The sequence below is a fragment of the Flavobacterium sp. UGB4466 genome (assembly GCF_903469665.1).
In the GTDB taxonomy this organism is placed as follows: Bacteria; Bacteroidota; Bacteroidia; order Flavobacteriales; family Flavobacteriaceae; genus Flavobacterium; species Flavobacterium lipolyticum.
This window is the reverse complement of record NZ_CAGKLC010000001.1, coordinates 71,523-173,709: the sequence shown is the minus strand read 5'-3', so window position 1 is coordinate 173,709 and position 102,187 is coordinate 71,523. Positions and strand designations below refer to the sequence as shown.

Annotated in this window: 84 protein-coding genes and 1 tRNA gene (1 of these 85 running past the window's edge); 48 read left to right on the top strand and 37 right to left on the bottom strand. The window is 36.3% G+C overall.

The window, feature by feature from the left end:
- Window positions 1–214 precede the first annotated feature (214 nt).
- From JO950_RS00710 to JO950_RS00695, 4 genes are all read right to left on the bottom strand, one after another.
- Window positions 215–288, bottom strand: a tRNA-Ile gene (locus JO950_RS00710).
- Between the two features lie 147 nt (window positions 289–435).
- Window positions 436–840 (bottom strand): methylmalonyl-CoA epimerase, encoded by a 405-nt coding sequence (gene mce, locus JO950_RS00705; protein WP_202700604.1) that lies wholly within the window; start codon window positions 838–840, stop codon window positions 436–438.
- 22 nt (window positions 841–862) lie between these two features.
- Window positions 863–3,220, bottom strand: coding sequence for a hypothetical protein (locus JO950_RS00700; protein WP_202700603.1), 2,358 nt, complete (start codon window positions 3,218–3,220; stop codon window positions 863–865).
- Window positions 3,180–4,184 (bottom strand): hypothetical protein, encoded by a 1,005-nt coding sequence (locus JO950_RS00695; protein ID WP_202700602.1) that lies wholly within the window; start codon window positions 4,182–4,184, stop codon window positions 3,180–3,182. Before JO950_RS00695 ends, JO950_RS00700 begins: the two co-directional genes overlap by 41 nt.
- Before the next feature lie 173 nt (window positions 4,185–4,357).
- Here JO950_RS00695 and JO950_RS00690 point away from each other — a divergent pair, with 173 nt between their 5' ends.
- Both JO950_RS00690 and JO950_RS00685 read left to right on the top strand, forming a co-directional pair.
- The gene (locus JO950_RS00690; protein WP_202700609.1) at window positions 4,358–6,052 is read left to right on the top strand and encodes an Ig-like domain-containing protein; all 1,695 of its coding nucleotides are present in this window, start codon (window positions 4,358–4,360) and stop codon (window positions 6,050–6,052) included.
- Window positions 6,053–6,076: 24 nt separating this feature from the next.
- A complete protein-coding gene (locus JO950_RS00685; protein WP_202700601.1) occupies window positions 6,077–6,520 on the top strand; it encodes a cytochrome c oxidase assembly factor Coa1 family protein in 444 nt (147 codons plus the stop codon).
- Between the two features lie 15 nt (window positions 6,521–6,535).
- Here JO950_RS00685 and JO950_RS00680 read toward each other — a convergent pair whose 3' ends face one another.
- Window positions 6,536–7,303, bottom strand: coding sequence for a nitrilase family protein (locus tag JO950_RS00680; RefSeq protein WP_202700600.1), 768 nt, complete (start codon window positions 7,301–7,303; stop codon window positions 6,536–6,538).
- A gap of 240 nt (window positions 7,304–7,543) precedes the next feature.
- On the opposite strand from JO950_RS00680, the gene JO950_RS22410 reads away from it, so the two are divergent.
- The 11 genes from JO950_RS22410 to JO950_RS00630 all read left to right on the top strand — a co-directional run bounded on the left by JO950_RS22410 (window position 7,544) and on the right by JO950_RS00630 (window position 23,987).
- On the top strand, window positions 7,544–7,672 hold the full coding sequence (locus JO950_RS22410; RefSeq protein ID WP_255567555.1) for a hypothetical protein: 129 nt from the start codon (window positions 7,544–7,546) through the stop codon (window positions 7,670–7,672).
- A 158-nt stretch (window positions 7,673–7,830) separates the two neighbouring features.
- Window positions 7,831–11,067, top strand: a complete 3,237-nt coding sequence (locus JO950_RS00675; protein ID WP_202700599.1) for a SusC/RagA family TonB-linked outer membrane protein — start codon at window positions 7,831–7,833, stop codon at window positions 11,065–11,067.
- Between the two features lie 18 nt (window positions 11,068–11,085).
- Window positions 11,086–12,588, top strand: a complete 1,503-nt coding sequence (locus JO950_RS00670) for a SusD/RagB family nutrient-binding outer membrane lipoprotein (protein ID WP_202700598.1) — start codon at window positions 11,086–11,088, stop codon at window positions 12,586–12,588.
- 365 nt (window positions 12,589–12,953) lie between these two features.
- A complete protein-coding gene (locus tag JO950_RS00665; protein ID WP_202700597.1) occupies window positions 12,954–16,109 on the top strand; it encodes a SusC/RagA family TonB-linked outer membrane protein in 3,156 nt (1,051 codons plus the stop codon).
- Window positions 16,110–16,143: 34 nt separating this feature from the next.
- A complete protein-coding gene (locus JO950_RS00660) occupies window positions 16,144–17,676 on the top strand; it encodes a SusD/RagB family nutrient-binding outer membrane lipoprotein (protein ID WP_202700596.1) in 1,533 nt (510 codons plus the stop codon).
- Between the two features lie 221 nt (window positions 17,677–17,897).
- On the top strand, window positions 17,898–19,217 hold the full coding sequence (locus tag JO950_RS00655; RefSeq protein WP_202700595.1) for a GntP family permease: 1,320 nt from the start codon (window positions 17,898–17,900) through the stop codon (window positions 19,215–19,217).
- Window positions 19,218–19,221: 4 nt separating this feature from the next.
- The gene (locus tag JO950_RS00650) at window positions 19,222–19,689 is read left to right on the top strand and encodes a RidA family protein (protein WP_017497717.1); all 468 of its coding nucleotides are present in this window, start codon (window positions 19,222–19,224) and stop codon (window positions 19,687–19,689) included.
- A 331-nt stretch (window positions 19,690–20,020) separates the two neighbouring features.
- Window positions 20,021–21,052 carry a sugar kinase gene (locus JO950_RS00645; protein ID WP_202700594.1) on the top strand — a complete coding sequence of 344 codons (1,032 nt, stop codon included), beginning with the start codon at window positions 20,021–20,023 and terminating at the stop codon, window positions 21,050–21,052.
- A 9-nt stretch (window positions 21,053–21,061) separates the two neighbouring features.
- Entirely contained in the window at window positions 21,062–21,709 is a 648-nt protein-coding gene (locus JO950_RS00640; protein ID WP_202700593.1) for a bifunctional 4-hydroxy-2-oxoglutarate aldolase/2-dehydro-3-deoxy-phosphogluconate aldolase, read from the top strand.
- Window positions 21,710–21,712: 3 nt separating this feature from the next.
- Complete coding sequence (locus JO950_RS00635; protein WP_202700592.1) at window positions 21,713–22,828, top strand: D-TA family PLP-dependent enzyme; 1,116 nt, start codon at window positions 21,713–21,715, stop codon at window positions 22,826–22,828.
- A gap of 88 nt (window positions 22,829–22,916) precedes the next feature.
- Window positions 22,917–23,987: a dipeptidase gene (locus JO950_RS00630; RefSeq protein ID WP_202700591.1), complete on the top strand. Its 1,071-nt coding sequence runs from the start codon at window positions 22,917–22,919 to the stop codon at window positions 23,985–23,987.
- On the opposite strand, the gene JO950_RS00625 is transcribed toward JO950_RS00630, so the two are convergent.
- Complete coding sequence (locus JO950_RS00625) at window positions 23,984–24,760, bottom strand: DeoR/GlpR family DNA-binding transcription regulator (RefSeq protein ID WP_202700590.1); 777 nt, start codon at window positions 24,758–24,760, stop codon at window positions 23,984–23,986. The genes JO950_RS00630 and JO950_RS00625 overlap by 4 nt on opposite strands.
- Before the next feature lie 189 nt (window positions 24,761–24,949).
- Here JO950_RS00625 and JO950_RS00620 point away from each other — a divergent pair, with 189 nt between their 5' ends.
- Window positions 24,950–27,253 (top strand): family 20 glycosylhydrolase, encoded by a 2,304-nt coding sequence (locus tag JO950_RS00620; protein ID WP_202700589.1) that lies wholly within the window; start codon window positions 24,950–24,952, stop codon window positions 27,251–27,253.
- Between the two features lie 243 nt (window positions 27,254–27,496).
- Here JO950_RS00620 and JO950_RS00615 read toward each other — a convergent pair whose 3' ends face one another.
- The 3 genes from JO950_RS00615 to JO950_RS00605 all read right to left on the bottom strand — a co-directional run bounded on the left by JO950_RS00615 (window position 27,497) and on the right by JO950_RS00605 (window position 31,019).
- Window positions 27,497–28,243, bottom strand: a complete 747-nt coding sequence (locus tag JO950_RS00615; protein WP_017497710.1) for a succinate dehydrogenase/fumarate reductase iron-sulfur subunit — start codon at window positions 28,241–28,243, stop codon at window positions 27,497–27,499.
- Window positions 28,244–28,341: 98 nt separating this feature from the next.
- Complete coding sequence (locus JO950_RS00610; protein WP_017497709.1) at window positions 28,342–30,342, bottom strand: fumarate reductase/succinate dehydrogenase flavoprotein subunit; 2,001 nt, start codon at window positions 30,340–30,342, stop codon at window positions 28,342–28,344.
- Window positions 30,343–30,353: 11 nt separating this feature from the next.
- Window positions 30,354–31,019 (bottom strand): succinate dehydrogenase cytochrome b subunit, encoded by a 666-nt coding sequence (locus tag JO950_RS00605; RefSeq protein WP_017497708.1) that lies wholly within the window; start codon window positions 31,017–31,019, stop codon window positions 30,354–30,356.
- 321 nt (window positions 31,020–31,340) lie between these two features.
- Between JO950_RS00605 and JO950_RS00600 the strand changes: the two genes are divergently transcribed.
- Entirely contained in the window at window positions 31,341–32,702 is a 1,362-nt protein-coding gene (locus JO950_RS00600; protein WP_202700588.1) for a hydroxymethylglutaryl-CoA synthase family protein, read from the top strand.
- A gap of 463 nt (window positions 32,703–33,165) precedes the next feature.
- Here JO950_RS00600 and JO950_RS00595 read toward each other — a convergent pair whose 3' ends face one another.
- The 4 genes from JO950_RS00595 to JO950_RS00580 all read right to left on the bottom strand — a co-directional run bounded on the left by JO950_RS00595 (window position 33,166) and on the right by JO950_RS00580 (window position 35,481).
- Window positions 33,166–33,537, bottom strand: a complete 372-nt coding sequence (locus JO950_RS00595; protein ID WP_202700587.1) for a hypothetical protein — start codon at window positions 33,535–33,537, stop codon at window positions 33,166–33,168.
- Window positions 33,538–33,552: 15 nt separating this feature from the next.
- Window positions 33,553–34,002, bottom strand: coding sequence for a GNAT family N-acetyltransferase (locus JO950_RS00590; RefSeq protein WP_202700586.1), 450 nt, complete (start codon window positions 34,000–34,002; stop codon window positions 33,553–33,555).
- A gap of 76 nt (window positions 34,003–34,078) precedes the next feature.
- A complete protein-coding gene (locus JO950_RS00585; RefSeq protein WP_202700585.1) occupies window positions 34,079–34,639 on the bottom strand; it encodes a hypothetical protein in 561 nt (186 codons plus the stop codon).
- A 101-nt stretch (window positions 34,640–34,740) separates the two neighbouring features.
- On the bottom strand, window positions 34,741–35,481 hold the full coding sequence (locus tag JO950_RS00580; RefSeq protein WP_202700584.1) for a LytTR family DNA-binding domain-containing protein: 741 nt from the start codon (window positions 35,479–35,481) through the stop codon (window positions 34,741–34,743).
- Window positions 35,482–35,664: 183 nt separating this feature from the next.
- Between JO950_RS00580 and JO950_RS00575 the strand changes: the two genes are divergently transcribed.
- Window positions 35,665–35,856 (top strand): hypothetical protein, encoded by a 192-nt coding sequence (locus JO950_RS00575; protein WP_202700583.1) that lies wholly within the window; start codon window positions 35,665–35,667, stop codon window positions 35,854–35,856.
- 85 nt (window positions 35,857–35,941) lie between these two features.
- Here JO950_RS00575 and JO950_RS00570 read toward each other — a convergent pair whose 3' ends face one another.
- From JO950_RS00570 to JO950_RS00555, 4 genes are read right to left on the bottom strand one after another with little or no spacing between them, the layout of a single operon-like run.
- The gene (locus tag JO950_RS00570) at window positions 35,942–36,379 is read right to left on the bottom strand and encodes a GNAT family N-acetyltransferase (RefSeq protein WP_202700582.1); all 438 of its coding nucleotides are present in this window, start codon (window positions 36,377–36,379) and stop codon (window positions 35,942–35,944) included.
- A 6-nt stretch (window positions 36,380–36,385) separates the two neighbouring features.
- Window positions 36,386–36,997 carry a hypothetical protein gene (locus JO950_RS00565; protein WP_202700581.1) on the bottom strand — a complete coding sequence of 204 codons (612 nt, stop codon included), beginning with the start codon at window positions 36,995–36,997 and terminating at the stop codon, window positions 36,386–36,388.
- A gap of 43 nt (window positions 36,998–37,040) precedes the next feature.
- Complete coding sequence (locus JO950_RS00560; RefSeq protein WP_202700580.1) at window positions 37,041–37,418, bottom strand: nuclear transport factor 2 family protein; 378 nt, start codon at window positions 37,416–37,418, stop codon at window positions 37,041–37,043.
- Between the two features lie 39 nt (window positions 37,419–37,457).
- Window positions 37,458–38,804 carry a polymer-forming cytoskeletal protein gene (locus JO950_RS00555; protein WP_202700579.1) on the bottom strand — a complete coding sequence of 449 codons (1,347 nt, stop codon included), beginning with the start codon at window positions 38,802–38,804 and terminating at the stop codon, window positions 37,458–37,460.
- Window positions 38,805–39,590: 786 nt separating this feature from the next.
- Between JO950_RS00555 and JO950_RS00550 the strand changes: the two genes are divergently transcribed.
- The gene (locus JO950_RS00550) at window positions 39,591–40,883 is read left to right on the top strand and encodes an aminopeptidase P family protein (RefSeq protein WP_089077432.1); all 1,293 of its coding nucleotides are present in this window, start codon (window positions 39,591–39,593) and stop codon (window positions 40,881–40,883) included.
- A 56-nt stretch (window positions 40,884–40,939) separates the two neighbouring features.
- Here the strand turns inward: JO950_RS00550 and JO950_RS00545 are convergent, their stop codons facing one another.
- A complete protein-coding gene (locus JO950_RS00545) occupies window positions 40,940–41,461 on the bottom strand; it encodes a ferritin (RefSeq protein ID WP_202700578.1) in 522 nt (173 codons plus the stop codon).
- Between the two features lie 89 nt (window positions 41,462–41,550).
- On the bottom strand, window positions 41,551–41,907 hold the full coding sequence (locus tag JO950_RS00540) for a hypothetical protein (RefSeq protein ID WP_017497689.1): 357 nt from the start codon (window positions 41,905–41,907) through the stop codon (window positions 41,551–41,553).
- A gap of 180 nt (window positions 41,908–42,087) precedes the next feature.
- Here JO950_RS00540 and JO950_RS00535 point away from each other — a divergent pair, with 180 nt between their 5' ends.
- Window positions 42,088–42,891 carry a TIGR00266 family protein gene (locus JO950_RS00535; protein WP_202700577.1) on the top strand — a complete coding sequence of 268 codons (804 nt, stop codon included), beginning with the start codon at window positions 42,088–42,090 and terminating at the stop codon, window positions 42,889–42,891.
- A gap of 167 nt (window positions 42,892–43,058) precedes the next feature.
- Window positions 43,059–43,835, top strand: a complete 777-nt coding sequence (locus tag JO950_RS00530; RefSeq protein WP_202700576.1) for an alpha/beta fold hydrolase — start codon at window positions 43,059–43,061, stop codon at window positions 43,833–43,835.
- A 364-nt stretch (window positions 43,836–44,199) separates the two neighbouring features.
- Here the strand turns inward: JO950_RS00530 and JO950_RS00525 are convergent, their stop codons facing one another.
- From JO950_RS00525 to JO950_RS00500, 6 genes are all read right to left on the bottom strand, one after another.
- The gene (locus tag JO950_RS00525) at window positions 44,200–46,965 is read right to left on the bottom strand and encodes a PD-(D/E)XK nuclease family protein (RefSeq protein ID WP_202700575.1); all 2,766 of its coding nucleotides are present in this window, start codon (window positions 46,963–46,965) and stop codon (window positions 44,200–44,202) included.
- Window positions 46,966–47,028: 63 nt separating this feature from the next.
- Window positions 47,029–48,492: an OmpA family protein gene (locus JO950_RS00520; RefSeq protein WP_202700574.1), complete on the bottom strand. Its 1,464-nt coding sequence runs from the start codon at window positions 48,490–48,492 to the stop codon at window positions 47,029–47,031.
- 114 nt (window positions 48,493–48,606) lie between these two features.
- Window positions 48,607–49,800, bottom strand: a complete 1,194-nt coding sequence (gene kbl / locus JO950_RS00515) for a glycine C-acetyltransferase (protein WP_202700573.1) — start codon at window positions 49,798–49,800, stop codon at window positions 48,607–48,609.
- Between the two features lie 80 nt (window positions 49,801–49,880).
- The gene (locus JO950_RS00510; protein WP_202700572.1) at window positions 49,881–53,039 is read right to left on the bottom strand and encodes an exodeoxyribonuclease V subunit beta; all 3,159 of its coding nucleotides are present in this window, start codon (window positions 53,037–53,039) and stop codon (window positions 49,881–49,883) included.
- A 140-nt stretch (window positions 53,040–53,179) separates the two neighbouring features.
- Entirely contained in the window at window positions 53,180–53,779 is a 600-nt protein-coding gene (locus tag JO950_RS00505; protein ID WP_202700571.1) for a lipoprotein signal peptidase, read from the bottom strand.
- 125 nt (window positions 53,780–53,904) lie between these two features.
- Entirely contained in the window at window positions 53,905–54,120 is a 216-nt protein-coding gene (locus JO950_RS00500; RefSeq protein WP_202700570.1) for a hypothetical protein, read from the bottom strand.
- 179 nt (window positions 54,121–54,299) lie between these two features.
- Here JO950_RS00500 and JO950_RS00495 point away from each other — a divergent pair, with 179 nt between their 5' ends.
- Together JO950_RS00495 and JO950_RS00490 are read left to right on the top strand one after the other, a co-directional pair.
- Window positions 54,300–54,656, top strand: a complete 357-nt coding sequence (locus JO950_RS00495; protein ID WP_202700569.1) for a roadblock/LC7 domain-containing protein — start codon at window positions 54,300–54,302, stop codon at window positions 54,654–54,656.
- A gap of 32 nt (window positions 54,657–54,688) precedes the next feature.
- Window positions 54,689–55,069: a hypothetical protein gene (locus JO950_RS00490; protein ID WP_202700567.1), complete on the top strand. Its 381-nt coding sequence runs from the start codon at window positions 54,689–54,691 to the stop codon at window positions 55,067–55,069.
- A 260-nt stretch (window positions 55,070–55,329) separates the two neighbouring features.
- On the opposite strand, the gene JO950_RS00485 is transcribed toward JO950_RS00490, so the two are convergent.
- The 5 genes from JO950_RS00485 to gdhA form a co-directional block, all read right to left on the bottom strand.
- Window positions 55,330–55,710: a TraR/DksA C4-type zinc finger protein gene (locus JO950_RS00485; protein WP_017497677.1), complete on the bottom strand. Its 381-nt coding sequence runs from the start codon at window positions 55,708–55,710 to the stop codon at window positions 55,330–55,332.
- 6 nt (window positions 55,711–55,716) lie between these two features.
- Window positions 55,717–59,118, bottom strand: coding sequence for an isoleucine--tRNA ligase (gene ileS / locus JO950_RS00480; RefSeq protein ID WP_202700566.1), 3,402 nt, complete (start codon window positions 59,116–59,118; stop codon window positions 55,717–55,719).
- 130 nt (window positions 59,119–59,248) lie between these two features.
- Window positions 59,249–59,962 (bottom strand): DNA repair protein RecO, encoded by a 714-nt coding sequence (gene recO, locus JO950_RS00475; protein ID WP_202700565.1) that lies wholly within the window; start codon window positions 59,960–59,962, stop codon window positions 59,249–59,251.
- A gap of 315 nt (window positions 59,963–60,277) precedes the next feature.
- Window positions 60,278–62,560 (bottom strand): T9SS type A sorting domain-containing protein, encoded by a 2,283-nt coding sequence (locus JO950_RS00470; RefSeq protein WP_202700564.1) that lies wholly within the window; start codon window positions 62,558–62,560, stop codon window positions 60,278–60,280.
- A 133-nt stretch (window positions 62,561–62,693) separates the two neighbouring features.
- Window positions 62,694–64,037: an NADP-specific glutamate dehydrogenase gene (gdhA, locus tag JO950_RS00465; protein WP_202700608.1), complete on the bottom strand. Its 1,344-nt coding sequence runs from the start codon at window positions 64,035–64,037 to the stop codon at window positions 62,694–62,696.
- A gap of 289 nt (window positions 64,038–64,326) precedes the next feature.
- Between gdhA and JO950_RS00460 the strand changes: the two genes are divergently transcribed.
- Window positions 64,327–65,109: a glutamate dehydrogenase gene (locus JO950_RS00460; RefSeq protein WP_202700563.1), complete on the top strand. Its 783-nt coding sequence runs from the start codon at window positions 64,327–64,329 to the stop codon at window positions 65,107–65,109.
- Window positions 65,110–65,186: 77 nt separating this feature from the next.
- Here the strand turns inward: JO950_RS00460 and JO950_RS00455 are convergent, their stop codons facing one another.
- Entirely contained in the window at window positions 65,187–66,329 is a 1,143-nt protein-coding gene (locus JO950_RS00455; protein ID WP_202700562.1) for a cystathionine gamma-synthase, read from the bottom strand.
- 105 nt (window positions 66,330–66,434) lie between these two features.
- Between JO950_RS00455 and JO950_RS00450 the strand changes: the two genes are divergently transcribed.
- Window positions 66,435–67,178, top strand: a complete 744-nt coding sequence (locus JO950_RS00450; protein ID WP_202700561.1) for a DUF3298 and DUF4163 domain-containing protein — start codon at window positions 66,435–66,437, stop codon at window positions 67,176–67,178.
- Between the two features lie 54 nt (window positions 67,179–67,232).
- On the opposite strand, the gene JO950_RS00445 is transcribed toward JO950_RS00450, so the two are convergent.
- The 3 genes from JO950_RS00445 to JO950_RS00435 form a co-directional block, all read right to left on the bottom strand.
- Window positions 67,233–68,384, bottom strand: coding sequence for an ATP-binding protein (locus JO950_RS00445; protein WP_202700560.1), 1,152 nt, complete (start codon window positions 68,382–68,384; stop codon window positions 67,233–67,235).
- A gap of 334 nt (window positions 68,385–68,718) precedes the next feature.
- Complete coding sequence (locus JO950_RS00440) at window positions 68,719–69,474, bottom strand: SDR family NAD(P)-dependent oxidoreductase (protein ID WP_202700559.1); 756 nt, start codon at window positions 69,472–69,474, stop codon at window positions 68,719–68,721.
- A gap of 137 nt (window positions 69,475–69,611) precedes the next feature.
- The gene (locus tag JO950_RS00435; RefSeq protein WP_202700558.1) at window positions 69,612–70,484 is read right to left on the bottom strand and encodes an aldo/keto reductase family oxidoreductase; all 873 of its coding nucleotides are present in this window, start codon (window positions 70,482–70,484) and stop codon (window positions 69,612–69,614) included.
- A 212-nt stretch (window positions 70,485–70,696) separates the two neighbouring features.
- Between JO950_RS00435 and JO950_RS00430 the strand changes: the two genes are divergently transcribed.
- The 8 genes from JO950_RS00430 to JO950_RS00395 all read left to right on the top strand — a co-directional run bounded on the left by JO950_RS00430 (window position 70,697) and on the right by JO950_RS00395 (window position 80,052).
- Window positions 70,697–71,701, top strand: a complete 1,005-nt coding sequence (locus JO950_RS00430; RefSeq protein ID WP_017497457.1) for a MoxR family ATPase — start codon at window positions 70,697–70,699, stop codon at window positions 71,699–71,701.
- An 80-nt stretch (window positions 71,702–71,781) separates the two neighbouring features.
- Window positions 71,782–72,645 (top strand): DUF58 domain-containing protein, encoded by an 864-nt coding sequence (locus tag JO950_RS00425; protein WP_017497456.1) that lies wholly within the window; start codon window positions 71,782–71,784, stop codon window positions 72,643–72,645.
- 165 nt (window positions 72,646–72,810) lie between these two features.
- Window positions 72,811–74,445, top strand: a complete 1,635-nt coding sequence (locus tag JO950_RS00420; protein WP_202700557.1) for a transmembrane domain-containing protein — start codon at window positions 72,811–72,813, stop codon at window positions 74,443–74,445.
- Entirely contained in the window at window positions 74,445–75,446 is a 1,002-nt protein-coding gene (locus JO950_RS00415) for a VWA domain-containing protein (RefSeq protein ID WP_202700556.1), read from the top strand. The genes JO950_RS00420 and JO950_RS00415 overlap by 1 nt, the downstream gene beginning before the upstream one ends.
- 73 nt (window positions 75,447–75,519) lie before the next feature.
- On the top strand, window positions 75,520–76,554 hold the full coding sequence (locus JO950_RS00410) for a VWA domain-containing protein (RefSeq protein WP_202700555.1): 1,035 nt from the start codon (window positions 75,520–75,522) through the stop codon (window positions 76,552–76,554).
- 42 nt (window positions 76,555–76,596) lie between these two features.
- Window positions 76,597–77,370, top strand: coding sequence for a tetratricopeptide repeat protein (locus tag JO950_RS00405; RefSeq protein ID WP_202700554.1), 774 nt, complete (start codon window positions 76,597–76,599; stop codon window positions 77,368–77,370).
- A gap of 122 nt (window positions 77,371–77,492) precedes the next feature.
- The gene (locus tag JO950_RS00400) at window positions 77,493–79,247 is read left to right on the top strand and encodes a BatD family protein (protein ID WP_202700553.1); all 1,755 of its coding nucleotides are present in this window, start codon (window positions 77,493–77,495) and stop codon (window positions 79,245–79,247) included.
- Between the two features lie 58 nt (window positions 79,248–79,305).
- Window positions 79,306–80,052 carry a tetratricopeptide repeat protein gene (locus JO950_RS00395; RefSeq protein WP_202700552.1) on the top strand — a complete coding sequence of 249 codons (747 nt, stop codon included), beginning with the start codon at window positions 79,306–79,308 and terminating at the stop codon, window positions 80,050–80,052.
- Window positions 80,053–80,222: 170 nt separating this feature from the next.
- On the opposite strand, the gene JO950_RS00390 is transcribed toward JO950_RS00395, so the two are convergent.
- Window positions 80,223–80,792: a 5-formyltetrahydrofolate cyclo-ligase gene (locus tag JO950_RS00390; RefSeq protein WP_202700551.1), complete on the bottom strand. Its 570-nt coding sequence runs from the start codon at window positions 80,790–80,792 to the stop codon at window positions 80,223–80,225.
- On the bottom strand, window positions 80,779–81,759 hold the full coding sequence (locus tag JO950_RS00385) for a succinylglutamate desuccinylase/aspartoacylase family protein (protein WP_202700550.1): 981 nt from the start codon (window positions 81,757–81,759) through the stop codon (window positions 80,779–80,781). Before JO950_RS00385 ends, JO950_RS00390 begins: the two co-directional genes overlap by 14 nt.
- Before the next feature lie 132 nt (window positions 81,760–81,891).
- Here JO950_RS00385 and uvrC point away from each other — a divergent pair, with 132 nt between their 5' ends.
- The 13 genes from uvrC (at window position 81,892) to JO950_RS00320 (ending at window position 99,188) form a co-directional block, all read left to right on the top strand.
- Window positions 81,892–83,688 carry an excinuclease ABC subunit UvrC gene (uvrC, locus tag JO950_RS00380; protein ID WP_202700549.1) on the top strand — a complete coding sequence of 599 codons (1,797 nt, stop codon included), beginning with the start codon at window positions 81,892–81,894 and terminating at the stop codon, window positions 83,686–83,688.
- Window positions 83,689–83,696: 8 nt separating this feature from the next.
- Window positions 83,697–86,054: a patatin-like phospholipase family protein gene (locus JO950_RS00375; protein WP_202700548.1), complete on the top strand. Its 2,358-nt coding sequence runs from the start codon at window positions 83,697–83,699 to the stop codon at window positions 86,052–86,054.
- A gap of 317 nt (window positions 86,055–86,371) precedes the next feature.
- Window positions 86,372–87,529 (top strand): homogentisate 1,2-dioxygenase, encoded by a 1,158-nt coding sequence (locus JO950_RS00370; RefSeq protein WP_089077449.1) that lies wholly within the window; start codon window positions 86,372–86,374, stop codon window positions 87,527–87,529.
- Window positions 87,530–87,699: 170 nt separating this feature from the next.
- Window positions 87,700–88,860 carry a 4-hydroxyphenylpyruvate dioxygenase gene (gene hppD / locus JO950_RS00365; protein ID WP_202700547.1) on the top strand — a complete coding sequence of 387 codons (1,161 nt, stop codon included), beginning with the start codon at window positions 87,700–87,702 and terminating at the stop codon, window positions 88,858–88,860.
- A 300-nt stretch (window positions 88,861–89,160) separates the two neighbouring features.
- A complete protein-coding gene (locus tag JO950_RS00360) occupies window positions 89,161–89,931 on the top strand; it encodes a DUF3108 domain-containing protein (protein WP_202700546.1) in 771 nt (256 codons plus the stop codon).
- Complete coding sequence (locus JO950_RS00355) at window positions 89,931–90,872, top strand: tryptophan 2,3-dioxygenase family protein (RefSeq protein WP_202700545.1); 942 nt, start codon at window positions 89,931–89,933, stop codon at window positions 90,870–90,872. Before JO950_RS00360 ends, JO950_RS00355 begins: the two co-directional genes overlap by 1 nt.
- 22 nt (window positions 90,873–90,894) lie before the next feature.
- A complete protein-coding gene (locus JO950_RS00350) occupies window positions 90,895–92,115 on the top strand; it encodes a peptidoglycan DD-metalloendopeptidase family protein (RefSeq protein WP_202700544.1) in 1,221 nt (406 codons plus the stop codon).
- A 33-nt stretch (window positions 92,116–92,148) separates the two neighbouring features.
- Entirely contained in the window at window positions 92,149–92,769 is a 621-nt protein-coding gene (locus JO950_RS00345) for a hypothetical protein (protein ID WP_202700543.1), read from the top strand.
- Between the two features lie 45 nt (window positions 92,770–92,814).
- Window positions 92,815–93,150 carry a hypothetical protein gene (locus JO950_RS00340; protein WP_202700542.1) on the top strand — a complete coding sequence of 112 codons (336 nt, stop codon included), beginning with the start codon at window positions 92,815–92,817 and terminating at the stop codon, window positions 93,148–93,150.
- A 112-nt stretch (window positions 93,151–93,262) separates the two neighbouring features.
- Complete coding sequence (gene pgi / locus JO950_RS00335) at window positions 93,263–94,906, top strand: glucose-6-phosphate isomerase (protein WP_202700541.1); 1,644 nt, start codon at window positions 93,263–93,265, stop codon at window positions 94,904–94,906.
- 322 nt (window positions 94,907–95,228) lie between these two features.
- Window positions 95,229–98,078: a TonB-dependent receptor domain-containing protein gene (locus tag JO950_RS00330; RefSeq protein WP_202700540.1), complete on the top strand. Its 2,850-nt coding sequence runs from the start codon at window positions 95,229–95,231 to the stop codon at window positions 98,076–98,078.
- Window positions 98,079–98,183: 105 nt separating this feature from the next.
- Complete coding sequence (locus tag JO950_RS00325) at window positions 98,184–98,606, top strand: hypothetical protein (protein WP_202700539.1); 423 nt, start codon at window positions 98,184–98,186, stop codon at window positions 98,604–98,606.
- A gap of 90 nt (window positions 98,607–98,696) precedes the next feature.
- Window positions 98,697–99,188, top strand: coding sequence for a septal ring lytic transglycosylase RlpA family protein (locus JO950_RS00320; RefSeq protein WP_202700538.1), 492 nt, complete (start codon window positions 98,697–98,699; stop codon window positions 99,186–99,188).
- An 80-nt stretch (window positions 99,189–99,268) separates the two neighbouring features.
- Here the strand turns inward: JO950_RS00320 and JO950_RS00315 are convergent, their stop codons facing one another.
- On the bottom strand, window positions 99,269–99,724 hold the full coding sequence (locus JO950_RS00315) for a DinB family protein (protein WP_202700537.1): 456 nt from the start codon (window positions 99,722–99,724) through the stop codon (window positions 99,269–99,271).
- A 78-nt stretch (window positions 99,725–99,802) separates the two neighbouring features.
- Here JO950_RS00315 and JO950_RS00310 point away from each other — a divergent pair, with 78 nt between their 5' ends.
- The 4 genes from JO950_RS00310 to JO950_RS00295 form a co-directional block, all read left to right on the top strand.
- Complete coding sequence (locus JO950_RS00310) at window positions 99,803–100,156, top strand: arsenate reductase family protein (protein ID WP_202700535.1); 354 nt, start codon at window positions 99,803–99,805, stop codon at window positions 100,154–100,156.
- A 205-nt stretch (window positions 100,157–100,361) separates the two neighbouring features.
- Window positions 100,362–101,222 (top strand): YicC/YloC family endoribonuclease, encoded by an 861-nt coding sequence (locus JO950_RS00305; RefSeq protein WP_202700533.1) that lies wholly within the window; start codon window positions 100,362–100,364, stop codon window positions 101,220–101,222.
- A gap of 92 nt (window positions 101,223–101,314) precedes the next feature.
- A complete protein-coding gene (gene gmk, locus JO950_RS00300) occupies window positions 101,315–101,887 on the top strand; it encodes a guanylate kinase (protein ID WP_202700529.1) in 573 nt (190 codons plus the stop codon).
- 96 nt (window positions 101,888–101,983) lie between these two features.
- Window positions 101,984–102,187: the 5' portion of a four helix bundle protein gene (locus JO950_RS00295; RefSeq protein ID WP_202700527.1), read on the top strand. 162 nt of this gene lie beyond the right edge of the window; 204 of the gene's 366 nt are visible here — the first part of the coding sequence; it begins with the start codon at window positions 101,984–101,986; its stop codon lies off the right edge, out of view.

Genomic DNA, 102,187 nt, shown 5'->3' with positions numbered 1-102,187 from the left:
GGAGTGAGCAATATAGATTTTTTCTTGTTCAGATTATCTAATCTTTTTGCTTAATCCCCAACTTTTGAACCTGATCCTATTTTACTCTGCCCTTGTCTTCTTTTTCTACTCTTCATTTATTAATTTTAACTACACCCTACCCGTATCCTCCATACACAATCGATGTTTAAAAACAAAAAAAGCCTCTACATTGCTGTAAAGGCTTTAATTTCTGTGGTCCCACCTGGGCTCGAACCAGGGACCACCTGATTATGAGTCAGGTGCTCTAACCAGCTGAGCTATAGGACCGGTTTGAGGATGCAATATTACTACTATTTTTCATTCACTCCAAATATTTTGGGAGATGATTTGCATTTAATTTCAAACAACACCCTGTGTTTCCTAAAACACAATTGATTTTCAACTGCTTATTTCGAATCCTAAAAAGAAAAATTTTTATTTAATTTCCTGACAAAGCTCTACCAAAACACCATTTGTGTTCTTTGGATGTAAAAAAACCACTAATTTATTATCGGCTCCCTTTTTAGGAACGTCATTAATCAGCACGAAACCTTCGTTTTTCAAACGGGCGATTTCGGCATGAATGTCTTCAACATCAAAAGCAATATGATGGATTCCTTCTCCCTTTTTCTCCAAAAACTTTGCAATTGGGCTTTCGGGATTCGTCGCCACCAAAAGTTCAATCTTATTGGTTCCGGTTTGAAAGAACGAGGTTAAAACCCCTTCGCTTTCTACCAACTCCATTTTATAGGACGGAACGCCCAATAATTTTTCGAACAGCACATTGGCGTCCTCCATATTCTTCACGGCAATTCCGATATGCTCAATTTTATTTACCATAACCTCTAAATTTTAATTTCAATTATTGATTTACATACGTATTAAAGTAACCGCATTCGGCAATAACATCCTGATAATATTTCGTATCCGAATAGTCTTTCTGCAGCGCTTTAAAACCGCTCCAGGCAATAAAATTAATCTTATCATCGTCAGCTTCCCACCAGTTTTTAAGGTTGTTGTACTTATTATTGTAATATTCGTTTCGTTCGCATTTGGCCAGCATATAAATACATTTTGCTTTTTGCTCTTTTGTTGTGGCCGCTTCCAACGCTTTTTGATAGTACATTTTAGGAAGATCACAATTGGTTATCATTCGCTTCATTGAATCTCTGAACGAATACGGACTTGAGCCGTAACCTATAATCGTGATTTCATAAAAAGTTCTTCCGTTTCCGAAATGGGTAATATTATAAAAGGCATTACCCAACAATAAGCTATTCGTGTACACGTCTTCTTTTTGAGCCAGTTTACCCTGCATTTCCTTTATGGTAGTCAGGAAATCCATAAAAGTATATTTTCTTTTTTGATACGCCGTGTGATCGCAGTCGTGACAGTCTTTTATATTTCCGTTAAACGGATTCCCTAAAAACTTGCTGTATTGAACCGAATCGGTTTGTTTCATGTACTCAATAGCCTCAGGAATCTTGTTTTTAAAGGTTGCCTCAACCGCCTGAAAATTATTGATATCTTTTAGCTTCAAACTATAAATTCCTGCTCCGATACTTTCAATTTCAGATTTATTGGATTTAGACAAGAAAGCTTTCATGTCTAATAAAACTTTTTCATTGTCGTAAAATGAATTTCCATCGTTCCAATAACTGTAGCGCGATTCGCCATAAATTTCGGCCATTACCGGATTCCCCTTTTCTCTGTAAAGCGTTGACAAATAACTTCTGCTCCAGGAAGAAGCATTCTGATAACGGAATTCCTGCCCTTTGTAATTCTTTGGAAGTTCAAAATACAACCAGTTTAAATCGGCGAGGATTGTTTTTTCATTTTTATCCGTAAGTTTATCTATTTTGCTCAAATTATTTACAAAACGAAGCAAACGCAATTGCATTCCTGCCAGTTCTGTTTTAGGAAGCGTTTTTACCGCCTTATCAAAATTCTTATCTGCATTGGCATAATCACCTTTTAAAGTCTGTAAATACCCCAGAGACAAATCCCATAAATAAGGTCGGTCTGTATTTCCTGCTGCCGAAATTTTAGCGATTAAATCCAATGTTTTTTGATCCACCTTCACCTGATTTTCGGTTTTGTTTTCAGCCACACTAAGTTTCTTCATAGGCTGATTTTCTCCTCCATCCTTCTGAAACGAATTGTTTATCGCTTCCTCTTGTCTGTTCACTAATCGTGTTGCCAGATAATTCAAATGTTCGCTTTTAGGATCTAATTCATAGATCTTTTCAATGGACTTTTTTTCGTCTTTGTAATACCCACGAACAGCCCAAAGCGCTGCTTTTTCTTTATTATTTTTAGCCATCGTCAATGCTTTATTCCAGTCGGTTTCATTTTTTGGACTAAAACAATAAGCCGTAACGGTTCTCAATTCCGGGCATTTATCAAAAACCTGTGCGTACAAATAGTTTGAAGCTGCATATTTATTTTGCTTGTGATTCACTCCTGCCACGTAGGAAAGTCCACGGTAATACAGCACATTTTTAGGAACCGATTTTTCTGTTTTATTAAAAAAATCAACGGCTTTTTGTTTGTTGTTGCTGTAAAAACGAGCTTTCATGGTCAAAAACCAATATCTGTTTTTCAGGAAAGGATCCGAAGTCGTATTGTACACATTCTCGATAGACTGAATCATTTTGGCATCGTTGAACGTTTTGGCCACCACCGGATCGTAACTCCAATAATCTCTGTTGATAGAAACGGTTTCTATTTTTTGTGCCAGATACAAAAACTCGACAAAGCTTTTCACTTTACCATCCTTCAGCGAAATCTTTTTCCCCCACTTCAAAGAGGATTTATTTTCCTTTTTGCTTTTATAATACACATGAAGATCTTTGATCTCTTCCTTGTTTTTTATCGCACTTTTATTCTCCGAGTAATAATCCGGTTTTTCATCTCCAATTAAAAAATAATTTACGGTAGTGGTATCGATTTTCCCTTTAAGATAGGTTCCCCAATCGGACTTAATATCTTTATTGAAACGGGAATTGTGCTCGGTATCAAAACCAATTCCGTAGAAAATTCCACCCGACAGGAAAAGCGGTCTATACGAATTGTCTGCAAAAGTTTCGGGAGTAAAATTAGAACTGTACGATCCAAAATAATCCCAATCGCCATCTGCACAGGCATAAATTACTCCGTATGCAAAAAGTAAAACCGCACTAGAAACAAGAAATAACTTGTTCAAAAATATTCTTTTCATAGTTTTTTAAATTGAATTCGTCTAAATCGTAAAATATAATTTCTTTGGGCTGCTGTGCGGTATTCTCGCTCAGTTCTTCCGCCATTTGTTTTAAATCTGCTGCCGAAATGGCCTCCATTTTTAAGAGGTCATTTTCTTCATAAAAAACGCCATTCTTATAATTAGATTTTTTTGCTTTAAAAAAGATTCCGCTTAGTTGTTGAAAATTGGGATCTTTTTTGAGTTCCGCTACATTCATTTTAGAACGTAAACCAATCACTTTTTGGTTTCGGATATGAATTCCCCACGAATATATCGGCAAGGCAAAATCAAGATGCATCGGATACTTTTTCAGGCTTTTTAAATAGCGTTCTGCAATTTTCTGATCGTATATCGAATTTAAGGAATCAGGAGCAATTGACCCCATGTTGTAGTACATCAAAACTCCGGAATCTACGTTCGGAATTTTAGTTTTCTTAAAATATTTCACCTGATGCAAGCGAATTGTTGCAGAGAGTTTTTTTCCGGAAAGCTTTTTAACACTCTCCATAAATTTAAGATAGTTGTCTTTACTTTTAAGGGTCCAGTCGCAATCGATCTGAATTTCCTGAGATGTAATTTTGTTCTTCGTGCTGATTTCTTCAATCAAACGAACTGTTTTCTGTGCCAGATCCTCCACATCAAGGGGAGAAGACAACATGACTTTGTTTTGAATAAATACTACGGGTACAATTTCGAACTTAGTTACGGCATCCTGAAAACGAATCGGACTAAGCGGAATGGGCTGTTGGGTCTCGGGTTGCTGCCCAATATCAAAATACCTAACATAAAGTTTAGTGACTTGATTGTCCTTCAAAGCAAGCTTCTCCGTTTCAGATAATTTCAGAATGGTTTTCCAGTAATAAAAAGCAACAACCGGCTTTTCATTCTTACTACAGGAAATCAGAAAAAGAATCAGGAAACCAATAAAAAATCTTTTGATCAAAACTTAGGAAAAATTATATTTTAACCCAAAAGTAAGAAATTATATGCTGTTATAGTTTTGAAATTTAAAAAAAAGAACCGTCAGCGAAAGCTGTAAATCCTAATAAATGGCTAAAAAGTTTCAATTAAAGCAAATATAATTGTTATTTTGTGCAATCAAATTCAGAAACCGTTATGTTGAAAAACAACTTTAGATATATTGCATTTTTACTGGTCTTTTTTATGTTAAGCTGTGCCAAACGCGGCAGCATTACCGGCGGACTAAAAGACACACTGGCACCGGTATTGAAATACAGCTCGCCTAAAAATTTCAGCACTAATTTTAAAGGCAACGAAATTATTCTGGGATTTGACGAGTATGTAAAACTTAAAAACCTCAACAAACAGCTTATTATTTCACCTCCAATGAAACATGAGCCATTGATTTTACCTACCACAGCGAGTAAAGTGATTACTATTAAAATAAAGGACACTTTACAGCCGAACACTACCTACAGTTTTAACTTCGGACAAAGTATAGCAGACAACAACGAAGGAAACTCGATAAACCAATTCAAATATGTCTTTTCAACAGGTTCTTCTATTGATTCGCTTTCGATAAGCGGACAAATTAAAGATGCTTATGAGAAAAATGTAGATAATTTTGTTTCGGTAATGCTTTATGAAGTAAACGACACCTATAAAGATTCCTTAATTTACAAGCAAAGCCCACGCTACATCACCAATACACTAGACAGTTTACGTACTTTCAAACTAGAAAATTTAAAGGCCGGAAAATACCTGCTGATGGCCCTGAAAGACAAAGGAAACAACAACAGATACAACCCTAAAGATGATAAAATCGGTTTTATCAAACACTATATTACCGTTCCGAACGACACTGTTTTTGAATTGGAATTGTTTAAGGAGGTACTTCCATTTAAAGCTGTAAAACCTGTACAAGCCTCAGGAAACAGACTGTACCTTCCTTATGAAGGCAAACAAAACTTTAAACTTTCGAAACCTAAAGTGGTCCTGAAACACGGGAACGAAACCATGGAAACCATTGTTACCGCATTTCCGAAAAAAGATTCCCTGCAAATTTGGTATAAACCCCTAAAAGCTAAAGCAGATTCTCTAGCAGTGGAGGTTAGTAAAGAAAAATACAACAAAAGATTTAGTGTAAAGATTAAAGACCAAAAGAAAGACACTTTAAACATAACCGCTGTTCAAAACGGGACCATCAATTTCCGTGATCGATTTACCTTAGAATCGGCTACTCCGCTGGTAAAATTTGACAAATCCAAAATCAGACTGGTTAACAAAGATTCGACTGCTGTAGATTTTACGACAGAATACGATGAATTTGAGCAAAAACTCTATGTTGATTTCAAAAAAGAGCCTGTCGAAAAATACAGCATAACATTTTTCCCGGGCGCACTAACTGATTTTTACGAAAAATCCAATGACACTCTGGCCATTAAACTAAGCACAAAAGAACCTGCCGATTATGGAAACCTGGTTCTGAACCTAAAAAATGTAAAACGTTTCCCCATTATTGTTGAAGCAACTAACGCAAAAGGGGATGTTGTATACGCCAGTGATTACTCTGAAGGCAAGACTAAAATGGAATTCAATTTATTAGTCCCTGATAAATTTACGATTCGAATAATCTACGACGACAATAAAAACAAAATTTATGACTCCGGAGATTTCCTGAATAAAAAGTACGCTGAAGAAGTCTTTTATTACCAAACTGCTGTAGATGTCCGCACCAATTGGGATGTCGATCAGGCTATTGATTTAAGCGTCCCGTTCAATCCTGAAGTAGAGAAAAAACAGGCAGAAAAAAAGAAAAAAGACGAGGAGAAAAAAAGGAAAGCCTTTTAAATTTTAATAGCTGAGCGTAGCGCTATGGAAAACGATTGGATTGAAAAAGAAAACTGGTTCAAAAGAAACTGGAAATGGTTTTTACCTTCCATCTTCCTATGTCTGTTTTTAATTGGATTTTTGGCCGCTTCAACCTCTCCCGAAGGCATCACCGATATCGCCAAAGCTTATTCAGACGAGCTGCTTTTTGAAAAAGCAATTGAAAAAGCGAATAAAAATCCAAGCATACTTGAAAATATCGGCACAATTGAACCCATCGACAAACTGGCTATTCTGGAAGGAAACGTTAGGTATTCCAACCATCATAATACCGTCAACTTATCGGTAAGAGTCAACGGAGCCAAAAGAAAAGGCAAATTAAACATTTCTGCCTTCAAAAAAGGAACAGTATGGGCGTACCAAAAAATTACTGTCCGCGCCAAAAATCCTGAAACCGAAATTATCGTCTTAGAAGAACCTCAAAAATAAGCTTTCGAATTAGAATCAAAGATCGATTCTAAACACATCTTTATCACTTAAAAAATCAAGTTTTTTTCGGGTTTCTAACATAGTGTTCTTATCCAGTTCCACCACAAAAACATCTTCCGTTTCCTGTGGTTCGAGAATATAATTTCCTAAAAAATCAACCGCTTGCGAATGCCCAATATGTTCAAAATTATTGGCATCCAGCCCTACTCTGTTCACCCCAATTACATAACTTAGATTCTCGATCGCGCGAGCCTTAAGCAAAGCATCCCAGGCGTTAGTTCTTACTTTAGGCCAGTTGGCGACATACAGTAGTAAATCGTAGTTCTCTACATTTCGGGCAAAAACGGGAAATCTCAAATCATAACAAACCTGCAGGCAAATCTTCCAATCCAAATAATTCACAATTACTTTTTCATCTCCTTTGGTATAAAACTGATCTTCTCCTGCAAGCGAAAACAAATGACGCTTGTTGTAATATTGAATTTCACCTGACGGAAAAACAAATACCATTCGATTGTAATACTTCTCGTTCTCCACAATAACAAGACTTCCCACAATAGCTGCTTTTTTTTGTTTCGCCAAAGACTGTATCCAGGAGATAGTCTCTCCCTGCATTGTTTCGGCAACTGCGGCGGCATTCATGGTAAATCCCGTTGAAAACATCTCCGGCAGCACGATCAGATTAACGTCAGTATCGATTGTATTGATTTTGGATTCGAATTGCTTTCTGTTCTCTAAAGCATTCTCCCAGTAAAGATTGGATTGTATAAGTGCGATTTTCATATGGTAAAAATACCTTTTTTTTAAAACAAAAAGTCTAAATACGATTTGAGTTTCACAAACCCTCCTACAAAGAGCTACAAACCCAGTAAATATCGGATTTTTCATAATAAAAAAACATTATCTGAAAAAATTATGCAAAAATCTTGCACAATTTATGCGAAAATATTGCTAACAATGAATATAATTTATATATATTTGATCGCTGATTAAAAAACACAACACCTTAAAAAACACTTAATTATGAAAAAACACCCACTTTTAAAGGGCACACCGCCAACAATGATTCTTACAAATAGTCACGAATCATTTGCAATAAAAAAGCAAAACGCTAAAATACCACAAGCAGATTCCTTATTCTTTAAAGCGTAATACTAAAGCTACAGTAAAGACCACAACTGTAGTAAAAGCAACAGGATTCTATTTCTAATAATTCGTCTTCAGGAAACGAATTAAGAAACTCTTTCACCTCACCAGTGAAACAAAAAAACAATCAATCAATAAACCTCAACTAACTAAAAACCCAAAGAATGAAACAAACTATTTTATTATTTATGTTCTTTTTTGCGCTGCAGGTCACCCAGGCGCAAGTAAAAACCATCAAAGGAACAGTGACCGACACTAATGGCATCTCGATACCGGGAGCATCCATAAGCATAAAAGAAGAAAAAAGAGGTACTACAACCGATTTTGACGGTAAATTCTCTATCGACGTACAAGAAGGAAAAACACTGACGATCTCTTTTTTAGGATTAGAACCTCAAAATATCCTTGTAGGCAATTCTAACAACCTCAACATAAAACTAAAAGAAGCCGCAGCAACAGCCCTTTCCGGTGTGGTAGTTACTGCATTAGGTCTAAAAAGAGAAAGAAAAGAACTGGGCTATTCTTTTCAGGACGTAAAAGGAAAAGATCTGGCGGACAATCCCACAATAAGTGTTGCCCAATCTTTGTACGGAAAGGTAGCAGGTGTTAACATTTCTCAAACCACAGGAGGTATTGGAGGCAGTTCCAGAATTGTAATAAGAGGGAACCGATCTATAAGCGGAGACAACCAACCCCTTTATGTTGTAGACGGAGTTACCTTGGGAAACACCGGACTTGGAAGCATAACAGACAATAAATCGGCCAGATACTCCGAAGGAAGAGACAATGGAGATGGATTGTCCAGTATAAATACAGATGACATTGAAAATATTTCTGTGCTAAAAGGAGGAGCTGCCAGTGCTCTTTACGGAGAACGTGGCGCCAATGGTGTCATTGTTATTACTACCAAAAAAGGAAAAAGAAACTCTTTGAAAGTCGATTGGAACAGCACTACTACTTTTGACCAAATCAATTCAAGATACAAAGACTACCAAAAAGAATATGGCACAGGAACAAATGGAACACTGCCAAATACTGATGAAATCGCAAATGGACGAAATGCTACTACCAGCGCCTGGGGTCCACGATTCGGATCTCCCGGCAACACTTCAGTTCGAATCTTTGACGGATCCTACAAACCTTACGAATACATGAAAAACAACTTTAAAGATTTTTTCAGAACAGCCGTAACCGTAAACAACAGCATTAGTCTTTCAGGCGGTGGAGATAATACCACCTTCAGATTAAACTATTCCAATATTGATGCTACAGATATCGTTCCTAAAACCGGTCTTAAACGAAATACATTCACATTAGGTGTCAATTCTCAAATCAAAAAACTGACATTAGATGCCAAATTCAATTACATTACAGAAAACACCAACAACAGACCCGCCCTTTCAGACGATGCCGGCAATCTTGGATTGACAGTAACCTCACTCGCACCAAACTTCAATCAAGCCTGGTTAAAAAATTATGAAGATCCAAACGGCAACTACTATCAATGGAACTCCGACCCAAATAAATTAAATCCTTACTTTGTATTAGACGAAAACAAAAATGTAACCGAAAAACACCGAATATTAGGGAATTTCAGCGCAACCTATGCCTTTACCGATTGGCTAAGCGCTACCGGAAGAGCAGGAATTGATCGATTTACATTTGAAAGTTCTGATTTTGTCAACGAAGGAACCACCTGGACTGCAAGGCAGAATGGATCTTTAATCAACAGCAGTACAACCTTTCAGGAATACAACGCCGAAGCCTTATTAAATGCTCAGAAATCGTTCGGCGATTTTAATCTGTCAGTGGGCGTTGGTGCTAACCAAAGAAACACCCAAAGAATTGTTTCGGGGGTAGCTCTTTCGGACATGTTTTTTAATGGAGTAAACAAACAATCTAACTTTCTATCCTCAGTCTTAAGTCCGAAAACAAATGATGAAATATTAGTACGCTCTTTATACACCTACGTGAGAGCCAATTACAAAAACTATTTATTCCTTGATTTTACGGGACGTAACGACTGGAACTCAACTCTGGCCTCAGCCATAACCTCTCTTGATAATAATAACTATTCCTATTTTTATCCGTCTGTATCTTCCAGTTTTATTTTTACTGATGGATTGGACATTAAGAATGACGTGTTAACTTTTGGAAAGATCAGAGCCTCCTGGGCAACTACCGCAAAAGCACTGGAAGCTCCATACGCCACTTTATTAAATTACAACATACAAGCCAAACCTTTGTTAGGAAACCCTATCGGTTCGATTAACAATAATATTATTCCAAACAACAACCTAAAACCAGAACTTACCACCAGCTACGAAGCCGGAATTGATTTAGGATTCTTTAAAAATCGCTTACAAGTTGATTTATCGTATTACTACACCAGAACAAAAAATCAACTGATTGTATTAAACACCTCACAAGCTTCCGGTTTTGTTGGCGTTAATGCAAACGCGGGTACGGTTGAAAACAAAGGTTTTGAAGCCTTAATAACCGCCGGAATTTTCAGAAAACCAGATGGCTTTAATTGGGACATCACCTTCAATTTTGCTAAAAATGACAACAAATTAATCGAGCTAACAGACAAAACCGACCTACAAGTGATCTCGAATGCAAGATGGGCCGGAGCTCAAATTGTTGCAAAAGTCGGACAAAGTACTACAGAGATTTACGGTAAAAAATTCCAAAGATCTCCTGATGGACAAATTCTTATAGGAGCAAACGGAAATCCTCTGTTGACATCAACTTTGGAAAGCTTTGGAAAAGCGGCACCTGATTGGGTTGGAGGGGTTACCAATGAGTTCTCCTACAAAGGAATTAGTCTTAGAGCCAATCTTGACATGAAATTTGGAGGCAAACTATACTCCATGACTAACGCTAACGCTGCTGCTGCAGGACTGTCCAGCAGAACTCTTGACGGAAGAGATGAATTTAATGCGTGGTTTGCGCAGCAGATCGCCTCCGGAAAAACACCAGCAGATATCGCTAAATTACAACCTGGTGCGGGACTTATTGTAGACGGTGTAAATGAAGTTAGAGACACTAACGGTAATGTAACCGGATACAAAGACAACACCACACCGGTGAATCCGCAAACTTACTGGAGAAGCTTATATGGAGACGATACCACACCGGAACCCTTTATTTATGATGCCTCTTATGTTAAACTAAGAGAACTCTCTATAGGTTATGATTTTCCAAAAAAATGGTTAAAAGGTACCGGGTTTGAAAGATTTAAATTCTCTGTTATTGCCCGAAATTTATGGACTATTTACTCTAAAGTCCCAAACATTGATCCGGAATCAACTTACACAAGCGGTAATGGACAAGGTTTCGAATACGGCTCTTTACCTTACAGAAGGTCTTACGGCTTTAACCTACAATTATCATTCTAATCTTTTAACTGCATCGAAATGAAAAAACATATATTACAACTAACAAAATATGCGCTAGGCTTGCTTCTAATGCTTACCGTAACTAACTGTGCTGACGATGAACTTTTCAGAGAAACAAACACCAACCCTGAAGGCTTTCAAACCATTGAACCTTACACTCAGATAACCGGAATACAAGCCGGTTTATCCGGTGGCTGGTTTGAGCAATGGAGAGCCAACCTTATATATGGAGAAGGTTTTATTCAACATCTTGGCGGATCATGGAGCGTCGCCAACTATGGCTCTTTTTATATTTCTAACAGAGAATATCAAGACGCTCTTTGGTTTTCAAACTATGGAGGCGGAATCGTGCGAAACTTAACAGATGTTCTGGAAAGAACAAAAGGAAAACCAGAATACACCAACTTAAATGCTGTTGCAAAAACACTGAAAGTTATGGTATATCAACGCTTAACCGATTTGTATGGAGATGTTCCCTATTCTGAAGCAGGCTTTGGCGATTTGCAGAAAATTTTCTATCCGAAATACGACAGTCAGAAAGACATTTATACCGATTTTTTTAAAGTACTAGACGAAGCACAAAGTCAATTACAATCTGGAACTGATGCAATAAAAGGAGATCTCTTTTACGAAGGCAATGTCTCGAAGTGGAAAAAAATGATCAATTCCTTACGATTACGCATTGCTATGAGAATTTCAAAAGTAGACCCGGCATTAGCGAAAGAACAAATCAAAAAAGCGGTTACCAATGGCATCTTTACAAGCAACGACGACAACTGCTACATGAAACACGACTCCACCCTTCCGGAAACAGTTGGTGCTTTTAACAATGGAAACGGACTTTCTCAAGCCTTAAAGGGTTCCGGAGGCGTATACGATCATCCTACCATCACAATATTAAATATCCTAAAAGATGATCCAAGAAAAAACATATGGTTCAGAGTAAATCCGAAAGGCGTTTACGAAGGCATTAATCCGAATGATTACAGATGGGACCACAAACCTGATAGTGACGCTTTATCAACCATTCAACCTTATTTATACGAAAACAGTGCCCCATATCTGCATCTTACTTATTCAGAAACACAATTACTTCTGGCAGAAGCTTCTTTCAGAGGACTCCACCCGGGCGACACAAAAGATTATTACAAAAAAGGAATCGAAGCCGGTATCAGACAATGGGTTATTTTTAAAGACGCCAGCATTATCAACAACAATGCTATTACTTCTTTTCTTGCTACTAAAAGTCTTACCCCTGGAAAAGAATTGGAAGAAATTGCCACACAACAATGGCTCACTTTATTCTTAAACGGAATGGAAGCTTATAGCAATTACAGAAGAACAAACTTCCCCGTGATGATAAAAATTACTCGTGCAGACTCTGAAACCCGAGGTATTATGCCTACAAGAATACCCTATCCGGTGGAAGAATCGACCAACAACCGAGAAAACTTTTTGGCCGCCAGTGCCAAATACAACAACAACAGCTGGCTGGCTAAAGTTTGGTGGGATGTAGATTAAACCGCTAAACCCTAACCCAACACCACTCCTTTCATGTTGATCCTAATACCATTCGTAATTTATATTGAATTATGAATGGTATTTTTTTAGGCTTTTCCGATCAAAAACAAGCAAAATCACCCGTTCATACCCTTCTAAAAATACGAATTTTAAGATTAAAACGAATTCTTTCCCTAAAAACTCATTCTGCAAAATTTTCTCAGAACACCTTTAGAAACCTCATTTCTTTTGGATTATAAAAACACTTCAGAAAAAAATATTGCAAAAAAAATGCACTTTATGCAAAAAAAATGCAAATGAATAAAAATTATCTATATATTTGATCGCCAATAAAAACCAAAATAAAACATGAAAACCAAAGTATTATGAAAGCAAAGCTAATTTCATTAGTATTTATTGGGGGAGTAATCTTCTCAGTAAATGCAAAAGAGACTGCAATTAAAACGCACCTCTTTGAACAAAAAAGCAGTCAGATTGAAATTTCGGGCCAGGTCATTGGTCAGGACGATGGAATGCCAATTGCCGGAGCTACTATTTATGCTAAAAGCAATTCGAAAACAGCTACTATAACCGATGAAACAGGAAAATTTAAACTAAATGTTCCGGAAAATGAAACTCACATCATCATTTCTTACATGGGCTATGGAACTTTAGAGTATAAACTAGATAAGGTCACAGATGTAGTAATAAGTTTAAAACCTGCCGAAAATGTACTGGAGCAGGTATTAGTAACCGCATTAGGGGTTAAAAAAAGTAACAAAGCAGTTGCCTATGCTGTTACCGAATTAAAAGGAACTGAATTCACCAAGGCAAAAGAAACCAATATCACAAACGCTTTAGTAGGTAAAATTGCCGGGGTAAACGTAAGCAGCTCTGCAACAGGCGCAAACGGATCAACCAGGGTGATCATTCGTGGAAATGGTTCCCTAAACGGAAACAACCAGCCCATGTATGTGGTAAACGACTTACCAATTGACAATACACAACTCAATCTGCCTGGAACCGGAAACGGAGCAGGCTCACCAAGAATGAACGTCGATAGAGGTGACGGTACCTCAGTTATCAATCCCGATGACATTAAAAGCATCACGGTATTAAAAGGAGGAACTGCAGCTGCTCTTTATGGAGCAAATGCTGCCAATGGTGTAATTCTTATTCAAACCAAAAGAGGAGGCGCACAAAAGGGTATCGGTGTAGAACTCAATTCCTCTTATACTTTTGAAACCCCGGCTGTGATCCCGGACTGGCAGTACGAGTACGGAGCCGGAGATGCAGGACAAAAACCATTAACGAAAGAAAAAGCTATAGAATTTGGTCGCTGGTCGTGGGGAGCAAAAATAGACGGAACTGATGTTATTCAATTTGACGGAGTAAAAAGACCTTATGTTGCTCAAAAAAACAACATCAAAAACTTCTACGAAACCGGAACAACATTTATCAATTCGATCGCACTTTCAGGAGGAAACGAAAAAGCCTCAGGACGTCTTTCCTTCTCTAATACAGACAACCAGTCTATTGTACCAAATTCTGATTTCAACCGTAAAAGTGTCAACATTGCCAGCAATGTAAACTTAACCAATTGGTTAAAATTTGATGTAGTCGCACAATACAATATAGAGAAATCAAACAACAGAATTACGGTTTCCGATGCAGAAGCCAACCCGAACTGGGCCACCTATCTGCTTGCTAACACTTTAGACATTAGAAATCTTTCACCTGGTTATGACGAAAACGGTAAAGAAATAGCATGGAATCCTGTTCCGGTTGCAACAAACCCTTACTTCACCATCAATAAAATCAAAAACAGGGACACTAAAAATCGTTTCCTTGGAATGTTAAACGTAAAATTAAACTTTACACCCGAACTATTTCTTCAGGGAAGAATTGGACAGGATTACACAGATTACGATTACTTTGGATACATTCCAAAGACAAGCTTAAACAATCCAATTGGATACGCACAAGGTTCCCGCGTAAAGCTGTCAAACCTGAACTCAGAAGCTATACTAAACTATACCAAAAAGAACTTGTATAAAGATTTTTCTCTGAATGCATTACTTGGAGTAAACTCCCGTACAACCTTACGCGATGAAGTAAGCCTTGAGGGTTCAAATTTTGTCCTTGATGATTTTTTCGCTCCAACCAATTTTACTACTTTATCGTATACTTATCCTTATGGAAAAACAAAAACAAACTCTGTTTATGCTTCCGCAGATCTGGATTACAAAAATGTAATTTTCCTAAACGTTACAGGACGTCAGGATTGGTTTTCAACCCTATCTAAAGAAAACAATAAAGTGTTCTACCCCTCCATAGGAACAAGTATCATTCTTTCTGATATTGTAAAAATGCCGGAGTGGATTTCATTTACAAAACTGAGATCTTCATGGGCCCAGGTTGGAGGTGCTACACCAGATCCATACGCCCTAAATCGATCGTATTCAATGGTTCAGGGAGGACACAAAAACCAACATGTACAAGTCCCTACAGGAACAAGAGTACCAAATCCTACATTAAGCCCCTTAACTTCAACAACCTTTGAAATTGGAACCGATATGGGCTTCTTTAACAATCGTTTGAATGTTGACTTTGCCTGGTACAACCGTGCTACCACAAATGACATTGTGCAAACGACCATTTCAAATGCATCAGGTGCAAATACGGCTTTGCTAAACATTGGAAAAATGAGAAATAAAGGAGTCGAATTATTAATTAGCAGTAAAATCATAAACAATAGTAATTTCTCCTGGGACGCAAGTATTAACGGAGCCTATAACAAAAATACCGTTGAAGCACTTACAGATCAATTAAACTCGATTACGATGGCAATTTCTGTAAACGATTATGCCCTTATTACGAGTGACGTAGGACGCCCTTACAGCACTATTAAAGGGTATAAACCGCTTAAAGATGCAAACGGAAATACTGTTTACAATGTAAGTGGCAATACCGCAACCGTAGCAAGAGGTCCGCTTCAGGAGCTGGGACAGGGTGTTCATCCTTGGACAGCAGGACTTAATAATGAATTTAAATACAAAAACATATCTTTAAGCTTCCTGATCGACGGTAAATTTGGTGGTAGTTTATACTCCGGAACTGATTTATATGGAACCCGTATGGGATTAACCAAATTAACACTTGAAGGTCGTGAAAACGGCTTACCAATTAAGGGTGTTGATACTAAAGGAAATCCGGTAGATATGGTAATTGCTCCTAAAGACCTTAGAAATTATTATGATGGTCTAAAAAACATTTCATCAGAATTTGTCTACGACGCAAGCTTTATAAAACTAAGACAAGTTATTATTGGATATCAATTCCCTATTGAAAAAATAAGCAGTTTATCAAAACTTCAAAGTATATCCATTTCTTTCATAGCAAGAAACTTATTCATTCTTTACAAAAAGACTCCAAACGTAGACCCGGAATCTGTATTTAGTGCCGGAAATGCTCAGGGTATAGAACAATTTGGAGTTCCGAGAACCAGAAGTTTCGGTTTAAATTTAAATGTTAAATTTTAAACACCCCCTATCCCTAATTTTTAAACTAAAAGACATGAAAAAGATAACCCTATTATACATTTCAGGCATACTGTTGGGTTGCATGACAGCGTGCACCAAAGATTTTGAAGAAATTAACACTAATCCCAATGCCGTTGAAAAACCAAATCCTAATTTTATTTTCAGCAGAGCTCAAATTGACGGCCTAGCTAATAATTATTTTTTCACTAACATGCTTGAATGTGGCGGAATGCTGCAACATTATGCTACTTACAAAGAAGTCTCCGGAGTGGGTGATAAATACTTAGATGGAGAAAAATACTATTCCGGTTACTTTAATCAGGCATACCCAACAGCATTAAATGAAACTGAAATCGTAATTAATGCCGTAAAAGATACGCCGAACGACAGCAACAAACTTAATATCGCCCGAATCTGGAAAGTTTTTTTATATCATAAAATTACAGATTTGTACGGAAGTATTCCCTACTCTCAAGCAGTACAGGCATACACTACAAATCTACTTCTTCCAAAATATGACTCGCAGGAATTCATCTATAAAGATTTATTAAAAGAGCTTGATGAAGCTGCGACTGCACTGGATCCAGCGAAACCGAGTTTCGGTACTGCTGATTTTATCTATAACGGAAATGTTGCCAAATGGAAGAAATTCTCTTACTCCCTAATGCTTCGCTTAGGCTTGCGTTTAACTAAAGCGGATCCCGCTTTATCAAAAACCTGGGTTACCAAAGCCATTGCAGGCGGAGTAATCGTTAATGGAGCAGACAATGCCATCATGAACTATACCGACGGCCCAAATAACTTCAACAGAAACCCCGTTGCTTTTGACTCAAGAACCGGAGATTATGCAAGCGGATCATACGGTCAAGCTAATACTGAGGGAGGCAAACTAGCCAAAACTTTCATTGACTTATTAAAAACTACTGCTGACCCGCGAATCAGTGTTTACGCCGGAGTTTGGCAAGGAACTATACAAAATACTAACCCGGCCGTGCAGAAAGGTTTCCCAAATGGAACCACAACAGCATTAGCACCATTAGAGCAAGCCACTTATTCTGAGCCAAATCAAAATACCATTTTAAGATTCGATGCTCCGCTGGTATTAATAAGCAATGCCGAAACTAATTTATATCTGGCCGAAGCTGCTGCAAGAGGATGGTACACCGCCGAAACTGATAAGGACTTATATGAAAAAGGAGTGAAAGCATCTTTCCTAAATATGGGAATTTATGGAACATCCTACGCCATTACAGATGCAACTCCTTATTTAACGGCTAATCCTTATAACGCAACAGGGACTTTTGAAGCCAAAATGAATCAAATTCATACCCAGGTTTATGTAGCTTTATTTGTGGACGAACAGGAAATTTATGCCAATTGGAGAAGAACCGGATACCCTGTTTTAACTCCCGTAAATTTCCCTGGAAATGTAACAAATGGCACAATACCAAGGCGTCTTAGATATCCAACCAGTGAATATTCAGTAAATACAACTAACTTAGCAGAAGCGGTTAAACAACAAGGACCTGATACTTTTACTACAAGAATCTGGTGGGATAAACAATAAAAATCCATTGCTATAATTAATTTAAACACATAGAGACATAGATCCTGCAATCCTAAAAAGATGTTTCACTTGCATTTACACATATCCCGATGCATCGGGACTATGTTTTAAAAGCTAACTTTTTTTGTTATTCTTTTATGAAGTAAAAAAATCTATGTTTCTATGTGTTAAATCAATTTTTTACGAATTACACTCTGCGGAGTTACTAATACAACAGATAAATGAGCATTTTAATTCTTACGGCATGCATTGCGTTTCTAATCGTCCAGATCGCCTGGTTTAAAATCAATCCGTTTATTGCCTTTATCATAACAGCTTTACTAGCAGGCCTTTTTTTAGGCCTGCCAATAAATACTTTATCACAAACTGTACAAAAAGGTTTGGGCGAAATGTTAGGATCTATTACGCTGATTATTGTTTTCGGAACCTGTATTGGTAAACTTACCGTTTCATCAGGCGCCGCCAATGTTATTGCCAAAACGGTTATGGGATGGACGGGTAAAAAATACGTTCGCCTTGGCTTAATGATTACCGGATTTATTGTTGGGATACCTCTATTTTATAGTGTTGGTTTTGTTTTGTTAGTACCCTTAATCTTCTCAGTAGCCCATCAATTTAAGCTGTCAAAAGTATATCTGGGTATTCCAATGCTGGCGTCGCTTTCAGTAGCACACGGTTTCTTACCCCCACATCCGTCTCCAATGGCTTTAAGCAGTATTTTTAATGCCGATCTTGGACTCGTTTTAGTTTATGGAATTATCATCGCCATACCAACCATTTTTATTGCAGGTCTATTGTTTTCGAATTTACTCAAAAACATCAAAACCGAATCGGATCACGAAATCTTAAACGTTGAAGAAGTTGCAAACGAAGGCAAACTTCCAAGCTTTTCATTGAGTCTGTTCTCTGCTTTATTTCCGGTTTTTGGATTAACAGTGACTTCGATAGCACCTATGATTTCTAAAAATGAAACTCTGGCTGATATCTGCAAAACAATTGGAGAACCAAGCATGATTATGCTGATCTCTTTACTGATCTGTACTTACACTTTAGGCATCAGAATGAACCGCAGCATTACCTCAGTAATGGAGGACTATGCCGTTGCGATCAAAGATGTTGCCTTAATCGTTTTAATTGTTGGAGGGGCCGGCGGTCTGAAAGAAGTCATGATTGTAAGCGGTGTAAACGAAACCATCGTTACAGCTTTAACACAAATCAACATTCATCCTTATTTATTGGCATGGATGATGGCAGCGATCATTCGTGTTTGCGTAGGTTCAGCAACAGCGGCCGGACTAATGACCGCCACGGTTCTATTGCCTTTATTGCAAACTGCCGGACTTGACCCTAACCTATTAGTACTGTCTGTTGGAGCAGGAAGTTTAATGTGCTCTCACGTAAACGACCCAAGCTTTTGGATGTTCAAAGAATATTTTAACATCAGCCTGAAAGATACTTTCAAATCATGGACCGTTATGGAATCCTTAGTATCCGTTTTAGGAATCATTTTCATTTTTATTTTAAACACTATAATACATTAATATCATGAATTTATTACCACAAGAAAAATTTGAAACCCTTGGATTGTCCCTTCCTCCGGCGCCTCAGCCTCTAGGAATATACAAGCCCTATTTAGTTGATGGTAAATATTTATACCTTTCAGGTCACGGGCCTGTAAGAGACGACAAATCCTTAATCATTGGCCGAATTGGTGATGACATGGACATCGAAGAAGGAAAATTAGCCGCAAGGCAAGTCGGATTAACCATGCTTTCTACAATTGTAACCAATTTTGGAAGCCTGAACAAAGTAAAAAAAGTTATAAAAGTACTCGGAATGGTAAACTGCAATGGCGAGTTCTTAAGACATCCATACGTTATAAACGGCTGCAGTGAATTATTTGCCGAAGTATGGGGACCCGAAAACGGAATTGGAGTACGAAGCGCCGTAGGAATGGGCTCTTTACCGGACAATATTCCCGTTGAAGTAGAAGCCGTTTTCGAATTATATTAAAAAGTTATGTCACAGATTTTAATGATTAAATTGATTTTTTTGTTTGCAACGAATTTCACGAATTAGCACGAATTAATTTTTCACGCACTGATTTGCGAAAATTAGTGAAATTCGTGGCGAAAGAATTAAACACATAGAAACATAGATTTTTTTACTTCATTGAGAATAACAAAAAAACTCGTTTTCGCACATAGCTGTGTGTATTAATGCAAGTGAAACGCCTATTACAAGGTTTCAAAAACTATGCTTCTATGTGTTAAAAAAATAATCGCTAAGTTTATAAATCAATATAATCCCGACAACTATCGGGAGTGGCAAAAAAACAAAAAACATGAATACAAATACCTCACAAACAAAAATCGCAACTTTCGGTGAATTATTACTCCGGATGAATGTTGCCAACGGAAATCGATTTACACAAGCCAACGAAATAAAAATTTACGTGGGCGGTGCCGAAGCAAATGTTTGTGTTTTACTTTCCCAACTCGGAATACCCACCGACTACATTACCCGATTACCTCAAAACGACTTAGCACAATTGGCTGTAAACGAACTTCAGAAATACAAAGTAAACACCTCGAAATGTGTTTACGGTGGAGACCGTTTAGGTTTATACTTTGTCGAGGCCGGAAATCAGATCCGACAGTCGCAAGTCATTTACGACCGAAGCAATTCGTCCTTTGCGACCATACAAAAAGATCAGATTAACTGGGATTTAGCTTTGGCCGATGTAACCCATTTTCATTGGTCCGGAATAAGTCCGGGAGTTTCGCATGAAGCCTCTCTGGTCTGTAAAGAAGCCATTCTCGCGGCACATCAAAAAGGACTACCTATTTCTTCTGACTTTAACTATCGCTCCAAATTATGGCAATACGGAAAACATCCGTCAGAAGTCATGCCTGATTTACTTCAATACAGCACCATTACGGTTGCCGATTTAGATGCGATTGAAATTTATTTCGGAATCAAAACTGACGCACGAGAATCTGATGCCGACCGTTTTCAAAAAACATACGAATTGTTAAAAGTAAAAATGCCTTTTCTGCAAACACTCGCCATGAGTTTCAGAAAGTCTGACGGACCGGCGCATTTATACAAAGGGTTATTGCTTCATGAAGGCAATTTCTATCAAACACCCGAACACAAAATACAGGTCGTAACAGACCAAATAGGTTCCGGAGATGCCTTCAACGCAGGATTATTATACGGACTGACTCATAAATTATCCGGTCAGGATTGTATCGAGTGGGCAACTGCCTGCGGCGTCATCAAACAAAGTATTCACGGAGATTTTGCCATAAGCACTCCTGACGAAGTAAATCATTTTATTAAAAATGGCTCAAGTAACAGAATTAACAGATAAAACAAAAACATGTACAGCATATTAAAAACGCAAGGTGTACTTCCGTTAGTGACACAAATCAACATTGAAACAGCCCAAATAGTCTTGCAATCGGCGGCTGATGCTGGCATAAAAATTATCGAGTTTGCCGCTCGTGCAACTGATGCTAAAGAAGTTTTTAGCCAAATGATCCATTTTAAAAAAGCAAATAATTTAGAGGTTAAGATAGCCGTTGGATCTATATTAAGCGTTCAGGATGCCGAAACCTTTCATCAGTTAGGAGCAGATTGCATTGTTTGTCCACATACTGATCCGGAAATTGGGAACTATTGTTTCAAAAACAACATTTACTGGATTCCCGGAGCCGCGACCTTAAATGAAATACTTCATGCCAATAAATTAGGTGCTGAAATTGTAAAACTTTTTCCGGCCGATAAAATTGGTGGTCCCGGATATGTAAAAGCCATCAGAGCCCCTTTCCCAAACTTAAAAATAATGCCAACCGGCGGAGTAACCTTAGAAGAAAGCAACCTGAAATCATGGTTCAAATCAGGAGTAGTTTGCGTTGGAATTGGTTCTAATTTATTCACAAAAGAAATGATGCTTGATTTAAGTTATGAGCAGTCACTTAAGGCTTTTCAGAATTTAATTGAAGTTGTCAAAAAAACAAGAAACTAAGTTATGCAAAACAATTGGTGGAAAATTAGCTCCGAAATCCGTGTAGATACCCCATTTTTGGCCGTTTACGAAGATCGCATTCAGACCAACATTGAACGTTTGATAGAATCTGTGAACGGTGATACTCAAAAATTAAGACCACACATCAAAACCCATAAAATTGGGGAGATTCTGGACTTGTTTAAAACCTATAATATCAACAAAGTTAAATGCGCCACAATTGCCGAAGCAGAACTTGCTGCCATACACGAAATTGAAGACGTGCTTCTCGCCTATCAGCCTGTAGGCAATAAAAAAGAGCGATGGATTTCCTTACTTAAAAAATATCCTGCTACCGCTTTTTCGACCATTGTTGACAATTACGAATCGGCAAAAGCACTGGATATCGCGGCACATAAAAACAACCTAAAACTTACCCTTTACCTGGATCTGAACTCCGGAATGAACAGAACCGGAATTTCAATTTCTAAAAACTGGGAAGCCCTGATTGATGAAATCATCAAACTCAAAAATATTCATTTTGCAGGTATTCACCTGTATGATGGTCATCTGAAAGGAGATGTTGAACATCGAAATTCGGTTGCCTCAAATATCTTCTTTAGCATCAACGAAGAAATTGAAACTATACAGAAAAAACTGGGTTATGAATTAAAAATTGTAGCAGGAGGATCTAACACCTTTCCTTTTTATGCCACGCAGAAAAATGTAGAATGCAGTCCGGGAACTTTTGTCTTCTGGGATTCCAACTATCAAATTAACTTACCGGAGCAACATTTCGAACCTGCTTTAGCAATCGTTGGAACCATCATCTCAAAACCAACCGATACTACTTTTTGTATCGACATTGGGTACAAAGCGGTCGCTTCTGAAAATCCTATCGATAAAAGACTGGTCATTTTAAATGACAACGACCTGATCCCAATTTCACATTCTGAAGAGCATCTGGTCATCGAAAATCGCGGTAAAAACAACTATGCGATTGGTGATACTATTTATGCGCAGCCCTACCACGTTTGTCCCACTTGCGCATTATACGATTCCGTTCAGGTAGTCAATAGCGAACAGCAGATTTGTGATCAGTGGCTTGTGGTTGCGAGAAATCGGAAAATTAATATCTAGTGAAGAAAATAGAACCAAGAGAATAGAGAAAAGGAAAAAGACCATAGACCTTGTAGAAAACCTCAGAACCTTAGAACCTTAAAATACTATGTTTATAATAGATGCCCATTTAGACCTTAGCATGAATGCGATGGAATGGAACAGAGACCTACGAAACGATGTTGCCACTTTACGCCATTTAGAAAAAGGCATGACAGACAAACCCGATCGTGAACGTGCCACTGTTTCTTTTCCTGATTTGCGAAAAGGGAATATCGGAATTGTAGTTGCCACTCAAATTGCACGATTTGTAAAACCCGACAGTCTTATTCCCGGCTGGAACTCTCCTGAGCAGGCATGGGCACAAACACAAGGGCAGCTCGCCTGGTACAAAGCCATGGAAGAAGCCGGAGAAATAACTCCTATTACAGACAAAAAATCACTACTGAAACAGATTGATTTATGGAATGACGGAACGCCAAATGATAAAAAACCGATTGGTTATATTTTAAGTTTAGAAGGTGCCGATTCTATTATCGATATTTCTTACTTGGAAAAAGCACATCAATACGGATTACGTGCTATCGGACCCGCACATTACGGTCCTGGCCGATACGCAAACGGAACAGATGCCACCGGAAAAATGCAGCAAAACGGAATTGATTTACTCAAAGAAATGGAACGTCTGAACATTATTCTGGATGCCACTCATTTATGTGATGATGCTTTCTGGCAGGCATTAGACCACTACAACGGACCAGTCTGGGCAAGCCACAACAATTGCCGAAGTCTGGTAGATCACAACCGGCAATACAGCGACGAAATGATCAAGGCTTTGATTTCACGAGGAGCCGTTATTGGAGGAGCTTTAGACGCTTGGATGCTCGTTCCGAATTGGGAAAGAGGAGTTTCAACCCCACAGGGAACTAACTGCAATCTTGAAACTGTTTTCAGACACATGGATCACATCTGTCAATTGGCCGGAAATGCCAATCATATAGGAGTAGGTTCTGATCTTGATGGTGCTTTTGGTACAGAGCAATCTCCGTACGATTTAAACACTATTGCCGATTTGCAGAAACTAGTTCTGATCTTTAAAAATCATGGCTATTCAGATGAAGATTTAAATAAAATTTTTCATCAAAACTGGATCAACTTTTTACTAAAAAACTGGGATTAAACAAAAACTAAACTGGGAACTGCCTTCTTATACGACTGTAGTTTTTCGTGATCGGGGTCTACTTCCGTCACCACGTAATCAACCTCGGATAAGTTGGCAATTTTCATTTTTAGAACTGTATCCAGTTTTTCAGAAATCGTAAGAATGGCTGTTTTTTCAGAAGCCTGAATCATCGCTTTTTTGACCTGAACTGTTTCCCAGTCCGAATCTGAAAAGCCGCCTTCGATGTCTAAGGCATTGGTTCCTAATATTAACAAATCGACTTTAATATTTGCCAGCTGATTGTAAACATCACCGCTCACACACATTTGGCTGTACGACGAAATGCTGCCGCCAATCATGATAATTTTAACATTGGGTTTGTCCAGAAGTTCAACCGCCGATAAAACGGTAACGGTAAAAATCGTCAGGTTTAAAGTGTCGGGAATCAATCGGATAAACTCTCTGATGGTTGTTCCACCACCAAGTAATAAAACCATACCATCACGAAGTAAACCTAAAGTTTTCTGTGCAATGGTTTGTTTTGCTTCTCCTGCATAAGTTTGATTGGAAGAAGAATGGTGATAGGCTTTTGTCATCGCACCACCTTTCACTTTAATCAATAAGGACTCTGATTCAAGTTCATTAATATCTCGTCTCACAGTATCTTCTGAAACAAATAATTTAGCCGAAAGGGTTTCAAAACTTACACGAGTGTGCAGGTTAATCTCTTTTAAAATAAGATTTTTACGTTCTTCCTTGGTGTAATTAACCACTTCATTATCATTATTCATGCATGTTCAATTTTAGTAAAGCAAATGTAAACAATTAATGCAATATTATTGCGAAACAAATTAGAATACAGTGTAATAATAACGTTAATTCATCTATTATAAAGACTTTTAAACACAAATAGCATTTGCAAAAAAAATGCAAATCACCCAACAAACCTTACATTTGTTTAACAAACCCAAAAAGTAATCATGCGAAAAAATATTTTTATTCTTTTACTATTTTGTTATTCTTTTGGAAGTGCCCAGACTTCCTTAAATAATAATTCGATCATTCCGGCTCCTAATTTCTACAAAGCCACCGGAGACAGTATTCGTTTAAATGGGCAAATTAAAGTGCTTTTTGAGAAAAATAAATTCAGTGTTAAAGAACAAAAAACAGCAAAGCTGTTGGAGTCTGCTATAAATGCTAACACCTCAAAGAAAAAAAGCACTATCGATGTTTTATTCCTAACACAAAATCCTGCTTCCTCTCTAAAAAAAGAAGGATATAAAATTGCAATCACTCCTAAAAAAATAACCGTTACCGGAAGTGAAGAAGGATTGTTTTATGCAGTTCAGAGTTTATTGCAAATGCTTCCGAACAAACCTAAAAGTCAGGAAATAAAACTTCCTTGTGTGACGATAGAGGATGAACCGAGATACGATTACCGAGGCCTGCATTTAGACGTTTGCCGTCACTTTTTTTCTGTTGATGTTATAAAAGATTTTATCGCTCAGATGTCCAGTTATAAATTAAATAATTTCCATTGGCATTTAACGGACGATCAGGGCTGGAGAATTGAAATCAAAAAATACCCGAAGCTAACCGAAGTAGGCTCGAAAAGAGCCCAGACTCTCGTAGGAAATAAGTTCGAGAGATTCCCTTATTTTTTTGACGGAAATCCTTACGGAGGCTTTTATACTCAGGAAGAAATCAAGGACGTGGTAAAATTTGCTGAAGAACATTATGTCAATGTAATCCCCGAAATCGAAATGCCGGGACATGCCACTGCAGCCGTTACCGCTTATCCAAATTTATCCTGTTTTCCGGATCGCCTTTATAAAGTTATTGAATACTGGGGAGTGTTTGAAGATATCTTCTGTGCCGGAAAAGAAGAAACCTTTACTTTTCTGGAAGATGTCTTAACCGAAGTCATGGCGTTATTCCCTAGCAAATACATTCACATTGGTGGTGACGAATGCCCAAAAGCCAGATGGAAAGAATGTCCAAACTGTCAAAAAAAGATCAAAGAATTAGGATTGAAAAACGAACACGAATTACAAACTTATCTTACCACCAGAATCGAAAAATTCCTGAACAACAATGGAAGACAAATTCTCGGTTGGGACGAAATGCTCGAAGGCGGCCTGACTCCAAATGCAGCAGTAATGTCCTGGCGCGGAGAATCGGGCGGAATTGCCGCAGCCAAACAAAAGCATTTTGTCATCATGAATCCGGAGCACATTTTGTATCTGGATTACAATCAGGCGTATTCTCCAAATGAACCTTTAACGGTGGGAAGATTAGTCACAGTCGAAAAAATGTACAACTACAACCCGACTCCAGTTGACAGTTTAACGATTGACGAACAAAAATACATCATGGGCGTACAGTCCAATTTATGGTCGGAATATTTAACGAGTCCGGCCAAACTAAATTATCAGCTTTATCCCCGAATGTTTGCTTTAGCAGAGATAGCCTGGACAGCCCCACAAAATAAAAATTACGATAATTTTGTTCTGAATCGCATGCCGCATCATTTAGAAAAACTGGAACTACAGAAAAGATTATACAAAGTACCAACACCGTTTGGAGCAAATGAAACTGCTGTCATTACATCAGAATATCTTTTGAATCTCCAACCCACTATTAAAAATGGACAAATTTTCTATACCATCGACGGCTATAATCCGGATGAAACGGCAGAACTTTATACCAAACCTGTCGCGATACACGTTCCAAAAGGAGAATTCAGAACCGTAAAAACCGTTCAGATTAGCCCAAGCGGAAGAAAAAGTTCAATCAACAAAATTATACTCCGAAATCCTGATTTAAAACCTGCATTAGCTGTAAAACCAACCAAACAAGGTTTGAAATACGAGTATTTTGTCGGAACCTTATTTCAGCAGGTTCAGGATTTAGAATTAGTAAAACCAGTGAACTCGGGAATTTTTGAAGGCACCATAAGCAGCGAAAAATGGAAAACGAAAAAAGAGCGTTATATTGGCTTAAAATTCGACGGATATATCTACATTCCGGAAACTGCAAATTATACCTTTTCAACGCTCTCAGACGACGGATCGAAGCTTTTTATTGACAATGAACTGATCGTGAATAACGATGGAATACATTGGCTCAACGAAGCCTACGGAGTCGTGAAACTCGAAAAAGGTTTCCACAAATTCAATATCAGTTATTTTGACCAGATTGGCGGAACTACTTTAAATTGTTTTATCCAACCCGAAGGAAAAGAAAAACAGGAAATCAGCGCTTCGCAATTCTATTACGAGTAAAAGCACAAAAGAGATAACCCAAAATAACAACTCCTTTGATGGAACAAAAATTCGTAAAAAAGCAACAGTAAAACCCCAACGGGGTACTCTATTTATAAAACTTCAACAAGACCTATAAAAAAAGCTCCAGAGGAGCGATATCTATTTACAATCTAACACCTATCGCTCCTCTCGAGCTAACAAAAAAAAAGCATCCGCCATAGCGGATGCTTTTTTTTTACAACTAAAAAGATACGTTTAAAATTATCCTTTCAAGCTTGCTGCTAAATACTCACGGTTCATACGTGCGATATTTTCAAGAGAGATTCCTTTAGGACATTCTACCTCACAAGCTCCGGTATTTGTACAGTTACCAAAACCTTCTGCATCCATTTGGTGAACCATATTTAAAACACGGTCAACTGCTTCAACTTTACCTTGCGGTAATAAAGCGTATTGAGATACTTTTGCAGAAACGAACAACATTGCTGATGAGTTTTTACAAGTTGCCACACAAGCTCCACAACCAATACAAGCTGCAGCATCAAAAGATTTATCTGCATCGTCTTTGTTGATTGGAATTGTATTTGCATCAATTGTATTTCCTGAAGTATTTACAGAGATAAATCCTCCCGCATGTTGAATTCTGTCAAAAGAACTTCTATCAACTACTAAATCTTTAATTACAGGGAAAGCTTTTGCTCTAAATGGCTCGATAAAAATCGTATCACCATCTTTGAACATACGCATGTGCAACTGACAAGTAGTAACTCCTCTGTCTGGTCCATGTGCTTCTCCGTTGATAAACAAAGAACACATTCCGCAAATTCCTTCGCGACAATCGTGGTCAAATGCTACCGGTTCGTCTCCTTTATTGATCAATTGTTCGTTAAGAACGTCAAGCATTTCAAGGAAAGACATATCCGGTTCAATTCCGTCAATAGGATATTCAACAATCCCTCCTTTATCTTGGGCGTTTTTCTGACGCCATATTTTTAATGTAAGTTTCATTTTCTATAAGTTTAAAAGTCTTAAAGTCTAAAGTCATAAAGTCAAAAATCGAAAGCTTAATACTTTAAGACTTTGGACTTAGGACTTTGGACTAAACCCTATTTATAACTACGTTGTACTAATTTGATGTTTTCGTAAACCAGAGGTTCTTTGTGTAATACTGCGTCACTTGGTTTTCCTTTGTATTCCCAAGCTGCAACGTATGCAAAGTTCTCATCATCACGAAGTGCTTCACCTTCTTCTGTTTGATACTCTTCACGGAAGTGACCTCCACAAGATTCGTTACGGTGTAAAGCATCTTTTGCGAACAACTCTCCCAATTCTAAGAAATCGGCAACACGAGTCGCTTTTTCTAATTCCTGGTTAAATTCGTTAGCACTTCCAGGTACTTTTACGTCTTTATAAAACTCTTCACGTAAAGCGGCAATTTCTTCGATAGCTTCGGCTAAACCTTTAGCATTACGAGCCATACCCACTTTATCCCACATGATTTTCCCTAATTTCTTATGGAAATAATCTACAGAATGAGTTCCTTTATTATTGATAAATTTCTCGATTTGATCTTTTACTCCTTTTTCTGCTTCTACGAATTCTGGTAAATCTGTAGAGATAGGTCCCATTTTAATATCCGGAGCCAAATAATCCCCGATAGTATAAGGTAATACGAAATAACCATCTGCTAAACCTTGCATTAAGGCAGAAGCTCCAAGTCTGTTTGCTCCGTGATCAGAGAAGTTAGACTCTCCGATTGAGAAACATCCCGGAATGGTAGTCATTAAGTTATAATCAACCCAGGTACCACCCATAGTGTAGTGAACCGCAGGGTAAATCATCATTGGCGTTACATAAGGATCTTCGTCAACAATTTTCAAGTACATCTGGAATAAGTTTCCGTACTTACTTTTTACGATATCCGTTCCTAACTTAGTTACTAAAGCACTGTCATTTTCATTCAATCCTTTTACGTGAGCAGCCTCAGCACCGTAACGTTTAATAGCAGCGGCGAAATCTAAGTAAACCGCTTCTCCTGTTTTGTTCACACCAAAACCGGCATCACATCTTTCTTTTGCAGCACGAGACGCAACGTCACGAGGTACTAAGTTACCAAAAGCAGGATATCTTCTTTCCAAGAAATAATCTCTTTCGTCTTCAGATAAATCAGTTGCTTTTTTCTTTCCTTCACGAATTGCTTTCGCATCTTCTAATTTTGCAGGAACCCAAATACGACCGTCATTACGTAACGATTCAGACATCAAAGTCAATTTTGACTGGTGATCTCCTGAAACCGGAATACAAGTTGGGTGAATTTGTGTGTAACAAGGATTCGCGAAAAACGCTCCTTTTTTATGTATTTTCCAAGCTGCTGTTGCGTTACTTCCCATAGCATTAGTTGAAAGGAAAAATACGTTTCCGTATCCTCCTGAACCTACTACTACCGCATGAGCAGAGTGTCTTTCAATTTCTCCTGTGATAAGGTTACGAGCGATAATACCTCTCGCTTTTCCGTCAACGATTACAATGTCAAGCATTTCGTGACGGTTGTACATTTTTACTTTTCCACGACCAATCTGACGGTTCATTGCAGAATAAGCTCCTAACAATAATTGTTGTCCGGTTTGTCCTTGTGCGTAAAAAGTACGGGAAACCAAAGTTCCTCCAAAAGAACGGTTATCCAATAATCCACCATATTCACGAGCCAATGGCACCCCTTGAGCCACACACTGGTCGATAATATTAGCCGAAACTTCAGCCAAACGGTGAACGTTTGCCTCACGTGCACGGTAGTCACCTCCTTTTACAGTATCATAAAATAATCTGTAAACAGAGTCACCGTCACCTTTATAATTTTTTGCAGCATTGATACCCCCTTGTGCAGCAATAGAGTGCGCACGACGTGGTGAATCCTGAAAACAGAAAGCTTTTACGTTATATCCTAACTCAGCCAAAGTAGCCGCAGCAGAACCTCCAGCCAAACCTGTTCCAACGATAATAATATCTAAATTACGTTTGTTAGCAGGGTTTACTAAATTAATATGATCTTTATAATTTGTCCATTTGTCCGATATTGGACCATTTGGAATTTTTGAATCTAATGCCATTATAATTGATATTAATTATTGAAATGATGAAATAATGCGATGATAACGAAAAGTGCCGGTACTACAACCGCAAATCCATAACCAACTTTACTTAAGAATCGAGAATACTTATTGTGCATCCCAACGGATTGAAGAGATGAACTGAATCCGTGCCAAAGGTGAAATCCTAATAACACAAATGAGATACAATAAATACCTGTGCGGATTGGGTCATGAAACTTATGCACTAGCTCTCCATAATATCTTGTCGCGTCCGGTGCTGTACCTGCAATATATTTGTAAGTAACTTCAGGAAACCAAAAATCATAGAAATGCAATCCTAAGAAAGCCAAAATAACTAAGCCTGAGATAATCATGTTTCTCGAAGTCCATGAAGCATTAGCAGCTCCGTTGTATTTTGCATAAGCAATTGGTCTTGCTGCGCTATTTTGAGCAGTCAATACAAATCCCATTACGAAATGGAAAATTACTCCGATTGCCAAAACAGGTTGCATTACATATTGAATCAGCGGATTGTATCCCATAAAGTGAGAAGCTTCGTTAAAAACATCTTCACTAATAATAGAAATAAAATTTAAGGAAACATGCAGCGCTAAAAACGTGATTAAGAATATTCCCGAAAGGGCCATAGCCACTTTCTTTAAGATGGAAGCATTCAATAGTGCAGATTGTGCCATAAGTGTTAAAGTAGTTTGTTTTAAAAAATTAGACAAAAATAAAGCAATTAGACATGAACTACAACCATTTCGTTGTTATTTATAATGATTTTAAAGAGCTTTCGGTGATATTATTGCAAATTATTTAAAAACAATAAAATAGAAATTTTTCGCAAGTGATTTTAACGAATTCCTAGTTTTTATATAATTACCAAATTGTTATTTTTCACCCCTTTTTGCTCTGTTTTCCTCAAAAGTAAAGCGAGCCCGAATTTTATTGAATGAAAACAAGGGAATTTTAAGAGCATAATTTTACCTTTATCGGCTTCAAAAAAAATGACAATGAAAACAGGAATTGACGCTATTTCTTTTGATGTAGCCAACATACATTTACCTATAAAAACTTTGGCGACTGCCAGAAATATCGAACCCGAAAAATTAGAAAAAGGCCTTGGACTAATTCAAATGACTTTACCTGATGTTCATCAGGATCCAGTAGTTTTTGGAGCAAATGCTTTAACGAAACTTATTCTCGATCACAACATCAACCTAAACGAAATTAGCAGGATCTATGTTGGAACTGAAAGTGGTATCGACAGCTCTAAACCGATCAGTTCGTTCTTAATTAGTTTGATAGAGCAAAAATTTGGCGAAGATACTTTGGCGGAATGTGATGTAGTCGATTTTACTTTTGCCTGTATCGGTGGTGTCGACGCTTTGCAAAATTGTATTGACTTTGTAAAATTGAATCCAGCCAAAAAAGCAATTGTCGTAACAACCGATTTTGCCAAATACGATTTAAACTCCACCGGAGAATATACTCAGGGTGCCGGAGCAGTTGCAATGTTAGTGACTTCTAACCCCAGAATTATCGCTTTTGACGAAAATTGGGCAACCAGCACAAAAGGAGTTTTTGACTTCTTTAAACCGTACCGAAGCATTTCAAAAGAAGCAATTACACAAAATACCAACAACGATCTTTGGTTTGATAATTTAGAAGCCGAAATAGAAATCCATAAAGACCAACCAGTTTTCGACGGTCAGTATTCCAACCAATGTTATATGGATCGTACCCGCAATGCTTATTTCTCCTTCAAGAAACTAAAAAATACTACGGAAACTTTATACACTACCTGGAACAGCATCATCATGCACCTTCCCTATTCGTTTCAAGGACGACGCATGTTATCTGAAATTTACACTTTAGACAGTGCCGAAAAGATCATTTCAGAAAACATTGAACCGGCAGATTATCAGGCTAAAATTAAGGAAGTCGCAAAATCTGAAGAATATAGAAATTTTGTAACCGAGAAATTACAACCTGCTGAATTGGCTTCGTCTTTAATTGGTAATCTTTATACAGGATCTATTTTCATGGGATTGTTATCGACTTTGGCTCATTATTATGATACCAATAAAGAAATCGCCGGAACCCAATTTGGATTCTTAGCTTACGGAAGTGGCTCGAAATCGAAAGTTTTTGAAGGTACAATTCAGCCGGAATGGAAAGCTGCACTGGCAAACGTGAAGCTTTTTGAAAATTTAAAGGAAAGTAAAGAAATTGATTTCAACACTTACGAAAGCCTTCACAAAAAAGAACAAAAACAAAGCGTCAGAACTCCAAAAAACGAATGGATTCTAGACCGAATTGAAAAAGAGATCCCTGTTTTGATTGGGGCGAGATATTATAAGTGGGTTGATTAAGAAATTCTAATAAATAGAAAACCGAGGCAAATTGCTTCGGTTTTTTTTTAAAACTTAACTTTTAGATGTAACCGCAAAGAGCGCTAAGATTTACGCAATGTTCGCTAAGTTTTGTGCGACCTATAAACACAAAGCTTTGCGAACATTGCGTTTTTAAGACATTAAATAGACAAAATCTTTGCGCTCTTTGCGGTTAAACAACAAATCAATCCTTCTTATGTTGTTCCGTATAGTTTTGATTTCCTTTAAGAGCTTCGTCATGCACATTCATTCCGTGTGACATTCCGAGCATGAAAGCAGTTAGTATTACTATTAATTTTCTTTTTATCCAATGAAGTGGTCGCTTAGATTGCTCTAAACGTGTTTTATTATTTTGTTTATACATTTTGAAAATGATAAATGATTAGACATTATTTTACCATCGTATGCGTTGAAGCGCATCAAAACTTAAGAGAGAATCCCTTTAAGCTATGTATAAACTTGTTTTAAAATTTGCAGAGTTAACGGTTTCATTTACAAAAACAGACTGCTTTATAAACGAACTTACTTTTTGAAAAAGAAATAGTTGAAGATTTAGAGCTCCCCTGATTTGAAGACTAAAAACATCTCTTAAATCGAGATACTTTAAAACAACCGAAAACAGCGTCCTTACCCGTGAAGCAGATGGAATAAATTTATATAAACGAGAATTAGAAAAATCTAACTCAGCTCTCAGAATTACAAACGAAGATTGATAATAATCTGCCGATTTTGAGGGAGAAACTAAAACACCATCATTCACAATCACGACAAAAGCCAGAAAGAGCGAAAGCAGGTATTTTGTATAGTTTTTCAATTTTAATTTGATTTATTATAATTTCATTTTCATAATGGGCATAAACCTGTCTTTTATCGAAGTTTCGAATGCTCCGATTTTTACAAACCCCATTTTTAAGTAGAAACCTTCAGCATTTGGTTCTGAATCGAGTTGAATGGTTTGAATTCCAGCCTCTTTCATTCGGTTTAAAAAATCAAGAAACAGGTATTTTCCAAAACCTTTTCCTATATATTCAGGCAAGATAAATAAATTATCCATTTTTACATTCTTTTCATCTTCAAAAAGATAAGAATAATAACCAATTATTACCTTATCCTTTACCAATTTGAATACATCATGTTCTCTTATATAATCTGGAGAAATAGTAAGATTCACCTCCCACTTTTGAATTTGTTCTGCTGAATATCCCCAATAAGCTTTTGACTTTTTGGTTATTTGTGTTAGAATTTCGCTATCGGTTGTATTTGCTTTTTCTATCCTCATTTTCACACAAGATGAAAGCGAAGATATGAATTAAAACAGAAGTTCTAATCTACCTGAAAACTCTTTCCCAATTGCCTTATACTCCATTTGTTTCTGGATTTTCTTTTCTATAAAGAAGCAAACCTAATCCTAAAACAAAAACCAAACAACTCAAAAGCATCAAAACGCCATTTTTCAAAGCAAAAAATGAAAATCCCACAGCAGCCGAACCAACAATTACCATCAAAGATTTTACGGTTTCCGTTTTTATAAAAGTAAATGCATGAATCGCCAAACCAACAAAAAGCAAAGAGGGCCCAACAATCACAAAAGGATAAAGAATAGATGGTGTATCACTAATCTGCTTGCTCAATGCCTCTCTGGCGAGATCGTTATTCCCGAAACTCCACATCATAAAATCAATCGTGCAAAGGCCAATGTGGGCAATAACACCAAAAGTGGTTAATACTGATGCAATCAAATTTAGCTTGCATTTCGGAAACACATCATTAAATGACAACAACAAACAGGCTCCAACTAAATTAAACCAATGCGCAAAATCGATTGGTTTTTGAAAGTTTGGCAGAATCTTAGAAAAGAAGAGATAACTGATCAAAAAAAATAGCAATCCAAGCAGGCAAATGTGTTTTGTTTTCATAATTTATTTTTAAAATTGATGAAGCAAAACTATTTTTTAAAATCCGCTCAAACCCCATTTTTATTGGCTTTGGTACAAAACGTACTGTTTTAGGTACGAAATTACAAAGTCAAAAGACTTGCTTTATAATTTTTGGATACCGGAAGTTCTATTTGAGTAAGAAGGATCGTATTTGAATTCCTCCAGGATTTAAAATGCAATGGATTTATTAAATGCGAACGATGAATTTGAAGCAAAAAATCAAAATCTTCCTGTACTTTTTTGAGTGAAGACCGAATCAATTTTGTCCGAAGCTGATTGTTTTCCAAATAAAAGATCTCGACATAATTTTGTGCATTCGAAACACAAACCAAATCTGCTTTTTTAATTTTTAAAACATCTAATTTGTTTTCTCCTTTAACAATCAAAAAATCCTCTTTTATCGGAATCAGTTTAAGCAAATAACGTCTTGCCAAAACAATTACAGGAGTTAAAATCAGGGTGACTTTGATAAAAATAATCGAGAAAAATGCTGTAAAATCATATCCTCCGTTTAAAATAGGGCTTTTATAATAGGTGTAAGTTCCAAAAAGATAAATCAAATAAAAGAAAACTATACTTGCGATTTCTAAACTAACATTCCATTTGGATATCTTCTTGTAAATACTCTTTTGAATAAATCCGACAATTGAATAACATAAAAATGCCAAAACACTAAAGCCTAAACTAATTAAAAGCCATGACTTAAAATTGATCGTTCCGTCGTCAAATGGTCTAATGATGAAAGCAAAAACAAATAGCCAAACACTAATTAGTGCACCAACTATCAAATGATGTTTTATGGACGTATTTAATTGCTGCATTTTTTCTTTAGGCAAATTATTAATTTACAATATTAAACTTTTACCCAACTTCCATCAAGTAAAAATCACTCCGAATCAAAAACTTTATTTTGTAAGTATTTATTTAAAAATAATTTATATTTTTATCAAAGTGGTATCCGAAAAACTTATAGAGTAGGAAAATCAAAAAACAAAAAACCATTTATGAAAAATTTCGAAAAATTAACAAAAGAAGAATTAAAATCAATTAATGCCGGTGGTACCAGTACTATAGAATGTGTACCATATCCGATGTGTAACGGCGAAGAAATCTATCCTTCTATCGGACAAAACAGATGTGGTTGGATTTTATACAAAACGGCAGTAGGCAGTATCTGTATGGAATACTCACATTAATGACAACATAATTACCCATTTATTAAAACTGCTGCCTACAAAACAGCAGTTTTTTTTATGTTGAATCTTCCCATCGCTGCAAAGTTTACTTATAAATCGTAAACTTATTATGACTTAAAGCAAACCCAAGATTCTCGTAAATGGCAACATTCTCTACACGTCTTTTATTGGTGGTCACTTCAATACTTTTTAAATTATGCTGTTCTGCAAAATTTAAAACCTCATTTATTAATAACCTGCCAACCCCTTGCCCGCGATGTTTCTGGTGAATAAAGAACTCCTGGATTTCACCTACCAATCCGCAATGATGCAAAAGATTTTGGGTATGAAAACTAATAAAACCTAACCCTTCTGTTTCGTTTTCGGCAATTAGATAGAGATTCTTTTTATTTGAAATGTTTTCATCAAATATCTGGCTAAACACTTCAAAATCTAAAATTTCATTTTCAAGCTCTTTTATCGCTTGGTAAACAAAATCTAAATCCTGTTTTTCAACTTTTCTGATTTTAATATTTGATTCCATAGTCTTCTATAAATTACCATAAACCACAATATACTCAGCATAAACTAATTTATCGTTTAACCAATTTATTGTTTCCAATAAAAAAGCATTCTCCTTTTCATTTTCATTTTCTATAAGTTTTATTTTTTCAACAATCAAGCTGATCGTTTTATGGTCAAAAAAATTATGACCCGTTTTATCAAATTCATCTTCAATTACATCATTCCACGGATTTCGCAAGGGAAAAACAGATTGAAACTCTTTCAAAAAAAGATCAAAATCTTCTGTTGGAATAAAAGCATCATTTCGCTTAACAGTTTTATAGAATTCACCTTTTCCATTTTCGGGCCATAAAACAAAGCCTATTTTAGAATCTGTTGCTTTTCCTGTTGTTATGATAATTGTTTTTTGATTAATTCTTTCGACTGTTTTTACAACATCGTAATTACATAACTCATAATTCTCTTTTGCAACATCATAATCACACTCTGTTTTTATGCTGATTGTCTTGATATTATCATTATGAAATTCCTGCTCACACAATTCAATGTCATCATTATTTTTTTTAAGAAGTCTAATAGCCTGGCTTAATGGAATTGAAATTTTATTTCTTAGTGTTCTTAGCTTTTCATTGTCCATAATATAAATCTAATCTCTTGAATTCTTTTCTCCAGTTTTATAATTAGCTAATATCACTCAATTTTAAAATCTTATTATCTAAAAATTCAAAAACAGATTTCCCCTTCAAGTTTAATTCTTCTCCCGCTTTCATTCCGTTAGGAAAATCCATCGCCAAAACAGCATGGTAATCAATTTCAATCTCTGTTTTAGACTCAAAATGATTCAATACAGTAATTACTTGTGATCTGGTGGAAAAGTAGGCTTTTGCATTTTCGGCTTGTTCTTTAAATTCATTTAGTCCGTTTAAAGTCATATTTACTTCACCGTTCTGAATGTTTTCAAAAACAATATCCCGACTAAAGTCAGCTGTCATTTTATCAATATCGAATTGATTGTAACCTTCAACGTAATTCTTAATTATTCTCTCTCTATCAATCATAATCTGTTTTATTTTATATTTAAAGCCTGATTAAAGAAATTAGTTTAATCCAAGACGCCCGAATTTAACTTTATATTTTTGAACATAGTTATCCCATTTCGATTTATTTTCTTCATTATTATAAAGAGATGCCGCATAATCAACAACTTCGACACTAAAGTGATTCCCAAAAATAGCGTCAAGATGCTGTATTCCGGAATCAATTACACTTTTTAAAATAGATAATTTATCCTTTCCGTTTTCTTTGCAAATCTTGTCGAGCCACAATCCTTTACCAATTTTCACATATGCTTCAAGTAAACTATCAGTGATAAATTCAGCAGGAACATCATTAATATTCGGTTCGTGTTTGCCTTTTTTAAAAGTCGTTATAATTAACTCTTCCGAATAAAAACGCCCCGGAATCAGTGAAACCAATGTTCCGCTCTCAGCCGCTTTCCAACAAAGTTCTTCGGTTATAAATTGATCGAGAATTACCTGAAGTGCAAAACCATCCTTACCGACTAATTTCTCGCAAATTTCAGACGTAATAAAATCTTCCTCCACAAACGGTAACGCATGATGGGTGATATTTAATGCCATCTCGCACAATGCTGCTGTTTTAAACTCGAGCGGAACTATTTTTAAATCTCTGTAATTGGACAAAACTCTCTTTTGCCAGTATTCCTGATTTTTTGGCAACGGATTACTTTCTTTTAAAACTAACTCACCCTCCTCCAACTCTCTTTTGAGTTCTTCAAAAGTGGTTATTAGAGAATTATTAAGGTGTTTTCGCAATTCGGCTGAAATAACTTCTTCGTCACTGTCCTCATCATATTCCGATTCATTTTCAGGATCCATGTCGTCTGTTTTATCATTATAGTAGAACAAATTGTTATTACGGCTTGAGAATGTGGTATAATGATCTTCGACTATAAAAACCGGAGCTTCAATACAGCCCGAACATTTAAAATTACCGTGATTATAGGAAGTCATTACTACTTCTTTCGCAGTAACGTTGCCTTCAATTTCGACATACGAACCTCCCAACAACATGCTTTGACAACTCACATTTCCTTTAATAAAAACATAAGGTCCGTAATCGCCTTCGGCATTTATAATCGTTCCGTTTACAGAAAGATTTCCATTTATTAGGACTCCTTCAATTCTAAGATCTTCCATTTCTTTTAAGGGAAGATTTAATACTCCGGCAAGCCATTTTTTCTCTTTATTCTCATAAAGATCGAAATAAAAATTGGCCTCAAAATTTACACTTTCGAATGCAATCAAAAAGAAATCCTCCTCTTCCCATTCCTCAAAATAATCGAAACCTTCCCGATCGATTAAAAATGGATATTGCGATTTGACTTCTTTGATTGTTATTAATTTGAAACCTGAGTGATGCATTTTATGTTTTATTGGGCTGTTACTTGTACATAGATTATACAATATTACGCAATATTGTCCTTTCGACGAAGTAGATCACAGTCGGGATTCGACAAAGATTGGCGAATTACTGTGTAGATTTTCTAATGTGATTTACTTCGTCTGTTCGCTCTCGCTCGAGTCTCCTGCGTCGAGATGACAAGATTAGTGGTTAATACTTACGGTAAAAAGAAAAAATCTGCAGAATCTGCGAAATCTGCGTGAAACAAAACCGCCAATCTTTGTCGAGTTACTAGTGTGATTCTTCGTTCCTCAGAATGACAAGATTGTGGTTAAGACCAACTGTAAAAAAGAAAAAATCTGCAGAATCTGCGAAATCTGCGTGAAACAAAACCGCCAATCTTTGTCGAGTTACTAGTGTGATTCTTCGTTCCTCAGAATGACAAGATTGTGGTTACTTTGCGGTGATCCTTCGACTTCGCTCAGGAAGACAAGATTGTGGTTAAGACCAACTGTAAAAAAGAAAAAATCTGCAGAATCTGCGAAATCTGCGTGAAACAAAACCGCCAATCTTTGTCGAGTTACTAGTGTGATTCTTCGTTCCTCAGAATGACAAGATTGTGGTTACTTTGCGACTTTGCGAGAAAAAACTAGCGTGCTTTGCGTAAACCTTAACGCCCTTCGCGGTGATCCTTTGACTTCGCTCAGGAAAACACAAAACAAATAATAAAACTTTAAGAAATCAATTTCATGCTGTTTGCTGAAAAAACGTAATTTTGAAATTCGAAGTTCAAAAACCGAATTATCATGAAATATCACCAAATAAACAGCGCTCTTTTTGTAAAAAACCGCAAAAAATTCACGGCAGAAATGAAACCTAATTCAGTTGCCGTTTTTAATTCTAATGACATTTACCCGGTTAGTGCCGACAGTACTTTGCCGTTTGCACAACACCGAGATATTTTTTATCTGAGTGGTGTAGATCAGGAAGAAAGTATTTTGCTTTTGTTTCCGGATGCACCTTATGAGCATCAAAAAGAAATTCTTTTCCTAAAAGAAACCAGCGAACATATCGCCATTTGGGAAGGTGAAAAACTGACTAAAGAACGTGCTTTTCAGGTTTCAGGAATCAGAACAGTGTATTGGTTACAGGATTTTCATAAGATTTTGAACGAAATGATGACGTATGCCGATACGATGTACATCAACACCAACGAACATTACCGCGCTACAGTGGAGACAGAAACCCGTGAAGCCCGATTCGTAAAATGGTGGAAAGAACATTATCCGGCACACAATGTAGCCAAAAGCAACCCGATTTTACAACGTCTTCGTTCTGTAAAAGAAAGCGAAGAACTTGATTTGATTCAGCAGGCTTGTGATATTACCGAAAAAGGTTTCCGTAGATTATTATCATTTGTAAAACCAAATGTTACCGAATACGAAATTGAAGCGGAATTGATTCACGAATTTATTCGTAACCGCTCTAAAGGTTTTGCTTATACTCCAATTATTGCTTCGGGAAATAATGCGAATGTTTTACATTATATCGAAAACAACCAACAATGTAAAGAAGGGGATTTAATTTTACTGGATGTTGCTGCCGAATACGCCAACTACTCAAGCGATTTATCCCGTACAATTCCAGTTTCGGGAAGGTATAACGAAAGACAAAAAGCAGTTTACAATGCTGTTTTAAGAGTAAAAAACGAAGCTACAAAAATGTTGACTCCGGGAACACTTTGGAAACAATACCATGTAGAAGTAGGGAAAGTGATGACCTCTGAATTATTAGGTTTAGGTTTGATCGACAAAGCCGATGTTCAGAACGAAAATCCGGAATGGCCCGCCTACAAAAAATATTTTATGCACGGAACGTCTCACCACATGGGTCTGGACACGCACGATTACGGATTACTTCACGAACCAATGAAAGCCAATATGGTTTTTACCGTTGAACCGGGAATCTACATTCCGGCAGAAGGATTCGGAATTCGTTTAGAAGACAACGTAGTGATTCAGGAAAAAGGAGAGCCTTTTAACCTGATGCGTAACATTCCTATTGAAGCTGACGAGATCGAGAGTTTGATGAATGAATAGATAAGAAAAAAGCCCTTAATAAAAATATTAAGGGCTTTTTCAATTTTATATATCAATTACTCTCCGATTTTTGCGATTTGCACATCCAACTGGAATTTTCCGGCAGCTTCGCTTTCATCAATCAACTCAAAAAGCTCTAAAGCTCTTCTTGCGTTTTTCTCTTCTTCTCTCTGCTCAGCAACATACCACATCATAAAATCTTCTGTAGCATAGTCATTTTCAGCTCTACATTTTGCAATTACTTTATTCACTGCTTGTGTAACTGCAATTTCATTCTGCAAAGCAATTTCAAATACTTCTCTCAAAGAAGCAAATTCCTGCTGCACTTCCGGAACAGACGGCGTAACGGCAATCCCTCCCATATCTGTAATATATTTGAAAACTTTTAGGAAATGCTCTCTCTCTTCCTCGGCTTGTTTGTACAAATAAGATGCTGTATTAGCATAACCATTTCTATCTAACCATGCTGCCATAGCTAAATATTTGTTAGAAGCGTCACTTTCTAATTTTGCTTGTAAGTTTAATATATTTTCTACACTTTCAACTAATGAAGTACGTGTTCTTAATAAATCTTTCATATCCTCTAATTTTTATATGTGTAAAATTACAAAAATTAAAGAAGGCACCTCTAACTGCTCGAAAATTTGGATTTGATCTAAGTAAGAATCTAAATAAGCTCTACGTTTACAATATTACAAAGCATAGAATGTAAAGTGAGGGTAAATTTAGTTCCGTTTAATAAATCTCTTAACTGCACTATTTCACAGATAGTAAGATTTCTGGAAAAATTTCTTTTGGTGGTTTCAATCAATTGTGCGTCTGACCGATCAGATAAGTCATAAAGCATATTAAGAATGTCAACGCTATTGACCTTTCTTTGAAAAATCAAAAAATCATGAATTTTGTAACTTGACACTGTATCAACAAAATTGATGATTATACTATTAGTCAAATCACATTGATAACTATATCCTTTTTCGGTTTCAAATAATACTTTGGTGGTCAAATCACTAACTAACGCCATTCTGATAAAATATAATAACGTTGCAAAAATATAGAATTTAAAGCAATAAAAAACATAATTAAGACTAATTTAAAATAACAAAATCATTTAATGCTCTTAAAAACAGCGGTAACTGACTAAAGAATGTAACATTCTACAGCATTATTAGTCTAATTTTAAAAACAAATAAATTAAGAAATTATGCAAGCACACGAAATAGATTATCAGATTTTTGGGGAAGAAATGCAATATGTTGAAATAGAACTGGACCCGCAGGAAATTGTAATTGCCGAAGCTGGCAGTTTCATGATGATGGAAAACAACATCCAGATGGAAACGATATTTGGAGACGGTTCTCAACAACAAGGATCAGGTTTGTTTGACAAACTTTTAAGCGCAGGAAAAAGAGTTCTTACCGGCGAAAGTTTATTTATGACAGCATTTTTAAACCAAGGCAATAGCAAAAGCAAAGTTTCATTTGCGTCGCCCTATCCTGGAAAAATCCTTCCAATTGATTTAACAGAATTTCAAGGCAAATTTATCTGCCAAAAAAGCTCGTTTTTATGTGCTGCTAAAGGTGTTTCTGTCGGAATAGAATTTTCTCAGAAACTTGGACGTGGTTTATTTGGCGGTGAAGGCTTTATTATGCAGAAAATCGAAGGAGATGGAATGGCATTTGTACATTCGGGCGGAACAATGGCTAAAAAAGTATTGGGACCAGGCGAAGTCCTAAAAGTAGATACGGGATGCATCATTGGTTTTACTAAAGATGTAGCTTATGATATTGAATTTATTGGCGGAATTAAGAATTCTATTTTTGGTGGCGAAGGATTATTTTATGCCACTTTAAAAGGTCCCGGAACAGTTTATATACAATCGTTGCCTTTCTCGAGACTGGCTGACCGCATTATTGCATCGGCACCAAAATCTGGCGGAAACAGCCGTGACGAAGGAAGCCTGCTAGGCGGATTAGGAAATCTTTTAGATGGTGATAACCGATTTTAATTTGTAATGGCTTTCAGAAATGGAAGCCATTTTTAATTCGTTCACAAACCATATTTTGCTATAAATAAATTTATTCCAGTTTTAAAGATTTCCCAATTAAATCAAGACATCTCGATATTTTACTTCAGCTTTCTTAACTTTGTGCCTGACAACAAAAAAAGTTCATTTTGAAAACGCTTTTATACAAAAATACCAAAATATCATACTCAGATTCGGGAACTGGAAATGCAATTGTATTCCTTCACGGCTTTCTGGAAAACAAAAAAATGTGGAAAGACTATGTTGATTTTTTCTCTGAAAAATATCGTGTCATTATAATCGACTTATTAGGACACGGCGAATCGGATTCTTTGGGATATGTGCATACGATGGAAGACAATGCCAATGCCGTTCAGGAAGTGCTGAATCATTTAAAGATTGAAAAAGCTACTGTTGTAGGGCATTCAATGGGAGGTTATGTTGGTTTGGCTTTCGCCGAATTGTTTCCAAAAAACATTCAGAAACTGGTTTTACTCAACTCTACTTCAAAGGAGGATAGCCCAGAGAGAAAACTTAACCGAACACGAGCTATCAAAGCAGTCAAACAGAATTACGCAACCTTTGTGAGTCTGGCTATTGGTAATTTGTTCAGTGAGAACAACCGAATCCGATTAACCGACGAAATCGAAAAAGTAAAAACGCAGGCACTCCAAACACCTTTACAGGGAATTATTGCTTCACTTGAAGGAATGAAAGTCAGAAAAGACAGGGAAACACTTTTGCAACAAAACCTTTTTCCCGTTTTATTAATTTTAGGAAAAAAAGATCCTGTTCTGGATTACGAAGATTCCCGTACTCAGATAGATGATACTACAGCAGAACTCATTTCTTTCGAAGACGGACATATGAGTCATATCGAAAACAAAGAGGAATTAAAAACCGTTTTGTCTCAATTTTTCTCTTAGATCACGGCCTTCAACATAAAAAAAGACCGTTTCGAAAAATTATCGAAACAGCCTTTTCTTCTTTTTGTTGGGGGCAAAAATTTATACTTTTTTTAAAAATTTCTTTTTAAAAATTTCGGCAAAGTTATTCCTTTTATGCACTAATCCTAAGCCCTTGAATCACTTTTATTTATAGTTTATACTTTGATGGTTTATTGGGTGAAATTTGTAGACAAATTCATCAAAAAGAAATACACTCCTTAAAAATTATAACATTTTACTTCATAAAATTCATTTAAAAAAAGTCCATTTTAAATATAATTTCAGAAATGAAATCACTTTTTCATCAGGAAAACATCAAAGTTGATATTCTGAATAAAAACGATTAATCCATTTTCTCTTCAAAAGGAATTGCCCGGTCAAAAATCTCTTTTAACAGTAATACGATTTCCTCTAAATACTTACTCAAAATTTCTTTTGAAACTGTAGTAGTACTCTCTTTATCCTCTTTGAATGTGAAAGGCAAAAAACCTGATTTAAGATTTTTAAAAGAAATTATACCCGCTTCGATGGGGATTTCTTTCGCTTTGGTTTCAAACATAAAGGCATAAGCCAAAACCTGAATAATTTTATCATTTTTAAGCTCCTGAGTCAATCCGTTCCATGATTTCAGGATAACATTTGTCTTTTCAACTTTTCCTGTCTTATAATCAATAATTCGGATTTTCCCGTTGCGTAATTCAATACGATCCACATTACCTCTAATTAAAACAGGAAACGGCAAATCCGTATGATTTAATTCACGTTCAAAAGTTTCCTCCAAAGCTATGATCTGAACCGCATCTCCATTTTTAAGAGATTCTAATTCCATTTTCAAAAAATTAGAGACATTTCGCTTCGCTACTTCAAAGGCCAAAAGATTACGTCCTTTTTTTATCTCACCTTCTTTATAAACCAATTTAAACTGATTTAAAACTTCAGCATCCAATAATTTGAAACAATTTTCGAGATCTGTTTCCGAGATGAACTTACCTATAAAGGGCTCATAAAGTGTCTTTAACGTTTCGTGAATGATAGTTCCAAGAGTATTCAGCGCGATATTCTCCTCAACCTCTTCCACTTCCCTAATTCGAAGTATTTTTTGAAAATAAAAATCTATCGGATTTCGGATGTAACTCGTCAAAGCCGAAGGAGAAAAACCGGCAAGTGCAATTTCTTTTAAACGATCCATCACAGCATCGGATTTAGGAACCACCATAGGCTGATAAGCCGTTGTGGGCAAAACAGGATTATAGATATCAAACGTTAAGTTGTGTTTCTTTTGTTTCTCTACCTCCAATTGTGTGATAAAACGACTACGTTCTCCGGCATCCAATCCATCATTTTCAGTATTATAAATCAAATAGATATTTTGGGCTCTTTGCAGTAAATGGTAAAAGTGATAGGTATAAATGGCATCCTTCTCTTTAAAGGTAGGCAATCCCAGTTCGTTTTTGACATCATAGGGAATAAATGAATTCTGAGATTTTCCAGCCGGGAACTTTCCTTCATTCATCGATGTCACAATTACAGTATCAAAATCAAGTACACGACTTTCCAGAACCCCCATAATTTGCAGTCCACGTAAAGGCTCTCCTTCAAACGAAACTTCAGCCACATCAATAATCTGTTTATAGATCGCATGCAAAGTATCTATATTATCAATGTGATTGTGTTTTGTGTAATAATTAATTAGCTTATTAATTACTTTAAAGACAGCATAAACAAAAGCTTTGGCAATTTTTTCCTCCTCATTATCATTGCTGAAATTTCCTTTTATCAAAAGTAAAAGAGCCGAAACATTTTCAAGAACAGCAATCGATCCATTCTCCCACTTTTGAAAAAGCAGATCAAACAATGGCGTTGGACTCAAATTGAGTTCTAAAACCCGATTATGCGTAATAAAAGTGTAATTATTCTCCTTGATAATCCGAACCAAGTTATTGGCATTGGCATAAGGTTCAACCAATGGATGTGTAAGAATATCAAGTATATCTTTATAATAAAAGACATAACTTTCTCCTTTACGCGAAAGCGCATTGGTATGCATTCTAAACAATTTCGCGATTAATATCTGCGATGGGTTGTTCTTTCCCGAATAACCCATTGTAATATTCAAACTTCCAACCGAAGAAGGCAGGGAATATAAAACCGGCATCAGTAGATTCTCCTCACCCAGCACAATAGCCACTTTATCTAAAGCAGTAGTTGGGTTTTCTGTGATCATATTCTCGATAATACTACCCGCTAGTTTTGCCTGACCAATTGTTTTAGGCGTCCCAATGATCTGAATGTTTTTAGACTGTGAAAAATCATCTACAATCCATTCAAACGGATGAGCCTTATAATGTTTCCAATTTTCTTTAAAACGTCTCACAAAAAGTCCCGCATCATGATAAGGATCATTTAAGAAAGTCTGATCAACATCCCAATAAATCCTAGCCTGATCTAAGGCCAAAAGATGCTGAACAATTTTTTCTTCAGCTGCGTTCAAAGCATTAAATCCTGCAAAAATGAAACTACGATTTGAAACGGTATTCGAAAAGTGATTGAGATTGTTTACGGCTTCCCGATAAATCAATCCCTGGTATCCAATTGATTTATTCAGTAAGTGATTGTATAGCGAATCATAATACAACGGAAGAAGTTTCCAAAAATCAATATAATTCTCTAAAAGTTTGGTTTTGTTCTCGACTTCAATCCCCCATTTTTTGATGTCTTCAATATCACTTAAATACGACAAGACATGCGAAGGATCTAACAGATAGCGATCGATTTCATTAAAATCCTGCAGAAGTGTTTTTGCCCAATTGGCAAATAATTCAAAAGACTGTTGATGTTGTTTCTCTGTTACGGAAAGATACACATCATAGAATTCAAACAAAAGCTCAATTGAATCAACTGATCGGATCGAGGCTACGTCCTGCACAAAATCTTCAATACTAATAATTTCAGGCGAAAGTATTGTTTTCTTCGTCTCATTTTTCAGGGCCTCGATTAAAAAAACTTTTGCTCTTTTATTAGGCAGAATAATAGTTGTTTCAGCAAGTTTATCTGAATATTCCTGAATTATAACGGTCGCTATTTTCCCGAGAAAAGAAGTATTTATCATTTGATAAAAATAAAAAAAGCCATTCAATTAAGAATGGCTTTTAGTATTTATTTAGACAGTAAATTAGATTTTACCTTGGTATTTAGAACCAATGTGTTTAATTTCTGTTCTTCTGTTTTGTGCTTTACCTGCAGCAGTTTTGTTGCTTGCAACTGGTTGAGAAGATCCGAATCCTTTAGACTCTAAGTTCTCAGCATTTACACCTCTTTCGATTAATGCATTTTTCACAGCGTCAGCTCTTTCTTGAGAAAGTTTGTCGTTGATTTTTGCAGAACCTGTACTATCTGTGTGTCCTTCGATAGAGAATTTCGCGTTTGGATAGTTTTTAAGGATTTCTTTAATTGCATCTAATCTAGCTGGAGTTTCTTTGTCACCAGTTTTGAAAGTAGCTTTTCCTGAGTTAAAGTAAACCGCTCTAGCTTGAACTTTAAGATCTTCTAAAGCTTCAGTAGTTACTTCAGGACAACCTCTGTTAGAAGCAGGACCGTAAACTGTAGGACAATCGTCATCTTTATCAGCTACACCGTCTTTGTCAGCGTCTAAGAAAGGACAACCACCATTTTCTCTAGGACCAGCAACTGTAGGACATTTGTCATCTTTGTCAGCGATACCATCACCGTCAGTATCAGGACAACCTTTTAAAGCAGCTAAACCAGCAACATCTGGACAAGCGTCATCTTTGTCAGCAATTCCGTCTCCGTCAGTATCAGGACATCCGTTTAATGCAGCTAAACCAAATACATCTGGACAAGCGTCAGAAGCGTCAACGATTCCGTCTCCATCAGTATCAGGACATCCGTTGAATTGTTTTAAACCAGCAACATCTGGACAAGCATCATCTTTATCGTAGATTCCGTCTCCGTCAGTATCTTTACCTCCGAATTTGAAAACTAGACCTGCAGTGTGTTGAAAGTGAGATGGAGCATCTGGAACACCAGCTTTGTCTGTTCTATCACCACTAACTGACCATTTGTATCTTGTAGCAAGCTCAAGACCAATAGCATCAGTAAACCAGAAAGTAACACCAGCACCTGGGTTAACAGTTCCGTAGCTGCTATCTCCGAAGAAAGTATAACCTCCACCAACAGATAACGAAGGATCGATTACTTTAGATTTGATTAATTCCTGGAAGCTATATTTAATAGTAGCATCAATTCCGTAATACATCAAGTCACCAGGATTAGTTACTACGTTACCTCTACTATCATGCCCTACAGCAGATGGACTGAAAGTAACATACTTATCAATCTTGTTCACAGATCCTTGTAAACCAACAGAGAAACCGCTACCTACATATCTATTTACACCAATGTAAGATAGAGAAGGAAGAATATTCCAGTTGTCTTTTACAGCGAATGGCTGAGAAAAATGTTGATCGAAGAAACCACTTCCTGACCCAGAACTTGTTCTAGTATCAACGGCATTAACTCCAAAAGAGATAGCCCATGGATTGTTGCTGTCTTGTGCGTGAGAACTTAAACCCATCACCATCATCACAGCAACTAAAAGTTTGTTAAGATGTTTCATACTTAATTTTTTTTAATTACAATTTAGTTAATTACAAGCAAAAGTAACACCAAAATTTTTAAATACAAAATGAAATGTTAAAAAAAACCTACAAAAATTCGACCAAAGTGGGAATTATATAACTTTTAACATTTGTCCGACAACTGTAAAAGCGTCTATAGCCCTGTCTAAGTGCTCTTTTGTATGCGCGGCCGATAATTGCACTCTAATCCTCGCTTTTTCTTTAGGTACTACAGGGAAGAAGAATCCGATTACATAAATGCCTTGTTTCAATAATTCATTTGCCATAGTCTGCGACAATTTCGCATCATATAACATGACCGGAACGATAGCCGAATCTCCATCAATGATATCAAAACCGGCTTTTTTCATTCCTGCTTTAAAGTAATTGGTATTCCATTCTAATTTATCTCTTAAAGTAGTATCCTTTTCTAACAATTCAAATACCTTAATAGAAGCCCCAACAATAGCCGGTGCTAGTGAGTTTGAGAATAAATACGGTCTTGAACGCTGACGCAATAACTCAATAATTTCTTTTTTGGCAGTAGTATAACCTCCCATTGCCCCACCTAAAGCTTTACCAAGGGTTCCGGTAATAATATCAACTCTTCCCATAACTCCTTTTGCTTCGAGAGTTCCTTTTCCGGTTGCTCCGATAAATCCTGCAGCATGGCACTCGTCTACCATCACCATAGCATCGTACTTATCTGCCAGGTCACAAATTTTATCAAGGGGTGCTACAAGGCCGTCCATTGAGAAAACTCCATCAGTAACAATTAATTTGAAACGCGCACCAGCTTCATTTGCTTTAATTAATTGCTGCTCCAAATCTTCCATATTACTGTTCTCATAACGGTAACGCGCTGCTTTACACAAACGAACTCCGTCAATAATAGACGCATGATTCAGACTGTCTGAAATAATAGCATCATTTTCTCCTAACAAAGGTTCGAAAACACCACCATTGGCATCAAAAGCCGCGGCATAAAGAATAGTATCTTCTGTCCCATAAAAATCTGCAATCTTCTTCTCTAAAGTTTTATGAATATCCTGTGTTCCGCAAATAAAACGTACTGATGACATCCCAAAACCATGTGAATCCATTGCGTCTTTTGCCGCTTGTACCACTTCAGGATGTGATGAAAGTCCTAAATAATTGTTGGCACAAAAATTTAAAACTTTTTCTCCTGTGGAAATCGTTATCTCAGCATCTTGTGCTGAAGTTATAATGCGTTCTTTTTTGAAAATTCCGTTTTCTTCAATTGTTTGCAACTCATTTTGCAAATGTTCTTTTATTTTACCGTACATTTCTATTTATTTAAAACGTTAAAAATTAACAACTTAAGACAAAAACACCTAGTCAAACCTTTAACATCTGATTAATTTTTTCACAAATTTACTACATCGATTTCTGATCCGATGTATACCAACGCTTTTTTTAACACTTTATAACCTAAATCCTCTATAGCCTCCTCATACTCCTGAATTTGTCTTGTATATTTTGAATTGATCACTCCTGTTTTATAATCCAACAAATAAGCTTCTTTATTTGAAGTAAGAACAATACGATCGGGTTTTAAAATCCTGCCTTCTTTCTGAACAATTGTCTGTTCGTTCAAAATAGTTGCATTTCCATCGAAACAAATACTCAGCTCCGGATGATTCACAATTTCCTGAAGTGTCTTTGAAACCATATCGACCTGATCGTTTGTAATAAGTCCATTTTCAATTCCTTTTGTAATTGCCAGATCCACATCCGACCGATCTTTAACAAAAGCCAGAATTTCGTGAACTATATTACCATAAGCGATTGCCTCCTGCTGATGCGTTCCCCACATTAAAGCCTCTCGTTGTGCAATCTTGATGTTTTTCGGATTTAAAACTTCCGAAACAACAGGAATCGTCTTCACCAAATCAACTGATTTTACAGCATTCGAAAGCCTACTCTTATTGCCAAACTCATACTCTGATCGTTCAGCATCATAAACCCCTTTATGCATTAAATACCGAATAAAAAAAGAAGCCATATTATTAGGCAATTCACCATCTTTCCTTTCTTTCATCCCTTGCGATATCACATACAATTGCTCTTCAGCACGTGTTAAAGCAACATACAAAACATTTATATTATCCAGCAGTTCTTCCTGTTTCTTCAAGTTAAAAACTGCCGAAGCACTCTCACCGAAACCTTCAACCGCACTACTATTATCGATCAAAGCTTTTGGAACATCTAAATTTACATCTTCGGTGTCGAGCCATAATTTATCCTTTGGCTTTCGATTGTAGTCTTCTTCCGCAAAAGGCATAATGACAACCGGAAATTCCAATCCTTTTGATTTATGAATCGTCATGATCCGAACAGCATTGTTTCCTTCAGGAGACGGAATGCTAAATTTCTCCGCATTTTTATCCCAATAAGTTAAAAAATCAGCTATACCAGCCTGATTTCTCATGTCCCGCTCTAAAACAATATCCAAAAAGAACTGAACATAGGCATTTCCTTCATTAGGAAGAATAAATTTTGCAATTATAATTTCAACCGCCTCATACAAGGATTTTTTACGAACATCTTCGAAAGAAAGTGAGACATCAAAAGTTAAAAGCCATTTTTCAAAATCACCTTCCTTTTTTTGAGACATCCCTAAAGCAATAAAGTCATGAATTGGCAGCTGAACTTCTTTATTGGATCCCAAAAAATGAAGAAAATTTGCTTTCGACTCCAGATCAGCACTGTTGTTTAAATATTTCAGCAAGTAAACAATCAAACGCACCTCTGTTGCATTTTGAATCATTAGGGTTTCAGATGATAAAAGCGGAATATTCTGCTCCGTTAAATAGTTCGCAATAGCAATTCCCTGATCTCTTTTTCGGGTTAAGATTACAATATCCTTGTATTCAAAACCTTCCCGAACCACTTTTTGAATGGTATTTAAAGTCGCCAAAACATACAGATCCGATTTCTCGACCACTTCTTCTTCGTCTGCATAATCTGACTTCTCGATTAGAGGAAGAAAAGCAATATTAACATAGCCTCCCTTCTTTGAATTTATGTTCTGAAAACTATGATTTTCATACAAATCTTTGTAATCTTCATTGGTAAACTCTGCCGAAATTAATTTAAAAAAATCGTTATTGAATTCAATTACCTCACTATAACTGCGGTAATTTGTATCTAAATGCTTAACCTCTTTTTTATGGTTAAAAAAAGCATTTTCTTCTTTTCCTAATTCTATAAACTGTTCTGCTTTTCCCCCTCTCCATCGGTAAATAGATTGTTTCGGATCTCCCACTATCATCAGCGTCCCTTTGTTTCCAAAATCATCTTCTCCGGAAAGGGAATTATGAATCAGCGGAATCAGATTCTGCCACTGCATCTCGGAGGTATCCTGAAATTCATCGATAAAAAAATGGCGGTATTTCTCTCCCAAACGCTCATAAATAAACGGTGCAGGCTGATTCTGAATTTCACGGTGAATAATGGCGTTGAATTCAGAAATAGACAGTACATTTTGCTCTGATTGAATTTTAGCCAATTCATTACTAACCGTATTCAACAGCGACAATGGCGTAATATTTTTCAGAAAGGCTTTATAGAAATCTCTTTTTTCGAAATTCTTATAGATTTTCACCAGAATATGAAGCAGTTCAGGGATTACATTTTCAATTAACGCACGGTCTTTTGCGGTTTTATTGATTGCTATATCATCAAATTCGTGAAAAGTTTTATTTCGGGGATTAAATTTCCCGTCGCGAATACTTTCTAAATGGTTTGGAAAAGTACCGCGAGAGAATGACTTCAAATCGATTCCGTTTTTATCGATTAAAGCTAATGCCTCAATCGCAAAATTTTCATTTTCAGATTCGAGTTCTTTACACAAAGCGAGCATTTTTTTCTTGATCTCAATAAACTCTTCAATAGATTTATCCTGAAAATGAGAAATTTCATTCCGATTGTTTTCATTCAGAACGAGCCTACCCGTTTCTAAGATTTCCCGGGAAACATCCCAACTTTTATCATCGTCGGTTTTTTCCATCGTAAAATCAACCAACAGCTTAGTCAATGTTTCGTCCTGACCGGCTTGTGCAATTATAGCATCAACCGCCTCAACTAATAAATTCTCTGTATCCAAAGTGACTTCAAAAGTCATTGGCAGATTAAGATCATGTGCAAAAGCGCGAATTACTTTATGTGTAAATTTATCAATGGTAGAAATATCAAAAGCAGCATAATTATGAATTAAGTGCTTGATAATATTTTGAGATTTTGTCTTAATCTTAATAATCGAAAGTCCTGTATCCCGAGACAAATCCTCCATCAAATCAACTGCTTTTACAGAAGGCTCTTCTTTTGCAAACTCAGACAAACTCCCAACAATACGGCTTTTCATTTCATGAACTGCTTTGTTGGTGAATGTAATGGCCAGAATGTTGCGATAAGCATCGTTCCTTGGTGAAGAAAGAATAATTTTAAGATACTCTTTTACCAAAGTATAGGTCTTTCCGGAGCCTGCAGATGCATCATAGATAGAGAAAGACGGACTTTGCATAAGTTTGGTTTTTCGTAAGGTAAAAATAACACATTAATTTTAAACAGGCTCTAAATCCCAATAATGTAAAATTCCAAATTCCAACAGGATGTACTGCCATTGGAATTTGGAATTTGAATATTTTAAATTTTCTATAAAAATTATGCTGTTTTAGGAAATGCTCTTTTATTAAAAACCAGTAATATACCTACTCCTGTAGAAATGGCCACATCGGCAACATTAAAGATTGCATTAAAAAAAGAAACCTCTTCACCACCCCATAAAGGAAACCAGGCAGGCAAAGTACCTCTCCAGATCGGAAAGTAAAACATGTCTACAACCAAACCATGAAACCATGTTCCATAAGGTTCCGGCGAGAAAAGCGTTGCTAAATTACTATCACTGGCATCAAAAATAACCCCGTAGAATACTGAATCGATTATATTTCCGGCAGCTCCTGCAAAAATCAAAGCAATGGCAACAATTAAATAATTAGAATAACGCTTCTTAACCGAATCGGCTAACCAGTATCCAATTCCGAATACAGCAAAAATCCTGAAAACAGTCAAAATCAATTTACCATATTCTCCGGGAATTTTAGTTCCCCAGGCCATTCCCTCATTTTCAATAAAATGAATTCTAAACCAGTCAAAAACTTCCACTTCATCTCCTAGCACAAAGTTTGTTTTTACATAGATTTTTGAAAGCTGATCAACAATTAAAACTAAGAATATAAGCAAATACGCTTTTCGTAATGACATTTTATTAAATTTTGATGCGGCAAAAATAACAATTTAATCAAAAAAAACGCTCCCAATGGAGCGTTAATTGTTTTTTGAGGACAAACGAGCAGGTATTACATCAATTCATCACCTATATAGAGAATTTATTTTCTCATATTGGACTGCGCTGACTTTTTGGGAGGATCAGCGAAGAATTCTGAAATCGACTTAAAGAGCCCTTTCCCTTCTTTTCCTGCTGCTGCGTTCTTAGCCTCAGCTTTCTTGACCTGAGTTTTAAACTGAATACGAATCCTTTCAAATTCTTTCATTCTGTGCTCTACATCAGAGCTTACCTCTTTAAATTTCAACACTTTAGCCATTTTACAAGATTTTAATGTTAAATAAATAAAATTATTCATGATTTGGTATTACAATGATACATAATTTAATTTATATTTGTTAATAAAAATTAACACTTGTTTAGATTAAAAGATCATATTTACCCTTTATACGGTATTAAAACGAAAAGAATTTAACAACTTTCTTAAATCCTACAAATATGAATGAAATCACAACTACTCTAAACGATTTTCTGCTTCATACCAAATCTTCCGCAGCATTAATTATCAATGGAAAAGGAAAACTAATCACATCACTTCACTTAGACTATGCAGACAGTATTGCCGCAATGAGCTCTGCCATAGTATCGATGAGCGACAAATTATTATTAGATCTTGAAAAAGGCTCCTTAAAACAACTCTTTTTAAAAACCACTGAAGGAGTTATTATCGGAAACAAAATAAGCGGCACAAATTTCATTATTACATTTTCAAAAGACGGAAGCAATCTGGGGTTATTATTACGATCGACCGAGGAAACTGCTGCTGAGTTAAGCAAAAATTCACTGTTAAAATAACATATTTCTATTAACACCAAACCCCGAAAACTATGAGTAATGACTTTTTAAACGTTTTTTTGAATGAAATGAAAACTAACGTAAACGGCTTTATTGCAGTAGCTGTAACAGAAATCGAATCAGGATTAAGCTTTGGAAACCTGACAATAGATCCGGCATTTGACCCTGAACTTGCAGCAGCATACAACCTAGAAGTTGTTAAAGCAAAATTAAGTGCCGTAAAAGCTTTAAATTTAAATCAGGAAATCGAAGACATTTTGATTACACTTTCGAATCAAATTCACATCATCGACATTTCTCCCAACAAAAAATTCATGATCTATCTTGCCGCTGACTCTACTAAAGCAAATTTAGGAATGACAAGAGCTGTTTTAAGAAAACACAAATTAGAACTGGAAAAAAATCTGGCTTAATCTCAAGCCAACTTTTTAATTAGAACTGTCTTCCAAACTGGCAGTTCTAATTATTTTTTACTCCTTATAGTCTCCAAAAACTATCGTTTGAAAAATTCTTACAAAAAATAAGCAACATTATTTTACTACATTTAGCCCTTTTGTAATTCAATTCTTTATTTATCACTCCGTTACTCCTTAAACAAAACCGTTAAAACATTAAACAAAAAAAACGCCCCTAATTAAGGAGCGTCTATTTTATGAAGTATTAAAATTGAAAATTATCTCTGCAAGTTTTTAGCTTCGATACTCATTGTAGCATGAGGAACGATTTTAAGCCTTTCTTTGCTGATTAATTTACCTGTTACTTTGCAAATACCATAGGTTTTATTTTCAACACGGAATAATGCGTTTTTTAGATCGCGTATAAACTTTTCCTGTCTGATCGCCAACTGTGAGTTTGCTTCTTTAGACATTGTTTCGCTTCCTTCTTCAAATGCTTTAAAAGTTGGAGAAGTATCATCTGTTCCGTTATTCAAATCGTTCATATAAGCACTCTTAATTAAATCCAGATCAGCTTGTGCTTTTTGTATTTTGCTTTGAATTATTTCTTTGAACTCTGCTAAATCAGCATCAGAGTATCTTGTAATTTCATCTATCATCTTATATTATTTTGAAATTAATATCATTGTTTTAATGTCATCAAATTCAATTTCTGTGCCGTTTTCTAAAGCGTCAACAAAAACCAAATCATCAGTCAATGTCTCAGACTTAATATAGTCTTCATTTTTTAGAATTGCCTCTTCTAAAAGGCCACTTCTTTTTATTTGAACTTTAATTTTATCGGTAACTTCAAATCCTGAGTCTTTACGAATATTTTGAATTCTGTTTACCAATTCTCTCGCGATTCCTTCGTTTTTCAATTCTTCAGAAATTGTAATATCAAGTGCAACCGTAATTCCATTTGAATTTGCAACCAGCCAGCCTTCGATATCCTGAGATGTTATTTCGACATCTTCTAATGATAAAGTTACGGTATTTCCTGCAATTACAATATCCAATGCTCCCTGCTTGTCCAATTGATTGATCTGATCCGCAGAAAAAGACTGTATCTCTTTGGAAATCAACCCCATATCCTTACCGAAACGTGGCCCAAGAGCTTTAAAATTAGGTTTAATCTGTTTCACCAAAATACCTGAATCATCGTCTAAAAGCACAATTTCTTTAACGTTAACTTCTGCTTTTACAAGTTCAGAAATCGCTTCAATTTCAGCCCTCTGATTCTCGTCAAGTACCGGAATCATTACCTTTTGCAAAGGTTGACGTACTTTAATCATTTCCTTTTTACGCAGTGACAAAACCAAAGACGATATAGTTTGCGCCTTCTGCATTTTGCTTTCTAACGTTTTATTAACAAAGTTTTCGACAAATTTCGGGAACTCTGCCAAGTGAACACTGGCAAATTGCTCTGTTTGCGTCGAACCTGTTAGATCGCGGTATAATTTATCCATGAAAAAAGGAGCGATCGGAGCACTTAATTTACTTATCGTTAATAAACAAGTGTAAAGCGTTTGATAGGCTGCGATTTTATCATGGACGTATTCTCCTTTCCAGAAACGACGACGACACAAACGAACGTACCAGTTGCTCAGGTTTTCCTGAACGAAGTCAGAAATAGCCCTTGCTGCTTTCGTAGGCTCATAATCTTCATAACATTCGTCAACAAATTTTATTAAGCTATGCAATTCAGACATGATCCACTGATCGATTTCCGGTCTTTCGTTTAACGGAATTTCAGCTTCTGCATATTTAAACCCATCAATATTGGCATATAACGAGAAGAATGAATACGTATTATACAGCGTTCCGAAGAATTTACGGCGAACCTCAGCAATTCCTTCAATATCAAACTTTAAGTTATCCCATGGATTTGCATTAGAGATCATGTACCAACGTGTGGCATCAGGACCGTACTCCTTAATGGTTTCAAAAGGATCCGTTGCATTTCCTAAACGTTTCGACATTTTTTGTCCGTTTTTATCCAGAACCAAACCATTCGAAACGACATTTTTGTACGCAATTTTATCAAAAACTAAAGTTCCGATTGCATGCAGTGTATAAAACCATCCACGAGTCTGATCGACACCTTCTGCGATGAAATTCGCAGGGAAATCTTTATTCTCATCGATTTTATCTTTATTCTCAAAAGGGTAATGCCATTGTGCATAAGGCATCGCTCCCGAATCAAACCAAACGTCAATTAAATCGCTTTCACGTTTCATTGGCTGGCCTGAAGCTGAAACCAAAGTAATTCCGTCGACTACATTTTTATGCAGGTCAACTAAATCATAATTTGATTCAGACATATTTCCGATTTCAAAACCTTTGAATGGGTTTTCTTTTTGAAAACCTGCTTCGATAGATTTTTCGATCGCATGATACAATTCTTCAACAGAACCAATAAGAACTTCTTCTTTTTTGTCTTCAGTTCTCCAAATTGGCAATGGAATCCCCCAATATCTAGAACGAGATAAGTTCCAGTCGTTGGCATTTTTCAGCCAGTTCCCAAAACGTCCTTCACCAGTAGACTTAGGCTTCCAATTGATAGTTTCGTTCAGGTCGAACATTCTATCTTTGACATCGGTTACTTTAATAAACCATGAGTCTAGCGGATAATATAATAACGGCTCATCAGTTCTCCAACTGTGTGGATAACTATGTACGTATTTTTCAACCTTAAAGGCTTTATTTTCTTCTTTTAATCGAATAGCAATTTCAACATCTACAGAACGCTCCGGCGCCTGACCTGCATCGTAATATTCGTTTTTCACATATTTCCCTGCCAAATCACCTACATGAGAAGTGAATTTTCCTTGCAAATCTACTAAAGGAACTGCTGTACCATTTTCATCTAAAACCAACATTGGCGGTACTTCCGGCTTAGCTTCTTTTGCTACTTTCGCATCATCAGCACCAAAAGTAGGCGCAGTATGCACTACTCCTGTTCCATCTTCTGTGGTAACAAAATCTCCTGTGATTACTCTGAACGCATTTTCAGGATTCTGATAAGGCAACACGTATGGTAATAATTGTTCGTAGCGAATTTCTGCCAAATCGGTTCCTTTTGCTTCTGCTACAATTTTATACGGAAGCTGTTTATCGCCGTTTTTCACTTTATCAAAATCAGCATCGTCTTCGCTGGCAAAAAATCCTTTTCCGAATTGCTTTCCAACTAAATTTTTAGCCAAAATCACATTGATCGGTTCAAAAGTATACTGATTGAACGTTTTTACTAAAACATAATCGATTTTTGGTCCAACTGTCAAAGCAGTATTCGATGGTAATGTCCATGGAGTGGTCGTCCAGGCCAGGATGTGAATATCTCCAAAACCTTTCAAAAATGAAGGTAATGTTTCCGGTAACGTTTTAAATTGTGCTACGATTGTAGTATCCGTAACATCACGATATGCTCCGGGCTGATTCACTTCGTGAGAAGACAATCCTGTCCCGGCTTTAGGTGAGTAAGGCTGAATGGTGTATCCTTTGTACAACAAACCTTTATCGTAGATTTGCTTCAAAAGCCACCAAACCGATTCCATATATTTAGGTTTATAGGTTACATACGGATCTTCCATATCTACCCAATACCCCATTTTTTCGGTCAAATCATTCCATACATCGGTATAACGCATTACGGTTTTTTTACACGCTTCGTTATATTCTTCGATAGAAATGGTTTTACCAATATCTTCTTTTGTAATTCCAAGTTCTTTTTCGGTACCCAATTCTACAGGCAATCCGTGAGTATCCCAACCGGCTTTTCTTTTTACCTGAAAACCTTTTTGAGTTTTGTAACGACAGAAAATATCTTTAATTGCGCGAGCCATCACGTGGTGAATTCCAGGCAATCCGTTTGCTGAAGGCGGACCTTCAAAAAACACATAAGGCTCAGCACCTTCACGGGTACTTACACTCTTTTCAAATATATTTTCTTTCTTCCAAAAATCAAGTACTTCTGACGCTACTGTTGGCAAGTCAAGTCCTTTGTATTCAGTAAATTTTGTGCTCATTTTATACTTTTCTTAAACGAGGTGCGAAAGTAAGGAATTTTGAGGAATATAGATAAAAGATGTTTAAAAAAAGCGCCCGGACAGAAAATTTCTAATAGATCTCGTAAAAAAGAATGTCGATTTTAAAAAATTAAGAAAAAATCTCCTTTAAAACCTCTAAAGATTTTGGTTTTTTGAATCCTTCCAAATGAAAACTGTAGTAATCAATGAGGATTTTCAGTAAAATTTGCCTTTCAGCTACATGAAAAACCTTCTGATCGTTTTCGAATTTAAGATCAATTAATTTCTTAAAAAGATTTGTTTCATGTTCTGTCAAAGTATTTGCTCCATGAAACAAAGTAAAAACGCCGTCAATCATTTCAAAATAAGAAAATTCAACTTCTGAAATATCAGGATAAAAACCAAAATACTTTGTAGCTTCCAAAAGCAGAATCAAATGAAAATTCGAAATTTCATCATGGTGATCCAGCCAACCCAATGCTGTCTCTAAAAACACAAAAAAGGCTTCATTTTTTTCTTCTTCCTGAATGGAATAATGGAGCATTTCAGACAAAAACATCACCATCGTACTTTTTACAAGATCGGTATGGATACTTTGAAAAGGTACTGCTGTTTTTATCTCCTTAAAAGTTTCTAAGGTTCCTTTGTTTTTGTGTACCGCCTCAATCTCAAGAACGGACAATGGCTGAAAATAAGCAATTTTCTGACTTGCTTTCCGACTCGAAAAGGCATCACGTACAAAATAGGATTTCAGTCCGTGTGAAAGTGTAAAACACTTTACGATCAGACTTTTCTCCTGAAATTTTAACGATGAGATTACTATTGCTTTGGTTTTGACTAGCAAGATTAGATTTTTAGATTGTTAGATTGTTGGATTATTAGACTGCTTAGATGTTAGACTTCTTAGATTATTGGATATTCAGATTATTGGACTGCTTAGATGTTGGACTTCTTAGATTGTTGGATTTTCAGATTATTAGACTGCTTAGATGTTAGACTGCTTAGATGTTAGACTTCTTAGATTGTTGGATTATTAGACTGCTTAGATGTTAGACTTCTTAGATTGTTGGATTTTCAGATTATTAGACTGCTTAGATGTTAGACTCTAATTCTTTCTAATAATCCAACAATCTAACAATCTAACAATCTAAAAATCTAATTATCTAATTAAAATTACCTTTTTTACTTTAGTTTCACTTCCATCTTCGGCTGAAATAAAAACCATATAGACCCCTGAAGCTACTTTATACTTTCCGAAAGCAGTGGTATCCCATTCGATTGTTCCGCCTGACGAAGTAGTTTCGTACACTAAATTACCTTCGATGTCTGTAATTTTAATATTGGCTTTATCAATAAGTCCGGCAACTTTTACGGTCCCTGCATAATTAGGACGCACGGGATTTGGATAAACGTAAACATTATTCAAATCATCGTTTGCTCCTGTTGCAATTCCTTTAAACGAAATCATTCCTTTGTTGGTTGCAATAAAAACCTCACCGGTAACACTATTGATTTTGACATCGTTTATTACGTTACTTGGCAAAGGCGAATTGTTTATTGTAAAATGATATTTTGTTTCCTGACCGTTTGGTGACACCATAAAAATCCCGGAATCAATTGTACCAATCCATTTATTATTTGCTCCGTCTACTGCGATCGATGTGATAAACTGCTCATAAAGCAGCTCCTGAGCCAGATTATCTTCCATGATTATGATTGGATTTGCCTTTAGCTGGCTCTCTGTTTGAAAACCCCCAACATTTGACAATACTCTCAACCCTTTTGTAGTACCAATCCAAAGCTGACTTTTGGCATCAAGTGCCACAGCCCTCACATCCGCAACCGGCAAATTTCCCACATCAGCTCCAAAAGTCATCTTTTTAAAAGTATTGTTACTCTCGTTAAAAGCAATTACTCCATCATTACTCGTTGCGATCCATTTGGTATTATTTCTATCGACAACAATTCCGGCATAACTGATTGTTTCTGCATCTTTAAGAATTGAAGTTGTCGCATAACTTTGCCATTTTCCATCGGTTTTCAAAACTTTTAAACCGTTCTTAATTCTGCTGTTAGTGACCCACAAATTCCCCGTTTTATCGAAAACAGTTCCATTAATACGAACATCAATATAGTTAGGCCCTGCAAACGAAATCGATTCTAATCCGCTATTTTTTTCATTGTACAATAAGACTGGGATATCGTTTTCTATTTTCAACAAACCGGAAAAGAAGGAACTTACAAAAACCTGCTTTTCATTATTGGGGTTCGTAATTACCCTTGTCATTGATTTCGCTCCAAAAACCCCTGAGTAAGGAATATTTAGCCAGCCCGAAGTACTATATTTACTCACTCCATAACTGTCTAGCTCATACGGATTGTAAAAAGTATCATAATCCCCATACACTGCCCAAAGCGCGTTAGGACTTACATCTAAAGAAAAAATATTATTTCGAACCGGCCCTGATGGTGTATTCTCCTGAAAAGCGGAAGTTCCTGAAAGTGTCGATGAGAACAATCCCTTTTCTTTTGTTCCTATATATATTTGATCTCCAATAACACTAGAACAGGTAAAATTTAGCATATTATCCAAGACCTGCGTATTGGTAACCTGACGCATCAATACCATTTGATTGTTATACACATAAACAACATCCGGCGTTGTGATTATTAGATTATGATTTACAGCCCGCATGTCAACTGAAGGTTTTGGGAGCTGTAAAAAACCAACAAATGAATTGGAGTTGTATCGGTGTATGAATCCTGCCGAACTTATCGCGACCAGCTCCGAATCTATCGGCTCAATACTACTCCAGTCACCCGCGTTTACCAGACTCCATTGATTAAAATCAATAAGATTGGTATTGGTACTATTGGCTTTTTTAATTCCGCTTGAAGTCGCCGCGTAGAAGAATCCATTAAAATAAGCCGTTTGTCTTACTCGAACTTCAGCCCCATTATCTCCAATAAAATAAGTATCTCCAAATTTGAGGCTAGTTAAATTAAACTGTACAATTCCGAAATCGCAGGAAACATAAATCACGCCATTATACTCCATAAAATGGTTAATTCTTTTCAGGTTGGCCGGCAATTGTTTGTTTATGATATCAATAACTTTCAGTATACTGCCATCGGTTTCATTTACCACAATCATTAGTCCGTTTTCGTATCCAATTATGGTTTTCTTAAATCCTTCACTATGGTATAAAGCAGAAATGGTCTGCCCGGAAAGTCCATCGACCGTTGTAGTCATTTTAACTGTGTTCATAGCTGTATTTTTAGAGAAAAGAGCATTCTCTGAAGCTACAAAAACAGTTGTTGAAGATTGTGAGATATCTTTTATTTCGTTAAACGAAAAATACCCCTGCCAGGACAATTTATTCTGAGAGAAACAAAATTGTACTACCAACAAAAGTAAAACATACAAAAACTTTCTTTTCATTGTTTGATAAATTCAGATAGACAAATATACTACAAACGAAAGTATTTGATTTTTGTTCTCCTGCAAATAAAAAATGCCTCCGATTTATCTTAAAAAAGACAAATGGAGGCACTAAAAAACTATAACTAAAAAATTATACTACACCCTGAGCAAGCATAGCATCGGCAACTTTAACAAATCCTGCAATGTTAGCTCCTTTTACGTAGTCAACATAACCTGATTTATCCGAACCGTATTTTACACATGAAGCATGAATTGCTAACATGATTCCTTTTAATCTTTCGTCAACTTCTTCAGAAGACCAGCTTAAACGCAATGAGTTTTGCGACATTTCAAGACCAGAAGTTGCAACACCACCGGCATTAGAAGCTTTTCCAGGAGCGAATAAAATTTTAGCCTCAAGGAAAACAGTAACTGCCTCTGGTGTAGATGGCATATTTGCTCCTTCCGCAACAGCAATACAACCGTTAGCAACTAAAAGCTTAGCTTCATCACCATTCAATTCGTTTTGAGTTGCACATGGTAATGCTACGTCACATTTAACTTCCCATGGACGTTTTCCTTCTACATATTTTGCATTTGGATATTTCGCCACATACTCGCTGATTCTTCCTCTAAGCTCATTTTTCAACTCCATTACGAAGGCTAATTTTTCAGCATCGATTCCGTCTGCATCATAAATATATCCTGCAGAATCTGACAATGTAACTACTTTTGCTCCTAATTGAGTTGCTTTTTCAGTTGCGTACTGCGCTACGTTTCCAGAACCTGAAACTGCAACCGTTTTTCCTTTAAAGTCATCTCCTTTAGTTGCCAACATACTTTGAGCAAAATAAACTGCTCCGTAACCTGTAGCCTCCGGACGAATTAATGATCCTCCGAAAGAAATTCCTTTCCCAGTTAAAACTCCGGTGAATTCATTTCTTAATCTTTTGTATTGACCAAACATATATCCTACTTCTCTACCACCTACTCCGATATCTCCGGCAGGAACGTCAGTATCAGCTCCGATATGTTTTGAAAGTTCCGTCATAAAACTTTGACAGAATTTCATGATTTCATTATCTGATTTTCCTTTTGGATCAAAATCAGATCCTCCTTTACCACCACCCATTGGCAATGTGGTTAAGCTGTTTTTGAAAGTCTGCTCGAAAGCCAAAAACTTCAAAATACTTAAGTTAACAGAAGGATGAAAACGCAAACCACCCTTGTAAGGTCCGATTGCGGAGTTCATCTGGATACGATATCCTTTATTAACCTGGATTTCTCCTTTGTCGTTTAACCAATTTACTCTGAACAAGATAACACGTTCAGGTTCTACCATACGCTCTAAAAGCATTTTGTTCTGGTATTTTTTATTTTCTTCAATAAAAGGAATTACCGTTTCGGCAACTTCTAAAACTGCTTGTAAAAACTCTGATTCATTCGGGTTTTTTTGACTAACCGAATCCATAAAAGCGGTAATACTTTGTGACATGATTATTAGATTATTAACATTTAAGAAAACGTTTTCGTTATTTATGACAAAGGTAATCGAAAATGACATTTATTGAATATTTTTTTACGATTCTCTTAAACTTTTATTCATTATACAGTAAATCAAGAAAAAAGATATTTTAGGTTTTGCGTTTTACAGTAAATTACTACCGATATATTTAATATTTTAATATTTTTAATAAATATTCATCAATACAGCTCTTTATACTTCTTAGTTGCTCCTCTTTTTATATATTTGCCGGGATCTGAAACCCCATACCAAATACCACATGCTTAAACCTATAATACTCACGTTTTTTGCCTTTCTAGGCATCTCAACAATATCGACTGCACAATCACTAGCACACGAGGTTGGAATAATATTCGGCCCTGTTCTTTTCCAATCTGATTTTGGCGAAAGAAACAATCTGGATACGACTCTTGGAAATACAGGGGTTGGAGTTGGACTTGTTCATTTTGTCAACTTTTCCACTAACAGCAACAGAGAACGATTCTTTTCTGAACACTTTAAAGTCAGATCAGAACTTTCATTCAACAGAACAAAACTGAATAATTTTGGAGAGTGGACAGAGAAAAAACCCGAAACACTGGGGGTTAGACAACTCAAAGCCATGCAAGGAAAATCGACTGTAATAAGTCTCGGATCCCAACTGGAATTTTCTCCAATGAAAATACATTATTATGAAAATTCTATAGGGGCTTTCAGCCCTTATGTAAGTTTAGGTTTTTTGGTAAGTTACTATACAACAGAAGTAAGTTCCAGCCTTGGTCAGTTGGGAACTCCTGCAGCTACATTTCCTAAATATCTGACTCCTTCAGATGGCCGTCAATTTGGCTTTTCAAGTGAAAACGGTATCGTTTTATCTGGTACTGCCGGAATAGGTGTTCATTATAAATTAAATGAAATGAGCGATTTGATGTTTGAAACCCGTTTTCAGGCTTTTAATTCCGACTGGGTAGACGGTCTAAATCCGAATAAGAAAATTCACAAAGAAAACAAATCAAACGATGCTCAGATTTGGTTTAATATAGGATATATTCAATACTTATAATTTTAAAAATCCCAAATAAAAAATCCCAAATTCCAAAATAATTCAAATTGGAATTTGGAATTTTTTTATTGATTTTTTTATGCTAAAGCCTGCTCTAAGTCGGCAATTAAGTCTTCGGCATCTTCAATACCAACGCTCAATCGAACTAAGTCATCGGTAATACCCACTTCGGCTCTTTTGTCTGCCGGGATCGATGCATGTGTCATCAAAGCCGGATGATTGGCCAAAGATTCTACTCCACCTAAAGACTCCGCCAAAGTAAAAACTTTCAGCTTCTCTAAAAAGGCAATTGAGTCTTCTTTTTTCCCTGATTTAAAAGTAAAAGATACCATTCCTCCAAAAGCTTTCATTTGCTTCTTGGCAATTTCATGAAAAGGATGACTCTCTAAGCCCGGATAATAAACCGTATTGATCTTAGGGTGTTTGCTTAAATATTCAACCACTTTTTCTCCGTTTTCACAATGTCTCTGTACTCTTAACGAAAGTGTTTTGATTCCTCTTAAAACCAAGAAGCTGTCCATTGGCCCTAATGTTGCTCCGGTCGCAAATTGCTGAAAATGCAACTGATCTCCTAAAGCTTCATCTTTCACAATTAAAGCTCCTGCAATAACATCTGAGTGTCCTCCTAAATATTTTGTTGCAGAGTGCATTACGATATCAGCACCCAAATCAAGAGGCTTTTGCAAATAAGGAGTTGCGAATGTATTATCAACAGCAAATAAAATATTATTGGCTTTAGTAATTTTGGCTACTTCCTGAATATCTGCTAATTTCATCAACGGATTGGTTGGCGTCTCCACCCAGATCAATTTCGTATTTTCATTGATTAATGATTTCAGTTTTTCGATATCTGTCATATCAACAAAATGAAACTTAATTCCTGAATCTTTATATATTCTGGAGAACATTCTGTAGGTTCCTCCATACAAGTCATCCATTGCGATAATCTCATCACCGGCCTTAAACGATCTCAGAATACAATCGGTAGCAGCCAAACCTGATGAAAAAGCCAATCCACGAGTACCATTTTCAATACTGGCCAAAGCATTTTCTAAAGCTGTACGCGTTGGATTTGAAGCACGACTATACTCATAATCTGCCAAAGGTTTACCCGGACTGGTTTGTATAAAAGTTGAAGTTTGATACACCGGAGGCATAACTGCTCCTGTAGCCGGATCATGATGCTGACCCCCATGTATTACTTTAGTATTGAATTTCATATGGTTATAAATTTTAAATCCTTAATTCTGGTACAAATTTACCGTTTAATTTATTTTAATCCTGATACAACTTCTTACCTTTGTATATAATTAACACTTTTTGACATGAAACATTATCCTTTTATACTCTTTTTGCTATTAACGTTTGTAAGCTGCAGCAAAGAACTTTCATTTGAAAATGAGTCATTTGAAAAAGAATCGACAATCCCTTGCGAAAAGGACTGTCCGAAAATAACGATCGACGTTCCTATTGCAAAAAATATTCCTGTTGTTGCCGACAGTATTAATAAAAAAGTTTTCTCTGTGATAAAAGAGATCGTCTATTTTGAAGAAGATCCCAAAAAAGCTAACGACTACAAATCTTTGGCAACCTCTTTTATAGCTTCTTATGAAGAAATGCACAAAAAATTCCCAACAGAAACTTTCGGATGGGAAGCGACCGTAAAAGGGAATGTCGAATTTGAATCTGATGAGATTATCAATATCAAAATTGATCACTATACGTTTACCGGAGGAGCACATGGCTATCAGGGATATCGCTCCTTATTGTTTCATTCCCAAACGGGAAAAACAATTTTTACCGATCAGATCTTTAAAAACGAAAAAGAATTTATGGCTTATGCCGAAAAGGAATTCCGCAAAAAATATAAAATCCCTGAAAAATCAAACATCAATGCAACTGGTCTAATGTTTGAAAATGACAAATTTCACCTGCCACAGAACATTTTTTATACAAAAGAAGGATTGCTCTTATATTACAACTCCTATGAAGCCGCTTCTTATGCCGACGGGTCTAAAGAGCTATTATTTCCGTACGATGAAGTCCACAAGTATTTAAAGTACCAATAGTTACACGTTTCAAAAATAACCTTAGAATCTCAGAACCTTAGCAACTTAGAACCTCTATTTAGCCCCTTCCTGAACATCGTATTTCATCTTACGCAAAACTCGAAGCGCCTCTTTAAATGATAAGTAAATATTCCCAAAAGGTTTTAAAAGCAGTTTGGCATCAATCAATTTTTGTTTGGCATCCTCAAAACCATTCAGATGACAAATCATAAAAGTAGAGGGCAGATTTTCCAGATCTTTTAATTCACGCGCTGACAAAGCGATCCCTTTCTGAAGTTTTTGGAGTAGCGAGATATTTGAATTGTAAATATGATACAACATTTTCCTATTGAATTCCGGGGGCTGAAAAAGCATTTCACTTTCAATTTTATAATAGCCGTTGTCAAAAAAATGAATGGTTTGCTTCTCCAACGGATAATAACTGGTCTTGTCATTTAAACCCAGCGGAACATATTCTGTTATGGTAAAACTATCTTCATCATACACAATCGTAACCACATCCTGAGCAGAATAAAAAAGCTTAATCTGTTCATTGATCAGCTCAATATCAACGCGGGACAAGAATGTTTTATCTCTGGATTTTTTAGGAACTCCTGCCCAGCAGATCACAAATAATTCTTTAAAAACATGGTACTTAGGCGACATGTCTTTGTGTCTGAAATTCATAAAATCAATTACCCCGTCAAGTGTGTACTGAATGCTGTTTCTTGAGCTGTTTTCGATCCCGATGACCGTTTCTGTATTTTGATAGTTCTTTTCGACCTCGCCTTCAACAGGAACAGAATTGCTTCCCCGTCGAATAAAAACACTATTAGCAAGAATGGTATGAATTCCTTTTTTAAAATAAGAGATTTTACTTTTGGGCTTAATCGTTACCAATCCGATTACTTTATCTTTTGGAAGATTTGGGAACGGTACATTCTCGTATTGAATTTTAGGCGGATTTTCTAAAAAGGCGTTCACGAGATTCTGGATTCGGCTGTCATCAAAGAAATCATCCCCAACGATTTCGTTGTCATGATCTTCCACCCCCACCACGATATAAGAATTATTGGTCGGGTTGGAATTGGATAAGGCACAGATATGTTTCAGGAATTTCCCCTTTCCTTCCCGCGAATGCAGATTCAATTGCCTTTTCTTATCATAAAAACTGCTCTCGTCATTATGAGCGAGCAGGTTTTTTATTAAAAGGCGCTTGTTGATCATTTTTTTTTAGATTGCTTGGATTATTTGAGTTTTAGATTGTTGGATTATTGCTTAGTCTAAAGATCTAATAATCCAACAATCTAAGAAGCCGAAATTGCTAGACTTCTGAGACCTCTAAATTAATCTAAAATTTTAAGAAGTCCGTAAACTCTATTTTAAGATTACTGATTTAGTATCTAAAAAAATCTAAGAAGTCTAAGCCAGTCTAAAAATCTAAGAATCCAATAATCTAACATTCTAAGAAGTCTAAGCCAGTCTAAAAATCTAAGAATCCAATAATCTAACATTCTAAGAAGTCTAAGCTAGTCTAAAAATCTAAGCCAGTCTAAGACGTCTAAGAATCTTTCTTAACAATTGTCGACGAGGCTTGTGCCGTACTCATGACCACTAAATCGGCAATATTAACGTGGTACGGTCTTGAAACTACAAAATGAATAATATCGGCGATATCTTCTGCTTGTAGCGGATCGAAACCTTTGTATACATTTGAAGCTCTCTCAGTATCTCCCTTAAAACGCACTTCACTAAATTCGGTTGCGACCATCCCGGGATGAATTCCTCCAACTCTAATTCCGAAAGGATTTAAGTCGATTCGCATTCCGGCCGTAATCGCATCAACGGCATGTTTACTTCCGCAATACACATTTCCGTTCGGATACACTTCCTTTGCGGCTGTTGAACCAATGTTTATAATATGACCTGATTTTTTGGCTGTCATTTTCGGAATCACCGCTTTTGAAACGTACAAAAGTCCTTTGACATTGATATCAATCATAGCATCCCAATCGTCTAAATCACCGGTTTGAATCGGGTCTAAACCATGAGCATTTCCGGCATTATTGATCAAAATATCAATATCTGAAAAGGATGCAGGAAGAGAAGCAATTTTTTCAAGAACATCCTTTTTATCCCGAACATCAAATGCTAAAGAATGTACTTCCGTAAACTCCGAAAGTTCTTTTTCAAGTTCGTTTAAGCGATCCGTACGTCTTCCGCAAAGGATCACTTTAAAATTGTTTTTGGCCAGTATTTGCGCAGTTGCTTTTCCAATTCCGCTTGTGGCCCCAGTAATTAAAACTGTTTTTTTCATTGTATATTTTTATTTTTTTACCACAGATTAAAAGATTTTCACAGATTAATCAATCATCTATAATCCGTTAATCTGTGGCAAAATATTTTTAGCATTTTCCCTGAATACTCAAAACTGCGACTGAAAACTTAAAAAAATTAAGCAACATCATCGCCCATACTTTCTGTCCAGATCGCAAACCAGTCTTCCTTATCCATTTCCAATTCTACTGCTTTCATCAACGACTGAATTCTGGCAATATTAACCGTTCCCGCAATTGGAATTACCTGAGCAGGATGTTTTAAAATCCAGGCTAATAAAAGAGTATCCGAACCAAATCCGTATTTCTTCACTAAATCCGAAAACAGCTTTTTCAAACGACGTGTTTTTTTAGTGTCTTCTCTAAAAACCGTTCCAAGCGGATTCCATGACAACGGACGAATCCCGTGAGTCTGCATATAATCGAAACTTCCGTCAACCATCGGCTCGAAATTCGTTGCTGAAAATTGCACCTGATTATAGCTTACTTCTGTTTTCTGACGAATCAATTCGGTTTGAGAACTTGTAAAATTCGAAAGTCCGAAATCAATAATTTTCCCTTCTGATTTTAACTTTTCAACGGCTTCCGCAATTTCATCGGCCTGCATCAACGGACTAGGTCTGTGCAGTAAAAAAACGTCCACATAATCTGTCTTTAATTTCTTTAGCGATTCTTCAACAGACCATATAATATATTCTTTCGAGTAGTCGTAATGTTTGATTGTATTTTTACGGCTTTCGGCAATCATCTGAATACCGCATTTGGTGATTAGTTGTAATTTTTCACGCGAAATTTTACTGGCCTGAAATGCTTTTCCAAAATCCGCTTCAGTAGTATAAGCTCCGTAAATATCAGCGTGATCAAAAGTAGTAATTTTGTTTTCGATACAAATCTGTATCATGTTTTCCATTTCTTTAAGCGTTAGGTTTTTATCCCATACACCCCAATTCATAGTGCCCGAAATAATAGGCGATAATGCTGTTTTACTCATGGTTTTATTGCGTTATTTTTGGTAATAAATATGCTTTTCTGAAGCATAATCACCAAAGTTCTTAAAAATATAAAAATAGATTCCCAATTCGTCCTTAAAATTAGGTCTTTGGTCGAAGTTTTAACCATTTTTTAACATCTTACTTCTCAAAAAATATTCAATTTGCACTCTCAAAAGTTAGGCATAAAAATCAAGGTTTTAAAAATATTTATATGGAAGAAAATACAACGACTTTAGACATTAGAGCGATAAATGAGAAAATTGAAAGAGAAAGTGCTTTTATAGACCTTCTTACAATGGAAATGAACAAAGTTATTGTGGGCCAGAAACATATGGTCGAGCGTTTACTAATCGGACTTTTAGGACAAGGGCACATTTTGCTTGAAGGTGTTCCGGGATTAGCCAAAACTTTAGCGATTAATACTTTGTCGCAAGCCGTTCAGGGATCGTTCAGCCGTATCCAGTTTACTCCTGACTTATTACCTGCCGATGTTATTGGAACAATGATTTACAACATCAAAGCCAACGAATTCTCCATTAAAAAAGGACCAATCTTCGCTAATTTTGTTCTTGCAGATGAGATTAACCGTGCTCCGGCAAAAGTACAATCGGCACTTTTAGAGGCGATGCAGGAAAAGCAGGTTACCATTGGCGATACCACTTTCAAATTAGATCGTCCGTTTTTAGTTCTTGCTACCCAAAACCCGGTGGAGCAGGAAGGAACTTATCAGCTTCCTGAAGCACAGGTCGATCGTTTTATGCTTAAAACTGTAATTGATTATCCAAAAATTGACGAAGAGCGCTTCGTAATTCGTCAAAACTTAAAAGGAAGTTACGAAAAAGTAAATCCTGTCGTTTCTGTAGAGCAAATTTTGCGTGCGCAAGAAGCTGTTCGTGAAGTTTACATGGACGAAAAAATCGAAAAATACATCTTAGATATCATCTTTGCTACCCGTTATCCGGAAAAATACAAGCTTGCCGACTTAAAACCTCTTATCAGCTTTGGAGCATCACCACGTGGAAGTATCAATTTAGCTAACGCAGCAAAATGTTACGCTTTCATCAAACGTCGTGGTTATGTAATTCCTGAAGATGTTCGTGCAGTAGTACATGATGTTCTGCGTCACAGAGTGGGTATCACTTATGAGGCTGAAGCCGAAAACATTACTTCTGTAGACATTATCAACAAAATCGTAAACGAGATTGAGGTACCTTAAAAATTTGTTTCAAGTTTCAGGTTTCAGGTTGTTGCAAGACTAACTTGAAACTTTTAAACTTTAAACTTTAAACAAATAAAATGGATACAAAAGAGCTTTTAAAAAAAGTACGGAAAATAGAAATCAAAACCAAAAGACTGAGTAATCATATCTTTTCAGGAGAATACCACTCTTCCTTTAAAGGACGAGGAATGACTTTTAGTGAAGTACGTCAATACCAATATGGCGATGATATTCGTAACATCGATTGGAATGTAACGGCGCGCTACAACGAAGCTCACGTAAAAGTTTTTGAAGAAGAGCGTGAGCTAACCATGGTTTTAATGGTAGACATCTCAGGCTCTGAAGGTTTTGGATCAAAAAGTCAGTTTAAAAAAGACATCGTCACCGAAATTGCGGCAACGATGGCTTTTTCGGCTACACAAAATAATGATAAAATTGGTTTAATATTATTCTCTGACAATGTAGAGTTGTATATTCCCCCAAAAAAAGGACGTTCTCATGTACTCCGAATCATTCGCGAGTTAATTGAATTTGAACCAAAGAGTCACAAAACCGATATTTCGCAAGCTTTGAAATTCCTGTCCGGAACACAAAAAAAGAAAGCGATCGTTTTTATGATTTCCGATTTCATGGCCGAAAATTATGAGCAGACTTTAAAAATTGCTTCTAAAAAACATGACATCACCGGGGTACGTGTGTACGATATCCGCGAGGAAAAAATTCCGAATTTAGGAATGGTAAGTATGCTCGATGCCGAAACAGGAAAAATTCAATTGGTAAATACCGGCTCAAAAACAGTACGACTGAATTACGAAAAACACTATCAGGACAGAGTGAATTATTTCAAGGATATTTTTAGTAAATCGGGAGCTGGTGTCGTAAATACAAGAGTCGACGAAAATTACGTAACTAAGTTGCTAGGCTATTTTAAATCAAGATGATCTTAGATTGTTAGACTTCTTAGAATATTAGTTTTCTTAGATTGTTAGACTGTTAGATCATACGAATTATAAAGTCTTTAGATAAAAAAATCCGTTTAAATCTGTGTCATCCGTGTTCCATTTTTAAGCATTCATTTTAGACCAAAATCTGAAATCAAAAACCAAATGAAATTAAAATTTTACATATTTTTATTTTTACTTTCCTCAGCTGTTTTTGCGCAACAAAAACAAGTTGAGACAAGTATTGATACTACAAAAAATAAAATTGGTGCCGAGTTTAAACTCACTCTTAAAACAGTTGTAAGTTCAAAATCTAAGGTTGTTTTTCCTAAACTAAAAAACATTGGTCCTTTAGAGGTTATTCAATCCTATCCTATCGACACTGTCAAGAAAAATGACACTTACGAACTGATTAAAAAATACGGATTAACCCAATTTGATTCCGGAAAATATACCATTCCGTCTATTAAAATTTTAATTGACAAGAAACCATATGCAACAGATTCTATTCGCGTTGAAGTGGCCAATGTAAAAGTAGATACGTTACAGCAAAAAATGTACGACATCAAAGACATTACTCCCGCAGACAATGGGATTGGTAACTGGTGGATTTACGTTTTGATTCTGATTGTAATTCTTGCCATCGGAGCGTTTGTTTATTGGTATGTTAAGAAACATCAAAAGAAAAAGATAGAAGAGGAAGTCTACAAAACTCCTATAGAAAAAGCGACAAGTTTGTTGAACAATCTGGAGCAGAAAGAACTGGTACAAAAAGGAGAAATAAAAGAATACTACAGTGAATTGACGGATATTGCCCGAAACTACATCGAAGAGGCAATTCATATTCCGGCAATGGAAAGCACCACTTCTGAATTGATTCAGGCCATCAGAACTGCTTCTACCAAAAAGAAGATGACTTTAACACCGGAAACCGTTGAAAACTTAGAACGTGTTTTACGTCAGGCGGATTTAGTGAAATTTGCAAAATCTAAACCCTTAGAGTTTGAAATCACAGAAGACCGAAATAAAATTCAGAAAGTAATCCTGACACTTGATAATGCTATTCCCACCGAAGTACCGGCAGAAGAAGAGGATCAATTGTTGAACGAAGCACAAAAACAAAAACAGATAAAACTTCAGTTGTTAAAGAAACGCAACAAACGTATTGCGATCTCAGTAGGATCTGTTTTATTTTTACTGATTGCCACTACCGCCTTCTTTATCGTTACAAAAGGTTTTAACTATGTAAAAGATAATGTAATCGGACATCCTTCAAAAGAATTATTAGAAGGAGAATGGGTAAAAAGTGAGTACGGAAATCCGGGCATCCTGATTGAAACCCCAAAGGTTTTAAAACGTATGGATACTCAAAAAGTCCTTCCGAAAGAAACCATGGCCCTCATCAAAGAGATGCAGCTTTTCGCTTACGGAAGCATGGTTGGAAACTTCTACGTAACCGTTTCTACCAGCAAGTTTAAGAATCCTGTAGAGCTTGACTTAGCCAAAGCATTAGAAGGTTCTTTAAAAGTTATTGAAGCTCAGGGCGGACAAAATATTATTGTAAAACAAGAAGATTTTCAAACCAATGAAGGCGTTCAGGGACTAAAAGGATACGGAACCATGACCGTTTTCAATCCTATTGACAAGACAAGTGCAAAAGCATATTATGAACTCTTACTTTTTAAACAAGATCAGGGATTACAACAGATCTTGATTTTACACGAAGAAGGAGATACCTATGCCAATGATATTACAACCAGAATATTAAATTCTGTAGAACTTAGAAAAGCGAGTAACTAATGGATAAGATAACTTTTTTAAATCCGGAATTTTTTTGGTTGTTTCTGTTAATCCCCATTGCGATCGCTTGGTTTTTCTGGAAACGCAACCAGCAATCGGCGACTTTAAAAATGAGTTCAACTCAGGGTTTCAAAAACAGCGAATCGCTATTGACCAAATTAAAACCTTGTTTGTATGTTTTCAGGATTATCGCTTTAAGCTCTTTAATCATTGCATTGGCAAGACCAAGAACGGTTGACATCAGCAATCAGACCAAGACCACGAAAGGGATTGATATTGTAATGGCAATTGACGTTTCGGGTAGTATGCTTGCCAAAGATTTAAAGCCAAACCGTATGGAAGCTTTAAAAAGAGTGGCCGCAGATTTTGTTGGGGAAAGACCTAACGACAGAATCGGATTGGTTTTATATGCCTCAGAAGCTTATACCAAAACTCCCGTTACAAGCGATAAAGCTATTATTCTAGAAGCGATCAAAGGAATTAAATACGACACGGTGCTGCAAGACGGAACGGGAATTGGAATGGGATTGGCAACAGCCGTAAACCGTCTAAAAGACAGTAAGGCAAAAAGTCGTGTGATTATTTTGATGACTGATGGGGTGAACAATGCCGGTTTTATTGAGCCTGAAACAGCTTCAGACATTGCAAAACAATACGGAATAAAAGTATACACGATCGGAATTGGTACCAACGGAATGGCTCCGTCGCCATACGCCTACGCACCAAACGGAGGTTTCCTGTTTAAAATGCAAAAAGTAGAAATCGACGAGCAATTGATGAAAAGTATTGCCCGCAAAACAGACGGAACCTACTTCAGAGCAACCAGTAACGATCGATTAGCCGAAATATACAGTGCCATCAATAAACTCGAAACTACCGAAATACAGGAACTAAAATTCTACGATTACGACGAAAAGTACCGAATATTTGTTTTACTTGCCGCCTTTTTGTTAGTATTGGAAGTAGGATTAAGAAATACAGTTTACAGAAGCTTTATATAATATTTTAGTCGCAGTCACAGTTTTCCGTTTAAAACTGAAAACTGCGACTGCGACTGAGAACTAGAATTAAAAAATGGAATTAGACGAAAAAAAATATTTATACCTTTTATTCTTACTCCCAATTGTGGCGTGCATTTTCCTTTTCAATATGTATTGGAAAAAGAAAAAACAACGTGAATTTGGTGATCTTGAAATGGTAAAAAGACTGAGCCCGGAACGCTCTGTTTTTAAACCTGTCCTAAAATTATCGGTATTGCTTTTGGCACTTGCCTGTTTAATTATCGGATTGGTAAATCCGAAGATTGGGACTAAAATGGAAACCGTAAAACGGGAAGGAATCGATATTGTTTTTGCCGTTGACGTTTCAAAAAGTATGCTTGCCGAAGATGTGGCACCAAGCCGTTTAGAAAAAAGTAAACAGCTGGTTTCTCAAATCATCAACAATTTAGGAAGTGACCGAATCGGAATCGTAGCCTATGCCGGAAGCGCCTTTCCGGTTTTACCAATTACTTCCGATTATAGTGTTGCCAAAATGTTCCTGCAAAGCATGACTCCCGACATGGTTTCTTCACAAGGAACTTCTTTAGACGAGGCCATCAGACTTTCCTCTACTTATTTTGACGAAAAAAGCAAAACCAGTAAATTACTGATTCTGATTTCCGATGGAGAAGACCACTCTGAAGGCGCTACAGCTGCTGCAGAAGAAGCCAACAAAATGGGAATGAAAATCATTACCATTGGTGTTGGAACTGAAAAAGGAGGTACCATTCCTTTAAAAGAAAACGGCGTAGTCAGAAGTTATCAAAAAGACCAAAACGGGCAAACCGTTACCACAAAATTAAATCAGGAAGATTTAAAAAATATTGCAAAAGCGACCAAAGGTGGTTATGTTTACGGCGGAAATACCAAAGAAGTGCTCGAATATATCAAGAATGCCTTAAATAACATTCAGAAAACAGAATTCGAAGCAACTCAAATGGCCGATTTTCAATCGCAATTTCAGTGGTTCATCGGATTTGCTTTTCTGTTATTGTTTTTAGACATTTTCCTTTTGGAAAGAAAAACAAACTGGATTAAAGAGTTGAATTTATTTAACGAAAAGAAATAATTGTTTCGCATAAAACCGGAAACAAAACATAAAAAAATTAGAATGAAAAATTTACTTCTTTATATTTTACTCACATTTTCTTTAGCAGTTTCTGCTCAGGAGAAAGACAAAACATTGCCTGAGGCCAATGAAGAATATAAGCAGAATAAATTTACGGACGCAGAAGCCAATTACAGAATTTCAGAATCAAAATTCCCAAAACGTACTGCTGCTCCTTATAATCTGGGAAACACTATATACAAACAGAATCAGGTTTCTGAAGCTAAGTTTGCTTACGCTAAAGCGATAAAAAATGCTAAAGCCAGACCTGATAAGCACAAAGCATTTCACAATTTAGGGAATGTTTTTATGAAAGAGAAAAATTACACACAGGCCGTTGAAGCTTACAAAGAAGCTTTGCGTAACGACCCTGCCGATGATGAGACCCGTTACAATTATGCTTTGGCAAAACAGAAACTAAAAGAAAATCCTCCGAAAAACGACAAAAACAAGGACAAGGATAAAGATAAAAAGAACGACAAAAAAGACGATCAGAAAAAAGACGGCGACAACAAAGACAAAAAGGACGGAAAAGACGATCAGAAAAAAGACGACAAAGGCGATAAAGACAAGGATAAAAAAGACGGTAAAAATGACCCTAAGAAAGATGACAAATCAGACAACAAAGGGGAGCCAAAACCAATGCCTGGAGGGATATCTAAAGAAAGAGTTCAGAATTTACTGGATGCCGTGAACAACGAAGAAAAGAAAATTCAGGACAAAGTCAACGCTCAAAAAGTAAAAGGTAACCAGAAAAAAACAGAAAAAGACTGGTAGGATTTCTTAGGTTAACCGTTTATTCGTTTAACTGTTAATTCGGACAAGCAGCAAAACTGTAGAAAAACGATTAAACAAATTACCAATTAAACGATTCAACATAAAAAAAGATTAAACAAGTAATGAAAAGATATTTAATTCTATTACTATTCACTTTTCAGGGACTTATGGCTCAAGTTCAATTTGAAGCCAGAGTAAGCAAGAATACGCTTGGAGTAAACGAAAGGCTTCGTATCGACTTCATCATGAATGTTGATGGGGACAACTTTGACCAGCCTTCTTTTGATGGTTTTAAAATTGTAGCCGGACCAAGCCAGCAAATCAGTCAATCCTGGATTAATGGAAGAAGTTCTTTTCAAAAAATCTATTCCTATATCTTACAGCCCGACCACAAAGGGACTGTAACAATCAAACAAGCTGCTATTGAATACAATGGTCAGATCTATAAAACGGCACCTTTAAAAATTGTGGTAACCAATGCCGTTGCACAGGAAAGAGATCCTAATGACAGACCTCAAGGATCAAGTACAGGTGATGAAATGCTACACCTTGTGGCCGAAATTTCAAAAACAAATCCGTATCTGAATGAACCTATAACTGTTGTTTACAAACTGTATTTCAACTATATCAATGTGACCGGTTTCAAAGAGTTGGCTAAACCTAAATACAATGACTTCTGGAATCAGAATATCGATATCAAACAACTTGCTGTTGAACAGGGAAGTTATCAAGGGCAAAGATGTTATTATGTAGTCTTGAAAAAGACCATTTTGTATCCACAAAAATCAGGAAGACTTACCATTGAACCACTTTCACTGGACATAGGCGTGCAATTGCCTACCAACCGTCGTGATATGTTCGGTCAGATGATTGTAAGCGACGACAATAAAGTAGTTTCGGCCGGAGCCAAAACAATCAACGTACGACCTTTACCGGAAGCTACCAAACCTGAAGGCTTTGGCGGTGCTGTGGGTAAATTTAATTTTACGGTTACCCCTTCTAAAACGACCTTGAAGAGCGGAGAAAGTCTTGACCTGTTTGTGAGCGCAGCCGGGAACGGAAACATGAAATTGTTTACTTTGCCAAAACCTGTCGTTCCTAATGCCTTAGAGATGTATGATCCGGTTCACGATGAAAAAGTAACCACTTCACTTTCGGGAATGTCCGGAAAAATAAGCGACAAGTACACCATTATTCCGCAATACAAAGGAAAATATGCCATCAAACCCATGCAGTTTTCTTATTTTGATTTGAGCACAGGTTCCTACAAAACGATCACTTCACAGGAAATCATGATTGACGTTTTAGACGGCCCAATGCCATCGGCAGCAAATACCCCTGCACATGCAGCTACAAATACAATTGCAAAAACGGAACAGTTCAAGTACATCAAACCTAAAACCACTTTGGTTTCGATCGCTAAAAATGATTTTTACGGTTCTAATTTATATTACACGCTATTGTTCCTGCCTTTCGTAATTCTGCCAATCATTATTCTGGCTAAGAAAAGAAAAGAAGCAATTGACGGCGACGTTACCGGAAACCGTATTAAAATGAACAATAAGCTGGCGAAGAAATATCTATCTGAAGCTAAAAAACAACTTAACAACAAAGAACCGTTTTATATTGCTCTGGAAAAAGCGATGCACAATTTCCTAAAAGCGAAACTGCATATCGAAACTTCAGAAATGAGCAAAGATAATATTAGCGAACTGTTATTGTCCCGAAATGCCAGCCCGGAATCGGTTCAAAGTTTTATTAATCTGACTGAAAACTGTGAATTTGCGAGATATGCTCCGGCATCCAGCACATCAATCCAACAGGATTTTGACAAAGCTGTTCTGATCATTTCGGACTTAGAGAAACAAATCGTTTAAACTTAAAAAATCAAACCCGACAAGTTTTAAAAAACCTGTCGGGTTTAACGACAATAAGATGAAAAATATAGTATATCTTTTTTTACTAATCACTCAGATTTTCTTTGCTCAAAGCAGCTTTGAAAAAGGAAATGCGCTGTATCAAAAAGGACAATATCAGCAAGCGGTTGATGTTTATGAAAGTATTCTCAAAGAAGACAAACAGCAATCGGCAGAATTGTATTTTAATTTAGGGAACAGTTACTATAAATTAAACAAAGTAGCTCCTTCGATCTATAATTATGAAAAGGCACTGGTTTTAAAACCACATGATTCGGAGACCCTAAACAACTTAAAATTTGCCAAAAAGCTAACCATCGATGAAATTAAAGAAGTCCCAAAAGTAGGTTTTGCAAAACTGATTCAGAATTTTACCGGAATCTTCGATTATAATACCTGGGCAATAATTTCTATCGCAATCGCATTTGCTTTCTTACTGACTTTTATCGGCTATTACTTCTCACAGCTTACGCTCTCGAAAAGAATTTATTTCATTGGAATGTTTGTTCTTTTGATCGCTTTGCTTTTAAGTGTTTCGGCAGGGATGTCTGAAAAAAATCATTTTGACAACGACCGTCCTGCAATTGTTTTTGCCGAATTAAGTGAAGTTCGCAGCGAACCTCAGAAATCAGGTTCTGCCATTATTCTACTGCACGAAGGAGCCAAAGTATATGTTTTGGAAACCGTTGGAGGCTGGAAAAAAATAGAATTAACTGATGGAACGGAAGGCTGGATGGATGCCTCTACCATTCGGGAAGTAAAATAAATATTCAAAAAAAATCAAATGAAAAAATCCCAAACACCCCTCTTAAAATGGTGTTTGGGATTTTTTGTATGGGTATCAATCACTTCGGAATCGCATCGATACTATAAATAAACTTAAGTTCAAAACCGCATACTTCTTAAGTTTACTTATGGCAAATTCTTGTTTTACAATTAAAAACTATAGATTTTTAAAGGCGTCACACAGTAATCCAGTTTCACATCTGATTCAAAAACATCCTCGATCTGATTTTCAGCTTCAAAAAAAGAAAGGCCAATCTTAATTGTCCCGGGTTTGCATTCTGACAGGAATTTATCATAAAACCCTTTTCCGTATCCTACCCGATTTCCAAAAACATCAAAAACTAAAAGCGGGACAAAAACGACCTCTATAGTTTCAGAAGGAACTTGCAAACCATTTACCGGTTCAGGAATATTGTATTCATTCTTTCTGATTTTGGTATTATCGGTCAACAAAAAATGCGTCATACCACGAGTCTCAAAATCACTTTTTGAAACTACTATTTCTTTATCTTTTCCGGAAAGCAAATGCAATACGTATTCTGTATTTACTTCCCGTTGCTCTTCAATCGGAAGAAAAACATGATAATAGATTTTATCCCAAATAGACAATTGGATTATATTATTGGCAATAGCCAGACTTTTCTCTTCGATATCATTTTCCGAAAGTTCTTTTCGAAGATTTTTATAGTGTAATCGTAATTCTTTTTTATTCGTCGGCATACTCGTCTCTGTTTTTAGACATATGGTAAATCGCATCTCCTTCGTACACGATGGGCGAGTGATTGGCATTGATCACAAATCCGTCATGCGGTGCTTTTACTTTTTGTTCAAATTTACCAAACGGATCGGTAATAATGGCTAAGATAGTCCCTTTCGTTACAAAACGTCCAATCCTGTTATAATCATGAAGCAGACCCGAACATTTCGCACGCAGCCAAACCGAATTTTTAATGTAGATAGAAGGATCTTCTGCGGTTTCGACAAGATGTTTTGAATCCAGCATATTCAAATAATTCAACAAACGCTTCACTCCCATTACCCCTTCATTTGCCACCGAATCATTAATATCCAGAGATTTTCCGCCCTCAAAAAGCAGCATTTTTATATTGGCCTTTTCACAGGTAGTGCGGAATGAACCGCTAATATTTTTAGAATACAAGGTAAAAGGCGCATTGAAAACATCGGCAAGTTCTTTCAGTTCCGGGTTGTTCTCCGTAATCCTGATTTGCGGAACATTAAATCGGCTCGCTCCCCCGGCATGAAAATCAACCGCATAATCAATAATTGGCAAAATTTCTGCTACGATATGATAAGCGAAACGGCTTGCCAAAGATCCTTTTTTGCTCCCCGGAAAAACGCGGTTTAAGTCACGCCCGTCGGGAAATTCTCTGGATTTATTTACAAAACCGTAAATATTGATAATGGGAATGCAAATAATGGTTCCTTTAGCGGGACGGTTGATTTTTTTGCTGATCAGCTGTCGGACTATTTCAACACCGTTAATCTCATCACCGTGGATTCCTGCCGAAAATAAAACGACCGGACCTTCAATTTTTGAACGGCGTACGATAATCGGAATATTCAATTTTGTAGTGGTATGCAGACGAGCAATTTCAACGTTTATTGTTTTACTTTCGCCCGGCAAAACTGATTCGCCAAAAATAATCAGGGGTTTACTGTTTTTCATGTGGAATTATAAAATCTAAATATAGAAATTATTCTTTTGATTTCGTAAATTTGAAACTAAATCAATGTTAAGCTTTTTAAGACCTCAAAAGGTTTTTTTAAGTTTAACAGCTATCTTCAGAAACAAAACAGAATGCACAAACCATCATCCTTAGATCTTCAAATCCTAACCTTGCCGGACAATCCGGGTGTGTATCAGTATTATGACAAAGACGGAAAGATTTTATATGTTGGAAAAGCTAAGAACCTAAAAAAAAGAGTCTCCTCTTATTTCAATAAAATACACGATACCGCCAAAACCAATGTTTTGGTGAAGAAAATTGTAACCATCAAACACATCGTAGTTCCCACAGAAACTGATGCACTTTTATTGGAGAACAATTTAATTAAAACACTCCAACCGCGTTATAATGTTTTGCTTCGCGACGACAAAAGTTACCCTTGGATCTGTATCAAGAAGGAACCTTTTTCGAGAATATTTTCTACCCGAAGAATGGTCAAAGACGGTTCTGAATATTTTGGTCCTTACACCAGTTTCAAAACAGTACATACTATTTTAGATTTAATCAAAGAATTATACCCTTTGAGGACTTGTAATTTTGATTTGAGTCCGTCTAATATTGATTCCGGAAAATTCAAAGTCTGTCTGGAATATCACATTGGTAACTGTAAAGGACCTTGTGAAGGACTTGAATCTCTGGAAGACTACCAAAGACAGGTTGATGCGATCCGCGAAATTCTAAAAGGGAATTTCAAAGAAAGCATGAAAGACTTCAAACGACTGATGACCAAGTATGCAAAAGACTTGCGTTTTGAAGAAGCTCAAAAAATAAAAGAAAAAATCGAAATTCTGGAGAATTACCAGTCGCGATCTACCATTGTCAATCCGAAAATTACAAATATTGATGTTTTCTCGATTGTTTCCGATGAAAGCTCAGCCTATGTTAACTTCCTTCAAATCTCACACGGATCGATTATACGTTCGCATACTTTAGAAATGAAGAAAAAGTTGGAGGAGACGGACGAAGAATTATTAGAACTTGCCATTATAGAATTACGTGAGCGCTTTCAGTTATTGTCTAAAGAAATCATCGTTCCGTTTGAAATTGATTTAGGTGAAAACATCAAAACTACCGTTCCTCAATTGGGAGATAAAAAACAAATATTAGAACTGTCTATTCGGAACGCGAAATTTTACCGAATCGAACAGCTCAAACAATTACAGATTGTAGATCCTGACCGACATACCAATCGGATCATGGCACAAATGCAAAAGGACCTGCGATTGCCTGTTGAACCCCGTCACATTGAGTGTTTTGACAACTCGAATATTCAGGGAACAAATCCGGTAGCCGCCTGTGTAGTTTTTAAAGACGGGAAACCCAGCAAAAAAGACTATCGTCATTTTAACGTTAAAACCGTCGAAGGTCCTGACGATTTTGCCTCGATGACCGAAATTGTCTACCGACGTTACAAAAGGTTATTAGATGAAAACGAACCACTGCCGCAATTAATCATCATTGACGGTGGAAAAGGACAGCTTTCTGCAGCATTAAAAAGTATCGACGCTCTCGAACTGCGCGGCAAAATTGCGATCATCGGAATTGCGAAACGTCTCGAGGAATTGTTTTACCCTGGAGATTCAATTCCGTTGTATCTCGATAAAAAATCCGAAACCTTAAAAGTGATTCAGCAGCTGCGAAATGAGGCGCATCGATTTGGGATCACTTTTCACAGAGACAAACGAAGCAAAGCCGCACTTAACTCCTCAGTAGAAGGCATACCCGGCATTGGCGAAAAAACAATGCTTACGTTAATACAACATTTCAAAAGTGTTAAAAGATTGAAACTGGCTACCGAAAAAGAAATATCTGATGTAATAGGGGTATCAAAAGCCAAAAAAATTGTCGACTTTTACAAAACCAACTAGTTATCTTTATGCGCCCAGATCAACTGCCCCACAAAAATACCACATCGAAACCTTTTTTTTCTCCACTGAAAAAAGATGTTTCTAAAGTTGTTCTATTCTTTCCAAAAGGAAAGTTTCTTTGTAGTTCGCAGTTGTCTGTTTCGATCTGGAGCACAGCACTATTCCTTTTTATAGTGTTACTTCTAAATCCGCAAAAAACATTTTCACAGGATCAAAAAAAAGACAGCATTAAAAGACCCAAAATCGGATTGGTTTTAAGCGGTGGAGGCGCAAAAGGATTCGCTCATATTGGAGTTTTAAAAGTTCTGGAAGAAGCCGGAATTAAAATCGACTTTATCGGTGGTACCAGTATGGGATCTATAATCGGCGGACTTTATGCTTCGGGATACAATGCCTCTCAAATTGATTCCATTTTCAAGAAAACCAACTTTGATGAACTCATCAACGATTACATACCGAGATCGTCCAAAAACTTCTATGGCAAAAAAAATGATGAGTTATATGCCATTTCATTACCTTTTAGCAACTTCAGAATCGGGATTCCGGAAGCCCTTTCAAAAGGAATGTACAATTACAATTTGTTAAGTGGTCTTACTCGGAATGTACGTCATGTACGTGATTTCAATCAACTTCCAACTCCTTTTTTATGTATCGGAACTAATATTGAAACCGGAGAAGAAGTTTTACTAAACAAAGGAAATCTCGTTCAGGCTATGATGGCAAGTTCAGCATTCCCCTCCCTGTTCACCCCTGTCGAAATTGAAGGAAATTTACTAGTAGATGGAGGTGTAGTCAACAACTATCCCATAAAAGAAGTTCGTAATCTGGGTGCTGATATTATTATTGGTGTCGATGTTCAGGACGATCTTATGAATCGCAAAAATCTGAAAAATGCGACCAAGATACTCGTACAGATTACCAATTTGCAGTCTATCGATAAGATGAAAAACAAAATCAAGGATACCGATGTTTATATCAAACCGGACATTCGCGATTATGGCGTAATTTCATTTGACAAAGGAGAAGAAATTATCCGAAAAGGAGAAGAAGCAGCTTTTGCGGTCTATGAAAGAATCAAATCTTTAACCGATGAAGCTCATTTTTATAAAAAACCTAAACTAAAAATTGCCAGTGACACACTGCAAATCAAACAGATAAACAGTGAAAACCTTGAGAATTACACAAAAGAATACATTCGCGGAAAACTGCGTTTTAAACCCGGAAGTACGATTACTTACAATGATCTGAAAACCGGAATCAATAACCTGAATGCCACCCAGAACTTCAGTACTATTTCCTACTGTTTACAGCCGGATGACCAACAGGACGATCTTGATATCGTCTTAAAAGAAAATCCCACTCAGACTTTTCTAAAACTAGGTCTGCATTATGACGGGCTGTACAAAAGTGGAATTCTGCTAAATCTTACCCACAAAAAGACCTTTTTAAAAAATGATGTTACCTCGCTTGATGTTATTTTGGGAGATAACTTCAGGTACGACTTCAACTACTATATAGAAAACGGTTTTAATATCAGTTTTGGATTTCAGTCCCGTTTGAATCAATTTAATCGGAATGTCACCACTAGCATTAATACCTTAACAGCACAGAATCCAAATGTAAATCTGATTAATGTTGACTTTTTAGACATTACCAATCAGGCCTATTTTCAAACCATCTTTGTACAAAAATTTTTAATGGGGGGTGGTTTTGAATACAAATATTTAAAAATAGACTCTCCAACACTTACCAATACCGTAAATACTATTGAAAAGAGCAGCTATCTTAGTCTTTTTGGTTACTTAAAATACGATTCATTCGACAGCAAAAGCTTCCCTCGTTCCGGCTTGTACTTCTCTACCGATTTACAAACCTACTTAGCGTCGTCTGACTATACACGTCAATTTAAACCATTCTCGATTGCAAAGGCCGAAATTGCTTTCGTAAAAACGTTCTTCAGAAAGGCTACTTTCAAAATTGACGCCGACGCAGGGTTTAACATTGGCAGCGACAGCGTTCCGTTTTTCGACTTTATACTCGGAGGATACGGTTATAGCAAAATCAACAACTTCAATTATTTTTATGGATACGATTTTCTAAGTATAGCCGGAAACAGCTTTATAAAAACGGGGATTACGCTCGATTATGAAATTTTCAAAAAGAATCACGTAAATCTTTCTGCTAACTTTGCCAACTTGGGAAATGATATTTTTACTAAGGTCGACTGGATCTCAATGCCAAAATATACCGGATATGCTGTTGGTTATGGACTGGAAACCATCATTGGCCCAATCGAGATTAAACAATCCTGGTCTCCGGAAATGTCTAAAAGCTATACCTGGTTTAGTATTGGGTTTTTATTTTAGCACTAAAGCAAAGAATGGTTCAACAAAATTGTACTATTTTTTTGCCCATTAAAAATTATATCAAAAAAAATTAAAAAAAATCATGTTTGTAAATGATATAATTTATAATTTTACTCAGCAAAAATTACGACATTTGTTATAATGAAAACAAAATGGACAGGTTTATTAGAGTATCTTCAATTCCTCATCAAGAGAAATCCTGAGTGAAGCTATCGAATTGAGATAATTGGTCAATTTTAAGAAATTGAGCTGGTTATCTGTTCACACAATTCAAATTTTCAAATTATCTAATTTTAAAATTATCTAATAGAAAAGCCATGCCATTATATCACAAACTTGGAGACTTCCCTCAAAAGAGACACACACAATTCGAAAAACCTAACGGAGGTTTTTACTACGAACAGTTATTCGGAACTGAAGGTTTTCACGGACACTCGTCATTATCTTATCATGTTCACAGACCAACTCAGGTAAAAGAAATTTTAAATTCCTATTCCGTTGAGCCAAAAATTGCCATCGGAAAAAATATAAAATCGTTACTTTTTAAAGGTTTTGAATTAAAACCTGAAAATGACTTTTTGGACAGCCGTAAAGCGATGATGGTTAATAAAGACTGTATCATTGGACTGGCTGCTCCTAAAGAATCACTTCGAAATTATTTCTACAAAAATGCCGATGCTGATGAAATGCTTTTCATCCATAAAGGAAAAGGAAAATTAAGAACCATGTTAGGTAACATTCCGTTTGAATATGGTGATTACTTAATTATTCCACGAGGCATTATTTACCAAATCGAATTCGAGACGGAAGAAAACCGACTTTTTTATGTCGAATCCTACTCCCCTTTTTATACCCCAAAACGTTACAAAAACCAATCGGGACAGCATTTAGAGCACTCGCCATTTTGCGAACGCGACTTTATTTTGCCAAACGAACTGGAAACACATGACGAAAAAGGCGATTTTTTAATTAAAATCAAAAAAGAGGGCATGATTCATGAAGTGGTTTATGCGACACATCCATTTGATGTTGTGGGTTGGGACGGTTACAATTTCCCATACGGATTCTCGATTCATAATTTTGAACCTATAACGGGACGTGTTCACCAACCGCCTCCGGTACACCAAACATTCGAAACGGCTACTTTTGTCGTTTGCTCTTTCTGCCCAAGACTTTACGATTATCATCCGAAAGCAATTCCGGCACCTTACAATCACAGCAATATAGATTCTGATGAAGTTCTATATTATGTAGACGGTGACTTCATGAGCCGTAACAACATTGAGCAGGGTCATATCACTTTACACCCAAAAGGAATCCCACACGGTCCTGCGCCAGGCGCGATGGAACGTAGCATTGGTCACACAGAAACACAGGAATTAGCCGTTATGGTTGATACTTTCCGCCCACTTATGGTTACAGAAGAAGCCATGGGTCTTGACGACGGTCAGTATTATAAATCCTGGACGGAGTAATTCACTAAATCAATCTAACCGCAAAGTTCGCAAGGATTTTACGCTAAGATTCTTATTCCAACTTTGCGAACCTTGCGAACTAACTTCGCGCACTTTGCGGTAAAAAAAACTTAAAAACAACACTACGGTTCAATCAATTAAACGATTAACCGATTAAACAAATAAACATTATGTCAAAAGAAGTAAAATCAGTAGAATACGGATTGGAAAAAATCTTTGAAGGAGCACAGGATTTCCTTCCGTTATTAGGAACCGACTATGTAGAATTCTACGTCGGAAATGCAAAACAATCGGCACATTATTACAAAACAGCTTTCGGATATCAGTCATTAGCTTATGCCGGACTGGAAACCGGAGTAAAGGACAAGGCTTCTTATGTTTTAAAACAGGACAAAATCAGAATTGTTCTAACAACACCTTTAACTCAGGATTCACCAATACACGAACACCTTAAAAAACACGGTGATGGTGTAAAAGTAGCCGCTCTTTGGGTTGAAGATGCCAGAAGTGCCTACGAAGAAACGATGAAACGCGGTGCTCGTTCTTTTATGGAACCAACGGTTGAATCAGACGAATTTGGAGAAGTGGTTCGTTCGGGAATATACACTTACGGAGAAACGGTTCACATTTTCGTAGAAAGAAAAAACTACAACGGTATTTTCCTTCCGGGGTATCAGGAATGGAAATCGGATTACAATCCCGAGCCAACCGGTTTAAAATACATCGACCACATGGTTGGAAATGTAGGCTGGAACGAAATGAATACCTGGGTAAAATTCTACGAAGATGTTATGGGATTCGTAAATTTCCTGTCATTTGATGACAAGCAAATTACCACAGAATATTCAGCATTGATGAGCAAAGTAATGTCTAACGGAAACGGAAGAATCAAATTTCCTATTAACGAACCGGCAGAAGGAAAGAAAAAATCTCAAATCGAAGAATATTTAGATTTTTATGGTGGTCCCGGAATTCAGCACATTGCCATTGCTACAGATGACATCATCAAAACCGTATCACAATTGAGAGCACGAGGTGTTGAATTTTTATCAGCTCCTCCTCACACTTACTATCAGGCAATTCCTGAAAGATTAGGCGTGCATATGGATATGATGAAAGAAGACATTAACGAAATTGAAAAGCTGGCTATCATGGTCGATGCCGACGAGGACGGTTACTTGTTACAAATATTTACGAAGCCTGTTCAGGACCGACCAACACTATTCTTTGAAATTATACAAAGAATGGGCGCAAAAGGATTCGGCGCAGGAAACTTTAAAGCCCTTTTCGAGTCAATCGAGAGAGAGCAGGAATTGAGAGGAACGTTGTAAAAACGCATTTTTTTTACATTATGCAAAAAAATTCTCTGTAAAATGATGGTTTTTATGCAAATGTTATGTTAAACTCACTTTTTAACATTTATTTTTTGAACTTTGTATCTATCTTTGCACTCGCAAATCAGGAAGGGGTGGTTTCCTTCCGAATTGATATAAATTTCATAATTTATAGTTTTTTGGTTAGTTAATAGCATAAAAACTCCGTCATTCCTTGACGGAGTTTTTTTGTTTTGATACATTTGGAATAAAATTTGCATTTATATATCTTTAATAGTGAAATGTAAAAAATGTACTATGAAAAAAATAGTCCTGCTCATATTAGTTCTTACGACCCTAGGTTTCGACACTCAAAAAGAAGATGCTTTTGACACCGGAGAATACTTCAGATTCAGAATTCATTACGGAATCATAAACGCCGGTTACGCTACCCTTGAAATTAAGGACGCAACGATCAACAATAAAAAAGTTTTTCATGCTGTAGGTAAAGGATACACCACCGGAATGTCAAAATTTTTCTTTAAGGTGGAAGACCTTTATGAAAGTTATTTCGACAAACAAAACGGAGATCCTTATCGTTACGTTAGAAAAATAAACGAAGGAGGCTACACCAAAAACCAGGAAGGTTTTTTTGATCAGTCTGAGAAAAAAGTTTTAGTAAAAGATTACAAGCGTAAAACCGAAAAAACAATTGTAATCACCGACAATGTTCAGGATATTATCTCTTCTTTTTATTATTTGAGAAACCATCCCAACATAGACAAACTCAAATCAGGTGAGGCCATCACCATTGATATGTTTTTTGATGATGAAATCACAAAATTTAAGTTAAAATATGTAGGCCGACAGGATATTACAACTAAATTTGGTACTGTTTCTTCAATGGTTTTCAAACCACTGGTACAAACCGGGAGAGTTTTCAAAGAAAAAGAAAGCGTAACCCTTTGGATTACAGACGACGAGAACAAAGTTCCGATACGCATAAAAGCAGATTTGGCTGTTGGATCACTTAAAGCCGACCTTGACGAATATAAAGGATTAAAAAATCCATTTAAAGCAAAAAAATAATGAACCCTACTGATCATTCAGAATCAATTTTAAAAGAAATTGACCTTAAATTCCAAGCTATAAATCAAAAAACCGATGTACAATTAGAAGGATTGCTTTGGTCAAAACCTATCACCTACTGGGACTACATACAAACGGATGCCCTGTTAAGTTTACAAACCCAACGCACTACGCTTCCTGACGAGATGGTTTTCATCATGTACCATCAGGTAAACGAATTGATCTTTAAAATGATATTATGGGAAATTGACCAAATTTCCAACACGCAAGCTATTCAGGTTGCCTTTTTCAGTGAAAGATTATCAAGAATAACGAGATACTTTGACATGCTGACCAATTCGTTTAGCATCATGGAAAACGGAATGGAAGTGGATCAATACATGAAATTCAGAAATACACTGACTCCTGCAAGCGGCTTTCAAAGTGCACAATACCGATTAATCGAATTTGCATCGACAGATGTGATCAATTTAACCGATCGCCGATACAAATCAAACTTTGACGAAAATACTCCGCTAGAAACCAGTTTCGAACATTTATATTGGCAGGCTGCCGGAAAAGATTATCAAACCGGAGAAAAATCATATTTGCTTCAGGAATTTGAAAACAAGTACAAGGATCAGTTCCTAAGACAAATGTCAACTTTTAAATCAAAAAACATCTGGCAGAAATTTACTCAGTTACCTTTAGAGGACCAACAAAATCAGGAGTTAATTGATGCGATGCGTCATTACGACAAAACGGTAAACATCACCTGGGTAATGCAGCATTTAAATACTGCAAGAAAATACATACTGGAAAGCGGAAAAGGAAATGGAGAAGCCACCGGAGGAAGTGATTGGCAAAAATATATGCACCCAAAATACCAAAGACGCATCTTTTTTCCTAAATTGTGGACCGAAGAAGAATTGTCCAATTGGGGAAATGAAACAGCTAATTAATTTCCTAAAAAAATTTAAAAGTTTGAAAAAAGCATTCGTAATTATAACCGTTTTATTCTCAATATTTTCATGCAATAAAACTGCCGAAAAAGTTGAAACTAAAATCACTAAACCAAAAACTAAAAAAGTAGAATTTGGTTTTAATTACGCCGATTTCAATGTTATTCACGATACTATTAAAAAAGGAGATTCATTTGGATCTATTCTTCAGAGTCAGAATATTGGAGACAAAAAAGTCTATGATGTTGTAGAACAAATAAAGGATTCTTTCAATGTAAGGACCATTCGCTACAACAAACCTTATACTATACTTCGCTCAAAAAACAAAACAAACAAGTTACAGGTTTTTATTTATCAGCCGGATCCGCTGACTTATTATGTAATAGATGTAAGAGACAGTATTGCAAAGGCCAGCAAAAAAATAAAACCGGTCACTTTAAAACGTAAAATTATCGGAGGAGTTTTAAAAAGCTCTCTTTCTGAAACTTTAGGTAATGAAAGCGTGGAAGCCGCTCTTGCCAGCAGAATTACCAAAGTTTTTTCATGGTCGATTGACTTCTTTAAACTAAAAAAAGGAGATCGTTATGGATTAATTTTCACAGAACGTTTTATTAATGGCAAAACTTACGACGGTGTTGAAGATCTTGAAGCCGCTTTTTTCGAATATAAAGGCAAAATTATTTATGCTTTCCCATTTGAAAAAGACACTACTTCAGGAAAAATAGAATATTATGACGATCAGGGGAAAACGTTGAAAAACTTTTTCTTAAAAACTCCGATTAAATTCAGCCGAATCACTTCGCGATTTACAGCCAACAGATTCCACCCGGTACAACACACCTGGAAAGCCCACAAAGGAACGGATTATGCCGCTCCAACCGGAACACCAATTTCGTCAACTGCCTCGGGAATTGTAGAAGCAACAGGATACACGGCAGGAAACGGAAACTTTGTAAAAGTAAAACACAACGGAACCTACTCTACTCAATATTTACACATGTCCCGAATTTTAGTGCGACGCGGTCAGCGTGTGACACAGGGACAAACCATTGGATTAGTGGGCAGCACAGGGCTTGCAACAGGACCTCATGTTTGTTACCGTTTTTGGAAAAATGGCGTACAGGTAGATGCTTTGAGACTTAATTTACCAACCGGAGAATCTTTAACCGGAAATTACAAGACCCGTTTCTTCCAGCAAATAGAACCTTTGAAGAGAGAACTGGACAGTATTGGGAATCTATAAAAATCTGTTTTTATCCTTAATATAGAAACAAACATGAAAAACAAACGCATTAAAGACCTTCTTGATGAAACTTTTTCAGATTTAAAATTATTCTACAGAGACACCACTTTAGATGATCGTTTACTTACTGCGTATCAAATTGGACAAATATTAAAAGAAAAAGACTTTACAGACATGTCTTTTATTGGTGGCGGTCTTTCCGGAAACTGTAGATTTTTAATTGCAAGTGCCGGAGCAAGAGATTTATCCAAATTCAATCCGGATTCGGCAAAAAACGGACATGCTCTTCTGGATGACAATTCTTTCTTTAAAGTATTGGACATTTGTAAAATCGACAACAAAACCCAGATTTTCCTCCTCAACATTCCCGGAAACTCACTTCCGCTTTTTAAAAATTCGATTTCAAATCTCGAAGAAGAAATTACAACAAAAGCAAGACAAAAATTTACCGCTAAAATCAACGCTCCTCTAATTCCGGAATTACAAACCGAAGTTTGGAGAGAAAAAACAAAATCCCCTATTGGCATCAGTCTTTCCGGTGAATTACACTTTGACGATTCAACTATCAAAAAAGAGGAACTTCAAAGAATAGAAATCAATACAATCAAAAAGCGCATCGAAATCAACAAAAAGCCCTGGTGGAAAATTTGGTAAAACTTCCACTTAAAAACAAGTATTTATCAAATCCTACATCGACGCATGAAACGATTCTTACTACTACTTTCTTGTACAATAGCTGTGGGGTGCTCTAATCCACACACTTTTCTTTTAAACGATAAGAAACAAAATCAATACTTTGTATCGGAATCCATCCAACAGGCATTCGAAAAAGACATCATTACAAAATCGCCTTTAATTGTGATAAACGGAGTTCCGTTCCAGTACGACAAAAAGCAAGACACTATAATTTTGCCTCTTGAAAAAGCTGACATCATAAGTATAGATTTTTTAAATGAAAACAGCAGCCGCATCATTTACAACGAAAAAGAAAACGATGGTGCCATTATAATAACGGCAAGAATTCGGAACAAATAAACACATATATCGTTTTCGTAACTATTTGTTATATAATTGTGAAGCTTAAAGCTATTAGAACTAATTTCAGTATTTTTGTTTTTTTATAACCACATTCTCAATTAAACAAAAAATGGCTTTAAACACTACAAACCCAACCGGGACTGAAGCGTGGAAAAATCTACAAAACCACTATAACGCAACTCATACAACTACGATACAAGAACTTTTTCAACAGGACAATGCGCGTGTTGAAAAATTCAATTTACAATGGAATGACTTTTTAATTGACTATTCCAAAAATAACATTAGTCAGGAAACCGTTTCTCTTTTACTGGAATTAGCCCATTCCATTGGATTAAAAGAAGCCATCTCTCAATATTTTGAAGGAGCAATCATTAACCAGACTGAAAACAGAGCGGTTTTGCATACTGCGTTGCGTGCACCAGAATCTGCAGTTATTAAAGTAGAAGGCGAAAATGTAATTCCGGAAGTTTATGAAGTAAAAAACAAAATCAAACAATTCACGCATGAAGTTATTTCGGGAGAAAGAAAAGGTTTCACCGGAAAAGCTTTCACTGATGTAGTAAATATCGGTATCGGAGGTTCTGACCTTGGGCCGGTTATGGCAGTTGAAGCTTTACAGTATTACAAAAACCACTTAAACTTACACTTTGTTTCTAATGTAGACGGCGACCATGTAAACGAAGTGATTAAAAAATTGAACCCGGAAACAACTTTATTCCTTATTGTTTCCAAAACTTTTACCACTCAGGAAACCTTATCTAATTCTGAAACGATAAAAGAATGGTTTTTGAAATCGGCTTCCCAGGAAGATATTGCCAAACATTTTGTTGCGGTTTCCACCAATATTCAAAAAGTAACTGAATTTGGAATTAATCCTGACAATGTTTTCCCAATGTGGGATTGGGTTGGAGGAAGATTTTCTTTATGGAGCGCTGTTGGTTTGAGCATTTCGTTGGCGATTGGCTTTGACAATTACAACGAACTTTTAAAAGGAGCTAATGAAATGGACGAACATTTCAAGACAACAGCATTCGACAAAAACATCCCTGTAATTCTGGCATTGTTAAGCATTTGGTATAATAATTTCTTTGGTGCTGAAAGCGAAGCATTGATTCCATACACCCAATATCTTCAAAAATTAGCTCCCTACCTGCAACAGGCTACTATGGAAAGTAACGGAAAAAGTGTTGGTCGTGACGGAAAACCGGTTAACTACCAAACCGGAACAATTATCTGGGGAGAACCGGGAACGAATTCTCAACATGCCTTTTTTCAATTGATTCACCAGGGTACAAAATTAATTCCAACAGATTTTATTGGATTCGTTCAACCTTTATACGGAAACAACGATCATCACGATAAATTGATGTCCAACTTTTTTGCTCAGACGGAAGCCTTAATGAACGGAAAAACAGCTGCACAAGTTCAGTCCGAATTTGACAAACAAGGATTATCAGCAGAAAAAGCAGCTTACTTATTGCCTTTTAAAGTTTTCCCAGGAAACAAACCTACAAACACGATCTTAATTCAAAAACTAACTCCAAAAACTTTGGGATCACTGATTGCTTTGTACGAACACAAAATTTTTGTTCAGGGTATTATTTGGAACATTTTCAGTTACGATCAATGGGGAGTGGAGCTAGGAAAGCAATTAGCGAATTCTATTTTGGATGAAATTAACAGTACGACCGTAAAGAATCATGACAGCTCGACTTCTTTTTTGTTAAATCACTTTTTGAAGAACAAATAAAATTAACGAAAGCCTTTTTTCACAACATACTGAAACGCCTTGATTTAATAAAAATTAAGGCGTTTTTTCGTACGTAAACCTGCGAAAAAGGAGCCAAACAACGCGTTCTTGCAAGTTTAGCACTACAAGACCATTACAATCATTACGATTTTAACAAAATCAGTGTCTAAAAATTTACAAAAACTACATTTTATCTAGCAAAAATTAGAAAAATCATTTTAATGCGCAACACATTATACAAATCTTTCTTTTCTTAACACTTTGATAACATTATCTGATTTTATTGTTATAATTTTGCCAAAAACAATAAACTAATTAACAAATGAAGACAATGAAAAATTGGTTACTTACTGGACTATTGTTCATGATAGTTTCAACCGCATTTTCTCAAGGAAAAATTTCCGGTATGATTACCGACGGAGTGGGTTCACTTCCGGGAGCAAACGTTGTGATCAAAGGATCTACAGTTGCTACTTCTACAGATTTTGACGGTAAATTTACTCTTAATGCAACAACAAGTACAGGAGAAATCGTTATTTCTTTTTTAGGTTACGAGAACTTAACTCTTAGATTTTCAGTTAAAAATGGTCAAACTACTAATCTAGGAACAATTGTTTTGACTTCTAATTCTAACGAATTAAGCGAAATTGTTGTAAAAAGCACAATCGTTGACATCGCAAAAGACAGAAAAACTCCAGTAGCGGTTTCTACAATTAAAGCTGCTGAGATCCAGGAAAAACTTGGAACTCAGGAATTTCCGGAAATCTTAAGAAACACTCCTTCTGTGTATGTAACAAAAGCAGGTGGTGGTTTTGGAGATGCCAGAATCAATATTCGTGGTTTTACTCAAAACAATATTGCTGTTATGATCAATGGTATGCCGGTAAACGACATGGAAAACGGTTCTGTTTTCTGGAGTAACTGGGCTGGTCTTTCAGATGTTACATCTGCTATGCAGGTACAAAGAGGTTTAGGAGCATCTAAACTTGCAACTCCTTCTGTAGGAGGAACGATCAACATTGTAACTAAAGCTTCTGACAGAAAAGAAGGAGGATCTTTCTCTTCTGGTTTCGGAAACGGTAGAAATTTCAAAATTCAAGGTTCATACAATACCGGAAAATTAGAAAACGGTCTTTCTGCATCTGTTTTGTTATCAAAAACAATGGGAGACGGATATGTTAACGGAACTCAATTTGAAGGATCTAACTACTATGTTGCTTTAGGATATGGCAGCAAAAGTGGTAAACACGACTTTCAACTTACGGTAACAGGTGCTCCACAATGGCACAACCAAAGATCTACAGTATCTACAATCGCAGCTTACCAACAATACGGTAGAAATAACGAACCAAATATCAGATACAATCCTGATGCAGGATATTTGAATGGTGAAGAATATAACATTAGAAAAAACTACTACCACAAACCAGTAGCTTCTTTCAACTGGGATTATAAAATCAACGAAACTACAAAACTTTCTTCTGTTGTTTACGCTTCTATGGGACGTGGTGCAGGAGCTAGTGCAACTGGAGGAATTAAAGGAAAAGGATACAATGATGCTATAGCATTCAGAACTGCTGACGGTTTAGTAGACTATGATAAAATTTATGCTTACAACTCTGGAAAACCAGTTACTATCGCAGGTTTTACAGGACCTCAAACAAGACAAAAAATTGGTGGAGTTTATCAAAACAGTTCTTATTTTAATGCAGGTTCTGATGTAGCAAATTATAATCCAAGCACAAATATCAACACTTCTGGTATCTCACAAACGTCATCTATCAACTCTCATGACTGGTTTGGTGCGGTAATTAACTTAAACAAGAAACTTTCTAATACCTTAACTTTAGATTTCGGTTTTGACGGAAGAACTTATAAAGGATACCACTTTACAGTTGTAAATGATTTATTAGGTGGTGGTGAGTATTTTGACAACTTTATTGCTAGTCAAAAACCAAACGGAAGACAGTTAACTAACACTTACGATACTGATGTTCAATGGAATGTTTTCCAAAATAGAAAATACGACAAAGTATCTTTCAACAGTACTGGTAATGTAAAATGGTATGGTTTATTTACTCAATTAGAGTACTCTAAAGACAACCTAACAGCATTTGTTCAGGGAGCAATTTCTCAACAAGGATACAAAAGAGAAGATGACTTCGTTTATTTACCAACTGATCCTTTAGCTTCTACTCCTTACAAAAACTTATTAGGTGGTAATGCAAAAGCGGGAGCTAACTACAATATTAGCGAAAAAAGCAACGTATATGTAAACGCTGGATATTACTCCAAACAACCTTTCTTTAACTCTGTTTATCCAAACAACAGATCAACAGTAAACCCTAACCTTACTAACGAGAAAATTATTGGATTTGAAGCTGGATATGGTTTCCGTTCTAGATTTTTCAACGCTACAGTAAACGTTTACAACACTACTTGGAATGACAGATACTTAAAAGGTAATGCACTTCCAACTACTACTGCAACACCTGCAAATTCAACTTACACTGAGTTCTTAGGACTTAACGAAGTTCACTCTGGAATTGAATTCGAAGGATCTTCTAACATTACAGAAAGATTAAAAGTAACAGGAATGTTCTCTTATGGTATTTGGGAATACAAAGGAAATGCAACAGTTAATGCTTACTTCCAAGCAGACAACTCACCTGTACCAGGATTCCAAGGAACTACAGTTTACATGGACAAAGTAAAAGTGGGTGACGCAGCACAAATGACAGCCTCTTTAGGAGCATCTTACGAAGTTCTAACAAGAGTAACAGTTGATGCAAACTATAACTTCAACGACAATTTATATGCAGGAATCAACCCAACTAGTTTTACATCTGCAACAAACAAAGGAGCATTACAATTGCCTTCTTATGGTTTGATGGATGCTGGTTTCTCATACAAAATGTTAACTGGAAAAAACAAAGACAAATCAGTTAACTTCAGATTAAACGTTAACAACGTACTTGATAAAATTTACATCGCTGAATCAAGAACAAACTTTTTCGCTGATGACAACCTTCCTGTAGCTTCTGGCCAACCAGCTGGTTCAAAAGGAACTTACGCATCTAACGGAATGCTTTACAATGGAGTAGCAAACATTAACCAGGTATTCTTCGGTTTCGGAAGAACATGGAACTTCTCTCTACGTTATGATTTCTAATATTTAGAATCTAAATAAATACCTAAAGCGGCATTGACTTTTAGTCTGATGCCGCTTTTTTTATACCCTTTTTTGCTATATTTGTTTTATCAAAAAATCTAATTTATGTACTATTTTTTACAAAAATTCCATTCAGGATGGGCTTATTTGGCGCTGTTGCTTTTATTAATTGCTGTTGTAAATGCCATCCTTGGCCTTACTTCTAAAAAAGACTTCACAGCCAAAGACCGCAAAATTGCCTTGTTTGCTTTGATTGGAACTCATACGCAGTTATTGATCGGTCTTATTCTTTATTTTATATCTCCTTTAGGGAAAGCTGTCCTTGGCCAAATGTCTGATGCAGCACTTAGACTTACTTCATTAGAACACCCTTTAATCAATATTATTGCTATCATTTTGATCACCATCGGATGGTCTAAACATAAAAAATTAATCGATAGCGCTGCAAAGTTTAAAACATTTGCTATTTTTTACGGATTAGGATTATTGCTTATTTTAAGCAGAATCCCATGGAACCTATGGTTCTAAGAAAAAACCAATTAAAGCCCTAAAAAGAGGGCTTTTTTTATCTCGGCATATTATTTGTACAAACTCCCCAAGTCTGAAAAAAAATAAAACATGAGAAATAAAAAACATATTTTACTCACTGCACTTACTATAACTTTTTTAAGTTGTTTTACCTATGTTATAAGCCAAACAAAGCCTGCAACTGAACCTAAAATTACTCAGGATACTGTCAAAACTGCCAGACCTAATTTAATTGCAATACCAACTGATTCTGTTTTTACGGATAAGGGCTTGAAATTAAAACCTTATAAAAAAAATGCACATGCCTCTTATTACGCTGACCGTTTTAATGGTAAAAAAACAGCTAACGGAAGTCGATTCAGCAACAGCGCTTACACTGCAGCACACAAAAAACTTCCTTACGGAACCAGAATAAAAGTCACCAATGAAGCAAACGGAAAATTTGTAATTGTAAAAGTTACCGATCGCGGTCCATTTGTTCGAACAAGAGATCTCGATCTATCCAAAAGAGCCTTTATGGAAATCACGAAAAGTAAAGGAAGCGGTGCCATGAAAGTTACAATCGAAACTATAGTAGAATAACATCCTTTTAAAATACAAAATCCGACAGTTTTTTAGAAACCGTCGGATTTTTTCGTAAATTGAGTTGTCCCAAAAAAGATCTAAACAAACTTTCGAATACTCATTACTATCCCGGTATGAACGCCTTCATGATAATTATTAAAATCCAAAGCTCCGTTTATATTCTTCAGGGTATATCCTAAACTAGTGGTGTATTCATTATAATTCACAAAAATACCTGCCGCAAAATCATTTTCAACCTGCTTTAAAGTAGTCGAAAGCAACTCCCGTATTTTATCAACTTCCGCTTGCGAAACGTCTCCTTCCGGCTTAGTATCTTTTCGGTATTTAGCAATAAACTCTTCAGAAATGGTAACCGGTAAGCCCGATAACTTATAAACCAAAGCCTGCTGTGAAGCAACGCAATGTGCGATATTCCAAATGATATTATTATTAAATCCCGGTGGAATTTTGTTTAACTGTTCTAATGAATGACTGTCTAAAACTTTCAAAAGAATCTCTCTAATGGTCTTTTGTACTTCAAAAACTGGGTTCATATTTTTATTTTTTTTTCTAAAATTAGGCAATTTTAAGTTTCAAATGGATTTTCTTTGTAGTCTCTTAAATTTAAACTTATGAACAAAATATATTACTTAGCATCCTGCGATACTTGCCGAAAAATCATTAAAGCATTACCGGAAGGCAATAACCTGGTTTTTCACGACATTAAACAAAATCCGATTACAGCAACGGAATTAGAAGAAATGTATCAACTTTCGGGTAGTTACGAAGCTTTGTTCAGCAAAAAAGCACAATTGTATAAATCGATGGATTTAAAGAACAAATCTTTAACGGAAGCCGATTTTAAAAAATACATCTTGGAACACTATACTTTTTTAAGCCGTCCTGTTTTTATTATTGACGGCAAAATCTACATCGGCAACAGTCAGCAGAATGTTCTACAGGTAATGAAAGCCTTAGGACAATAATTTAGCTAAAAGCTGTAAAGATTCCCGGTTTGCGTTAGGGATAGAAGTGGAAATCCTTTTTTTGAGTTTTTTCTGCTCAAAAAAAGATTGAAACGAATAGCCCGACCGAAGGGAACGCCCAAAACCTTTTAAAAATAAGGCAATAGAAACTAGAAAACCTCACTCTAAAGTTTTTTAGTATCTTTGCGCCTTTATACTCAATTATATGATACAATCTATGACAGGGTTTGGCAAAGCTTCTTTGCAATTGCCTACAAAAAAAATTACCGTTGAAGTAAAATCCTTAAACAGTAAAGGTTTAGATTTAAATGTTAGAATGCCATCGGTGTACCGCGAAATGGAACTAGGTTTAAGAACTCAAATCTCTACTAAACTGGAAAGAGGAAAAATTGATTTCGGAATTTACGTTGAAAGTACTTCTGAACAAACCTCAACTAAGGTAAATGTTCCTGTTGTAAAAAACTACATCGCCCAACTAAAAGAAGTTTACCCGAATGCAGACGAAACGGAACTGATGAAAATGGCCGTTCGAATGCCGGATACCCTAAAGACGGAGCGCGAAGAAATTGATGAAAATGACTGGGAACAAATTCAGCTGATCATCGAAGAGGCCTTGGAAAACATTCTGACTTTTAGAAAAGACGAAGGCGAATCTCTTGAAAAAGAATTCAATCTTAGAATATCAAATATCCGTCAATACATGAATGACGCTCTGGCACTTGATCCGGAACGTATTAAAGCGATTAAAGACCGTCTGCAAACTGCTATTTCAGAATTGAAAGTGAATGTGGATGAAAACCGATTCGAACAGGAATTGATTTACTATCTTGAGAAACTTGATATTACGGAGGAAAAAGTTCGTTTAACCAATCATTTAGATTATTTCCTTGAAACTATTAAAGGTTCTGAAGCTAACGGTAGAAAACTTGGATTCATCACTCAGGAAATGGGCCGTGAAATCAATACCATGGGTTCAAAATCGAATCATGCGCAGATGCAAAAATTGGTTGTCATGATGAAGGATGAATTGGAAAAAATCAAAGAACAGGTTTTAAATGTACTTTAAAAGCCGCAAGCTTTAAGCAATAGGCTTTAAGCAAAAAAAACATAGAGTAAGTGAGCTTAAAGCGTACCGCCTAAAGCCTAAAGCATAAATTAATGAATAAAGGAAAATTAATTGTTTTTTCAGCACCATCAGGATCGGGGAAAACAACTATAGTAAAGCATTTATTGGGGAAAGAAGATTTAAATTTAGAATTTTCAATCTCAGCAGCGTCTCGCGACCCACGCGGAGAGGAAGAACACGGAAAAGATTATTATTTTATTTCACTGGAGCAATTCAAGAAACACATCAAGGCCGAGGAATTCCTGGAATGGGAAGAAGTGTATCGCGACAACTTTTATGGTACTTTAAAATCGGAGATTGAAAGAATCTGGGCTTTAGGTAAAAATGTGATTTTTGATATTGATGTGGCCGGCGGACTGCGTATCAAACATAAATTCCCGGAACAAACTTTGGCTGTATTTGTAAAACCTCCAAGTGTTGACGAACTAAAACGTCGACTAAAACAACGTTCTACTGAAAGTGATGACAAAATAAACATGCGAATTGCAAAGGCTTCGGTTGAACTGGCAACTGCACCGCAATTTGATACGATTATCAAAAATTACGATTTAGATACCGCTAAAGAAGAAGCATATCAGTTGGTAAAAGATTTTATTTCGAAATAGTTTATTAGTCATTAGTTACTAGTCATTAGCCCTTAGTTACTTGTTGCTAGTCTTTCGTCATAAATAGTAGATCTCGAATTTAAATTATAATATTACATGAGTGGAATTAAATCATATAAGGAATTACTAATTTGGCAAAAAGGGATTAAAATTGTTTCCCTGACGTATCAGTTGGTAAAATCATTCCCGCAAGAAGAATTATATGCACTCACTAGTCAGTTAAAAAGGGCTTCTGTTTCAGTTCCATCAAACATCGCAGAAGGCTATGGCCGGAATACTGATAATTCATTTACCCATTTC

Excerpts from the sequence above, each read along its gene's own strand:
- JO950_RS00370 (WP_089077449.1), top strand. The coding sequence starts at position 86,372 with ATGCCATTATATCACAAACTTGGAGACTTCCCTCAAAAGAGACACACA.
- JO950_RS00345 (WP_202700543.1), top strand. The coding sequence starts at position 92,149 with ATGAAAAACAAACGCATTAAAGACCTTCTTGATGAAACTTTTTCAGAT.
- JO950_RS00545 (WP_202700578.1), bottom strand. The coding sequence starts at position 41,461 with ATGAAAGATTTATTAAGAACACGTACTTCATTAGTTGAAAGTGTAGAA.
- JO950_RS00650 (WP_017497717.1), top strand. The coding sequence starts at position 19,222 with ATGAATTTATTACCACAAGAAAAATTTGAAACCCTTGGATTGTCCCTT.
- JO950_RS00690 (WP_202700609.1), top strand. The coding sequence starts at position 4,358 with ATGTTGAAAAACAACTTTAGATATATTGCATTTTTACTGGTCTTTTTT.
- JO950_RS00700 (WP_202700603.1), bottom strand. The coding sequence starts at position 3,220 with ATGAAAAGAATATTTTTGAACAAGTTATTTCTTGTTTCTAGTGCGGTT.
- JO950_RS00485 (WP_017497677.1), bottom strand. The coding sequence starts at position 55,710 with ATGATAGATGAAATTACAAGATACTCTGATGCTGATTTAGCAGAGTTC.
- JO950_RS00605 (WP_017497708.1), bottom strand. The coding sequence starts at position 31,019 with ATGGCACAATCTGCACTATTGAATGCTTCCATCTTAAAGAAAGTGGCT.
- JO950_RS00360 (WP_202700546.1), top strand. The coding sequence starts at position 89,161 with ATGAAAAAAATAGTCCTGCTCATATTAGTTCTTACGACCCTAGGTTTC.
- JO950_RS00615 (WP_017497710.1), bottom strand. The coding sequence starts at position 28,243 with ATGAAACTTACATTAAAAATATGGCGTCAGAAAAACGCCCAAGATAAA.
- JO950_RS00675 (WP_202700599.1), top strand. The coding sequence starts at position 7,831 with ATGAAACAAACTATTTTATTATTTATGTTCTTTTTTGCGCTGCAGGTC.
- JO950_RS00560 (WP_202700580.1), bottom strand. The coding sequence starts at position 37,418 with ATGATTGATAGAGAGAGAATAATTAAGAATTACGTTGAAGGTTACAAT.
- JO950_RS00375 (WP_202700548.1), top strand. The coding sequence starts at position 83,697 with ATGCGCCCAGATCAACTGCCCCACAAAAATACCACATCGAAACCTTTT.
- JO950_RS00415 (WP_202700556.1), top strand. The coding sequence starts at position 74,445 with ATGGATAAGATAACTTTTTTAAATCCGGAATTTTTTTGGTTGTTTCTG.
- JO950_RS00420 (WP_202700557.1), top strand. The coding sequence starts at position 72,811 with ATGAAATTAAAATTTTACATATTTTTATTTTTACTTTCCTCAGCTGTT.
- JO950_RS00585 (WP_202700585.1), bottom strand. The coding sequence starts at position 34,639 with ATGAAAACAAAACACATTTGCCTGCTTGGATTGCTATTTTTTTTGATC.
- JO950_RS00600 (WP_202700588.1), top strand. The coding sequence starts at position 31,341 with ATGAAAACAGGAATTGACGCTATTTCTTTTGATGTAGCCAACATACAT.
- JO950_RS00430 (WP_017497457.1), top strand. The coding sequence starts at position 70,697 with ATGGAAGAAAATACAACGACTTTAGACATTAGAGCGATAAATGAGAAA.
- JO950_RS00640 (WP_202700593.1), top strand. The coding sequence starts at position 21,062 with ATGTACAGCATATTAAAAACGCAAGGTGTACTTCCGTTAGTGACACAA.
- JO950_RS00500 (WP_202700570.1), bottom strand. The coding sequence starts at position 54,120 with ATGGCTAAAGTGTTGAAATTTAAAGAGGTAAGCTCTGATGTAGAGCAC.
- JO950_RS00580 (WP_202700584.1), bottom strand. The coding sequence starts at position 35,481 with ATGCAGCAATTAAATACGTCCATAAAACATCATTTGATAGTTGGTGCA.
- JO950_RS00340 (WP_202700542.1), top strand. The coding sequence starts at position 92,815 with ATGAAACGATTCTTACTACTACTTTCTTGTACAATAGCTGTGGGGTGC.
- JO950_RS00685 (WP_202700601.1), top strand. The coding sequence starts at position 6,077 with ATGGAAAACGATTGGATTGAAAAAGAAAACTGGTTCAAAAGAAACTGG.
- JO950_RS00655 (WP_202700595.1), top strand. The coding sequence starts at position 17,898 with ATGAGCATTTTAATTCTTACGGCATGCATTGCGTTTCTAATCGTCCAG.
- JO950_RS00635 (WP_202700592.1), top strand. The coding sequence starts at position 21,713 with ATGCAAAACAATTGGTGGAAAATTAGCTCCGAAATCCGTGTAGATACC.
- JO950_RS00565 (WP_202700581.1), bottom strand. The coding sequence starts at position 36,997 with ATGGACAATGAAAAGCTAAGAACACTAAGAAATAAAATTTCAATTCCA.
- JO950_RS00630 (WP_202700591.1), top strand. The coding sequence starts at position 22,917 with ATGTTTATAATAGATGCCCATTTAGACCTTAGCATGAATGCGATGGAA.
- JO950_RS00670 (WP_202700598.1), top strand. The coding sequence starts at position 11,086 with ATGAAAAAACATATATTACAACTAACAAAATATGCGCTAGGCTTGCTT.
- pgi (WP_202700541.1), top strand. The coding sequence starts at position 93,263 with ATGGCTTTAAACACTACAAACCCAACCGGGACTGAAGCGTGGAAAAAT.
- JO950_RS00450 (WP_202700561.1), top strand. The coding sequence starts at position 66,435 with ATGAAACATTATCCTTTTATACTCTTTTTGCTATTAACGTTTGTAAGC.
- JO950_RS00665 (WP_202700597.1), top strand. The coding sequence starts at position 12,954 with ATGAAAGCAAAGCTAATTTCATTAGTATTTATTGGGGGAGTAATCTTC.
- JO950_RS00495 (WP_202700569.1), top strand. The coding sequence starts at position 54,300 with ATGAATGAAATCACAACTACTCTAAACGATTTTCTGCTTCATACCAAA.
- JO950_RS00460 (WP_202700563.1), top strand. The coding sequence starts at position 64,327 with ATGCTTAAACCTATAATACTCACGTTTTTTGCCTTTCTAGGCATCTCA.
- JO950_RS00390 (WP_202700551.1), bottom strand. The coding sequence starts at position 80,792 with ATGCCGACGAATAAAAAAGAATTACGATTACACTATAAAAATCTTCGA.
- JO950_RS00680 (WP_202700600.1), bottom strand. The coding sequence starts at position 7,303 with ATGAAAATCGCACTTATACAATCCAATCTTTACTGGGAGAATGCTTTA.
- JO950_RS00320 (WP_202700538.1), top strand. The coding sequence starts at position 98,697 with ATGAGAAATAAAAAACATATTTTACTCACTGCACTTACTATAACTTTT.
- JO950_RS00610 (WP_017497709.1), bottom strand. The coding sequence starts at position 30,342 with ATGGCATTAGATTCAAAAATTCCAAATGGTCCAATATCGGACAAATGG.
- JO950_RS00590 (WP_202700586.1), bottom strand. The coding sequence starts at position 34,002 with ATGAGGATAGAAAAAGCAAATACAACCGATAGCGAAATTCTAACACAA.
- JO950_RS00400 (WP_202700553.1), top strand. The coding sequence starts at position 77,493 with ATGAAAAGATATTTAATTCTATTACTATTCACTTTTCAGGGACTTATG.
- JO950_RS00355 (WP_202700545.1), top strand. The coding sequence starts at position 89,931 with ATGAACCCTACTGATCATTCAGAATCAATTTTAAAAGAAATTGACCTT.
- JO950_RS00525 (WP_202700575.1), bottom strand. The coding sequence starts at position 46,965 with ATGATAAATACTTCTTTTCTCGGGAAAATAGCGACCGTTATAATTCAG.
- JO950_RS00325 (WP_202700539.1), top strand. The coding sequence starts at position 98,184 with ATGTACTATTTTTTACAAAAATTCCATTCAGGATGGGCTTATTTGGCG.
- JO950_RS00660 (WP_202700596.1), top strand. The coding sequence starts at position 16,144 with ATGAAAAAGATAACCCTATTATACATTTCAGGCATACTGTTGGGTTGC.
- JO950_RS00305 (WP_202700533.1), top strand. The coding sequence starts at position 100,362 with ATGATACAATCTATGACAGGGTTTGGCAAAGCTTCTTTGCAATTGCCT.
- JO950_RS00620 (WP_202700589.1), top strand. The coding sequence starts at position 24,950 with ATGCGAAAAAATATTTTTATTCTTTTACTATTTTGTTATTCTTTTGGA.
- uvrC (WP_202700549.1), top strand. The coding sequence starts at position 81,892 with ATGCACAAACCATCATCCTTAGATCTTCAAATCCTAACCTTGCCGGAC.
- JO950_RS00425 (WP_017497456.1), top strand. The coding sequence starts at position 71,782 with ATGGATACAAAAGAGCTTTTAAAAAAAGTACGGAAAATAGAAATCAAA.
- JO950_RS00330 (WP_202700540.1), top strand. The coding sequence starts at position 95,229 with ATGAAGACAATGAAAAATTGGTTACTTACTGGACTATTGTTCATGATA.
- ileS (WP_202700566.1), bottom strand. The coding sequence starts at position 59,118 with ATGAGCACAAAATTTACTGAATACAAAGGACTTGACTTGCCAACAGTA.
- JO950_RS00410 (WP_202700555.1), top strand. The coding sequence starts at position 75,520 with ATGGAATTAGACGAAAAAAAATATTTATACCTTTTATTCTTACTCCCA.
- JO950_RS00540 (WP_017497689.1), bottom strand. The coding sequence starts at position 41,907 with ATGGCGTTAGTTAGTGATTTGACCACCAAAGTATTATTTGAAACCGAA.
- JO950_RS00435 (WP_202700558.1), bottom strand. The coding sequence starts at position 70,484 with ATGAGTAAAACAGCATTATCGCCTATTATTTCGGGCACTATGAATTGG.
- mce (WP_202700604.1), bottom strand. The coding sequence starts at position 840 with ATGGTAAATAAAATTGAGCATATCGGAATTGCCGTGAAGAATATGGAG.
- JO950_RS00440 (WP_202700559.1), bottom strand. The coding sequence starts at position 69,474 with ATGAAAAAAACAGTTTTAATTACTGGGGCCACAAGCGGAATTGGAAAA.
- JO950_RS00570 (WP_202700582.1), bottom strand. The coding sequence starts at position 36,379 with ATGGAATCAAATATTAAAATCAGAAAAGTTGAAAAACAGGATTTAGAT.
- JO950_RS00405 (WP_202700554.1), top strand. The coding sequence starts at position 76,597 with ATGAAAAATTTACTTCTTTATATTTTACTCACATTTTCTTTAGCAGTT.
- hppD (WP_202700547.1), top strand. The coding sequence starts at position 87,700 with ATGTCAAAAGAAGTAAAATCAGTAGAATACGGATTGGAAAAAATCTTT.
- kbl (WP_202700573.1), bottom strand. The coding sequence starts at position 49,800 with ATGTACGGTAAAATAAAAGAACATTTGCAAAATGAGTTGCAAACAATT.
- gmk (WP_202700529.1), top strand. The coding sequence starts at position 101,315 with ATGAATAAAGGAAAATTAATTGTTTTTTCAGCACCATCAGGATCGGGG.
- JO950_RS00490 (WP_202700567.1), top strand. The coding sequence starts at position 54,689 with ATGAGTAATGACTTTTTAAACGTTTTTTTGAATGAAATGAAAACTAAC.
- JO950_RS00385 (WP_202700550.1), bottom strand. The coding sequence starts at position 81,759 with ATGAAAAACAGTAAACCCCTGATTATTTTTGGCGAATCAGTTTTGCCG.
- JO950_RS00310 (WP_202700535.1), top strand. The coding sequence starts at position 99,803 with ATGAACAAAATATATTACTTAGCATCCTGCGATACTTGCCGAAAAATC.
- JO950_RS00645 (WP_202700594.1), top strand. The coding sequence starts at position 20,021 with ATGAATACAAATACCTCACAAACAAAAATCGCAACTTTCGGTGAATTA.
- JO950_RS00505 (WP_202700571.1), bottom strand. The coding sequence starts at position 53,779 with ATGTCATTACGAAAAGCGTATTTGCTTATATTCTTAGTTTTAATTGTT.
- JO950_RS00520 (WP_202700574.1), bottom strand. The coding sequence starts at position 48,492 with ATGAAACATCTTAACAAACTTTTAGTTGCTGTGATGATGGTGATGGGT.
- JO950_RS00625 (WP_202700590.1), bottom strand. The coding sequence starts at position 24,760 with ATGAATAATGATAATGAAGTGGTTAATTACACCAAGGAAGAACGTAAA.
- JO950_RS00535 (WP_202700577.1), top strand. The coding sequence starts at position 42,088 with ATGCAAGCACACGAAATAGATTATCAGATTTTTGGGGAAGAAATGCAA.
- JO950_RS00575 (WP_202700583.1), top strand. The coding sequence starts at position 35,665 with ATGAAAAATTTCGAAAAATTAACAAAAGAAGAATTAAAATCAATTAAT.
- JO950_RS00510 (WP_202700572.1), bottom strand. The coding sequence starts at position 53,039 with ATGCAAAGTCCGTCTTTCTCTATCTATGATGCATCTGCAGGCTCCGGA.
- JO950_RS00555 (WP_202700579.1), bottom strand. The coding sequence starts at position 38,804 with ATGCATCACTCAGGTTTCAAATTAATAACAATCAAAGAAGTCAAATCG.
- JO950_RS00395 (WP_202700552.1), top strand. The coding sequence starts at position 79,306 with ATGAAAAATATAGTATATCTTTTTTTACTAATCACTCAGATTTTCTTT.
- JO950_RS00550 (WP_089077432.1), top strand. The coding sequence starts at position 39,591 with ATGAAATATCACCAAATAAACAGCGCTCTTTTTGTAAAAAACCGCAAA.
- gdhA (WP_202700608.1), bottom strand. The coding sequence starts at position 64,037 with ATGTCACAAAGTATTACCGCTTTTATGGATTCGGTTAGTCAAAAAAAC.
- JO950_RS00445 (WP_202700560.1), bottom strand. The coding sequence starts at position 68,384 with ATGATCAACAAGCGCCTTTTAATAAAAAACCTGCTCGCTCATAATGAC.
- JO950_RS00315 (WP_202700537.1), bottom strand. The coding sequence starts at position 99,724 with ATGAACCCAGTTTTTGAAGTACAAAAGACCATTAGAGAGATTCTTTTG.
- JO950_RS00455 (WP_202700562.1), bottom strand. The coding sequence starts at position 66,329 with ATGAAATTCAATACTAAAGTAATACATGGGGGTCAGCATCATGATCCG.
- JO950_RS00470 (WP_202700564.1), bottom strand. The coding sequence starts at position 62,560 with ATGAAAAGAAAGTTTTTGTATGTTTTACTTTTGTTGGTAGTACAATTT.
- JO950_RS22410 (WP_255567555.1), top strand. The coding sequence starts at position 7,544 with ATGAAAAAACACCCACTTTTAAAGGGCACACCGCCAACAATGATTCTT.